This is a genomic window from Diaphorobacter sp. LI3 (assembly GCF_022807955.1).
GTDB classification, from domain to species: Bacteria; Pseudomonadota; Gammaproteobacteria; order Burkholderiales; family Burkholderiaceae_C; genus Diaphorobacter; species Diaphorobacter nitroreducens.
In genome coordinates this window covers 3319777-3432137 of record NZ_CP094346.1, presented here as the reverse complement: position 1 = coordinate 3432137, position 112361 = coordinate 3319777, and the positions used below count along the sequence as shown (strand labels likewise).

The following is a 112361-nucleotide window of genomic DNA, read 5'->3' as shown; positions in this document are numbered from 1 at the left end:
TAGCCCCGGCAGTAGTGCTGGCCTGCACAGGGCGGAGCCCGTACCTTTCCTCGGTGAGCGGCGAGGGTGAAGGGGGTGTAGCCGAATGGGAAGAGTCCTCGGGGCCTGAATCGGGAGCCCCCCTCTCTGTCTACCAAGTGCGAGTGAGCTCCCTGACTGCGGACCAAGCTCACCTCGAACTACGGGTCCTACGCGGCAAGTGACTCGCTTGCGTGAGCCACGGGGCCGGAGGGCTTGAGCGACCGAGCGGCAGGCGCGCGGCGTCTTTCGGGCGGTTCGGGAGTGAAATAGATGATGTCTTCGGGCGCTATGGGTCCGCGCGCCAGCCCCAGCCGCATTGCCGGCGTTTTCCCGTCCCGGCCAACCTCGCAGTAGTTGAAGTACGTCCGGAAGATGCCGAGCACCTTCACCAGGACTTCGGGGTTGTAGGCGCTCTTCCCGAACCAGAGACGTCGGTCGGTGTTGGCGCTGGCCACCGCGCGTTCTGCCAGCGTGAGGCCTCGCCGGACCTGCATAAAGAAGCGGTCGACAGCGGTAAGGGTGGCTTTCAGGTGCAGTAGCGCCTGGTGGCTAAGCTGGAGCCGACGCTTGTCCGGTTCGGTTTCGACCGGGTCGATATCGGTCAGCCAGCAAACGGATTTCTCAGGCTCACGCATCTCCGATATGGGATGGCGGAACCAGCGGTCCCCCCACTTGCCGATGGCAACCATGCGCGCCAGTTCTTCCTCGGCAGCCAGAAGTTCTGCAGCCTCAGGGGTTACCCCGTATTTCTCCGCTAAGCGCGCCAGACGCCGCTTGGTTGCACCAACCAGCGCGCGCTTCATGTCCACTGACATATCTTTGAGCACCTTGACATAGAAAGCGTCAGCCGTCCGGTCCAGAACCCTTTTCGGCACGGCCGTCAGAATGGCCGCACGTATGCCCGACTCCTGGTCTGTGAAGAAGCGAATCTTCTTGGCACGGCAGAGCAGTCGAGTGACAAGCTGGATGTGGGCGTACATCACCACTTGCTCATGCAGCAGCATGCCCTTTACGGGGGCACGGGATGAGTTCGCGGGGCCTTCACCATCTTCTATATCGGGGCGACCTAAGGCTGCGTCGTACGTCTCTTCGATGACCGATTCCATAGGCTTTCGGGAGGTACCTCCGCGAGGCGCCGCCCTCTCAGCCGCAGCATTCCAATCAGCCGGTAGCCAGACTCTCGCGTAGCGGCGAAACGCTCTGGCAAGTGCATGGTCGCCAAAGCGAACCATGTCCTTCTCTACGTCAGCAGAGTCCAGCGCAGGGTCAAAGTTGACGTTGACCCCGAACACATAGCCCGTAGCCTGGTCGGCCGTTGCAATGGACAGCAAAAGTGTGTTCTTTCGCACCTTCTTAGAGTGCCAGTTCACCACCAGCTTTTGCCGGTCAACCGACAGATATCTTGAGCCTAGGTCGTCGCGTCCCATGAGGGTTCGCTCACGCTCGCCGGCGAACATCTGGGCCTGCTCATAGAGGAAGTCGATGCGGTCGTATAGCTGGCTGGGGGAGATATCGAGGACCTTGATGATGCGCCGCAGCGGCATGGCGTTCATCAGATGCACCAAGATATCGCGATTGGAGTGACTGCGACGTTGGCGCTTGGTTGACCGGCCGCCGAAGGAGAACGCCTTCTTGCAGCCGACACACTTGAACCGGGGAGTTCCGTGGGCGTTGGTGCCGAAGCGAGTCACATTCTCAAGGGATGGCGCCCCCTCCGATAGAGAGCAGGCCTCGTTCGGACACTGCGGGAGTACTGGTTCAAGGTACTCCGACATGCGCATAAGCTCCTCGGCAATCGCCAAGTTGCTCTGCATAGGGGTGATTTCCTCGCACAGGCGGCACTTCAGTGCCGGCTGGTCCTTACCGGTAGCGACCACGGTGTAGTCGCCTGGGCCAACGGAAGAAGCTGGAGTACCGGCCCCGCCTCGGGCAACCGCAAGCTTGGGCGGTACGCCGAAGTTACCGCACTTGGGGTTCTTGCAGTGATTGACTTGAATACCCGCCGCGGCCGGCGGAAATCTAGGCGGCCACTTAGTCGGCTTTACTGAAGTTGGATGAGATTTTTCCTTGGACAAAGAAACGCCCTAGTCGTTGACTAGGGCGGAATTTTGAGCCATTACAGCTTTCTTAGCAACACTTTAACAGAACGGCTAGCCGGCGTACCGGGGCTTTTAGTGGGGGTGAGACGGCTTACTTGCTGCCCGAGCCCATGGCGTCCTGCAGCGCCTTGGCTGGGTCGTCCGAGCCGTAGCCGCCGTCGGCAGGGGGTGCCAACTCGCCCTCCGGTGCCGGTGCCTGCTCGGCGTCTGGAGCGGGCTGCGATGCGAACGGGTCGTTGCCTGGCGCACCGTAGCTCTCCGCATCCTGGAGCGCATCCATCATTTGCGCGCCCACCGCTTCCATGTTCACTTCCACCTTTTTGTCCAGGCTGCCCGTCACCAGGGACGGGAAGGTGATGAGCAGGCTCACCATGATCAGCTGGATCAGAACGAAGGGAATGGCGCCCTTGTAGATCTGCATGGTGGTCACGGGCTGGATGGCCTTGTGCGTCACCCGGTCGATGTAGGGCTTGTCCGGGGCCACCGAGCGCAGGAAGAACAGCGCGAAGCCGAAAGGCGGGTGCATGAACGAGGTCTGCATGTTCATCGCCAGCAGCACGCCGAACCAGATCAGATCGATGCCCATCTTGTCAGCGACGGGTCCCAGCAGCGGCACCACGATGAAGGACAGCTCGAAGTAGTCCAGGAAGAACGCCAGAAAGAAGATCATGAGGTTCACCACGATCAGGAAGCCCACCTGTCCGCCGGGCAGGCTGGCCAGCAGGTGCTCCACCCACTTCGGGCCGTCGGCCGCCTGGAACACCAGGCTGAACGTGGTGGCGCCGATCATGATGAACATCACGAAGCTGGCCAGGCGCGTAGTGGCGCCCAGCGCCTGCTTGAGCAGGGGCATGTCCAGGCGCCGGCGCGCGAAGCCCATGACCAGCGCCGCCATGGCACCCATGGCGCCGCCTTCGGTCGGTGTGGCAATACCCAGGAAGATGGTGCCCAGCACCAGGAAGATCAGCAGCAGTGGCGGAATCAGCACGAAGGTCACGCGCTCGGCCAGGCGGGAGAGCATGCCCAGCTTGAGCACGCGGTTGATGCTCGCGATGACGAACGCGATGAAGGTGCCGCCGCACATGGCGGTGACGACCTTCTCATCGGTCGGCACGTCCAGCACTTCGGTGCCTGTCCACCACGTATGCACGTCGGCCATGTGAGCGGCCAGGAAGATCGATGCTGCCGTGGAGATGCCCATCACGACGGCCAGCGAGACATAGCCGGAGCTGCCATTGTCTTCACGGTAGATGCGCGCCTCGGGTGGCAGGGCGGGTACGGACTGGGGCTTGAAGATGGCCAGGATGACCACCCACAGCACGTAGAGGCCGACGAGGATGAAGGCGGGCACGAATGCACCCTTGTACATCTCGCCCACGCTGCGGCCGAGCTGGTCGGCCATCAGGATCAGCACCAGTGATGGGGGAATGATCTGGGCCAGGGTGCCGGATGCGGCAATCACACCGCTGGCGAGCCGCCGGTCGTAGCCGTAGCGCAGCATGATGGGCAGCGAGATCAGGCCCATGGAGATCACCGAGGCCGCCACCACACCGGTGGTGGCCGCCAGCAGCGCGCCCACGAAAACCACCGCCAGCGCCAGGCCGCCGCGCAAAGGGCCGAACACCTGGCCCACCGTGTCGAGCAGGTCCTCCGCCATACCACTGCGCTCCATGATCAGGCCCATGAGCGTGAAGAAGGGCACCGCCAGCAGCGTGTCGTTGGCCATGATGCCGATCAGGCGCTGCGGCAGCCAGGCCATCACGGACGAAGGAAAGACCCCCAACTCGATCCCCAGGAAGCCGAACAGCAGGCCGCAGGCGCCCAGGCTGAACGCCACGGGGAAGCCCAGCAGCAGGAAGATGATCAGGCCCCCGAACATGACGGGGGCGTAATTGCTTGTGATGAATTCCATGAAATGCTTTCCTGGGGCAGATCAGCGTTGCGCGGCGGGAGCGGCGGACAGGGCCTGCTCCTGCTTTCTCTCAGCTTCGGCGCGCAGCGCCTCGGCCAGTTCTTCTTCAGCGCTCTTGTCGCTGAGCTTGCCCATGGGATCGGGCCCCTGGCCACGCAGGAAAGCGATGCGCTTGATGAGTTCGGACCAGCCCTGCAGCATCAGCAGCGTGATACCGACGGGAATCGCCACCCATACGGGCCAGCGGATCAGGCCGCCAGGATTGCCGGACACTTCACCCGACTGGTACATCTGGATCACGACCGGCATGCTCAGGTACAGGATGGTGATGCACAGCGGGGTGAGAAAGAGCGCAAAGCCCACGATGTCGATCCACACCTGCACCTTCTTGGGCAAGCGGCTGTTGACCACGTCGATGCGCACGTGCTCGCGGTTGAGCAGCGTCCAGCCGGCGGCGATCAGGAAAGACCATGCGAACAGGTACCACTGCACTTCCAGAAAGGCGTTGGAACTCGTGTCGAACGCCTTGCGCACGATGGCGTTGGCGGCACTGATGAAAGTGGATGCGAAGATGAGCCAGATTGAATACTTGCCCACGAACGCGTTGAGCCTGTCGATGGCCCGCGACAGTGAAAGTAAAGCCTGCATGGTGTCTCCAAGAAGATGGCTGGGTGCGCGTGTCTGTCCGCACGCGGGGTGGGGCATGGGCCAGATCGATTTGCAGAACGCTGACGCTGCCGTCGGTAGGCAGGGCACGGTCGGCGGCGCCGCGCACACGTCCTTACAAAGGTGACATTCTACGAAGTCACGCAGCCTCGCCAGGTAAAGGGTTTAGCCTGCCCCCGCAGGGGGAGGGGCGTTGCGCTGCTATGAAAATGGGAGAAAACGGCGCACGCAATAGCGCAGGCGGTCCACGCGCTGCCGCACGAAGGGCGACGCATCGCCCGTGCGTCGCCGGGGGGGGCGGGGCTTTCAGTCGCCCATGACCACGCCTTCGCGCCGCGGGTCCGCTCCGCCCAGCCACATGGGTTTGCCATGCACTTCGCTGCGCGTAATGGCCTGCAGGCCGCTGGTCATGTTCATCTCGCGCACTTCCGCGCCGCGTGCGCGCAGGTTGTCGATCGTGGTGGAGGTGAAGCGCTTTTCCTCCAGCAGGGTGGGGCCGTTGAGGTTGCCGAAGTTGGGCAGATTGATCGCCTGCTGCGGCGTCAGGCCCCAGTTGAAGATCCCGTAGATCGTCTTGGCGGTGTAGTGGATGATGAGCGCGCCGCCCGGGCTGCCTCCGCTCATCAGCAAGCGCCCGGACGCCTTGTCAAACACCAGTGTAGGCGCCATGGACGAGCGGGGGCGCTTGCCCGGCTCGACGCGGTTGGCGATGGGGCGGCCCTGGGCGTCGCTCGGCGCAAAGCTGAAGTCGGTCAGTTCGTTGTTGAGTAGGAAGCCCCCGCTGCGCGCGCTGCTGGTGCTGACCATCTGGCGGGAGCCGAACTGGTCTTCGATGGTGGTGGTCATGGCGACGGCATTGCCCCGGGCATCGACGACGCTGATGTGGCTGGTGCCGTATTCCGGCTGGTCGGGCATGGGCGCCATGCTGGTCTGCGCCCCGCCGGGGGTTCCGGGCTGGGCCACCTTCATGCTCTGCGGTTGGATGAGGCGTGCGCGGCTGGCGAGGTAGGCCGGGTCCAGCAGGCTCATCCAGCTGCCGGCAGGGGGGCGCACGAAATCGGGGTCGGCCACGTATTGCGCGCGGTCGGCGAAGGCCAGGCGGGCGGCTTCGTTGTACAGATAGAGCCAGTCGGCCGTGGGCAGCGGGCCCAGCGGGTCGGCGGAACCTTGGGGGCCCTCCTGCAACGGCATGGTCGTGGCATCGGTGTTCTTCAGGATGCCCAGGATCTGCGCCACGGCAATGGCGCCGGAACTGGGCGGCGGAAAGCCGCAGACGCGATAGGCTTTAGGATTTATCCGTAAATAATATTGACAGGTAGACTGATCTTTCGCAAGGTGATGATGGCAGCGGCCAGATGGTTAAGCGCGAGAAACGTGTGCTCCAGCTTTTCGTAGCGCACGAGCAGCTTGCGGAATCTGTTGAACCACCCATGGCATGCCTCCACTACCCAGCGGCGCGCCTTCTTCTGCGGATTGCGTTTCTTGCGCTCTGCCTCGCTCTTGCGGCCCACTACATGCGGGATATAGCCGTGGGCCAGGATGATCTTCATGGCGTTCTTTCCCCGGTAGCCGGCATCAGCGCATAGGTGCTTGCTGCGTCGCTGCTTGGGTGTGGGGCGCTTGATCATGCAGGACGCCAGCACGGCCTCAAGTTGCGTCACGTCGTGCGCGTTGGCCCCGGTCACGACGAGTGACAACGGGACGCCACGCCCGTCCACCAGCAGGTGACGCTTGCTGCCTTTTTTTCCCCCGATCCGTCGGGTTGCGCCCCACAGCCTCTTGCGCCAGTGGCGCCTTGAACATGGCCCCATCAATGCTTTGCCAGCGCCAGGCAACGCCTTCGAAATCATCGTACTCAGCAAGACCTGCACGCCACAGGTTCTCAAAGAACCCGGCCTTGGACCACAGCATGAACTTCTGATGGATCGCGCTGGCGCTGCCGAAGCGCTCAGCAGGCAATGCCTTCCATTGGCAGCCAGTGCGCAGCACATACATGATGGCCTCGAACACCAGCCGTGGCGGTTTGCTCGGGCGGCCCGCTCCGGCTGCGCGCTTGTACTGCTTGTCAGGATCGCGCGCAGGCTGCGGCACCAGCGGCTCCACCCGGCTCCAGAACTCGTCCGTCACTTCCCACGAATTGGCATGCACCTTGGCCATCTACATCTCCTGCGCCGCATCACGGGCGACTCAGGAACATAGTTTAATTTGCGGATAGATCCTTAGCGCCAATCTGGTAGTCGGAGCACAGGGCCTCCCGTTTCTTGGGCTGGTAGCCTGCCAAGTCGGCCAGGCTGAGCCCGCCGGGATTGCCTGCGTGGCCCTGAACCTTGGCCACGATGGCCTGGGCCACTTCCCCTTCAAGCAGCGCCTTGGAGCCGTTCCTGGCAATGGCACGCAGCACGCTCGCCAGCTCAGGATTCTTGAGCGTGTGCCCCACGGGCCAGGGTTGGCCGGCGGCATCGAAGAAATAGGCGCGCGCCACCGGGTCCTGCGCGAGGAACTTCTCATTGGCCAGCAAGGTGTGCAGGCGCGCACTGACCTTGAAGCCCTGTTCCGCCAACTGGATGGCGGGCTCGAACAGTGTGGCCCAGGCAAGCTTGCCGTGTTCCTTGTGGGCTTGCTCCAGCATGCGCACCGTACCCGGCACGCCGACCGAGCGCCCGCCCACCACAGCGTCATGGAAGGCCATGGGCTTGCCATTGGCGCCAATGAACAGGTTCTCCGTGGCGGCCGCGGGGGCGGTCTCGCGCCCGTCGTAGGCCTCGACCTTGCTGCCAGCCGCGTGCAGCAGGAACGCGCCGCCGCCGATGCCACTGGACTGCGGTTCCACGAGGGTAAGCACCATCTGTACCGCGATGGCCGCATCCAGCGCCGAGCCGCCTGCCTTCAGCACCTGGTAGCCGGCGTCGGTCGCCAGCGGATTGGCGGCTGCCACCGCGAAGCGCTCGGTAGCCCAGCCGGGCTTCTCCGTGTAGCCGGAAGAGCCCTCGGGCTGTTGCGGCACCTGGTAGTGGAATGCGGCGGGGGGGCTGGAGCAGGCCGCCAGCGTCACCACCGCGAGGGCAGCGACGACAGAGGCGGTCATACGTTGGGCGCGCAGGTACGGTCGCATCGGGGTCTCCTTGGTGGTGGCGTGATCCGGGCCATCGTACTGGGCAGAAAGGTCACACGCTCCCGCTGTTACATGCTGGTACGCTGCTGTTGGCAGGTGGTGGATAAGTGTCATGCAGGATGGCGAAAATGGTTACGTTTTGACATACTCCGCGCACCCACTGGATCACGGCGCGCCACGCGTCTGTGACGCATCTTGCACCGACCCCCGAAGCACGGGGCTGATGGAGGTTTCCTTGAAAAGCTCCCCCGACGTGTGGCTGCTCGCTCGGCCCCTTGGCAGGCATGACGGCCATGCCTGAGCGCAAGGAACGGCTGGCTGTTCTGCGCGATTCGCTGCGCGACCCACAGGGCCGGTGGTTGCGGGGCGCCGTATGGGTGCTCGTGCTGGCGGCGCTGGGTGCCTGGCTGGCAGTGGAAGCGGTCGCGCTGGTGCGCTCGGAACAGCGCCAACACGAACGCAATCAGCTGCTGGAAGGCATGGAGCAGACGCTGCTGAGCGAGAGCAGCAACGGCCCGCTGCTGGGGATGGTTACCTTGCTTGGCTTGAGCGAGCCGTCGCTCAAGGCTGCCGCGCAGGGCTTTCTGCCCTACGATGCGCCGCCGGTGCTGGCGCGCCTGGGCGTCATCCGCGGCCGCTTCATGGTGGATGGTGCCTACGTGATCGCGCGCGACGGCACGGTGGTAGCGCATGACACCGCCGGCAACCGCACGACCGGTGCGCAGCTGGGACATCGGCCCTATTTTCAGCAGGCCTTGCAGGGCAATGCGTCCGTATATGCCGCCCTGGGCGGCACGTCGCAGGAGCGCGGCCTCTATTACGCAGCGCCGCTGTATGAGAGCGATACCCCGTCCAGTCCCATCATCGGTGTGGTTACCGTCAAGGTGGGGTTCTCCCATTTCGACCGCCTGCTCACGCGGGCGGGGCATCCCGTGCTGCTGATGTCGCCGCAGGGCGTGGTGTTCTCTTCCACCCGTCCGGAGTGGCTCTACGCGATGACCGCGCCCCTGACGCAGGAACGCATCGACGCGGTGCGCAGCACGCGCCAGTTTGGCAGCCGTTTCGACAACGGGCTGGTGTCGGCCCTGCCGTTTTCCATCGACTCCCGCGAAGCGCTGATCGACGGCGTGCGCTATGCCGTGGGCCGCCGCGCCGTGGACTGGGAGGACCCTGCGGGCCCCTGGCAGCTGGTGTTGCTGGACGACATGAGTGCCATCATGCCCATGGGGTTGCGCTGGATGGTGGGAGGGGGCGCGTTCGCGCTCTTCGCGCTCGTGGGCGCCATGGCGCTGGACGCGCTGCGCAACCGGCGCCGCCTGGCGGAGAGCATGCAGCGCTTTTCCGTGCTGGGCGCGGCACTGGAGAACAGCCCCATTTCCATCGTCATCACCGATGCGGAAGGGGTGATCGCGTGGGTCAATCCCCAGTACGAACGCAACACCGGCTACACGCTGGGCGAAGTGCGCGGGCGCAAGCCATCGATAGCCGCCAGCGAACACACGCCCGCCGGTACTTACCGGGACATGTGGAGCCGGTTGCTGGCCGGCCATTCCTGGCGCGGACGCTTCGTGAACCGGCGCCGGGACGGCACCCTGTACCACGAGGAAGCCACGCTGTCGCCGGTGTTCGACGCCAAGGGCCGGCGCATCGCGATCGTGGGGCTGCTGCAGGACGTGACCGCGCGCATCGAGGCCGCGCAAGAGCTGGAGCGGCGTGAACGCCGCCTGAGCGAACTGCTGGAACAACAGACAGCGCTTTTTGACAACGCGCCGCCCATCGTGCTCGTCTGCGACGGGCAGATACGGCAGTTCAACCGCGCCCTGGCGGAACTGCTGCGCTCCTCGGACGATGCCCTGGCGGGAACCCCGGTACAGGAGCTGTTCGGAGGCGAGGCCGGCTACGGCGCCTTCACCGCACGGACCGTTCCCATGCTTCTGGCCGGTGGCTCGGTGCGCGAGCAGGCCGTGCTGCGGCGTCCGGACGGCACGTCGTTCACGGCGCGTATGGCGGGCCGCGGGCTGAAGATGGAGGGCGTGCAGATCGCATCGCTGTGGGTGATCGAGGACGTGACCGAGGCGCAGCGCGCCGAGGCTGCCACGCGCGAAGCCAACGCGCGGCTGGAGCTGGCGCAGGAGGCGGGGCACATCGGCGTGTTCGACTACAACTTGCTGACGCAGCGCATGGTGTGGTCGCCCCAGCTGGAGCAGCTGTATGGCGCGGCGTCGCTGCCGGCGCAAAAGGACGGGCATGCCGCAGAGAGGCCGTTCCAGGCGTGGGTGGATGTGATCCATCCCGAAGACCGTGCGCGCGTGCAAGGCCTGCTGGCGCAGGCACAGGCCGGCCAAGGCGGCGGCCGTCTGCGCGATTCCTGGCGCATCGTGCGCGCCGATGGCAGTACGCGCTGGATCCTGTGTACCGCGCGCGTGGTGCGCGACGAAGCAGGACAGGCCGCGCGCATCATCGGCGTGCAGGTGGATGTGCATGACCAGAAGATGTTGGAGGCGCGCGTGGCCGAGCAGCTCGCCTTCCAGCAGGCGCTGATCGATGCCATTCCGGTACCGCTCTTCTACAAAGACGCGCAGGGGCGCTACCTGGGTTTCAACCGGGCCTATGTCCAGGCCTTCGACATCCATACGGAAGACTTCATCGGCAAGACGGTGCTGGACCTGGAGTTCCTGCCCATGCTGGAGCGCGAACGCCTGCACGCGGATACCGAGGCCGCGCTGCGGGGCGCGCAGTCCGTGCACCGCGAGGTGGCCATGCCGTATGCCGATGGACTGGTGCACCACACGATGTTCTGGCTGCATGGGTTCAACCGCCCGGACGGCTCGGCGGGCGGAGTCATCGGCACCTTCGTGGACGTCTCCGACCGCCAGCGCGCCGAAGTGGAACTGCGCCGCGCCAAGGAACTGGCCGAGGAGACGGCGGCGCTCAAGTCGCGTTTCCTGGCCAACATGAGCCATGAGATCCGCACGCCGCTCAACGCGATCATCGGCATGTCGCACCTGGCCCTGAAGTCGGGGCTGGATGCGCGCCAAAGCGGCTACGTGGTGCGCATGCAGCAGGCGGGCCAGCATCTGCTGGGCGTGATCAACGACATCCTGGACTTCTCCAAGATCGAGGCCGGCAAGCTCGCGGTGGAGCGCAGCCCTTTCGCGCTGGACCGTATGCTGGAAGGCGTGGCCGACGTGGTGGGCTTCAAGGCGGCGGCCAAGGGGCTGGAGCTGGTGCTGGACGTGGCCCCCGACGTGCCGCAGCACTTGGTGGGCGACGCGTTGCGCCTGGGGCAGATCCTCATCAACTTTGCCAATAACGCCGTTAAGTTCACCGAGCAAGGAGAGATCCATCTGCTGGTGCGGCTGGAGCGCGACGAGGGCGCGCGCGTGCTGCTGCGATTCGAGGTGCGCGACACCGGCATCGGCATTGCGCCGCAGCAGATGCAGCGGCTGTTCCAGAGCTTCGAGCAGGCCGATACCTCCACCACCCGCCGCTACGGCGGCACCGGCCTGGGCCTGGCGATCAGCAAGAGCCTGGCCGAACTCATGGGCGGCGAAGTGGGCGTGCGCAGCGAACCAGGGCAGGGCTCGGCCTTCTGGATCATCGTGCCGCTGGTACGGGGCGAGCCCCTGCCCCGTGCGCTCTTGCGCAGCGATTGGCGTGGCAGCCGGGTGCTGGTGGTGGACGACAACCACACCGCCGCCCAGGTGCTGGTGGACATGCTGCAGACCATGGGCCTGCAGGCCACGCAGGTGCACTCGGGCGTGCAGGCGCTGCAGGCACTGCGCGACGCGGTGGCCGAGCAGCGCCCCTACGGCCTGCTGCTGCTGGATTGGCACATGCCGGGCATGGACGGGATCGAGTTGGCGCGCCGCATTCGCGGGCTGGGCCTTGCGCATATCCCGCAGATGCTGATGGTTACGGCGCACGGGCGCGACGAGGTGATGGACGCCGCGCGCAGCGAGGGGATCGACAACGTGCTCGTCAAGCCGGTGAGCGCGTCGGTGCTGTTCGACACGCTCATGCAGCCGCTGGCCCAGGCGTGGGACGTGCATCCGCTGCCGCGGTCTCCGTCTGGCGCCGCACCCGCCGTGCTGCGCGGTGCGGTGGTGCTGCTGGTGGAAGACAACGAGCTCAACCAGATCGTGGCGCAGGAGCTGCTGCGCGATGCCGGCATGCACGTGGATGTGGCGTCCAACGGCCAGGAGGCCATCGCGTGCATCGACCGGCGCCGGTACGACGTGGTGCTCATGGACATGCAGATGCCCGTGATGGATGGCGAAACGGCCACGCGGCAACTGCGTGCCGACCCGCGCCATGCCGGCCTGCCGATCATCGCCATGACTGCCAATGCCATGCAGGCCGACCGGGAGCGCTGCTTTGCCGCGGGCATGAACGACCACGTGCCCAAGCCCATCGACCCCGAAGTGCTGTGGGCCACGCTGGTGCGCTGGCTGTCGCCGCGCCCCGAGGCGGCATCGCACGCGCCCGCACCCCCGGCGGACGCGCTGCTGGCATCTGCATTCGCGCCTGCCCTGCCACAGGGCGTGCCGGGCCTGGATACCGCGCAGGGCCTGCAGCGGGCTTCGGGTAAGCCGGGGCTGTACGCCGAACTGTTGCAGCGCTTCGCGCTGAGCCAGAGTGACGTCGTCCGGAACCTGCAGGCGGCCATACAGGCGGAGGACTGGGCACTGGCCGAGCGCACCGCGCACACGCTGCGCTCGGTGGCCGCCAACCTCGGTGCGCAGCCGGTGTCGCGGCATGCGCAGGCACTGGAGCAGGCGCTGCGCTCTCAGGCGCCGGCAGAAACGCTCCAGCCCCTGCTGGCGGCCCTGGCAGAGCATATGGTGCCTTTGCTGCAGGCGTTGGGTGCCTGGGCCCGGCAGGCCCCGGGTGCGCACGCACGCGAGGCCACCGCACCGCCGCAGACGCCCGCACAGGTGCTGCGCGGGCTGCGCACGCTGCTGCGCGCGGACGACCCGGCCGCGGGCGACTACCTCCAGCGCAACGCGGCTGGGCTGGCCGCCTTGCTGGGTGCGGACTTCGATGCGCTGGAGCGCAGCGTGCGCAGCTTCGCCTATGACGACGCGCTGCGGCGGCTGGAGGCATGCCCGGCGGCCCCGGAGGAATGACGCCCCATCCCACCAACTCTTTGGCAGGACATCCCATGGATCAGCAACGCTACGTGAACGCCGCCCCGGACCGCCTGGTCGACAAGCCCATCGCCACCGTGCTGGTAGTGGACGACACGCCCGACAACCTGACGCTCATGGCCGGACTGCTGCAGGGGCATTACCGCGTCAAGGTGGCGGCCAGCGGTGAGAAGGCCCTGGTAATCGCGCAGTCCGACGCTCCGCCCGACCTGCTGCTGCTGGACATCATGATGCCCGGCATCGACGGCTACGAGGTCTGCCGGCGCCTCAAGGCCAACGGGGCCACGCGTCACATTCCGGTGATCTTTCTCACCGCGCGCTCCGATCCCGACGACGAGCGCGAAGGCCTGGCGCTGGGGGCGGTGGACTACATCACCAAGCCCATCAGCCCCTCCATCCTGCTGGCGCGCGTGGCCACGCACCTGGCGCTCAAGGCCACGGCCGACTTCCTGCGCGACAAGAGCGCCTACCTGGAGCGCGAGGTGGCGATGCGTACGCTGGAGGTGCAGGCGATCCAGGACGTGACCATCATGGCGATGACTTCTCTGGCCGAGACGCGCGACAACGAAACCGGCAACCACATCCGCCGCACGCAGCTGTACGTCAAGGCCCTGGCTGAGCGTCTGCGCCACCACCCGCGCTTCGAGGCGGTCTTGAACGACCGCATGATCGACCTGCTGTACAAGTCGGCGCCGCTGCACGACATCGGCAAGATCGGCATCCCCGACAGCATCCTGCTCAAGCCGGGCAAGCTCACGGTGGAGGAGTTCGAGATCATGAAGACCCACACCACGCTGGGGCGTAAGGCCATCGAGGATGCCGAGCAGCTCCTGGGCATGCGCGTGGCCTTCCTCAGCGTGTCCAAGGAGATCGCGTACAGCCACCAGGAGAAGTGGGACGGATCGGGCTACCCCGAAGGCCTCAAGGGCGACGCCATTCCCGTGTCTGCGCGCCTGATGGCCGTGGCCGACGTGTATGACGCACTCATCAGCAAGCGCGTGTACAAGCCGGCGTTCTCCCACGAACAGGCCTGCACCATCATCCTCAAGGGGCGGGGCACGCACTTCGACCCTGACATGGTGGATGCGTTCGTGGAACTGGCCGACGACTTCCGCGGCATCGCACAGCGCTACCCCGATCCCCATTGAAGTGCTGCCGCAGTTCAAATAAAAATAGCTGCCATGGCGCTTGCAGCAAGCGCGGGCAGCTATTGTTTTATGAGTATGAGGATTACGGCGCTGCCGTGGGCCGGGTCTGGGTGTCCTCGGCGGCGCTGTCCGGTGCGGTGGGCGTGGCGTCGTCTGGCGACCGCGCGGCCGCCTCGTCGCCGGCCACGTCAGCGACGTCCGTGACCTCGGCGGCCTGGCGCACCGCGGCCTTGTCGCCCGCGCTGGCGAACTTGCTGTATTTGCCCAGCAGAGTCACCAGCTGGCCATAGATGCGTGGCGCGCCGGCCAGGCATTCGCGCTGCTCCATGTAGTCGGCCTCGCCCGTGAAGTTGCCCACCAAACCTCCGGCCTCGGTCACCAGCAGACCGCCCGCGGCCACGTCCCAGATCGACAGGCCGCTCTCGAAGAAGCCGTCCGTGTAGCCGGCGGCCACATAGGCCAGGTCCAGCGCGGCAGCGCCGGGGCGGCGCAGGCCGGCGGTGCGGGGCATCACCTCGGCCATCATGTTCAGGTATTGCTTGAAGTTGTCGCTGGGGCGGAAGGGGAAGCCCGTGGAGATCAGGCATTCGCCCAGGCGCGTGCGCTTGCTCACGCGGATGCGGCGCTCGTTCAGGAAGGCGCCGCGCCCGCGCGTGGCGGTGAAAAGGTCGTTGCGCGAGGGGTCGTACACCACGGCCTGCTCGACCTTGCCGCGCACGGCCAGGGCGATGCTCACGCAGTACACGGGAAAGCCGTGGATGAAATTGGTGGTGCCGTCCAGCGGGTCGATGATCCAGACGTACTCGGAATGCTTGGAGCCGTGCTCCGAACCCGATTCCTCGGCCAGGATGCCGTGGCCGGGGTAGGCGGTGAGCAGCGTCTCGATGATGGCCTGCTCGGCGGCATGGTCCACCTCGGTCACGAAGTCGTTGATCTGCTTTTGCGAAATACGCACGGCCTCCACGTCAAGGGCCGCGCGGTTGATGATGGCGCCGGCGGCGCGAGCGGCCTTGATGGCCACGTTGAGCATGGGGTGCAGATTGGACGACATTGGATTGTGACGAAGGAGCGGGGCGGCTCGTGGCCGCGGGGCGCGCAGCCGGCGATGCGGGCGCAAAGCGAGCATTTTACCCATCACCCTCCGGGCTTGCACGCGCGGGCCTTCGGGCGCTTTGCAGCAGCGGCGACAATGGCAGGCTTGCTCCCGAGTCACTTCGCGCCATGAGAACCCGCTTCATCCTGATCCAGACCAGCCACGCCGGCAACGTGGGCGCCACGGCACGCGCCATGAAGACCATGGGTTTCGATGACCTGGTGCTGGTCGCACCGCGCTGGCCCAACGTGCTGCGCAAGGAGGAGACCATCCAGCGGGCCAGCGGCGCGCTGGACGTGCTGGCCCATGCCCGCATCGTCGCCACGCTGGACGAGGCGTTGGAGGGCGTGAGCCACCTGTGTGCCACGGCGATGACGCCGCGCGACTTCGGCCCGCCCACGCGCACGCCGCGCCAGCATTTCGAGATGCTATTGAATAATGAGCTGTCAGCGCTTGATGGCAAAGCGCCAGGGGCTGATTTGGCTAGAAACCCGTCGCCGGAAACTGGCGTGGCCTTCCTGTTCGGCTCCGAGCGTTTTGGCATGGCCAACGAGGATGTGTACCGCTGCCATGTGGCGCTGAGCATTCCCACCAATCCGCAGTTCGGCTCGCTCAACCTGGGCGCGGCGGTACAGGTCATCGCCTATGAATGGCGGCAGGCCCTCGCCACCCGTGGGGAGGGCTTTGCGGTGCAGGAGTCCGCCCCTCAGGGCGAGCGCGCGGACGCCGCGCAGGTGGCCGGCATGCTGGCGCACTGGGAGCAGGCGCTCACGGGCATCGGCTTTCTGGACCCGGCCGCGCCCAAGAAGCTCATGCCGCGCTTGAACCAGCTTTTCAACCGCGCGCAACTCACGCAGGAGGAAATCCACATCCTGCGCGGTGTCGCCAAATCCATGCTGCAGGCCACGCAGGCAAACCGCTAGACTGCCAAGCTTCTCGTTACACCATTGCCCTTCATGCTTGCCCGCCTGCGATCCGACGTCCAGTGCATCCTTGAACGCGACCCGGCTGCGCGCAGCACCTGGGAGGTCATTACCTGCTATCCCGGCCTGCACGCCATCTGGCTGCACCGGCCGGCGCACTGGTGCTGGACGAACGGTTTCAAGTGGCTGGGGCGCTTCATCTCGCACTTTGCGCGCTGGTTCACGGGCATCGAGATCCACCCGGGTGCCAAGATCGGCGAGCGGGTTTTCTTCGACCACGCCATGGGGGTGGTGGTGGGCGAGACCGCCGAGATCGGCGACGGCTGCACCATCTACCAGGGCGTGACGCTGGGCGGAACCTCGCTCTACAAGGGCACCAAGCGCCATCCCACGCTGGGCAAGAACGTGGTGGTGAGCGCGGGCGCCAAGGTGCTGGGCGGCTTCGAGGTGGGCGATGGGGCCAAGATCGGCAGCAACGCCGTGGTCATCAAGCCGGTGCCGGCGGGTGCCACGGCCGTGGGCATCCCCGCGCGCATCATTCCGTCCAAGGAAGGCCAGAGCGCCGATGTGACCGAGCCGCACAAGCCCGAGGAGGCCAAGTTCAGCGCCTACGGCGTGACCTCCCTGCAGGACGACCCGCTGACCCAGGCCATGCGCGGCCTGATCGATTCCGCCGCCACGCAGGAGCACCAGATCTCACTGCTGTGGCAGGCCATTGAAAAGCTCTCCAGGTCCACCCCGCAAAGCGGCGGCTGCGTACCCGACGAGGCCGTGCGCTGCGAGCAATTCCAGGCAGCCAAGCTCAACGACATCATTGGCAAGTAAACAATCCATGGAAGTCACCCAGGCCCTGCGTGCGCGCCGCTCGGTGCGCGCCTTCCTGCCCGACGCGCCCCCCGCGGCGACGGTGCAGACGATTCTTCAAGAAGCCGCACAGGCGGCCTCCGGCGGCAATCTGCAGCCCTGGCGCGTGGTGGCCCTCACGGGCGTGCCGCTGCAGGAGTTGCTGGCGGTCGTCGCCCAGGCGCAACCCGAGGAAGGGCCGGACAACCAGTCCTACCCGCCGGGCCTATGGGAGCCCTACCGCACACGCCGCTTCGCCAACGGCGAAGACCTGTACCGCAGCATCGGCATTCCGCGCGAGGACAAGGCCGGGCGCCTGCAGCAGCTGGCCAAGAATGCCGAGTTGTTTGGCGCGCCCGTGGGCATCTTCGTCTGCGTGGACGAGCGCATGGGCCAGCCGCAATGGGCTGATCTGGGGATTTACCTGCAGTCGCTGATGCTGCTGGCGGTGCAGCATGGGCTGGCCACCTGCGCCCAGGGCTTCTGGCGCCGCTATGCCGGCACGCTGCAGCAGCAGCTGGGACTGCCCGAGCCGTACCGCGTGGCCTTTGGCGTGGCGCTGGGCTATGAGGATGCGGCGGCGCCCATCAATACCCTGCGCTCCTCGCGGGCTCCCTGGGCCGAGTGGGGCGAGATGCGCGGGTTCTGAGCCCGAGGAAGGGCCGCCGGGGCCTTTTGTTGGGTGGATGCTCCTAATTTAGTAGCTGCCAGCGCTTGATGTATAAGCGCTATCGGCCTATTTTCCCTTGATGGGCGTTGGCTCGCCTCAGTGAGGCTTGATGGCGATCTTCAGCACCCCGTCGCGCTGGTGCGCAAACAGGTCGTAGGCCTCCACGATGTCGTCCAGCTTGCGCTGGTGCGTCACCAGCAGCCCCAGGTCCAGGCGGTTGGCGGCGATCACGTTCATCAGGCGGCGCATGCGCTCCTTGCCGCCGGGGCACAGCGCGGTGCGGATGGTGTGGTCGCCCAGGCCTGCAGCGAACTGCGCCAGCGGGATCGACAGATCTTCCGAGTACACCCCCAGGCTGGACAGCGTGCCGCCGGGCTTGAGCACCTTCATGGCCTGGGCGAACGTGGCCTGCGTGCCCAGGGCCTCGATGGAGCCGTCGGCGCCCTTGCCGCCGGTGAGCTTCATCACCTCCTCCACCACATCCACGTTGCGGAAGTTCAGCGTCACGTCGGCGCCCATCTTCTTCGCAACCGCCAGGCGGTCGTCGTTGCCGTCCACGGCGATGATGGTGGTGGCACCCAGCAGGCGCGCGCCGGCGGTGGCGCACAGGCCGATGGGGCCCTGCGCGAACACCACCACGGTGTCGCCGATCTTGATGTTGGCGTTTTCCGCGCCCTTGAAGCCGGTGGACATGATGTCCGGGCACATCAGCACCTGCTCGTCGGTCAGCCCGTCGGGAATGGGCGCCAGGTTGGCCTGGGCATCGGGCACCAGCACGTACTCGGCCTGGGTGCCGTCGATCAGGTTGCCAAAGCGCCAGCCGGCCGTCGCCTTGTAGCCGTGGCAGCCGCACAGGCCACGCGGCACCAGGTAGCTGCCGTCCTGGCTGGGATAGCCGTCCTGCGCCGCGTAGCTGTTGAAGTTGGGGCAGATGGCGCCGGCGATCACGCGCTGGCCTTCCTGGTAGCCCTGCACGGCGCTGCCCAGTTTCTCGATCACACCCACGGGTTCATGGCCCACGGTCAGGCCCTTGGCCACCGGGTATTCACCCTTGAGGATGTGCACGTCGGTGCCGCAGATGGTGGTGGTGGTGATGCGCACCAGCGCGTCGTTGGGGCCCACGCCGGGAATGGGCTTGTCGGCCAGTTCGATGCGGCCTTTTTCGACGAAGACAGCGGCTTTCATCATGGCGGTCATGCGGGGCTCCTTTGTGGGGTGAAGCCGCCACATTACGCCGGGTACGCGGCGGCGGGGCTACGGTTGAGTGGACTGCTCGGGTATGGCCATGCCCTGTGCCGCGCCCACGGCGTCGTCCACGCTCCAGAACAGCGGAATATGCGTGAGCCCGGCGCGCTCAAGCGCGGCACGCGGGTGGTCCTTGATGCGCGCGAGCAGCAGCGTCAGTCCCCGGCGCGCCAGATGGGCCTGCAACTCCTGCAGGGCCTCCAGCGTGGTCACGTCCATGTCGTCGCTGGACTCCACGCTCAGTACCACGGCGCGCACGCCCTGGGCTCCTGCGTGCGTGGCCACGATATGCGCCATGGCCTCGGCATTGGCAAAGAACAGCGGTTCGTCCGGCCGCAGCACCAGCACGCCCGGCGTGCGCTGCGCCTGCGGGTGCAGCTTGAGCGCGACGAAATCATGCGTGCCCGGCAGGCGGCCCAGCTCGCTGGCGGCCGGCTGCGCAAAGCGGCGCAGCGCCAGCAGCAGCGAAAGCCCCACCGCGAGCAGCATGCCGAACAGCACGCCCAGCACCAACACGCCGGCCGCTGCGGCCAATGCCATCCAGGCGTCGCCATTCCAGCGCAGCGTGGCCCACAAGGGGCGCGGGCCCAGCTTGTGCGACAGGATGCCGATCACCACCGCACACAGCACCGGCAGCGGCACAAGCGCCAGTGCGCCTTGCGCCAATCCCAGCGCCAACGCAATCGCCGCTGCGGCGACGAGGCCCGTCCAGCGGCTGTGCCCCCCAGCCTCGTAGTTGGCCGACGAAGCCGAGAAGCCTGCGCCCACGGGCAGGCCCTGCAGCAGGCTGCTGCCGATGTTGGCGGCGCCCAGGGCCAGCATCTCGCGCCGCGCGTGCACGCGGTCGCCCGCTTGCAGGGCCAGGGAGCGGGCCGATCCCCACGACTCGGCGAACAGGATCATCATCAGCGCCGGCGCCACCTGGGCGGCGCGCACCCAGTGGTCCCAGTCCAGCCGCGGCCAGCCCCACTGCAGCCCCTGCAGCGTGACCGGCCCCACCAGCACCACGCTGTGTGCCGCCAAAGGCAGCGCCGCGGACAGCGCGATGCCCAGCGCCAGCACCAGCACCGAGGGCTGCACCCAGGCATGCCGCGCCTGGGCGCGCTGTAGCGCCAGCCACAGAGCCAGCGCGCCGCAGCCCAGCGCTGCCGTCAGACCCTGTGCGTTGCCGAGCCCGCACAGCCAGTCCCACAGTAGGCCGGGCGTGTGCGTGCCCTGGGCCGGAACGCCCGTGAGGCCGGGCAGTTGCTTGACGACGATGGTGACCGCGAGCGCCCACGCAAAGCCGCGCAGCACGGGGCGCGAGACGAACGCCGCCAGGAAGTCGGCGCGTGCGAGCGCCGCCACGATGAACAGTCCGCCGGTGACCCCGACCAGCGCGAACGCGCCGCCCGTGCCTTCCGCCGCCACGACGGACGCGAAGATCGCAGCGGCCGACGACGTGGCCGAGAGCGTGGCGAAGCGGCTGGTGCCGATGAACGGGTAGACGAGCAGCCCGACGAGCGCGGCCACCAGCGCATGGGCCGGCGGTACCCCGGCGATGGCGGCGTACGCCACCGCCTCGGGAACCAGCAGGCCGGCGATGGCCAGGCCGGCCAGGAACGTGTTGCCTGCGCGGGGGCGCGAAGGCGCGGCAGGACGATCGGTGGGCAGCATGGCACGGCCCCGTGGCGGGGCGGCGCGCTCAGCGCTGGGGGCGCACGGCGGTCTTGGGGCGGAAGGCCTTGCAGACCTCGGGGCGTGTCTCCAGGTAGGGCCCGCCGATCAGGTCGATGCAGTAGGGCACGGCGGCGAAGATGCCCGGCACGCGCTGTGCGCCGCTGTCGTCCTTGAGGCCCTCCAGCGTCTCGGCAATCGCCTTGGGCTGGCCCGGCAGGTTGATGATGAGGCTCTGGCCGCGAATCACCGCCACCTGGCGCGACAGGATGGCCGTGGGCACGAACGTCAGCGAGATCTGGCGCATCTGCTCGCCAAAGCCCGGCATCTCCTTGTCGGCCACGGCCAGCGTGGCCTCGGGCGTCACGTCGCGCAGCGCGGGGCCAGTGCCGCCGGTGGTCAGCACCAGGCTGCAACCAGCGTCCACCAGTTCGACCAGCGTGGCGCTGATGCGCTCTTTCTCGTCGGGAATCAGGCGCGGCTCGAAAGCAATCGGGTTGTGCAGCGCGCGCTTGAGCCAGTCGTGCAGGGCGGGCAGGCCCTTGTCTTCGTACGTGCCACTGCTGGCGCGGTCGCTGATGGAGACGATGCCGATCTTGACCGGCTCGTAGGACGGGGCTTTGTGGGTATCAGGCATCGTCTTCGCGCTCCTCATGCACGGCCAGGGTGGCCGCTTCGGTCATCTGGTGGCGCACCAGCTGGAACAGTTCGCGGTAGGCACGCCCCTTGCGCGGGGCCTCGCCCTGCGACTGGGCCACCCGGGCCTCATGGTCGGACGGCGCATCCTTGCGCGCCTGGCGAATCAGCGCGCGGATCTGTTGCGTGTCCGTGCGCGGAAACTGCTCCAGCCATGCTGCCAGCGCATTGTCGTCCGCAATGAGGCGGTCGCGCCAGTGCTCGGCCTGGTGCAGGGCCAGCTTCTCGGCGGCGGAGCCGTTGCGCTGCTCGTCCAGCGCGGCGTGGATGGCCGCTACGGTGTCTTCTTCCAGCTTGCGCATGAGCTTGCCCACGAACTGCATCTGCCGGCGCTTGCCCTCGAAGTTGGTGATGCGGCGGGCCTCGGCCAATGCATCCTGGAGCTTTTCAGGCAGGTCCAGGCGCGCGAACAGGTCGCTGCGCAGCGTGAGCAGCTCGGAGCCCAGGTCCTGCAGCGCCTCCATCTCGCGCTTGAGGTCGGTCTTGGTGGCACCGTCGGTGCCTTTGAGTTCGGCCTTGAGCTGCAGGTCCATCTCGCTGCCTTCGGCAACGAAATGGCCCTTCACAAAATAGCCTTTTTTGGGTTTGCGTGACATGGGTGTGCTGGGGGCGGAAACAGGCCCTGCGCGGCGCAGCGGCAATGGCGCCTGCCGCGCGGCGGCGCGGGTCGGCAAGTATCATAGCCGCCGCTATGAATACATCCAGCAACCGCGCCGCCAGCGGCACTTCTTCCCAGCCCGACAGCGGCTTCAGCTATACCCGAGAGTTCTTTGAAGGCCTGGTGGACCATGCCCTGGCCCATGCCAAGAAGTTGGGCGCTACCGACGCGGGGGCGGACGCCTCGGAAGGCTGCGGCCTGTCGGTGAACGTACGCAAGGGCGAGCTGGAGACGGTGGAGCGCAACCGCGACAAGTCGCTGGGCGTGACGGTGTACGTGGGCCACCGCCGTGGCAATGCGAGCACGTCCGACTTCTCGTTGGCCGCCGTGGAGCGCACGGTGCAGGCGGCCTACGACATCGCCCGCTTCACCGCCGAGGACCCGGTGGCCGGCCTGCCCGACGCGGCCGACATCGCACCGCAGGAAACGCACCGCGACCTGCAACTGTTCCACCCCTGGGCCATCACCAGCGAAGAGGCCGCGCTTCTCGCGCTGGAGTGCGAGGCCGCCGCCTTCAAGACCCACAAACGCATCACCAACAGCGAAGGCGCGGGCGTGTCGGCGCAGCAGAGCCATTTCTTCAGCGCCCACACACGCGGCTTTCGCGGCGGCTACGCCAGTTCGCGCCACAGCATCTCGGTGGCGCCGATCGCCTCGTTGCCAGGGCGCAATGCCGAGATGCAGCGCGACGCGTGGTACAGCTCCATGCGCGACGCGCGCGAACTGGCCGCGCCCGAGGCCGTGGGCCGCTACGCCGCCCAGCGCGCGTTGAGCCGCCTGGGCAGCCGCAAGATCCCCACCACCGAATGCCCGGTGCTGTTCGAGTCGCCCCTGGCCGCCGGCCTGCTGGGCGGCTTCGTGCAGGCCGTGAGCGGCGGCGCGCTGTACCGCAAGAGCAGCTTTCTCGTCGATTCGCTGGGCAAGCAGGTGTTCGCCAAGCACATCGACGTGGCCGAGGACCCCTTCATCCTGGGCGGCAAGGGCAGCTCGCCGTTCGACGATGAGGGCGTGCGCGTGGCACCGCGCCAGGTGGTGGAGGCGGGCCGCGTGCAGGGCTATTTCCTCAGCACCTATTCGGCGCGCAAGCTCGGCATGCCGACCACCGGCAACGCCGGCGGCTCGCACAACCTGGTGCTGTCGTCGCGCCTTACGCGGCCCGGCGACGACCTGGACGCCATGCTGCAAAAGCTGGGCACGGGCCTGTTCGTGATCGAGCTCATGGGCCAGGGCGTGAACTACGTGACGGGCGACTACTCGCGCGGCGCCAGCGGCTTTTGGGTGGAGAACGGCCGCATCGCTTATCCGGTGCACGAGATCACCATCGCCGGCAACCTCAAGGACATGCTGCGCGGCATCGAGGCCGTGGGCGCCGACGCCTACACCTATGGCGCCAAGACGGTGGGCTCCATCCTCATCAACCGCATGAAGGTGGCGGGCAGTTGAGCCGCGCCGCGCCGGCAGTCCGCGCATGAGCACGTCGCTGTCGCGGGCCGACTGGGCCAAGGCGCTGGTGGTGGTTATGGTTTGGGGGCTGAACTTCGTCGTCATGAAGTGGGGCCTGGCCACGCTGTCGCCGCTGGTGCTGTGCGCGCTGCGCTTCCTGGCGGCTTCGCTGCCGTTCCTGCTGTTCGTGCGCCCGCCGCGGCACCTGTCCTGGGGCGTGATGGCGGCCTATGGCCTGGTGCAGGGTGTGGGACAGTTCGGCCTGCTGTTCACCGGCATGCAGCTGGGCATGCCGGCGGGCATGTCCTCGGTGGTGCTGCAGACGCAGGCATTCATCACCATGCTCATGGCGGCAGCCTTGTTGGGCGAGACGCCACACCGCTGGCAGTGGCTGGGCCTGTGCATCGCCATCGGCGGGCTGGTGTTCATCGGCGCGGCGCACGGCGACGGCGCCTCCGGCATGACCCTGGCGGGCTTCCTGCTCACCGTGGGGGCGGCGGCCATGTGGGCCGGCTCCAACCTGCTCACGCGCGTGGCAGCGCGCCAGGGGCCGTACGAGCCCGTGTCCTTCATTGTCTGGAGCAGCGTGTTCCCCATCGTGCCGCTGTTGCTGCTGGCCTGCGTGGTGGACGGCACGGAGGCCGTGGTGCAGCAGCTGCGCGGCCTGGGCGGGCGCGAGTTGGGCGTGGTGGCCTATCTGGCGCTGTTGTCCACCCTGCTGGGCTATGGCCTGTGGACGCGCCTGCTGCAGCGCTACGCCGCCAGCACCGTGGCGCCGCTGTCGCTGCTGGTGCCGGTGGTGGGACTGCTGTCGGCCATGCTGCTGCTGGGCGAGCGCCCCACGGCCTGGCAATGGATGGGCACGCTGGGCGTGCTGGCGGGCATGGTGATCAACCAGTTCGGCGGGCTGTGGGCCAAGCGCCGCCACGGGGTTGCATCTATATAAAAAATGGCCCTAGCGCTTACCAGTCAAGCGCTAAATGCTCCTGAAAGAGTAGCAAAAACCGCGTTCGGCGCGGCAACTTGCCTCTCAGCCGCCGCGCACCATGGAGAGGATCTTGGCCGTGTCGAGCTGGCGCGCGGTCGCCTGCATCTGCGGCAGGTAGCGCGCCTGCAATTGCTGGCCGTCCTGCATCACGTGCTGGTAGGCGTCCTTGAGCATGTCGGTGGACAGCGTGCGCCCGCCCGCGTAGTACTGGTTGGCCACATGCCCCAACGCATAGGTGGCGGCAAAGCTCATGCCGCTGCTCACCGCCTGGCGCCCCAGGCCGCCCAGCAAGCCCTTGCCGGCCTTGCCCAGCAGGCCGCTGAGCAGCTTGCGGCCTGCCTGCTCCAGGTACTGCGAGGTGAGCCCCACGCCCAGCGTCGCGAGGAAGTCCTTGATGTGCCCGCGGTCCAGCTCATAGCCGTAGCTCTGGCCGATCTGGTAGACCAGCCGCATTTGCAACGGGATGATGGCCAGGGTGGACAGGTTCTCAGGCAGCAGTTCGATGGCGCCGTTCATGATCGACGCCTGCAGGATCTTGCGGTCCATCTCGGCGGGCGGCAGGCTGCCGGGGCGGCGCTGCGCGGCGGTGGTAGGCAACGCGTCCGCAGCGGCGGGGTGGGGGGCCGGTGTCGCAGGCGCAGTGGATGCGTCCAATGGCGTTTGCAGAGGCGCTTGCAAAGGCGCTTGCAAAGGCGCTTGCAAAGGGGCGTCGGCCACGGCCTGGGCCTCGGCATCGAATCCCCCTGTGGTATGCGCGCCCCCCAGACCCCAGGCCTGGCGCACCTGGGCCAGGAAGGCGTCTTCCTTGGCGCTGGTGTGGCCGTCGGCTTCGCACACGCACACGGCCATCTCATAGGCCAGCTGGCGCGACTCGGGAGAGGCCAGGCGGCCCAACACTTCTGGTAGCTGCAAGCGGCGCAGCAGCACGTCCTGGTACAGGCCGGGCAGGTTGATTTGCGCGTCGCCCGCAAGGCCTTGCGCGACCTCGCGGATCTGCTCACGCTCGCGGTCGTGCTTCTCGCCGTCGGCGTACGAGGCCATCAGGCACAAGGTGAGGGTGGCGCGGATTTCTTCTGCGGTCATGGTGCTCCTGAGGCGGTGAAGAGATGCAGATGGGAGTGCAAGGCGGCAGCGGGGTTCCCTGCCGCGCTGGCCCTTTACCCGTTGGAAAAAACCGCCCGAGGGCGGTTTTTGTCACGGACGGTTCACATCGCGAGGCCGTCAGGCGGCCACCATGGGCACGACCTTGTATTCGCCCGCGGCGATTTTCTTTTGCCACTCGGCCGGGCCGGTGATGTGGGCGCTGGTGCCGCCCGCGTCCACGGCCACGGTGACGGGCATGTCCACCACGTCGAACTCATAGATGGCTTCCATGCCCAGGTCCGCAAAGCCCACCACCTTGGCGTTCTTGATGGCCTTGCTGACCAGGTAGGCGGCGCCGCCCACGGCCATCAGGTAGGCGCTCTTGTGGTTCTTGATGGACTCGATGGCGACCGGGCCGCGCTCGGCCTTGCCGATCATGGCGATCAGGCCGGTTTGCTCCAGCATCATGTCGGTGAACTTGTCCATGCGCGTGGCGGTGGTGGGGCCGGCGGGGCCCACGGCCTCGTCCTTCACCGGGTCCACGGGGCCCACGTAGTAGATCACGCGGTTGGTGAAGTCCACGGGCAGCTTCTCACCCTTGGCCAGCATGTCCTGGATGCGCTTGTGCGCGGCGTCGCGGCCGGTGAGCATCTTGCCGTTCAGCAGCAGCGTCTGGCCAGGCTTCCAGCTCGCGACCTCTTCCTTGGTCAGCGTGTTGAGGTCCACGCGCTTGCTGGTCTCGGTGTTGGGCGCCCAGTCCACCTTGGGCCACAGGTCCAGGCTCGGCGGGTCCATGTAGACCGGGCCGGAGCCGTCCATCACGAAGTGCGCGTGGCGCGTGGCCGCGCAGTTGGGAATCATGGCCACGGGCTTGCTGGCCGCGTGCGTGGGGTACATCTTGATCTTCACGTCCAGCACGGTGGCCAGGCCGCCCAGGCCCTGGGCGCCGATGCCCAGGGCGTTGACCTTCTCGTACAGCTCCAGGCGCAGCTCTTCGACCTGGTCGAGCTTCTCGCCGCGCTGGCTCTTGGCCAGCAGCTCGTACATGTCCAGGTCTTCCATTAGGCTTTCCTTGGCCAGCAGCACGGCCTTTTCCGCCGTGCCACCGATGCCGATGCCCAGCATGCCCGGCGGGCACCAGCCGGCGCCCATGGTGGGCACGGTCTTGAGCACCCAGTCCACCAGGTTGTCGCTGGGGTTCATCATGACCATCTTGGACTTGTTCTCGCTGCCGCCGCCCTTGGCGGCCACGGTCACGTCCAGCGTGTCGCCGGGCACGATCTGCACGCTGATGACGGCGGGTGTGTTGTCCTTGGTGTTCTTGCGAGCGAACTGCGGGTCGGCGACGACCGACGCGCGCAGCGTGTTGTCGGGGTGGTTGTAGCCGCGGCGCACGCCTTCGTTGATGGCGTCCTCCAGACTCTGGTCGGCGGCAAAGCCCTCGAAGCGCACGCCCATGCCCACCTTCAGGAACACGTTCACGATGCCCGTGTCCTGGCAGATCGGGCGGTGGCCCGTGGCGCTCATCTTGCTGTTGGTGAGGATCTGCGCCATCGCATCCTTGGCCGCGGGGCTCTGCTCGCGCTCGTAGGCGCGGGCCAGGTGCTGGATGTAGTCGGCGGGGTGGTAGTAGGAGATGTACTGCAGCGCGGCAGCTACGGACTCCACAAGGTCGTTGTACCGGATGGTCGTGGTCATGTGGGGAAGGCTTCTTGTGAAACGGACGCCCGCGATTATCGCCCTGCACCTTGCACGAGCCTGATGCGAGGGCAAAAGCAAGGGTAGAAGCCCCGTCCGCCCGGCGTGGTGGCAGGGGCTTTCAGTGGCCGCGCGGCCATTTGCGGTGAAATCGCCCCGTTGCTCCTTCCCGGATCAGAAAGGCGTTTCCATGAATTCCAGCACCCGTATCGAACGCGACACCTTCGGCCCCATCGAGGTGCCGGCCGACAGGCTCTGGGGCGCGCAGACGCAGCGCTCGCTGCAGAACTTCGCCATCTCGGGTGAACGACAGCCGCAGGAACTCATCCGCGCGCTGGCGCAGGTCAAGCGCGCGTCGGCCCGGGTCAACCACGCGCTGGGGCTGCTGGGCGCGGACAAGACGCGCGCCATCGTCGCCGCGGCCGACGAGGTGCTGCTGGGCGAGCACGACGACGAGTTCCCGCTGGTGGTCTGGCAGACCGGCTCGGGCACCCAGACCAACATGAACGTCAACGAGGTGCTGGCCAACCGCGCCAGCGAGCTGTTGGGCGGCGAGCGTGGCGAGGCACGGCTCGTACATCCCAACGATGACGTGAACAAGAGCCAGTCCAGCAACGACGTGTTCCCCACCGCCACGCATGTGGCCGCGGTGCAGGCGCTGGTGCACCGGCTGTTGCCCGCCATGGAGGAGCTGCGCGCCACCCTGCAGGCCAAGGCCGAGGCGTTCGACGACATCGTGAAGATCGGCCGCACCCATCTGCAGGATGCGACGCCGCTCACGCTGGGGCAGGAGATCTCGGGCTGGGTGGCGCAGCTTGCCCATGGCGAGCGCCACGTGCGCGCGGCGCTGCCGCACCTGCATGAACTGGCCCTGGGCGGGACGGCCGTGGGCACGGGCCTGAATGCGCCCGAGGGCTACGCCGAACGTGTGGCGCAGGAGCTGGCCCAGTTCACCGGCCAGCCCTTCGTGACCTCGCCCAACAAGTTCGAATCGCTCGCATCGCAGGACGCGCTGGTGCATGCCCACGGCGCGCTGAAGACGCTGGCGGCCAGCCTCACGAAGATCGCCAACGACGTGCGGTGGCTGGCCAGCGGCCCGCGCAGCGGCATCGGCGAGATCACCATCCCTGAGAACGAGCCCGGCTCGTCCATCATGCCCGGCAAAGTGAACCCCACGCAGTGCGAGGCGCTGACCATGCTGTGCGCCCAGGTGCTGGGCAACGATGTGGCCATCAACATCGGCGGGGCCAGTGGCAACTTCGAGCTGAACGTGTTCCGCCCGCTGGTGGCGCACAACTTCCTGCAGAGCGTGCGGTTGCTGGCCGACGGCATGGTGAGCTTCAACGAGCACTGCGCCGTGGGGATAGAGCCCAACCGCGCGCGCATCGCGGAGCTGGTGGAGCGCTCGCTGATGCTGGTGACGGCGCTCAACCCGCACATCGGCTACGACAAGGCTGCGGCGATTGCCAAGAAGGCGCACAAGGAAGGCAGCACGCTGCGCGAGGCCGCGCTGGCGCTGGGCTACGTGACGCCCGCGCAGTTCGATGAGTGGGTGGTGCCCGCCCGGATGGTGGGGCGCTGACGGCTGGGAGGGACGTTGCGACGGTGGGCGGCGCGCTTGTATCTTTAAACCAGACCAGCGCGGTAGAGTCTGAACGCCGTTGAGGCGGCCAGACCGGCCCGTGCAGTTTGGTAGGCGCTGGGGTGATAGAGCCCGTGACTGAGTACAGAACGCATGGCCGCCGCGCTGGTCTTCGTGAAGCCCGAACGGTTACGCGCGCCTTGATTGAGCGCGCATGCACAAGCAAGGGATCTGAAGATCATGTCTGTTACCTCAGTGACGGTGGGCATCGACGTGGCCAAGGCGCACGTGGATGTCTGTGTGCTGGGTGCCAAGAGCAGCGCCCAGCGGTTTGACAACGATGCCGAAGGCCACTCGGCGCTGGCGGCTGCCCTGCAGCCCCTGGACGTGGGTCTGGTGGTGATGGAGGCCACCGGCGGCTACGAGGCCGCGTTAGCGTGTGCCCTGCAGGCCACAGGCCTGCCCGTGGCGGTCATCAACCCGCGCCAGGCGCGCGACTTCGCCAAATCCATGGGACGCCTGGCCAAGACCGACGCGGTGGATGCGCGCACGCTGGCCGAGCTGGCAGCGGTGCTGCTGCGCCGCGACGATCTGCAGCGCTTCTTGCGCCCCCTGGCCGATGAGCGCCAGCAGTGGCTCGCGGCCCTGGTCACGCGCAGGCGCCAGTTGCTGACCATGCTCCATTCGGAGCGCCAACGGCTGCAGATCACGCCCAAGAAGCTGCACGCCAGCATCGAGGCCATCGAGGCGGCGATCAAGGCGCAGCTCGATGAGATCGAAGAGCAGATGGTCACGCATGTGCGCGAGCACTTTGGGGAGCTCGACACGCTGCTGCAGTCGGCTGCGGGAGTCGGCCCGGTGGCCAGTGCCACGATGATTGCCGAGCTGCCAGAGCTGGGCCGGCTGAACCGGCGCGAGATCGCTGCATTGGTGGGCGTGGCGCCCATGGCCAATGACTCCGGCGGCAGCAAGGGCAGGCGGCGCGTACAAGGCGGGCGCTTCGAGATCCGCCGCGTGCTGTACATGGCAACGCTCACGGCCACCCGCTACAACCCGGCCATCAAGGCCTTCTACGAGCGTCTGAAGGCCGCTGGCAAGTTGCCCAAGGTCGCCCTGGTCGCTTGCATGCGCAAGTTGCTCACCACGCTCAACGCCATGGTGCGCACTGGAAAACCTTGGGACAAGTCGCTTCATTGCGCTTGACTTCGAAGACGGTTACTCAGTCGTCGCCGCGGCCGTCTGCCGCAGCCTGGTCCACCAGCGTCTGCAGGCCGGCGGCGTCCAGGATTTCGATGCCGCGCGGGCGCACGCTGATCAGGCCCTCGCGTTCCAGCCATTTCAATTCCACGTTCACGCGCTGGCGCGAGCCGCCGAGCAGGCAGGCCAGCTCGTCTTGCGCCAGCGACAGGCCCAGCGGCACGCTCTCGCCCGGCTCGGTGCGCTGCGGGCCGAAGCGCTGCAGCAGCTGTAGCAATTGCTTGGCCAGGCGCGCGCGCAGCGGCAGCGTGGCCATGTCTTCCATCATGCAATACAGCGACCGCATGCTCCATGCCTGCAGCGTGAGCAGCGCCTCGCCGAACGAGGGATGCTCCTGCAGCAGCGTGCGGAAGGTGGGTTCGGGCACGCTCAACAGCGTGGTGGGGCCATGGGCATGCGCGTCGTAGGTGCAGGGGCGGCCGTAGAGCACCTCGGCCTCACCCACCCAGATGCCGGGCTCCACATAGGCCAGCGTGACCAGCTTGCCGGAGGGCGTGGTGCGTTGAAAGCGCAGCGCGCCACTGGCGCAGGTGAACCATTCGCGGATGGGACGGCCCTGCTCGACGATCAGGTCGCCGTGTGCATGGCGCGTCACGTGACCCAGGCGGAAGATGTCGTGCCGCAGCGAGGGCGAGAGGGTGGAGAACCAGGGGCTACGGTCCAGGGCCTCGCGCTCGCGCGCCGACAACAGGGGACGTTGCAGCGACACGTCGGCACAAAAGCGCAGGGGAGCGGGCATGGTGGTTCGTCGGTGAAGGGCGCCGGGAGCGGGAACAGAGGCTGCGGCATTCTAGGCGCCGTCACGCTCGGTAACAAACCCTTGTCCCCACCCGGCGTAGGCCGCTGTAGCTGCCCGGGTGCGTTTAAAGCAAAAAGTGCTCTAAACGCGCTTGTGGAAAGCGCAAGCAGCTATAGAAAAAGGAGCATCTTCAGTCCTGCGCGTCCTGCGCGTCCTGCGCGTCCTGCGGCGCCGCGGGCGGGTCGAAGGCAAAGCCCACGCCATAGACCGAGCGGATCCAGTCGTGCCCGGCGGGGTCGGCGCTGCGCAGCTTGCGGCGCAGATTCTTGATGTGGCTGTCCACGGCGCGCTCGTTGGGCTCCTGCGGCGAGTCCGGGTAGGCGTGCTGCAGCAACTGGGCGCGCGACAGCACGCTGCGCGGGTGTGCCAGCAGGGTGCGCAGCAGATGCCATTCGCGCGGTGTCAGCGCCACGAGGGCGCCGTGCAGCGTGGCTTGCAGCTGGGCCTCGTCCAGCACCAGCGCGCCGTAGGCCAGCTCCGCCTGCGCGGCGGCCTGGGCCGGCGGTGCGCGCCGGCGCAGCACGGCCTTCACGCGCGCCACCACCTCGCGCGGCGAGAAGGGCTTGCAAATGTAGTCGTCCGCGCCCAGTTCCAGGCCGATGAGGCGGTCCACTTCTTCCACGCGGGCGGTGATCACCACGATGGGGTTGTCGGTGTGGCGGCGCGCCTGGCGCAGCACCTCCAGCCCGTCGATGCCGGGCAGCATGACGTCCAGCAGCGTCAGGTCCGGCGGCTGGGGGGCGGTGAGGGCCTGCAGGGCCGTGCGGCCGTCGGCCGCGTGCTCCGGGGCGTAGCCCGCGTGGCGCAGGTAGTCCAGCAGCACGTCGGCGATGTCCTGCTCGTCCTCCACGACGAGGATGCGTGCGGGCGTGGTCATGGCGAGGGGTTCTCCAGTAGAGGCAGCGTGAGGGTGATGCGCAGACCACCCAGCGGCGAGGCGCTGGCTTCGATCTGGCCACCGTGCGCCTGCACGATGGTGCGGCAGATGGCCAGGCCCAGGCCCGAGCCGCCCAGGTCGCCCGAGGCGCGGCGGCGCGAGGCCTCGGCACGGTACAGACGCTCAAACAGGTGCGGCAGCTCGTGCGGCGCCACGCCGGGCACCGTGTCGTCCAGGCGCAGCGTGAGGCGCGGCGAGCCGCCATTGCGCTGCACATTGGCCGACACCTGCAGCCGCCCGCCAGGGTCGGTGTAGCGCAGGCTGTTTTCCAGCAGGTTCAGGAACACGCGGTGCAACTGCTGTGCGTTGCCGTGTACCTGCAGCGGCTGCTTGGCGAGCGTGGCCAGGTCTGGCGCGGCCTGCAGCGCGACGCCCGTCTGGTCGAAGCGCGACTGCATGCCGGCCATGGCCTCGCGCAGCAGCGCGAGCGGCTGCACGGCGCTCATGACGGGCGGGGGTTGGTCGCCGGCCATGTCCACGCTGGCGCGCAGATCGCCCACGAGCTGGATCAACCGCATCACCTGGCGGTGCAGGCGGCGCGCGGTCTTCTCGTCGAACGGGCGCACGCCGTCCTGCACGGCCTCGATCTCGGCGCGCATCGCGGCCAGCGGCGTGCGCAGTTCATGCGCGGTGTCCCCGATCCACTGGCGGCGCGAGGCCTCGACGCTCGCAAGCTGCTCGGCCATGGCGTTGAAGGTGTGGATCAGGCGGGTGAATTCCTCGCTGTCGGCCTGTTCGGGCACGCGGGTGTGCAGCTCGCCTGCCGCAATGGCCTGCGCGCCGGTCACCAGCGTGTCGATGGGGCGCAGCCAGCGCCGCGCCAGCCACCAGGACAGCAGCAGTGCCAGCGCCAGGCCCGTCACGCCGCTCCACACCACGAAACCGAGCTGCTTGGACAGGAAGGCGCGGTCCGCATCGCGCTCCAGCCCGTCAAGCGGCGCCAGCACCAGGTGGCCGATCAGGCGCCCCTCGCCGTCGCGCAGCGCGGTCCGCGCACCGCCGGCAACGGGTGCGGCGCCCGCGACCACGCGGCCCTGCGTATCCACCACGCCCAGGCGCCGCGAAAGCGCGTCCACCGGCGGCGGGGCCGTGCCGGGCGTGACCTGGGGTAGCAACAGGGGCTCCGGCGCAGGCACGGGAGCGGGTCCGAAGGTCGGCATCTGGACGTTGCGCGGGCGGCGCAACTCGCGCCACAGGCCGGGCTGCTCGCGCAGTGTCTGCCAGCCGCCCTGCTGTTCATACGCGGCCTGTAGGCGGAACACCAGCCAGTCCATGCGCGCCAACTCCACCTCGGCCACGTAGGGGCCCAGCCCCCGCTGCAGCCCCAGCAGCGAGAAGCCCACGAACAGCACCAGCATCACCCCCAGCAGCGCCGACAGGGCTGCAAAGGCCTTGCCTTGGAGGGTGAGACGCGGAAGTTGCATGAAGTGGGGAGCCGCTTGGCCGTGGTGAAACGCCGAGGATGGCACGGCCGGGCCACCCCCGGGGTCTGGCCGCGATGGCACGAAGCGCGCCAAATGCAACCAATGGCAACGCCTCGCCCGCAGGCATGGGCGGGGCGAAAGCCCGCCCCGCCCGATTCTGGTGCTACTTAAAAGATAGCTTCTCGCGCATGAGGGACGGGCGTTATCTCCTGTTTTTATGCAAATTGTTGCAAAGGCACCCGTCAGCGGGCCGCGGCCAGCGCCTGCTGCACCCAGCCGTCAAAGGTCTTCTGGTGTGCCTTGATCCAGCCGTTCACATGGCGTTCGATGTCGGCGGCCTTGTTCTGGCCCCGGCTCATCAGGTGGTTCTGGGCGTTGATGTCGGCCACGGGCAGCTGCATCACTTCGAACAGCTTGGCGGCGGCGGGGTTGGCCTCGGCCCAGGCCTTGTTGGCCACGATCTGCTGCTGGTTCACCACGAAGCCGTAGTTCTTGCCGTTGGGCAGGCGCGTGTCCAGGCCTTTTTGCTCACCGGGCAGGGAGGAAAAGGGCACTTCCAGCCAGACCACGTCCTTGCCGGGCTTGAGCTCGTTGCTCACCCAATAGGGCGTCCAGGTGTAGTACAGGACGGGCTTGCCCGCGCGGTAGCGCGTGATGGTGTCGGCGATCAGCGCGGAGTAGGTGCCCTGCTGGTGCGTGACGGTGTTGCGCAGGCCGTAGGCGTCCAGGTGGTGCTCGATCATGGCCTCGCAGCCCCAGCCGGGCGTGCAGCCCGTCAGGTCGGCCTTGCCGTCGCCGTTGGTGTCGAACAGCTGGGCAATTTTCGGGTCCTTGAGCTGCTCGACGTTGGTGATGCCATGCGCGTCGGCGGTCTTCTTGTCGATCAGGTAACCCTGCGCCGCGTTGCCCGAGTAGGTGCCGCGCCGGTAGAGCTTCGCGTCGCCGCCGGCGTTCTTGTAATAGTCGGCATGCAGCGGGTTCCAGTGGTCGGCCATGAACGTGGCGTCGCCATTGCCGATGGCGATGTGGGCCGTGGGGTACTCCACCTCCTGGATGGGCTGCACGTCGTAGCCGAGTTTTTCCAGGCCCTTCATGACCAGCAGTGTCTGGAAGGTCTCCTCGGCGATCGAGCTCTTGAGAGGCAGCACCTTCACGCCCTTGCCGGGCAGGGCGGTGGGCTGGGCCAGCGCAGCGGTGGCGCCCAGCGCCAGGCCCAGACCCGCGGCAACCGCGGCCAGCGGCGCGCGCAGGCGGCGGGCGAGGGCGGCGCATGCGCCGGAACGTGCAGTGTGTGTGGGAGAGGTCAGCGACAGAAGAGTCATCCGGGGTTTCCTTTCTGGTGGTGAACGGGAGTGGTGTCAGGCCGCGGAGTTGCGGGGGGTGGCAAGCGGGGCGGCTTGCGATGCGGGCGCTGCGGGCTTGCCGCGCACGGCGCGCAGCACCAGGCCCGCGGGGCCGGTGTGCCACCAGCGCGCACTGGCGCGCCGCGGCTGGCCCATGGCCTGGGTGAGGCGGTCCAGCACGATGGCCAGCAGCACGATCCCCAGGCCGCCCACGGTGGCCAGGCCCATGTCCAGCCGGCCGATACCGCGCAGCACCATCTGGCCCAGGCCGCCCACGGCGATCATCGAGGCGATGACCACCATCGACAGCGACAGCATCAGCGCCTGGTTGATGCCGGCCATGATCGAGGGCATGGCCAGCGGCAGCTGCACCTTCCACAGCAATTGCAGGGGCGAAGCGCCATAGGCGCGGCTGGCCTCGATCAGATCAGGGCGCACCTGGCGCAGGCCCAGGTTGGTCAGGCGGACCAACGGCGGCAGCGCGAACACGATGGTCACGATCACGCCCGGCACGTTGCCGATGCCGAACAGCATCACCACCGGCACCAGGTACACGAAGGCGGGCGTGGTCTGCATGGCGTCCAGCAGCGGGCGCGTCCAGCGCTGTGCGCGTTCGCTGGCCGCCAGCACGATGCCCATGGGCAGGCCGATGACGACGCAGAACAACAGCGATGTGAGCACCAGCGCCAGCGTCACCATGGCGTCGGGCCAGATGCCCAAGAGCGCCACCAGCACTAGCGACAGCGCCGCGCCCACGGCCAGGCCGCGGCCGGCGAACTGCCAGGCCAGCAGCGTGACCAGCGCGATGAGCGCGGGCGCGGGCACGGCCAGCAGCAGGTCGGTCACGCCGGTGAGCGTGGCGTCGATGGGCGCGCGCACCGCCTGGAAGAACGGGCGGAAGTTCTCCACCACCCAATGCAGGCCCTCGTTGATCCAGCCCTGCACGGGCAGGCCGTCCGTGGCGATCTGCTGCCACAGGCCGGCCAGGCCGGCGTCGGGCTCGGGCATCGGCGCCGCTGCGGCGTCAAGCCAGTCCACGTCGGCCGTGGCATCGGTGCCGGCGGTGCCGCCAGCGCCCCACGGATCGGCATCCGCGGGTTGCAGCGCCGTGTCGGCGGCCCAGGGGTCGCTGGCTTGTGCTTGCGCCTGAGCGGGCGCGGCGTCGGCGGGTGCCCAGGGGTCGTCGATGGCGGCGGTCTCTTGCGTTGTGTCGTTCATGCGTGTCCTCTCCTTGTGTTGTTCTTAGCGGGGCGCTGCCACCGGCGTGCTGGCTTGCGCCGGGAAGTGGGGGTTGAGCTGGATGGGTGGCACCTCCGCCTGCGGCGGCGGCACGGGCGGCGTGTCGCGGTCCAGGAACTTCATCAGCGTGGTGCGGCTGATCACGCCCTGGTAGATGCCGTCCTCGTCCACCACCGGAAGCGGGCAGGGCGCACTGCCCATGGGGCCGAACAGGTCCGCCACCGGCGTGGCGGCATCCAGCGGCTGGGCATTGGGCAAGAAGGCATGGTGCAGGCCCAGCGCGCCCTGGCGGCCGTGCAGCGCTTCACGCAGCGACTGCGACGACACCACGCCCAGCAGGCGCTTGCGGCTGTTGAGCACGTAGGCGTGGTCGCGGTCCGAGTCTTCCAGCAGGCGCAGTGCCGCGCGGCAGCCGCGGTCGTCGTGCTCGGACACCACGGTGAGCGCCTGGCGCGCGATGTCGGCCGCCTTGAACACCGCCGCAGCGTCCACGCCGCGCACGAAGCTGCGTACGTAGTCGTTGGCAGGCGCGCGCAAGATCTCGTCGGGCGTGCCCACCTGCACCACGTGGCCGTCCTTCATGATGGCGATGCGGTCGCCGATGCGCATGGCCTCGTCCAGGTCGTGCGAGATGAAGACGATGGTGCGGCGCTTGATCTGCTGCAGGCGCAGCAGCTCGCTTTGCATCTCGGTGCGGATGATCGGGTCCAGCGCGGAGAACGCCTCGTCCATGAGCAGGATGGACGGGTCGGCTGCCAGCGCGCGCGCCAGCCCCACGCGTTGCTGCATGCCGCCCGAGAGTTCGTCGGGGTAGCTGGCGCCCCAGGCGCCCAGGCCGACCTGCTGCAGGGCCTCCTGCGCTGCCTGCTGGCGCTCGGCACGGTCCACTCCGGCGAGTTCCAGCCCGAAGGCGGCGTTGTCCAGCACCGTCATGTGGGGCATCAGGGCGAACGACTGGAACACCATGCTGATGTCCTTGCGCCGCAGCGCGCGCAACTCGCGGTCGCCCAGACGGTTGATGTCTTGGCCGTCCACCAGGATGCGGCCGCTGGTGGGCTCGATCAGGCGGTTGAGCATGCGCACCAGCGTGGACTTGCCCGAGCCCGATAGGCCCATGACGACGAAGATTTCGCCGGCCTCGATGGTGAAGCTGGCATCGAACACGCCGATGGAATGGCCCGTGCGCTCCAGGATCTGCTGCTTGCTCAGGCCCTGCTGCACCAGGCGCAGCGCTTCCTGCGGCGAGTCGCCGAAGACCTTGAAGACATGGTCGATGATGATTTGCTTGGCCAACGTGTGGGTCCTTCCTCGGTTGTGACGGGTTGAACGGGCCCCTGCCGCACCAATGGCGGCAGGAACGCAAAGGCCAAAGCGGCACACACGACCCCGATGCGGCGTCCCCGCGAGGGCACGCGCGTCGCCAATCGACGGGCGCGGCCTGCAGGGCCGGGAAGAGGGCGGACACGAAAAGTGACCAGATCGGCCCGAATGGCACGCGAACGGTGCGCAAGGGCCTGGGTGCGCGGCGCAAGAGGTCTGGCTGAGGACTTGCGCAGTCACGCGGGTACCGTGCGCCGCGCATTGGCGGCAGGGCACCCTGGGGCATCAGGGGCGAATACTTCGGCCTGTGTGCCAGGGCCGCCAGCAGTGGGAGGCGCGTTGGCACGGGGCGCTCTCGGGCAACGCAGCCACAAAGAGCGAATTACCTGCGTGGCAGGTTGTAAAACACCGTGAAAGTATAGTTATTCGGTGTTTTTTAGTCAAAAAACGGGTTTTTTGATTTGTGCTATGTCGCGCGTGGACGGAGGGCAGGCTCGCCAGTTGCTGCAAAATTAATAGCTGCTCGCGCTTGTTGAATGGGTGCTACAGGGCTTTTGAAGCAAAAAACCCATGGAGTGCGGGCGTTCCATGGGTTTGCGGGCGATTGGCCGGGTGCCCGGCCGCATGCCTCAGTGCTTGTCCTCGGAGGTGTGCAGCAGCCGGTCGGTGAGTGCGATGGCCAGCGCGCTGAACAGGAAAGTGACGTGGATGATGGTCTGCCACATCAGCACCTTCTCGCTGTAGTTGGCGGCGTTGATGAAGGTCTTGAGCAGGTGGATCGAACTGATGCCGATGATCGACAGGCCCAGCTTCACCTTGAGCACCGAGGCGTTCACATGGCCCAGCCACTCGGGTTGGTCGGGGTGGCGGTCCAGACCAAGGCGGCTCACGAAGGTCTCGTAGCCCCCGACGATCACCATGATGAGCAGGTTGGAGATCATCACCACATCGATCAGCGCCAGCACCACCAGCATGATCACCGTCTCGTTGAGCGAGGTGACCGGCGCGTCCGGCTTGTAGCCGATGCTGGTGATGAGCGCCTGCAGCGCGGCCTCATTGCCGAAAGCCGCTTCCACCAGGTGCCACAGTTCCAGCAGGAAATGCCAGACATAGACGCCCTGGGCGGCGATCAGGCCCAGGTACAGGGGCAGTTGCAGCCAGCGGCTGGCAAAGATCAGGGCGGGCAGGGGGCGCAGCGGGGCGTTTGCCATGTGGGCGGAATGGGGGGAAGGGGAGGTCATGGTGACGGGAAATGCGTCGGGAAGGTGAGGCGCGCGATTTTAGGGGCAGCCCGTTTCGCCCCGAAGACATGCCACCGTCAGGCATTTCACGCATGCCAGGGCATGGCGCTGGAGCGCTGCCGTATGCTGTGGCGCTCCGTCAGTGGCCTGTAAGTACCAGGGCTGAAAGTACCACTCAAAATTCTTAGCTTCAGGAGACAAACCCATGAGTGCATCGTCCAATGCCATCGAATCCGTATTGGTGGAGAACCGCGTCTTCCCGCCTGCCGATAGCGTGGTGAAGGCGGCCCGCGTGTCGGGCATGGCCGGCTACGAGGCCCTGTGCGCCGAAGCCAACAAGGATCCCGAGGGCTTCTGGGCGCGCCTGGCGCGCGAGCACCTGCAATGGACCAAGCCGTTCACGCAGACGCTGGACGAGTCCAAGGCGCCGTTCTACCAGTGGTTTGCCGACGGCGAGCTCAACGCCAGTGCCAACTGCCTGGACAAGCACATGGGCACGCCGGTCGAGAACAAGGCCGCCATCCTCTTCGAGGCCGACGACGGCACCGTCACCCAGGTCACTTATCGGCAACTGCTGGAGCGCGTGAGCCAGTTCGCCAATGCCTTGAAGGCGCATGGCGTGCAGCAGGGCGACCGCGTGCTCATCTACATGCCGATGGGCGTGGAAGGCGTGGTGGCCATGCAGGCCTGCGCGCGCATCGGCGCCACGCACAGCGTGGTGTTCGGCGGTTTCTCTGCCAAGGCGCTGAACGAGCGCATCATCGATGCGGGCGCCGTGGCGGTGATCACGGCCAACTATCAATTGCGCGGCGGCAAGGAACTGCCCCTGAAGGCCATCGTGGACGAGGGCCTGTCCATGGGCGGCTGCGACAGCATCAAGAGTGTCTTCGTATACCAGCGCACGGCCACGGCCTGCGACATGGTGGCGGGGCGTGACAAGACCTTCTCCGAGATCCTGGCCGGGCAGAGCACCGAATGCCCACCCACGCCCGTGGGCGCGGAGCATCCGCTGTTCATCCTCTACACCAGCGGCTCCACGGGCAAGCCCAAGGGCGTGCAGCACAGCACCGGCGGCTACCTGCTGTGGGCCAAGGTGACGATGGAGTGGACCTTCGACATTCGCCCCGACGACGTGTTCTGGTGCACGGCCGATATCGGCTGGATCACGGGCCACACCTACGTGGCCTACGGTCCGCTGGCTGCGGGTGCCACACAGGTGGTGTTCGAGGGCGTACCCACGTACCCCAACGCCGGGCGCTTCTGGCAGATGATCGAGCGCCACAAGGTCACGGTGTTCTACACGGCGCCCACTGCCATCCGCTCGCTCATCAAGGCGGCCGACTCCGACGAGAGCGTGCACCCCAAGAACTGGGATCTGTCGAGCCTGCGCATCCTGGGCAGCGTGGGCGAGCCCATCAACCCCGAGGCCTGGATGTGGTACTACCGCCATGTGGGCGGCGAGCGCTGTCCCATCGTGGACACGTTCTGGCAGACCGAAAACGGCGGCCACGTCATCACCCCGCTGCCGGGTGCCACGCCGCTCGTGCCGGGTTCGTGCACCTTGCCGCTGCCGGGCATCCAGGCCGCCATCGTCGATGAAACCGGCAAAGACCTGCCCAACGGCGCGGGCGGCATGCTCGTGATCAAGCGGCCCTGGCCCTCGATGATCCGCACCATCTGGGGCGACCCCGAGCGCTTCAAGAAAAGCTATTTCCCCGAAGAGTTGGGGGGCACCACCTACCTGGCCGGCGACGGCGCCGTGCGCAGTGCCGACCGTGGCTACTTCCGCATCACGGGCCGCATCGACGACGTGCTGAACGTGTCGGGCCACCGCATGGGCACGATGGAGATCGAGTCCGCCCTGGTCGCCAAGACGGACCTCGTGGCCGAGGCAGCCGTGGTGGGCCGTCCCGACGACCTGACGGGCGAGGCGATTTGCGCCTTCGTGGTGCTCAAGCGCTCGCGCCCCACGGGCGAGGAGGCCAAGCAGATCGCCACCGAACTGCGCAACTGGGTCGCCAAGGAGATCGGCCCCATCGCCAAGCCCAAGGACATCCGCTTCGGTGACAACCTGCCCAAGACCCGCAGTGGGAAGATCATGCGCCGCCTGCTGCGCTCGATCGCCAAGGGCGAACCCATCACCCAGGACACCAGCACCCTGGAAAACCCCGCAATCCTGGATCAGTTGGCGCAGTCCAACTGATGCAGGAGGCGCCGCAAGGCGCCGGCGCGCAGCGCTTGCGGGGTTGGACGGCACTCCTATCTGCGCAGCAGATGTGGAGTGCCGGCAAAACCTGCATCGGTGGGCCCAGCCCAGCGGGTGAAGGGGTGCCGCGAGGCGTCGGCGTTCAGACTTTGCAGACCCAAGCCGCTTCTTGCCAGGCGGCTTTTTCGTTTCGGGCGAAGCAGCTTTGAACCCTGGCGTTGTAGGAGCAGGGCGCAAATACCGGGTTGGGCCATGACGGGCATGCCGCCATGGGGTACAACCCGCGCATTGGCCGCACATCCCGTGGGTTGAAAACAGATAGCGGTCCAGCTGGCCATCAGGAGTCCCTTGCATGAAGCTCAAAACCCTCATCCTTCTATTGATCGTCGTGGCCATCGGTGCGTTGGCAGCACTCAATTGGGCGACGCTCTCGGTGCCTACCGTCGTTTCATTGGGCGTGGCCACGGTGCAGGCGCCCCTGGGGCTCGTCATGCTGGGGCTGACCGTCCTGCTGGGGGCCTTTTTCTTGGCCTATGTGCTGACGCTGCAGGGCTCTGTGCTCATGGAAACGCGCCGCCATGCCAAGGAGATGGCGGCGCAGCGCGAGCTGGCCGACCGGGCGGAGGCATCGCGTTTCACGGAGCTGCGCCAGTTCCTGGAAACCCAGCACCGCACGGGCTACGACGCCCTGATGGCGCGCCTGGACGCGCTGGAGGCGCGCCTGAGCGCGCGGGCGCAGGAATCGGACAACATCACTGCCGCCTACGTGGGACAGTTGGAAGACCAATTGCACCGCCGGGGCGAGCCGAAAGCCGTGCAGCCCGTGCCGCCGGTGCGCACCGAGCCGGAACTCAGGCTCTGACGGCCCTTGCGCCATAAAAAAGGCCGCAGGGCGTGAGCGCTGCGGCCTTTTTGCAGGGCGCGCCGCGAAGGCGCTTTCCCCTCTGGATTACTTGAGCGACAGGACCCAGGTCGCCAGCTTCTTGGCGTCGGCGGCGTTCACCTGGGCGTTGGCGGGCATGGGCACGGGGCCCCACACGCCGGAACTTCCCTTCATGATCTTCTCGGCCAGCTTGTCTGCGGCGCCTGCTTGGCCCGCGTATTTGGCGGCAACGTCCTTGTAGGACGGGCCCACCAGCTTCTTGTCCACGGCGTGGCAAGCCATGCAGTTCTTGGAGGTTGCCAGGGCCTGGTCGGCGAATGCAGGGGCTGCAACCGACAGCGTCATGGCGAGGGTGATCAGTGTGCGCTTCATCGCGGGGTTTCCTCTAGGGTTGGGGTACATTTAGCCTTCAATGGGATTGTAGTGTTCGCCGTTGACGGGCTCCAGGCCAAAGCTCGCGCGGCACCAAAGGATGTGACCATGTATGCGCTGCTTTTAGGCATCTTGTTGATACTTCTCAAATATCTGGAGATCGGCCCTGTGGCGAATTGGTCATGGTGGTGGGTGTTGTCTCCTTTTGCGGTAGCTGCGGCCTGGTGGGCCTGGGCGGATGCCACCGGCTACACCAAGCGCAAGGCCATGGAAAAGATGGACCAGCGCCGCAAGGACCGCATCAACAAACAGAAGGAATCCATGGGCATGGGTCCGCGCCGACCGCGCTGAGGGCCTCTTCCCTGTCCAGACAACCCGCAGCGGTGCACGCGCCCTGCGGGTTTTTCTTGGGCGGTGATGGCGCAGCAATGATCCTGTTTTGATAGCTGCTGGCGCTTATTGGATAAGCGTTGGCGGCATTTTTCATGAAAAGTCATCCAGCACCGCACCCTTGCTGGCGCTGGAGGCGTTGAAGGCAAACTTGGCTTGCACGCCCCGCATGTAGCGCGGCGTGGGTGGCTGCCAGGCGGCGCGGCGCTGTGCCAGCGTGGCGTCGTCCACGTGCAGCTGCAGCAGCAGTTGGTGGGCGTCGATGGAGATCGTGTCGCCCTCATGCACCAGCGCAATAGTGCCCCCCGCAGCAGCCTCGGGCGCGACGTGGCCCACCACCATGCCCCAGGTGCCGCCCGAGAAGCGCCCGTCGGTGATCAAGCCCACGCTCTCGCCCAGGCCCGCACCGATCAGCGCGCCCGTGGGGGCCAGCATCTCCGGCATGCCCGGGCCACCCTTGGGGCCGAGGTAGCGCAGCACCATCACGTCGCCTGCGACGATCCTGCCGTCCAGGATGGCCTGCAGCGCCGACTGCTCGTCGTCGAACACACGCGCGGGCCCGGTGATGACAGGGTTCTTCAGCCCGGTGATCTTGGCCACGGCGCCTTCGGGACTCAGGTTGCCCTTGAGGATGGCGAGGTGCCCCTCGCGGTACAGCGCCTTGTCGATCGGGCGAATCACGTCCTGGTCCGGCCGTGGCGCGTCGGGTACATCGGCCAGGGTTTCGGCGATGGTTTTGCCGGTGATGGTCATGCAGTCGCCGTGCAACAGGCCGGCATTCAGCAGCACCTTCATCACCTGGGGAATGCCGCCCGCGCGGTGCAGGTCGACGGCCAGGTACCGACCGCTGGGCTTGAGGTCGCAGATCACGGGGACCTTCTTGCGCATGCGCTCGAAGTCGTCGATGGACCACTCCACACCCGCCGCGTGCGCGATCGCCAGGAAGTGCAGCACCGCGTTGGTGGAGCCGCCCGTGGCCATGATCACGGCCACGGCGTTCTCGATGGCCTTGCGCGTGACGATGTCGCGTGGCTTCAAGTCCTTGCGGATGGCCTCGATCAGCACCCGGGCGGATTCGCGGGCCGAGTTCATTTTCTCGTCGTGCGGATTGGCCATGGTGGAGGAGTAGGGCAGGCTCATGCCCAGCGCCTCGAAGGCCGAGGACATGGTGTTGGCCGTGTACATGCCGCCGCACGAGCCCGTGCCCGGGATGGCGTGCTGCTCGATGTCCTTGAGTTCCTGGTCGGTCATCCTGCCCGCGGCGTTCTGGCCCACGGCTTCGAACACGCTCACGATGTTCAGGTCTTGCCCCTGCCAGCGGCCCGGCAGGATGGTGCCGCCATACACGTAGATCGCCGGTACGTTGGCGCGCAGCATGCCCATCAGGCCGCCGGGCATGTTCTTGTCGCAGCCGCCGATGACGACCACGCCGTCCATCCACTGGCCCTGCACGCAGGTCTCGACGCAGTCGGCAATCACCTCGCGGCTCACCAGGCTGTACTTCATGCCCTCGGTACCCATGGCCATGCCGTCGCTGATGGTGGGCGTGCCGAAGACCTGGGCGTTGCCGCCCGCTTCCTCGATGCCTGCGATGGCCGCGTCGGCCAGGCGTTGCAGGCCGCTGTTGCAGGGCGTGATGGTGCTGTGCCCGTTGGCCACGCCCACCATGGGCTTGGCGAAGTCACCCTCCTGGTAGCCCATGCCGTAGAACATGGAGCGGTTGGGCGCGCGCGCCTTGCCCTGGGTGATGTGGGCGGAGCGGCGGTTCAGCGGCAGCGGGTCGGTCATGGCGGGTCCTGCTTCTGCGGTGGCGAGACGGCCGAGTGTGGACGCCGCCGCAGCGGCTGTCCATGCGGGTGAATGCGGGGCCAGGGCGCCAACGTGGGTACCGGGGCTACGACATAATCAAACGGTTTTGCCTAGGGCGGGGCTCAAGAGGTTTCCGCTGCGGCGCGCGCAGGCCCCCAAGCGCACGGGCCCATCGACTTTCCTGAGCCACTCATCTCCCGCAACCACGATGCCCGCATACCGTTCCAAGACCTCCACCGCCGGCCGCAACATGGCAGGGGCCCGCTCCCTGTGGCGCGCCACCGGCATGAAAGACGCCGATTTCTCCAAGCCCATCATCGCGGTGGTCAACTCGTTCACCCAGTTCGTGCCCGGCCATGTGCACCTGAAAGACCTGGGCCAGCTCGTGGCGCGCGAGATCGAGGCCGCCGGCGGCGTGGCCAAGGAGTTCAACACCATCGCCGTGGATGACGGCATCGCCATGGGCCACGACGGCATGCTGTATTCGCTGCCCAGCCGCGACATCATTGCCGACAGCGTGGAATACATGGTGAACGCGCACTGTGCCGACGCCATGGTCTGCATCAGCAACTGCGACAAGATCACCCCCGGCATGCTCATGGCCGCCATGCGGCTGAACATCCCGGTGATCTTCGTCTCCGGCGGCCCCATGGAGGCCGGTAAGGTGCAGCAGACCGTGCCCGGCACCAGCACCATCCAGATCAAGAAGCTGGACCTGATCGACGCCATGGTGATGGCTGCTGACGACAAGGTGAGCGACGCCGACCTGGCCGAGGCCGAGCGCAATGCCTGCCCCACCTGCGGCTCCTGCTCGGGCATGTTCACCGCCAACTCCATGAACTGCCTGACCGAGGCGCTGGGCCTGTCCCTGCCCGGCAACGGCACCGTGGTGGCCACGCACGCCGACCGCGAGCAGCTGTTCAAGCGCGCGGGCCGCCGCATCGTGGAGCTGGCGCGCCAGCACTATGAGCAGGACGATGAGCGCATCCTGCCGCGCTCGGTGGGCTTCAAGGCGTTCGAGAACGCGATGACGCTGGACATCGCCATGGGCGGCTCCACCAACACCATCCTGCACCTGCTGGCGATCGCGCAGGAGGCCGGCATCGACTTCAGCATGGCCGACATCGACCGCCTGTCGCGCAGCGTGCCGCAGCTGTGCAAGGTGGCACCCAACACCGACAAGTACCACATCGAGGACGTGCACCGCGCCGGCGGCATCTTCGCCATCCTGGGCGAGCTGGAGCGTGCGGGCAAGCTGCACACCGACGTGCCCACCATCCACGCACCCACACTGGGCGAGGCGCTGGCGCAGTGGGACGTGACGCGCACGCAGGACGAGGCAGTCCAGACGTTCTACAAGGCCGGCCCCGGCGGCGTGCCCACGCAAGTGGCCTTCAGCCAGAGCGTGCGCTGGCCGAGCCTGGACCTGGACCGCGCCGCGGGCTGTATCCGCTCCACGGAGCACGCCTTCAGCAAGGAAGGCGGCCTGGCGGTGCTCACCGGCAACATCGCCAAGGACGGCTGCGTGGTCAAGACCGCGGGCGTTCATGAATCCATCCTGGTCTTTGAAGGCCCGGCGCATGTGGTCGAAAGCCAGGACGAGGCGGTGGAGAACATCCTGGCCGACAAGGTCAAGTCCGGCGACGTGGTGGTGGTGCGCTACGAGGGCCCCAAGGGCGGCCCCGGCATGCAGGAAATGCTCTACCCCACGAGCTACATCAAATCCAAGGGCCTGGGCAAGGCATGCGCGCTGCTGACCGACGGGCGCTTCTCTGGCGGCACCTCGGGCCTGTCCATCGGCCACTGCTCGCCCGAGGCGGCAGCCGGCGGCGCGATCGGCCTGGTGCGCGACGGCGACCGCATCCGCATCGACATTCCCAACCGCACCATCAACGTACTGGTGAGCGACGAGGAGTTGGCCCAGCGCCGCGCCGAGCAGGACGCCAAGGGCTGGAAGCCCGCCCAGCCACGTCCGCGCAAGGTCTCGGCCGCGCTCAAGGCCTATGCCAAGCTCGTGACGTCGGCCGACAAGGGCGCGGTGCGCGACGTGTCGCTGCTGGACTGACGTGGTGCGGTGCACGCCCATGCCGGGTGTGCGCTCCTGATTTATGAGCTGCTCGCGCTGGACGGAAGCAATTTACAGGTGCGTTTGAGCTTCAAATGACCGTGCGGCCAGCGCCAACAGCTCTTTTTGTTGTAGCAACGGAATGCCATCGCCCATGAACGAGTTCCAGCAACGCATCGCAGCCAGCTTCGCGGCACAAGGTTTGATGGCCACCCTCGGCGCCCGCCTGGCGCTGGTGGCCGAGGGCGAGGTGCATATCGAGATGCCGTTCTCCATCCACCTGTCGCAGCAGCAGGGCTTCGTGCACGCCGGGGCCATCACCAGCATCGTGGACAGCGCCTGCGGCTACGCGGCGCTGACCCGCTCGCCCCCCGGCTGCGAGATCGTCACGGCGGAATTCAAGACCAACTTCATGCGGCCCGCCATGGGTACGCGCTTCCTGGCCGTGGGCAAGGTGCAAAACGCCGGGCGCATGCTCACCGTGTGCACCGGCGAAGTGCGCGCGTACACGGGCGACGGGCCCGACTACAAGGTGGTGGCGTTGATGCAGGCCACCATGGTCAACGTGCCGGCCGGCGCCTGAGAGCGCCGCAGCCTCACGAGCCCGAAGGGCCGCCCGCCTGGGTTTGCAGGTAGTTGGGCAGGCCGATCTTCTCGATCAGGCCGAGCTGCTTTTCCAGCCAGTAGGCGTGGTCTTCCTCGGTGTCGCGCAGCTGGGCCAGCAACATGTCGCGGCTCACGTAGTCGCGGTGGGATTCGCACAGGGCCATCGCGGCCTTCAAGCGGGCCTGTACGGTGTATTCGGTGTCCAGGTCCTTACGCAACATCTCCTGCGCGGACTCGCCGGGCGTGAAGTCGTGCGGGCGCATGTCGGGGCGCCCGCCCAGCATCAGGATGCGGCGCAGGATGGCGTCGGCATGCTGGGTTTCCTCCTCCATCTCGTGACCCATGCGCTCGTACAGGCGGGTGAGGCCCTGGTCCTCGTACTGGCGGGAGTGGATGAAGTACTGGTCACGCGCGGCCAGCTCGCCGCGCAGCAGATCCTTGAGGCAGTCGATGACTTCCGGGTGGCCTTGCATGTTGTTGTTCTCATGGGGGTGGTGATGGCGTGAGTATCCGGCGCCTTGCGCGCCGGTTCAATCGCGGCCGTCAATTCCCGGGCATGGGCGCCCTGGATGCGGGCCGTACGCAGGCGCATTCTCATCCTGGCAGCGTTGGACGGGCGCGGGCGTGTCACGGCCCTGCGGCACAATGCCCGCCATGCTGATGTACCCCCAAATCGACCCCGTGGCCCTGCAGGTCGGGCCTTTGTCCATCCACTGGTACGGCCTGACCTATCTGGCCGGTTTTGCGCTGTTCATGTTCCTGGGCATGCGCCGCCTGAGCCACCAGCCCTACGCATCCCTGCGTGGCGACCAGGCGTGGTCGCGCAAGGACGTGGAGGACATCCTGTTCCTGGGCGTGCTGGGCGTGGTGGTGGGCGGGCGGCTGGGGTACTGCCTGTTCTACAAGCCGGGCTACTACCTGAGCCACCCGCTGGAGATCTTCTACGTGTGGCAGGGCGGCATGAGCTTTCACGGCGGGTTGCTGGGCGTGATCGGCTCCATGCTGTGGTTTGCGCATTCGCGCCGCAGGCCCTGGCTGCAGGTGGCCGATTTCGTAGCGCCGTGCGTGCCCACGGGGTTGGCGGCCGGGCGCATCGGCAACTTCATCAACGGCGAACTGTGGGGGCGCTTCGCGCCGCAGGATCTGCCCTGGGGCATGGTGTTCCCGCAAAGCGGCTCCATGCTGCCGCGCCATCCGTCGCAGATCTACCAGTTCCTGCTCGAAGGCCTGCTGCTGTTCGTGCTGCTGTGGCTGTATGCGCGCCAGCCGCGCAAGCGTGGCGAGGTAGCGGCGGCGTTCCTCGTGGGCTATGGCGTGCTGCGCTTCACGGCCGAATACTTCCGTGAGCCCGACAGCTTCCTGGGCCTGTTGTCGCTGGGCATGAGCATGGGCCAGTGGCTGTGCATCCCGATGGTGGCGGCCGGGGTGGCGATGTGGGTCTGGGCGCAGCGGCAGGACGCTCCTGAGGGATTTGCATAAAAGAAGGCGTCAGCGCTTGTCCAGCAAGCGCTGGCAGCTCTCATTTTTGATTGTTCCTTGCGGGCGGCGCGGTGGCGGAGTGTTGCCGCGTTGCGTCAATATGCGCCGCTAGGGATAGTCCCCATCCCGGCGGCTTGGCATGCTTTCATAATTATTGAAAATTACGCGAAATGATGCAGTTTCGCGACCACTTGTGTGCCATTCGTGACTGCATAACGCCTGCCGCCCATTCACCATGCGCCGTCCGCCCGCCAATTCCCTGCACCACCAGGCCGCCGAGATGCTGCGTCAGCAGATCTTTGCGGGCGAACTGGCGCCGGGCAGCTTCGTGGACGAGGCGGCGTTGTGCGAGCGGCTGGCCGTGTCGCGTACGCCGCTGCGCGAGGCGCTCAAGGTGCTGGTGGCGGAAGGGCTGCTGCGCCATGAGCCGCGCCGCGGCTGCTTCGTGGCCGAGATCACGGAGCGCGATCTGCAGGAGATCTTCCCCGTGATCGCGCTGCTGGAGGGCCGTGCGGCCTATGAGGCCACCGAGCACGCAGGCCCCGCCGACATCGACGCGCTGCAGGTGCTGCACCAGCGCCTGCAGGACCATGCCGAGGCGGGGCGCATCACCGAATACTACGAAGCCAACTACGCCATCCACGAGGCCTTCATCACCCTGGCGGACAACCGCTGGCTGGCCCAGGTGATCGGCGACCTGCGCAAGATCCTGCGCCTGGCGCGGCACCAGACGTTGCAGGTGCCCGGCCGGCTGCAGCAGAGCCTGTCGGAGCACCGGCAGGTGTTCGCCGCACTCCAAAAGGGCGACGCCGCCGCGGCCGAGCAGGCCATGCGCAACCACCTTCTGGCGCAGCGCGACGCGCTGCGCGAGCTTGCACGCAACCACCCCTCACGGATCACACCATGAACGCCGCCTCCACCTGGATCTCGCGCAACGTGGACCGCCTGCGGTCCGCAGACAGCAAAGCCGCCAGCAAGAACAAGGACAAGGACGGCGCAAGCGCCGCGCCGCCCAAGCCTGCGGCCGAACGCTCCACGCACGAGCGTTTGCAGGCCACGCTGCGCAGGAGCGGCGAGGCGCTGTCGCCCCGCGTGCTGCGCCGGTTGCTGACCGACCTGCAGGAAGTGGTGGCCCCGCGCGTGAGCGAGATCGAAGGCGGGCGCCGCGCGCAGGCCATTGCCGCGTGGTACGCCGAGGCCACGCCCGAAGAGCGGCGCGACCTGTGGTTGCTGATGTGCGAGCAGTTCGCGCCCGATGCCACGCGTTTCAAATCGGCCCAGCAGCGCTACGAGGCCGCCGCCGGCACCGACGATGCGCCCCAGGCCGAAGCCCACCTGCGCCGCGCCATGGTGTCGCCGCGTACACGGCTGCTGCAGCGCTTTGCGGTGTTTCCGGAAGGCATGCGCTTCCTCGTGGACTTGCGCGCCGAGCTGCTGCCCCTGCTCAAGAGCGACAAGCGCCTGCTGCCGCTGGACGCGGAGCTGGAGCAATTGTTCTCCACCTGGTTCGATGTGGCGTTCCTCGAACTGAGGCGCCTGTCGTGGGATTCGCCCGCCTCACTGATCGAAAAGCTCATCAAGTACGAGGCGGTGCACGACATCCGCAGCTGGGCGGACCTGAAGAACCGACTGGACAGCGACCGCCGCTGCTACGGGTTCTTTCACCCCCGCCTGCCCAATGAGCCGCTGATCTTCGTGGAGGTGGCGCTGGTCAACGAGATTTCGTCCAGCATCACCCCGCTGCTGGACGAGGCCGCCGAGGCCGCCGACATCCAGCGTGCCACCACGGCGATCTTCTACTCGATCAGCAGCACGCAGACGGGGCTGCGCGGCGTGAGCTTCGGCGATTCGCTCATCAAGCACGTGGCCGAGACGCTCACGCAGGAATTCCCGCGCCTGCGCACCTTCGCCACGCTCTCGCCGATCCCGGGCTTTCGTTCCTGGCTGTCCAAGAACTGCGCCGCGCAGCTGGAGCAGCTCGACGAGAAGCGCCTGGCCGAACTGGGCCGCGCCGTGGGCTTCGAGCCGCCGCAGGCCGCGCATGTGCTGGCCGCGGCCGACAAGGCGCTGGAGCTGCCGCCCAAATCACCCGTGCGCCAGCTGCTCATGCAGTGCGCGGCGCGCTACCTGGGACGCGAGCTGCACGACGGCAAGCCGGTGGACCCGGTGGCGCGCTTTCACCTGGGCAATGGCGCGCGCGTGGAGCGGTTGAACTGGGCGGGCGACCCGTCGGCCAAGGGGCTCAAGCAGTCCTTCGGGCTGATGGTCAACTACCTGTATGACCTCAAGCGCATCGACAAGCACCACGGCCTGCTTGCGCAGGGGCGCGTGCCCGTGTCGGGCGATATCGACAGCCTGTGCCGTGACTGACGGCGCGCTGCCTCGGCGCCGGCGGGCGCGGCGGGCCTTGTATGCTCGCGCCCAGCTGCCCTCGGCGGCCTTGGCCGAGCGGGCGCGCCGCGCCTGAGCACCTGCCAACCAACCCTTTTCACAACAGAAAGACAGGAGACAACGCCATGCGAGAGAGAGAGAACTTGAGCCAGATCGCCACCGCCGCGCTGCAACGTCGTGACATGCTGCGCGCAGCCGGCGCTGCGGGCCTGGCGCTGGCCACGGGCGGTGCCTGGGCGCAAGGCGCCAGCGGCTGGCCGACCAAACCGGTCAACATGGTGGTGCCGTTCCCCGCAGGCGGAGGCACGGATGCCTTTGCGCGCCCATTGGCTGCGCAGTTCGCCAAATCCACGGGCAAGACGCTGGTGATCGACAACCGCGGCGGCGCGGGCGGCACCGTGGGTGCCAGCGTAGCGGCCAAGGCGCCAGCCGATGGCTACAACCTGTTCATGGGTGGCGTGCACCATGTGATTGCACCGTCCATGTACCCCAAGCTGGACTACGACCTGGAAAAGGACTTCGTGCCGCTGGCCTTGGTGGCCAACGTGCCGCAGGTGCTGGTGGTGAACCCGCGCAACGTGACGGCCACCAACATGAAGCAGTTCATGGACTTCGTGAAGGCCAATCCCGCCAAGCTGAACTATGCGTCGGCCGGCTCGGGCACCTCGCACCACCTGGCGGGCGAGCTGTTCAAGCTGCAGACGGGGACTTTCATCACCCACATCCCCTATCGCGGCGCGGGCCCTGCGCTGCAGGACCTGATCGGCGGCAACGTGGACATGCTGTTCGACGGCCTGGGCTCGTCGGCCTCGCACATCAAGGGCGGGCGCATCAAGGCGCTGATGGTGTCGGGCTCCAAGCGCAACCCGGCCTTCCCCGACGTGCCCTGCGCGGCAGAGGTGGGCCTGCCGGACTACACCGTGTCCACCTGGTATGGCCTGTGGGCACCCAAGGGCACGCCGGCCGACCTGCAGGCGCGCATCGTCGAGGAGATCCGCAAGCTTGGCCAGGCCGAGGAGCTCAAGGCCATCTGGGCCGGCAACGGCGCGGAGTTCGGCACGCTGTCGCAGGCGGACTTCGCCAAGATGGTCAGCAGCGAGATCAAGCGCTGGGCGCAGGTGGTGAAGGCCTCGGGCGCCAAGCTGGAGTGATGTAGTCCCCCACTGCGGCGCCCCTCCAGTGGCGCCGCCTCCACCCCCACGAAGAGAGTCCGATCGCATGCCAGGTGAAGTTGTCGCGGCCATGGCCGCAGGAGAGGCCGCCGGCCGCGGCGTGGTGCGAGTGACGCTGCGCCACGAGGGCCGGCTCAACGCCATGTCGCGCGCCATGTGGCGCCAGTTGCGCACGGTGTTCCTGGACATCCAGCGCAGCGATGGCGTGCGCTGCGTGCTCATCGAGGGGGCAGGGGAGGCGTTCTGTGCGGGGGGGGATATTTCCGAGTACCCCGCCTTTCGCTTCGACCCCGCGCAGCTGCGCGACTTCCACGAGAGCGATGTCTGGGGCGGGCTGGCGGCCATGCTGGACTGCGACGTGCCCATCGTCGCGCGCATCGCAGGCGCCTGCATGGGCGCGGGCGTGGAGATCGCCAGCTGCTGCGACATCCGCATTGCCGCTGCCGGCGCGCGTTTCGGCGCGCCCATCGCCAAGCTGGGCTTTCCGATGGCGCCGCGCGAGGCCGCCTTGGTGGCGGGCGCCGTGGGCGACGTGACGGCGCGCCAGATGCTGTTGGAGGCGGCCACCTTCAGCGCCGCCGAGATGGCGCAGCGGGGCTTTCTGAGCCGCGTGGTCGACACCGAGCAGCTGGACGCGCAAGCCCTGGGCACGGCGCTGCGCATCGCAGCCTTGGCGCCCGGTGCGGCCCGGCTCAACAAGCAGACCTTGCGCGCTATACGAAAAAATGTGCCGCTAGCGCCCGATCAGCAAGCGCAAGCAGCTTCTGATTTGATAGCGGATAACGCACTGGCCGACCCCTACGCCTATGCCGACAGCGCCGAACACCGCGAGGGCATCAACGCCTTCCTGGCCAAGCGCGCTCCCGTTTTCTGATTCCTTTGTGTGTGCACCACCATGAGCTCCTCCTCCCAGAACCTGTTTTCCGCGCTGCGCGCCGCCTTTCCTGCTGACCTGGACCAGACCGCCGTCGAGGCCGCCTCGGCCGCGGGCGCGCCGCTGCTCTACACCTGGCGCGACCTCGACCGCGCCAGCGCCCGCATCGCCAACCTGCTGGCATCGCTGAAGCTGCCCGAGGGCAGCCGCATCGCCGTGCAGGTGGAAAAGTCGGTCGAAGCCATGCTGCTGTACCTGGCCACGCTGCGCGCCGGCTACGTGTTCCTGCCGCTGAACACCGCCTACCAGAGTGCAGAGATCGAGTACTTCATCGGCAATGCCGAGCCGGCCGTGGTGGTCTGCACGCCGGGCAACTTCGGCTGGGTGTCGAAGATTGCCTTTACTGCCGGCACGCAACATGTGTTCACGCTGGGCGACGACCGCACCGGCAGCCTGCTGGAGCGCGCTGCACACTTCGGCGACGAGCACCGCTCCGTCCCGCGCAAGGCTGACGACCTGGCTGCCATCCTCTACACCAGCGGCACCACGGGACGCAGCAAGGGCGCGATGCTCACGCATGGCAACCTGCTGTCCAATGCCCAGGTGCTCAAGGACTACTGGGGCTGGAAGCCCGGCGACGTGCTGATCCACGCGCTGCCCATCTTCCACGTGCACGGCCTGTTCGTGGCCATCCATGGTGCGCTGATCAATGGCAGCAAGATGATCTGGATGGCGAAGTTCGACCCCAAGGCGGTGATCGCCGCCATGCCGCGCGCCACGGTGTTCATGGGTGTGCCCACGCTCTACGTGCGCATGCTGGCCGAGCCGGCGCTGACCAGGACCGCGGCCAGCCACATGCGGCTGTTCATCGCGGGCTCGGCGCCGCTGCTCATCGAGACTTTCAAGGAATGGCAGGACCGCACGGGCCACACCATCCTGGAGCGCTACGGCATGAGTGAGACCATCATGCTCACCAGCAATCCCTACGCGGCCGACGCGCGCCATGGGGGGCAGGACGAGCGCCGCGGCTCCACCGTGGGCTTTCCGCTGCCCGGCGTGGGCCTGCGCGTGGTGGACGATGCCGGCAAGCCGGTGCCCGTGGGCGAGATCGGCAACATCCAGGTCAAGGGCCCCAACGTGTTCAAGGGCTACTGGCGCATGCCCGAGAAGACCAAGGAAGAATTCAGCGCCGACGGCTGGTTCAAGACCGGCGACGTTGGCAAGGTGGATGAGCGCGGCTACGTGAGCATCGTGGGCCGCAGCAAGGACCTGATCATCAGCGGTGGCTACAACGTCTACCCGGCCGAGATCGAGGGCTACGTCAACGAGATGCCCGGCGTGGCCGAGAGCGCCGTGGTCGGCGTGCCGCACCCGGACTTCGGCGAAGTGGGCGTGGTGGTGGTCATCCCCAAGCCCGGCGCAAAGGTGGATGGCGACGCGGTCATCGCATCGCTCAAGAGCCAACTGGCCAACTTCAAGATTCCCAAGCGCTGCTTCGTCACCACCGAACTGCCGCGCAACACCATGGGCAAGGTGCAAAAGAACCTGCTGCGCGACCAGTACAAGGGGCTGTTCGCCTGAGCCGGCGCGGCATTGCAATACAAAAAGGCGGCCTGGGCCGCCCTTTGCTATTTAGATGATAGCTGCTAGCGCTTGATGGTAGGGCGCTAGAGCCTGATTTGATGCTTAGCGCAGCACCAGCACCGGAATGTGCGAGTGCGTCAGCACGTGCTGCGTCTCGCTGCCCAGCAGCAGGCGCTTGATGCCCTTGCGGCCGTGCGAGGCCATCACGATCAGGTCGCACTTGTGCTTCTTGGCGGCGGCGATCACGGCTTCGGCGATCAGGTCGGACTTGGCGACTACGGTCTTCACGGTTACGCCTTCGTTGGTGCCCTGCACCTTGACCTTGTCCACCAGTTCCTGGGCCGCATCCGCCCACTGCTTCTCGATGCGCTTGATGTCCGCGGCGTCCACGGGCAGGCCACCTTCGAAATAGCTGCGCGGATACCGGGGAACGACCTTCAAGGCGACCACCGACGCACCTGTGAGCCCCGCCAGCGAGAGCCCGCTTTCCACGGCCTTTTGCGACAAGGGGGAACCGTCGGTGGCGATCAGGATGCGTTTGTACATGTGCAGCTCCTCATTTCGTTAAGAACGGTAAAAGCATAGGATAGTTCGTGGTCTATGTCTTGATTCAAGTCAATGAGTCCTTCGCGCAATCCGAATAGTCTTGAGGCTATGTCAAATCCTGATGCCGACCCGTGGGCGTCGCCCCTCTCCACGGCTGCACCGGATGAGGTCGCGCTGCTTGATGACCCCCAGGAATGGTCGGCCTTTGGCAAGCCCTGCACATCCACCCCCGCAGGTGCGGATGCCCAGGCGGGGCCGTGGGAGTCGCATGTGGTGCTCGACGGAATGCACTGCGCCGCCTGCGCCCTGACCATTGAGGAAGCCCTGCGGCGTGTGCCCGGCGTGGCGGAAGCGGACGTGAGCGCCGCCACCCGCCGCGCACGCGTGGTATGGGACCCGCGACGGGTGCGCCCGTCGCAGTGGATGGGCGCGGTCCAGAAGGCCGGTTACCGCGCGCTGCCTGCCCTGGATGCGCTGGCGCGGGAGCAGCGCCAGCGCGAGAACCGCAAGGCGCTGTGGCGCTGGCTGGTGGCGGGTTTTTGCATGATGCAGGTCATGATGTACGCATGGCCTGCCTACCAAGCCATGCCCGGCGACCTGACCATGGAAATGGAACAACTGCTGCGCTGGGCCTCCTGGGTCATCAGCCTGCCGGTGGTGCTGTTCGCCTGCGGGCCATTCTTCTCCAGCGCGCTGCGCGATATCCGGCAGCGGCGGGTCAGCATGGATCTGCCCGTGGCGCTGGGCATGCTCATCACCTTTGTGGTCAGCATGGCGGGCACGTTCGATCCGACCGGCCCCTTTGGCCGCGAGGTCTACTACGACTCGCTGACCATGTTCGTCTTTTTCCTGCTCACGGGCCGCTGGCTGGAGCTGCGCCTGCGCGATCGCACGGCAGGGGCGCTGGAAGCCGTGGTGAACCGATTGCCCGACAGCGTGGAGCGGCGGGCGGAAGACGGTAGCTTCACGCGCGTGGCCACGCGCCGTCTGCAGGCCGGCGACGTGGTGCGCGTGTTGCCGGGGGAGGCCTTTCCCGCGGATGGCCGCATCCTTTCAGGCGGTACCCAGGCCGACGAGGCGCTGCTCACCGGTGAATCCACGCCTGTGGACCGACCCGAAGGCAGCCGCGTGACGGCGGGCAGCTACAACCTGCGCGCACCGGTCACGGTGGAGGTTTTGGCGCTGGGCAGTGAGACGCGCTTTGGGCAGATCGTGGCATTGATGGAGAGCGCGTCTTTGCAAAAGCCCCGCCTGGCGCAGCTGGCGGATCGGGTGGCCCGGCCTTTCCTGGTGGCGGTGTTGTTGGCCGCGGGTCTGGCGGCAGTGTGGTGGTGGCCGAGCGACCCCAGCCACGCCCTGATGGTGGCGGTGGCGGTGCTCATCGTTACGTGCCCCTGCGCGCTGTCTCTGGCCACGCCGGTGGCCATGCTGACGGCTGCGGGTACCTTGGCGCGGAGGGGCGTGCTGGTGCGCAACCTGCAAGGGCTGGAGGCCCTGGCCGCGGTGGATACGGTGGTCTTCGACAAGACGGGCACGCTGACCCGCGATGGGCTTGCGCTGCATGCCGTACATGTGGCGCCAGGGGCCGGCTGGGGCGAGGGCGAGGCGCTGGCGCTGGCTTCGGCGCTGGCGGCGCATTCACTGCATCCCGCCTCGCGCGCGCTGGCATCGGCCGCGCAGTCTGCCGCGGCGCCCGCGGGCTGGACGGTCCATGCCGTGCAGGAGCTGCCGGGTGCAGGCCTGGTGGCCCGTGCATCGTCACCGTCACACGCCCAGGAAACGATTCTGCGCCTGGGCTCTGCGGCCCATGCCCGCGTGCCTGCCGTGGGCGGCGATGCGGGGCCGCAAGTCGTGCTGTCGATGGAATGCGAAGGCGCGGCGGTGGAAATCGCGCGGTTCGTGCTGAGCGAACAACTGCGCCCCGAGGTCGCGGCGACCGTGCGCGGGCTGCGCGCCGAAGGCGTGGCGGTCGAGCTGCTGTCCGGCGACCGGGCCGAGTCCGTGCAACGGGTGGCTGCCCAGGCGGGCATCGGCCAGGCCCGGGGAGACTGCACCCCGCAGGACAAGCTCGCGCATCTGCAGACGTTGCAGGCGCAAGGACACCATGTGGCGATGGTGGGCGACGGGCTCAACGACGGCCCCGTGCTGGCCGGTGCGCATGTCTCGTTTGCGTTCGGCCGCGCCGTGCCCCTGGCCCAGTCTCGGTCCGACTTCGTGGTTATGGGCGAAAATCTCGCCCTTGTTGCGCAGGCGCTCTGGCTGGCGCGGCGCACATTGCGCATCGTCCGCCAGAACCTGTGGTGGGCGGCTGCATACAACGCGCTGTGTGTGCCCCTGGCGATTGCGGGCTACATGCCGGCTTGGCTCGCGGGCCTGGGCATGGCGCTGAGTTCACTGCTCGTCGTGCTCAACGCGGCCCGCCTGGCGCGCCTGCCGGAGCCGCTCAGCCACGAGAGTTCCGGCGACTGCGCTGGTGCACCACGTGCCGTGAGCACGCCCTTGGAGGTCGTCTGATATATGGACATCCTGTATTTGTTGATTCCGCTCTCCGTCGTACTGGTGCTGTTTGTACTGGCGGGACTGTGGTGGGCCGTCTACCGTGGCCAATTTGAGAACGTCGATCAGGAGGGGGAGCGCATTCTGAGGGACGGTTGATGTTCGTCAATAGGCCTACTGCGAGCCTGGTTAAAACTTTTTACTGCAAATACTAGCAGGCCGTTGAAAAATCCCCCGCCGACGCCCGCGTTGGCCGCTACGATCTGAAGCCATCGGTGAACGACCCAGACGAGGACGATGAGAGGCAGTCAAGATTTCCAGGGGGCGATGTTCAGCTACATCAGCCTTGAAGAGCGCGTGCCGCAGGCACACCCGCTGCGCAAGTTGCGCGCGGTGGTTGATGCGCTGCTGGCAACCATGAACCGCGAGTTCGAAGCGGTGTACGCCCGCCGTGGCCGCCCATCGGTGCCACCGGAGATGCTGCTCAAGGCCTTGCTGCTGCAGATCCTGTTCTCCATCCGCAGCGAGCGCCAGTTGGTCGAAGCGATCAACTACAACCTGCTGTACCGCTGGTTCGTGGGCCTGAACATCGAAGACAAGGTCTGGGACCACTCCACTTTCAGCGCCAACCGCGAACGTCTGTTCAACGAAGACCTCGCCCGCGCCTTCTTCGAGCGCGTCAAGCTCAGTGCCCAGTGGGGCAAGCTCGCCAGCGACGAGCACTTCAGCGTGGACGGCACGCTCATTGACGCCTGGGCCTCGCACAAGAGCTTCAAGCGCAAAGACGACGACAGCGGCACGCCGCCTGGGCGCAACCCCGAGGTGGACTTCAAGGGGCAGGAGCGCTGCAACGACACCCACGAGAGCACCACGGACGCCGATGCCCGGCTGTTCAAGAAGAGCCAGGGCGACAAATCCCGCCTGTGCCACATGGGGCACATCCTCATGGAGAACCGCAACGGGCTGATCGTGGATGTCGAGATCACCCACGCCAGCGGCACGGCCGAGCGCGAGGCGGCGCTGGCCATGTTGGAGCGTCGGGGCAACAGGAACAAACGGGCCACGGTCGGTGCCGACAAGGGCTACGACAGCAAGGCCTTCATCAAAGGCTGCAGAAAGCTCAAAGTCACGCCCCACGTGGCGGCCAAGGACAAACACTCGGCGGTGGATGCGCGAGTGACACGGCACGAGGGCTACAAGACCAGCCTGAAGGTGCGCAAGCGCATCGAAGAGGCCTTTGGCTGGATCAAGACCGTCGGTGGTCTGGCAAAGACCAAGCTGATCGGTCAGGCCAAGCTCACGGGCCAGGCGCTGCTGTGCTTTGCCACCTACAACCTTGTGCGAATGGGCAGCATCGGCGGCTGGTGGGACGCGCATCATGCGTGAGCCCAGGGATACGTGCGCCCGAAATGGGCGGGAGGGCCTGCAAACCGGCCAGATGGGCCGTTGCAATCGCTGCGCAGACGCGTCTGGGCAGCTCGTGTCTTCGCACTCAGCGTCCCTGATGCGTTCGAAAAGCACTTTTTCAACGGCCTGCTAGAGGTGCCCGATGGATTCTTCACAAACAAGAGTTGCGCACTACGACGACACCGTAGTACGCCAGTTTTCTATCATGGCTGTCGTATGGGGGGTGGTCGGCATGCTGGTAGGCGTGTTCATCGCCGCCCAGCTGACCTGGCCTGAACTCAACTTCGGCATTCCATGGCTGAGCTATGGCCGGCTGCGTCCGCTGCACACCAATGCCGTGATCTTCGCATTCGGCGGCTGCGGCCTGTTCGCCACCAGCTATTACGTGGTGCAGCGCACTTGCCAGGCGGGGCTGTTTCTGCCCAAGTTGGCGGCGTTCACCTTCTGGGGCTGGCAACTGGTCATCGTAGCGGCGGCCATCAGCCTGCCGCTGGGCTATACCTCCGGCAAGGAATATGCCGAGCTGGAATGGCCGATCGACATCCTGATCGCTGCCGTGTGGGTCTCTTATGCGGTGGTGTTCTTCGGAACCATCGGCCAGCGCAAGGTGAAGCACATTTACGTGGCCAATTGGTTCTTCGGTGCGTTCATCATCGCCGTGGCGCTGCTGCACATCGTCAACAGTGCGGCCATTCCGGCGGGCTTCATGAAGAGCTACTCCGCCTACGCAGGCGTGCAGGACGCCATGGTGCAGTGGTGGTACGGCCACAACGCCGTGGGCTTCTACCTCACGACCGGCTTCCTGGGCATGATGTATTACTTCATCCCGAAGCAGGCTGGCCGTCCGGTGTACAGCTATCGCCTCTCCATCGTCCACTTCTGGGCGCTGATCTTCACGTACATGTGGGCGGGTCCGCACCACCTGCACTACACCGCGCTGCCTGACTGGACGCAATCTGTGGGCATGGTGTTCTCGCTGATCTTGCTGGCGCCCAGCTGGGGCGGCATGATCAACGGGATCATGACGCTGTCCGGTGCCTGGCACAAGCTGCGTGACGACCCCATCCTGCGCTTTCTGATCGTGTCGCTGTCGTTCTACGGCATGTCCACGTTCGAAGGCCCGATGATGTCCATCAAGACCGTCAACGCGCTCTCGCACTACACCGACTGGACTGTGGGCCACGTGCATGCAGGCGCTTTGGGCTGGGTGGGTCTGATCACCATGGGTTCGCTGTATTACCTGGTGCCTCGCCTGTTTGGCAAGGAGAAGATGCACTCCATCAAGGCAATTGAACTGCACTTCTGGATGGCCACCATCGGCATCGTGCTGTACATCGCCGCCATGTGGATTGCTGGCGTGATGCAAGGTCTGATGTGGCGCGCCGTGAACCCCGACGGCACGCTGACCTATACCTTCGTGGAAGGCGTCAAGGCGACCTATCCGTTCTACGCGATCCGCTTCTTTGGCGGTCTGCTGTACCTCGGCGGTATGTTGGTGATGGCATGGAATGTCTGGGTGACGGCGATCTCCGGACGCTCCGTCAAGGTGGCCATTCCCGCCGTGAAACCCGCTCACGCCTGAAGTTCGGAGGGTCAACTACATGTCCAATACGCATAACAAAGCATCCACCGGCTTCACGCACGAGAAGGTCGAAACCAGCAACTTCCTGATGATCGTGCTGATCTTGCTGGTTGTGGCCGTCGGCGGCCTGGTGGAAATCGTTCCTCTGTTCTTTCAAAAATCGACGACTGAGGCCGTTCAAGGCGTGAAGCCTTACACGGCAGTGCAATTGATCGGACGCGATATCTACCTGCGCGAGGGTTGCTACAACTGCCACTCGCAGATGATCCGTCCGTTCCGTGCGGAAACCCTGCGTTATGGCCACTACTCGGTGGCTGGCGAGTTCGTCTACGACCATCCCTTCCAATGGGGTAGCAAGCGCACTGGGCCCGACCTGCATCGCGTGGGTGGAAAGTACAGCGATGAATGGCATCGCATTCACCTGAACAATCCGCGCGACGTGGTGCCCGAATCCAATATGCCCGCCTATCCCTGGCTGGAAAAGAACCAGATCGATCCTTCCGTCGTCGCTCCTCGCATGAAGGCATTGCGCACGGTCGGCGTCCCGTATACGGATGAGGAGATCGCCAGCGCCGCCGAGCAGGTCAAGGGCAAGACAGAGATGGATGCCGTGGTGGCCTATCTCCAGGTTTTGGGCCGTGCGCTCAAGTAATCGAGGAACTGGTCATGGACATCACCACCATGCGTATCGTGGCCACGCTGGCGTCGCTGGCGTGTTTCGTGGGCATCTGGTTCTGGGCCTTCATGCGCCGCAACCGGGCCCGGTTCGAGGAGGCAGCACAGTTGCCCTTCGCCGAGGACTGAAGAAGTCTCCACAAGAAAAGAGATAACCCATGAGCGATTTCACGAGTAACTTCTGGTCCTTCTACGTGGCCGGAATCACCATCATCGGTATCGTGGCCTGCGGCTTGCTGCTGTGGATCACGTCCCGCAAGAAGGTCGAGGCTACGGCCGACAACACCACCGGTCACGTCTGGGACGAAGACCTGACGGAAATGAACAACCCCATGCCCCGTTGGTGGATGTGGCTGTTCATCATCACGCTGGTATTCGGTGCTGGCTATCTGGCTGCCTATCCCGGATTGGGGACCTTTAAGGGTAAGTTGGGCTGGACGCAGCTGGGCGAGTACCAAGCCGAAGTGGACAAGGCTAACGCAGAGTTGCAGCCCCTGTATGCGCGGTTCGAGGCCATGCAGCCCCAAGAGATGGCGGCCGACACAGCGGCCATGGCAATTGGTGAGCGTCTGTTCATGAACAACTGCGCGCAGTGTCATGGTTCCGATGCCCGCGGCAGCAAGGGCTTCCCCAACCTGGCCGACGGTGACTGGCTGCACGGCGGTGCGCCTGATCAGATCCAGAAGACCATCCACGATGGGCGCATTGGCGTCATGCCTCCCATGGCGGCCGCCGTGGGCTCGCCGGAAGATGTGCGCAACCTCGCCCACTATGTCCTGAGCCTGTCGGGAAGCCCGCATGACTCCCTGAAGGCGTCTCTGGGCAAGTCGAAGTTCACTGCGTGCGCTGCATGCCACGGGATGGACGGCAAAGGCAATGTGGCCCTGGGTGCCCCTAATCTGACGGATGACATCTGGCTGCATGGCTGGGGCGAAGCTGCCATCACCGCTATGATCAACAATGGCAAGACCAACGAGATGCCTGCCCAAACGGGCAAGTTGACCGATGCACAGATCAAGGTGTTGACGGCATACGTCTGGGGTTTGTCCAATAAGGCCGGCGCCCCGCGCTGATGCTCCCTGTGCGGCCGGCTCCCCGTCGAGGGGCGCCGGCCGTTTTGCGTTTTGGAAGTTGCACTTCCTTTTTGAGATTCCACCATGAAGCCAGCCGAAGGTCAGCCCCGTAAGGTGATTCCTATCACGCCAGTGGGGGCCGAAAGTTCGCAGACCGAGGTCATTTCGCTCTATGAGGCGCAAAAGAAAATTTATCCACGCTCGATAAGTGGAGTGTTCGCCCGTTGGCGTTGGGCGATGGTGTTTCTGACACAGCTGGTTTTCTATGGCCTGCCATGGCTGGAGTGGGGCCAGCGCCAAATGGTGCTCTTTGACCTCGGAGCACGCCGTTTCTATATTTTTGGTTTGGTGCTTTACCCGCAGGACTTCATTTATCTGACGGGTTTGCTGATTATTTCCGCGCTGTCGCTTTTTCTGTTTACCGCAGTGGCGGGACGCCTGTGGTGCGGCTTCTCCTGTCCCCAGACCGTATACACGGAAATGTTCATGTGGATCGAGCACAAAGTCGAAGGCGACCGCAGTGCCCGTATGCGCCTGGACAATGGTCCGTGGACATTTGAGAAGATCTGGAAAAAAACTGTCAAGCAAGCCATTTGGATTGCGGTCGCGTTCTGGACCGGCTTCACCTTCGTGGGCTATTTCGTTCCGATTCGCGAGCTGGGGGAAGAGTTGCTGGCCCTGCAAGGAGGGTGGCAGATATTCTGGGTGATCTTCTATGGGTTGGCCACGTACGGCAACGCAGGATTCCTGCGCGAGCAGGTGTGCAAATACATGTGCCCTTATGCGCGTTTCCAAAGCGCAATGTTCGACAGGGACACGCTGGTCGTCTCTTACGATCCCGAGCGCGGCGAGCCTCGCGGGCCCCGTAACAAGACCGTAGATCACAAAGCTGCGGGACTGGGTGACTGCATCGATTGCACGCTGTGTGTCCAGGTCTGCCCAACGGGTATCGATATTCGCAACGGACTGCAATACGAATGCATTGGTTGCGGTCTCTGCGTGGACGCTTGCAATACCGTGATGGATAAGATGAAGTATCCGCGCGGGCTGATTCGCTTCTCGACGCAGAACGGCGTCAAGAACCACTGGACCCAATCGCAAATGCTCAAACGCGTGCTGCGACCCCGTGTGTTGTTCTATTCAGCGGTGCTGGTGGTGTTGTGCATTGGCATGCTGGCCAGCTTGGTGGTACGCACCCCGTTGAAGGTGGACATCGTGCGCGACCGCGCTGCGCTCTCGCGCATCGTGGCGGGAGGCAAGCTGGAAAATATCTACCGGCTGCAGATCATGAACGCCACGGAGGGGGCGCAGCGCTACACCATCAGCGCCCACGGTATGGAAGGGCTGGAAGTGGCGTCCGAGACCGCAATTGACATTGGACCGGCGGAATCGCGATGGGTGGTTGTCCGTCTTCAAATTCCGTATGGCTCAGCATCTCCTGGATCGCATACGGTGTATTTCGATATTCAAGCGCAGGGTGATAAAGCCCAAGTGGCAGAGAAATCCGTGTTCCTTGTACCCCGCTGAAGGCGGTCGTGGAATGCAAATGAACAAGCTGTGCTCATAAACGAGCGAGGAGTTGGTATAAATGTCGAGTAATTCCCCCATGAATCTGGAAGACGCAGGAAAGCCTTGGTGGACGTTTGGCCATGTCTGGCTTGTCATCGCGGGGCCGGTGATTGTCATCATTGCGGGCTTCGTGACCCTCTGGCTGGCCGTGAGCCAACCCGACCCCGTCATCGCGGAAGACTATTACCAACGGGGCTTGAACATCAACGAGACCCTGAAGGAGTCTGGGGGCGACATGACGCCTGCCATGAAGGGGCGCAACCATGCAGCTACTCCGCTGGAGGATCAACCGCGCTGACCGGCAGGGCGAGTCCTCTTTGCATGCCGGAGAACAGATGCTAGGCTGTCAACTACACTTGCTAGGAGATGGGCGAATGTGGATGCAACGATTGATGTGGATCGCGTGGCCGGCCTTTTTGATGGCGGGCGTCATGGAAATGGTAGTGTTCGCCTTCGTGGATCCAGAAGCGCTGCAGTGGTTTGATCAACCCCTGCATCTCTCGCGCGAAGGTGTGTATACCATCGCCTTCTTCACGTTCTGGGTCGTACTCATGGCTTCCAGCGCATTGACGACGCTGTTGTCACTCTCGCCCTTTGAGTTGAATCGCTGCCCCGTGCCCAAAGGGGCGCGGCCGGCTGATTGCGCCAAATACGTTTCCTGATCTTTCCGCCGATCAGTTATGAATGAACAAAAAACCGAGGCTTAATGGCAGGCTTGCTGGCTGTTGACAATGCGCTTCAGCGCATCGGTATCGACGATGCGCACATGGCGCTGTTTTACTTCCACAATACCTTCTTCCACGAACTTGGAAAACGTGCGGCTGACGGTTTCCAGTTTCAATCCCAGGTAGCTGCCGATCTCTTCGCGTGTCATGCGCAGCACCAATTCGGATTGTGAGAAACCCCGGGCATGCAAGCGTTGTACGAGATTCAACAGGAATGCGGCAAGGCGTTCCTCGGCACGCATACTCCCCAGCAACAGCATGACCCCATGCTCACGAACAATCTCGCGGCTCATGATCTTGTGCACATGGTGCTGTAGTGCCGTTACTTCGCGCGACAACTCTTCAATACGGTCGAAGGGCATGACGCATACTTCGGCGTCTTCAAGCGCCACCGCATCGCAAGTGTGGCGGTCGCTCACGATGCCATCCAGGCCGATGATCTCGCCCGCCATTTGAAAACCCGTCACTTGATCGCGACCGTCTTCGGTGGCGACACAGGTCTTGAAGAATCCGGTGCGGATGGCAAAAAGGGATGTGAAGGGTTCACCGTTCCGGAAAAGCGTGCCGCCACGCTTGATCTTGCGTCGTACAGCAACAATGTCATCGATGCGCTTGAGTTGCTGGTCGTCCAGACCCACGGGCATGCACAGCTCACGCAGATTGCAGTTTGAGCAGGCAACTTTGATGGTCTGGAGATTCGTATGCATGGGAACCCTGTTCATGGCTTGAGCTTACCTCTGAACGGCTGGGAGACATGGAATGCCGTAGGCCGTTGGACGACTTTGAGCCGAAGTCAAATTGTCGCCACAAGGACCTTATGGGCGCTTGATCAACGTCAAGGACTCATGGGGGACTCTACGGCACAGTGATATGAAAGTGCAAGGAATCCCGTCATGACCGTTGTTACAACAGAGCTCCTGCGTCGTTTTGACGTCCCAGGGCCGCGCTACACCTCTTATCCGACTGCTGATCGTTTTGTCGAGGCTTTTGGCGAGCGGGAATACATCCTTGCGCTGCAGCAGCGTCGCGTGGGTTCGGTAGCCAAGGCGATGCCTTTGTCGCTTTATGTCCACATCCCGTTTTGTGAATCGCTGTGCTATTACTGCGCGTGTAACAAGATCATTACCCGGCATCCAGAGCGGGCAGAGGTCTACTTGCGTTACCTCAGCCGTGAGATCGACCTGCATACGGCGCACTGCGGTGTGGGTCAGCATGTGAGCCAGCTGCATTTCGGCGGAGGCACGCCTACTTTTCTGACGGATGACGGTTTGCGCGAACTGATGGGCATGCTGAGGCGCAGTTTCGTCCTCGTTCCGGGGGGGGAGTACTCCATAGAAGTGGACCCCCGGACCGTGGATGAAGCGCGGCTGGGATTGTTGGCGGAGCTGGGTTTCAATCGCCTGAGCTTTGGCGTGCAGGATTTCGACCCTGAAGTACAAAAGGCCGTGCACCGCATTCAGCCTGCCGAAAAGGTGTTCGCGTTGGTCGATGCGGCTCGGAAGCTCGGGTTTGAATCGGTGAACGTGGATTTGATCTACGGGCTGCCGCGCCAGACACCGGAGTCGTTTGATCGCACCTTGGAGCAGGTAGCCGAGTTGCGGCCAGACCGGATCGCGCTGTATGCGTACGCTCACTTGCCAGAACGCTTCAAATCGCAGCGACGCATCATCACGGCCGAGTTGCCCATGGCTTCGGCCAAGGTGTCCATGTTGGCCCGGTCACTTGATGTGTTCCAGGAAGCCGGCTACGTCTACGTGGGCATGGACCATTTCGCTCTGCCAGACGATGCGCTGGCGGTGGCCAAGCGGCAAGGCAGGCTGCACCGCAACTTCCAAGGCTATAGCACGCAGCCCGATTGCGACCTGATTGGTCTGGGTGTTTCTGCCATCGGGCGCGTGGGCGCTACTTACAGCCAAAATGTGAAAACGCTGGACGAGTATTACGACTGCATTAACCAGGGGCATTTGCCTGTGGTGCGCGGGCTGGCGTTGACCAAGGACGACTTAGTGCGCCGCGCAGTCATCATGGCGTTGATGTGCCAAGGTGAATTGCTGTTTGAGCCGTTGGAACAGTCCTGGCTGATTGATTTCCGCAGTTATTTCGATGCGGAATTACAGCAACTGCAAGAAATGGCGGCTCAGGGCTTGGTGAAAATCAGCGATGAGGGCGTTGAAGTCACGCCCATGGGGTGGTATTTCGTGCGCGGCGTGGCCATGGTGTTCGACAAGTATCTACAGGCTGACCGCAACCGCGCTCGCTTTTCCCGGATTATTTGACCCATGCTGTGGGCGCTGGCCACGACGGCCTTCCTGATGGGGCTGATGGGAGGGGCACACTGTTTGGCGATGTGTTCTGTTCCCTGCGCGGCGCTTACGGGGCTGGGTGGCACGCCGGACGCCACCCAAACCATTCAATGGGCGTCCCGTCGCGGAATCTTCCAACGGGTAGCGCAGTTTCACGTGGGGCGCCTGATCGGTTACGGCGCCGCAGGGGCGGTGGTTGCGCTGGCCATGGAGCAACTCGCATGGCTGGGGCAAAGCACCTCGGCATTGCGCCCCCTTTGGACGCTGATGCACGTGCTCATCCTCGCGTGGGGCGGGATGATGATGGTGCAAGCGCAGCAGCCCTTGTGGGTTGAGCGGGCGGGGCGTGCTGCCTGGGCGAAGGTCAAGCCCTTGGTCTCTCGGCCTGGCGGGCTCCTGACCGCGGGTGTGGCCTGGGCGCTCCTGCCATGCGGCCTTCTGTATACCGCACTGTTGACTGCCGCTCTCAGCGGAAGCGTGCTCCGCGGAGCCTTGTGCATGGTCCTGTTTGGCGTAGGAAGCGGTGTATGGCTGGTGCTGGGGCCGTGGACTTTTGGCCGCATTCGCGCTTGGATCGGCGTGAAGGGTGGGGCGTGGGGGTCTCGGCTGGCAGGTGGTGTGCTTTTTTCCCTGGGTGCATGGGCGCTGTGGATGGACGTTGTCCATGGGCAGCCGGCGCCGTGGTGCGTGCCCTGAAAACAGCGTTTTGTGGAACCACAGCGGCTCCGCGAAGCATGCCGTGGCAAGCGAATGGTGCACACTGAGACGCTCAGGCGTGACGGATCGCTGTCAGATCTCTACCAGCGGAAGTGACGAGTCTGTTCTCATCGACGTGGAGAAATCCAGCTACGCATCGCTGCCTTACTGGATGCGCCATCGTGCGTCTGGGGCGCGCGTTGCGTTTCAGTGAGATTGCCGAAGGACTGGGAAACGCCCGAACCACGCCAGGATATTTGGCATCGGTGCGACGACTACCAAGGTCTGCTCTGTGCCTTGCAGATGGGTGGGTTGCGCGCGCTGGCCGCGGAGCGCCGGATTTTCTGAGCAGGTATTGAGGTCGCTGGCACTCACCCGGAGCGAGGGCGCAAGCGATTACCGGAGAAAAGGTGTCTGCGAATGCCACCGGACCGGCATCCTGAACCGGGGGTTCAGGTGGGCGAGGGCAGCCAGGCGTTGGGTTCATCTGACGCGAGATGATCACGCTCACCGGGCGATGTACCAAGCCCGTGCTCAATGAGCATTGGTTCAAGGAAATATAAAGCCCGGCAGCACCGCAGACATGTTCATTGTAGTGGGCCGCCCGTGTGCAGCCAGGGGCCAGGCTTTTACCGTAATGGTTATAGGAGGCGCCCATCCTCGCCCAGCGCCTCGTCCAGGCGCAGGAGCAACTGCTGCACGCGCTCATCGCTGTCGTGCACATGCGGCGCGACCGGGGTGGGGGCGATGCGCGCAGGGGCTGAGGCGGCTGCCAAATCGGCGGCTTCGCGGTCGGCGATCTCGAAAGCCAGGTTGAGGGCCGCCAGCACGGCGATGCGCTCACGCGCGCGTACCTTGCCCGCGTCACGGATGCGCGTCATGGCGGTATCCACGCGCTCGACCGCCTCCAGCAGGCGCGACTCCTGGCCGTCCGGGCAGGCCAGGAGATAGCTTTGCTGGAGGATCTGTACCTCGATCTGCTTCATGGCGCGTCTTTCGTCTCGGCAGTGCCGGGGAGTTCGGGCTCGGCAGGCAGGCGGTCCAGCAATGCGTTCACGCGGGCACGGGCCGCCTGCAGGCGGGATTGGAGGGAATCGCGCTCCTGGGTGAGCGCCGCGACCTGTTGCGCCAACAGGGCATTGGTGCGCTGCAACTCGGCATGGCGCAGCAGCAGCCGCTCAACGCGCTCGGCGATCTGGTCGATGGAAGAGGGGGAGGCCATACGCTGCCGATTGTAGGGATCGGCGTGCGAACCATCGTAAAATTGCGCAGTTGGTGCTAGCGGCGTGGTTCACATGCCGCAGTTCAACGGGAAGCAGGGAGGGGCCCTCCGCCATGGAGTGCGTCCTGTGCCTGCGCTGCCCCCGCAACGGTCAGCGGATGAGCCGTACCTCGGCTCCCTCTTCATTGACAAGCCACTGAGCGCCTTGAACAAGCGTTTGGGAAGGCGATGCAGAGCGTTCCGCCAGCCCGGATACCGGCCAACGAGGTGGCTCCGCGTTTCCTTTTGTGAAACCTGGGCCGTTATGCCCAGGTGCCGACGGGGAGGTCGGCCGTGGCGATCTCTCTGTTTGCCCCACATGACAAACACCCGTCCGTTCAATGTGCGCTTGAGTGCGCTTTCCGTGCACGCGCGCGTCGCCGTGCTGCCGCTGGCGCTGGCCGCCGCTTTCCCCGCCGTGTCCCAAACCCTGCTGGCCCAGGCAGCCACAGAACCCCAACTGCGTGAAACCGTCATCACGGCAACCCGCGTGGCCCGGCCGCTGGCCGACATCGTGTCCGATGTGTCCATCATCGACCGTGAAACCATCGAGGCCAGCGGCGCGGTAGGCGTCATTGACGTGATCTCGCGCCTGCCAGGCGTGCAGATCACGCGCAATGGCGGCCAGGGCAGCAATGGCAGCGTCTACCTGCGCGGCGCGGAGTCGCGCTTTACCGCCGTGTACCTGGACGGCGTGCGCCTGGACTCGCAATCCACCGGCGGCGTGGTGTGGGAGCAAATCCCGTTGTCGCAGATCGACCGCATCGAGGTCGTGCGCGGGCCAGCGGCTGCTGTGTACGGCTCGGATGCCATGGGAGGCGTGATCCAGCTCTTCACCAAAAAGGGCGAGGGTGCGCCGGCGCCCTACGTGGGCGTGGGCCTGGGCAACCAGGGCACGCGGACGGTGCAGGCCGGCGTGAGTGGCGGCACCGAGCAGGTGGACTATGCGCTGGGGCTGTCGCATGAGCGCGCCGATGGCTTCAGTGCCCGCGTAGGCTCCGCCTACAACCCGGACGAAGACGGCTACCGCCGCACCTCTGCCAATGCCCGACTGGGCGTGCATTTGGACACGACCCATCGCCTGGAGGGCACGCTGCTGGCCAGCAACCTCAACTCGCAGTACGACGGCAGCAAAACGGCCGACGACCGCAATCACCACCAGTTGCGCACGGCCAGCCTGGCATGGCTGGCCAAGTGGAGCGACGTATACAGCACGCGCTTGCAGGTCACGCAGGGGCAGAGTGAATACAGCACCCGGCCCAACTTCTACATGACCGAGACCACGCTGCACAATTACCTGCTGCAAAACGAGTGGCGCCTGGGCGCGCATCTGTTCACAGCCGCGCTGGAGCGCCGCGAGGACGAACTGCACAACCCCGCCACCGAGTTCGTGGGCGACCTCCGGCGTGACCGCTCACAGAACGCGCTCGCGCTGGGCTATGGCCTGAACCAGGGCGCCCATACGCTGCAGGCCAACCTGCGCTATGACGACGACAGCGAGTTCGGCGGCAAAAGCACGGGCAGCCTGTCCTATGGCTACGCCATTACGCCGCAGTGGCGCGTCACCGCAGCGGCCGGCACGTCCTTCCGTGCACCCACGCTCTACCACCGCTTCAGCGAATACGGCGCGCCCGACCTGCAGCCCGAGAAGGGGCGCAACGTGGAGCTGGGCGCGCGGTGGACGCAAGGAGAGAGCAGCGTGGGTGTCGTGGCGTACCGCAACCGCGTCAGCAACCTCATCAATTTCGGCGCCGCGGGCCGCTGTGATTCCAGCTTCGGCTGCTACGAGAACGTGGGCCGCGCCGAGTACAAGGGCGTGACGCTGTCGGCCGCGCACCGCATCGCGGGCGTGTCGCTGCATGGCTCCATCGACTGGCAGAACCCGCGTGACCTGGACAGCGGCAAACTGCTGGCGCGCCGTGCCAAGCGCTACGCCACGCTGGGTGCCGACACCCTGGTGGCAGGCTGGACGCTGGGGGCGGAGCTCTACGCATCTGCGCGCCGGTACGACAACGCGGCCAACACCAACGTACTGGGCGGCTACACCACGCTCAACCTCTACACCAGCAAGCGCGTGGCCCGCGACGTGACGCTGCTGGCCCGCGTCGACAACCTGGCCGACAAGGACTACCAGTTGGCGCGCACCTACGCCACCGGCGGCCGCACGTTCTACGTCGGCCTGAAGTGGGCGCCGCAGTAACGCCATCACCGACTGCCACACCATGAGCCGCTGTCCCGCCCTGGTCATCGCCGCGCCCGCCTCTGGGCAGGGCAAGACCACCGTCACCGCCGCTTTGGCGCGCCTGCACACACGCCAAGGCCGGCGCGTGCGGGTGTTCAAGTGTGGGCCGGACTTCCTGGACCCGCACTGGCACCAATTGGCCAGCGGCGCCCCCGTGCACCAGCTCGATCTGTGGATGACCGGTGCGGCAGATTGCGCGCAGCGCCTGCGCGCCGCGGCGGCCGAAGCAGACCTGCTGCTCATCGAAGGGGTGATGGGGTTGTTCGACGGCGAGCACAGCGTGGGCGACCTGGCGCAGCGCTTTGGCATACCGGTGCTTGGGGTGGTGGATGCCTCTGCCATGGGGGGCACGCTGGGCGCCATCGTGCATGGGCTGCGGCACTACCGTGCGGGCCTGCCATGGGCCGGTGTCTTGGCCAACCGTGTGGCGGGCGACCGCCATGCGCAGATGCTGCGGGACGGCTTGGCCGACGCTGCGGACTGGCTGGGTGCGCTGCCACGGGTCGTGGGTGACGCTGCGGGCGGGAGGGAGCCTGGTGGCCTTCTGCCCGAGCGGCACCTGGGACTGGTGGCAGCGCACGAACTGCCCGATGCCCTGCAGCGGCTGGACGCCGTGGCCGATGCGCTGGCCGGCACGCCCCTGGGCCGCATGTCCGCCGCGGACCTGCAGCGCTGGGCGGTGGACTTCGGCGGCACGCCCGTGGGCCGCGCCGCCATCACGCCGCTGCTGGCCGGCCGCACCGTGGCCGTGGCGGCGGATGAGGCTTTCTGCTTCATCTACGAAGCCAATATCGACACCCTGCAGCAGCTGGGCGCGCGCGTGGTGCGCTTTTCGCCGCTGTGCGACGCTGCGCTGCCGGCCTGCGACGCGTTGTGGCTGCCCGGCGGCTACCCCGAGCTGCACGCCGATGCGCTGGCCGCCAATACGGCCATGCGCGATAGCCTGCAGGCGCACGTGACGGCGGGTCGGCCCGTGTGGGCGGAGTGCGGCGGCATGATGGCGCTGCTGGAGTCCATCACCCTGGCCGACGGGCGCCGCGTGCCCCTGTGGGGGCTGCTGCCGGGTCATGCCACCATGCAGCGGCGCCTGGCCGCGCTGGGGCCGCGCGCGCTGCGCATGGGCACGCATGAGTTGCGCGGCCACACCTTTCACTACTCGGTCACCGACAGCCCGGCCGCCGTGTGCGCACACGCCCAGCGTCCGGACCATGCAGGGGCACCGGACGGCGGTGAAGCCGTGTACCGCCACGGCAGCATCCACGCGAGTTACTTCCACGCATGGTTTGCGTCCAGCCCGCAGGCGACCGCAGCCTTGCTGGGCGCGGAGGCGGGGCCATGAACGCGGCGCCGCAGACCATCGCCCGCAGTGAACTCATCCTGGGTGGACAAAAGAGCGGCAAGTCGCGCCGCGCCGAACTGCTGGCGCGCCAGTGGCTGCAGGCCGCGCCGGCACACCGCGCGTTGCTGCTGGCCACCGGCCAGCCGTGGGACGACGAGATGCGTGCGCGCATTGCCCGCCACCAGCGCGAGCGTGCCGAGCGTGTGCCCGGCCTGCAGACCGTGGAAGAGCCGCGCGATCTGGCCCACGCCCTGGCGTGCCACAGCACCCCACAGACCCTGATCGTCGTGGACTGCCTCACCCTGTGGCTCACCAACTGGCTCATGCCGGCCGACCCCCAAGATGTAGAGCAAAAACAGCCTCTAGCGCCCGATTGGCAAGCGCAGGCAGCTCACTTTTCTGAAGCATTGACGCATGCGCCCGGCCCCGTGGTGCTGGTGGGCAACGAGATCGGCCTGGGCGTGATCCCCCTGGGGCGCGAAGTGCGCGCCTTCGTGGACGCGCTGGGCGCCCTGAACCAGCGCGCGGCGGCAGCCTGCCAGCGCGTCACGCTGATGGCGGCGGGCCTGCCGCTTACCCTGAAGGACGCACCATGATGCCTCTTCGCTGGCGCCGCCAGCTTGCTGCCGCCGGCTGGCTGCTGGGCCTACTGCTGGCCTTGCCCAGCGCCCACGCGGTAACCATCACCGACGACCGGGGCCGCGCGCTGCGGTTCGACCAGCCGCCCCAGCGCATCGTGAGCCTGCTGCCGTCGCTGACCGAGAGCGTGTGCGAGCTGCAGCGCTGTGAGCGCCTGGTGGGGGTGGACCGCTACTCCAACTGGCCCGCGTCCGTGCGGCGCCTGCCCCAGGTGGGCGGCGGGCTGGACCCGAACATCGAGGCCATCGTCGCGCTGCGCCCGGACGTGGTACTGCTGTCGGTCAGCAGCCGCGTCAGCGACCGGCTGGAGGCGCTGGGCGTGAAGGTGCTGGCGCTGGATCACAAGACCCATGCGGACGTGCGCCGCGTGCTGGGGGTGCTGGGTGAACTGCTGGCCGTGCCGCCGGAGCACGGCGCGGAGCGCGTGTGGCGCGTGATCGATGCCGCCGTGCAGGCCGCCGCGCAGTCGCTGCCGCAGCGCGCGCGCGGGGCGCGGGTGTTCTTCGAGGTCAGCCGCGGCCCCTATGCGGCGGGGGCCAGTTCGTTCATCAGCGAGACGCTGGTGCGCCTGGGCGCGCGCAACGTGGTCCCGCCCGAGCTGGGGCCCTTTCCGCGCCTCAATCCCGAGTTCGTCCTGCGCGCACAGCCCGACGTGCTGATGGTGGCGAACCGCAGCATGCAGCCCATGACCCAATACCCGGGGTGGAACCACCTGGCCGCGGTCAAGGCGGGCCGCGTGTGCGACTTCGGCCCCGAACTGTCAGACGTGGTGGTGCGCCCTGGCCCGCGCATGGCCGAGGCCGCGCGCATCATGGCCCGCTGCCTGGCGGAGAAGTACGAATGAGCGCGCGCCTCCCGCAGCCCTCTACCATGGTGGCGACCACCGCCATGCCAGCAACCTATGCCACCTCCTTGCACCCCGACGCCAGCGGCCGCCGCGCGCGCTGGCTGGGCCTGTGGCTGCTGGCCGCCAGCGTGGCGCTGCTGCTGCTCGGCGCCAGCGTCGGCAGCACGGGCTTTGGCAGCTTGCTGAACCTGCGCGGCGACCCGCTGGCGCAGCAGATCGTGTGGGACATCCGCCTGCCGCGCACGCTGGGCGCATGGCTGGCCGGCGCGCTGCTGGGGCTGGCGGGCGCCATTGCCCAGGGGCTCTTTCGCAACCCGCTGGCCGACCCGTACCTGCTGGGCAGCGCGTCGGGCGCGGCGCTGGGCGGCGCCGTGGCCATGGCCGTTCTGGGTGTGTCGCCCAGCACGGCGAGCTGGCTGGCGCGACTGGGCGTGACGGGCTTGGCCTTCGCGGGTGCTGCGGGCGCCGTGCTGCTGACGCTGGTGTTGGCGCGTGGTGTGCAACACACGCTGCGCCTGCTGCTGGCGGGCGTAATCGTGGGCGTGGTGCTTGGCGCTGCGCGCGACCTGATCCAGGTGGCGCAGCCCGCCATTCTGGAGCCGATGCAGGTCTTCACCATGGGCAGTTCGGCCTTCGTGGGCTGGCAGGCCTGCGCCATCATGGCTGGCGGCTGGCTGCTGTGTGCCGCCACGGCCTGGGGGTTGTCGCGGCTGCTGGACGGGTTGATGCTGGGCGAAGCCACGGCCGCCAGCCTGGGCCTGCCCATCGTGCCCATGCGCGCTGGGCTGGTGCTGGCGCTGGCCCTGGCCACCGGCACGGCCGTGGCGCACACCGGGCTGATTGCCTTCGTCGGGCTGGCGGCGCCGCACCTCGTGCGATCGATTGCGCGCGTCACCCACCAGTGGCATGTGTGGCTGTCCAGCCTGATGGGCGCGGTGCTGCTGCTGGCCGCCGACATCCTGGCGCGTTGGGTGGTGGCGCCGCAGGAACTGCCCGTGGGCGTGCTCACCGCCGCGCTGGGCGGCAGCTACCTGCTGTGGCTCATGCACCGCCGGGTGTTGGGAAGCTCGCTATGAAGAACATAGCTGTTAGCGCACGCCAGATAAGCGCCAGCATCGCAAATGCCTCTATCTTGCGCGGCATTGACCTGGACCTGCCCGCTGGCCGCTGGACCAGCGTGGTCGGCCCCAATGGTGCGGGCAAGTCCACGCTGCTCAAGGTGCTGGCAGGCCTGCTGCGCCATGCGCGTGTGCAAGGGCGGGTGCAGTTGCTGGGCCGCGCGCTGGCCGACATTCCCCCGCGCGAGCGCGCCCGCCAACTGGCCTGGCTGGGCCAGAACGAGTCCGCTGCCGAAGACCTGCCCGCCTACGACGTGGCCATGCTCGGCCGCCTGCCGCACCGTGCATGGATGGCGCCGGCCAGCGATGCCGACCATGCCGCCGTGCAGCAGGCGCTGCACACCACCCAGGCGTGGAACTGGCGCGACCGTCCGCTGTCAGAACTGTCGGGAGGCGAGCGCCAGCGCGTGCTGCTGGCGCGCGCGCTGGCCGTGCAGGCACCCGTGCTGCTCATGGACGAACCCCTGGCCAACCTGGACCCGCCGCACCAGACCGATTGGCTGCACACCGTGCGCGACCTGGTGGGGCAGGGCGGTACCGTGGTCAGCGTGTTGCACGAGGTATCCATCGCGCTGCAGGCCGACGACATGCTCATCATGGCCGCCGGCGGCGTGGTGCACCACGGGCCATGCCAGAGCACGGCCACGCACGCCGCGCTGGAGCAGGTGTTCGAGCGGCGCATCCAGGTGCGCGAGATCGACGGCCTGTGGATGGCGCTGCCCCGCATGGAGCGGTGAACGCGCTGCGCCCCTTTCCCCTTGAACCCCTTGCGGCCGGCGGCCGGCCGCAGAGGGCATGGAGTGTGAACGCATGAATTTGGACGCCGGTTTTGCCCAGGTCGCGCAGGTGCTGCTGTGGCCCGTACCCGTGCGGGTGGCGCTGGCCTTTCTCCGTGCCCTGTGGATGCGCGGCGCCATGCGCATGCAAGCTTGGCAGCGCTGGCGCCTGCCGCATTACCGTTCTGCGCGTGCCACCCGGCCTCTCGATGGAGGAGCTGGCGCTGCAGTTGGTGCGCCACATGCGGCCTTCCAGGCGCGGCGTGCTCCATCGTTTCCCGCGACGGCTTGATTTCCCAAAACTTCTTCTTGAGGCATTGCATGCAGATTGAAACTCCCCCCACCGAGAAACGCTACGACAAGGCCGAAGGCGAGCGCCGGGGCCTGGTCATCGTCAACACCGGCGACGGTAAGGGCAAGAGCACGGCGGCCTTCGGCCTGGCGCTGCGCGCGCATGGCCGGGGCAAGGCCGTGAAGGTCTTCCAGTTCATGAAGGTGCCCAGCGCCCGCTTTGGCGAGCACCGCATGTTCGAGCAGATCGGCTTGTCCATCGAAGGCCTGGGGGACGGCTTCAGCTGGAAGAGCAAGGACTTGGACCACTCCGCCCAACTGGCGCGCGACGGCTGGGCCAAGGCCCGTGCGGCCATCCTGTCGGGCGAGAACTTCCTCGTTGTGCTCGACGAAATCACCTATCCCCTGATCTATGGCTGGCTGCCACTGCAGGAGGTGCTGGACACCCTGGCGGCGCGGCCCAAGGATGTGCACGTGTGCCTGACGGGCCGCCGCTGCCCCGAGGAAATCATCGCCATCGCCGACACGGTGACGGAGATGAAGCTCATCAAGCATGCGTTCCAGGCGGGCATTCCCGCGCAGCGCGGTATTGAGGACTGAGGGGGCGTCGCGCCATGCTGTATGCGCAGACCATGCCTACTCCGCTGGGCGAGATGCTGGCCGTGGCTTCAGACCGGGGGCTGTGCCTGCTGGAGTTCGTGGGGCAGCCGGGTGTGGAGCGTGAATTGGCCCAGGTGCAGGCCGCCCGCGGTGAGGTCCTGCAGGAGAAGGGCAATGCGGTCACCGTGCTGCTGGCCAGTGAGTTGGCGGAATACTTCGGGCGCCGCCGCCGCGTGTTCGGTGTGCCGCTGGACCTGGTGGGCACGCCATTCCAGATCGCCGCGTGGCAGGCGCTGCTGGCCATCCCTTACGGCGAGACGCGCAGCTATGCACAGCAGGCGCGGACCATCGGCCAGCCCACGGCCACGCGCGCCGTCGCTGCGGCCAACGGGCAGAACAAGGTCTCCATCGTCGTGCCCTGCCACCGGGTGATCGGCAGCAACGGCAGCTTGACCGGCTTTGGCGGCGGCCTGCCGCGCAAGCGTGCGCTGCTGGCGTTGGAAGATACTTCCGCGCAGCGCGATTGGCTGAACGAGACGCCATAACGGCCCCCTCGCCCACACCGCCGCCGAACGCGCGGCCTTTTATCGCGCCGTTGGCGCGCACCGCCAGCGCCGTCCAGAACCTCTGTCTGCAGCGCGAGCGCGGCCGCGTGCCGCTGGCACCGGTGGTCTATGACGGCGACTGGGGGTGCCCGGCGACCGGTGGCGTTGATGGCGGTGCGTGCCCAAGGCAACACTGCCGAATATGCAGCCATGCTGGCGCTTCTGATCTACCTGCTAGGTCAGCGGAGTTCGGCGGAATGGGTCAGCTGGGTGATGGTGGGCGTGACCGCGTCGCGCTATCTGTTGGTGATGGGCGTGTTGGCTTCTGCCACGTTGGCGCGTCCCAACCCTTTCCGTGCCGTGGGGGCGCTGGGGACCTATGTTGGCGGTACCGTACTCGCATTGGCGTTGCTTTTTGCAGCGGCATAGATGTGGTGCGCAACGGTCTTGGGCCGTTGTGTTTCGGGAGGGGCACCACGCACCGGCCATGAAAGAAGTGGTGCCAGGCGCATGCGAACCATGTCACTCGGCACACGCGCGCCTGAAGCTGCTGGAGGCGCTACCGGCGAGTCATTGCGCGCCATGCTGTGAACGCAATGCCAGAGGCGATTGGCCCGTCACGGATTGGCATGTGAACCTGGCAACCCGCTTCATCCGCCCCCGAATGGACATAAAAAAAGCGCCCTCGCGAGGCTAGCCGTTCCGTTAAGGTGTTGCTAAGCCCTTGATTCAAGCCCCTCTGCTTCGGCACGAGGGGCTTCGTTTCTTTGGTCGCTATAAGGGACATGCTGAATTTCAAGCCCCTTTCCCTAGGCGTCGCGCTCGTGTGTGCCGCCAGCTTCCTCACTGCCTGCAACGACGAGCCCGCTCCGGACTTCAGGGGCAGCACTCCCGTGGCATACGGCAATCGGACTGTCTCTCTGAGCGTTGAGGCTTGGCGAGACAATGGCAGCCAGCCTTGTCGTGTCCTTATCAGAGGCGCTGAAGTAACAAATTGGGTCAAACCAACCGGTATTCTGCCGCGGATGACCCTAGCCCCGGCAGTAGTGCTGGCCTGCACAGGGCGGAGCCCGTACCTTTCCTCGGTGAGCGGCGAGGGTGAAGGGGGTGTAGCCGAATGGGAAGAGTCCTCGGGGCCTGAATCGGGAGCCCCCCTCTCTGTCTACCAAGTGCGAGTGAGCTCCCTGACTGCGGACCAAGCTCACCTCGAACTACGGGTCCTACGCGGCAAGTGACTCGCTTGCGTGAGCCACGGGGCCGGAGGGCTTGAGCGACCGAGCGGCAGGCGCGCGGCGTCTTTCGGGCGGTTCGGGAGTGAAATAGATGATGTCTTCGGGCGCTATGGGTCCGCGCGCCAGCCCCAGCCGCATTGCCGGCGTTTTCCCGTCCCGGCCAACCTCGCAGTAGTTGAAGTACGTCCGGAAGATGCCGAGCACCTTCACCAGGACTTCGGGGTTGTAGGCGCTCTTCCCGAACCAGAGACGTCGGTCGGTGTTGGCGCTGGCCACCGCGCGTTCTGCCAGCGTGAGGCCTCGCCGGACCTGCATAAAGAAGCGGTCGACAGCGGTAAGGGTGGCTTTCAGGTGCAGTAGCGCCTGGTGGCTAAGCTGGAGCCGACGCTTGTCCGGTTCGGTTTCGACCGGGTCGATATCGGTCAGCCAGCAAACGGATTTCTCAGGCTCACGCATCTCCGATATGGGATGGCGGAACCAGCGGTCCCCCCACTTGCCGATGGCAACCATGCGCGCCAGTTCTTCCTCGGCAGCCAGAAGTTCTGCAGCCTCAGGGGTTACCCCGTATTTCTCCGCTAAGCGCGCCAGACGCCGCTTGGTTGCACCAACCAGCGCGCGCTTCATGTCCACTGACATATCTTTGAGCACCTTGACATAGAAAGCGTCAGCCGTCCGGTCCAGAACCCTTTTCGGCACGGCCGTCAGAATGGCCGCACGTATGCCCGACTCCTGGTCTGTGAAGAAGCGAATCTTCTTGGCACGGCAGAGCAGTCGAGTGACAAGCTGGATGTGGGCGTACATCACCACTTGCTCATGCAGCAGCATGCCCTTTACGGGGGCACGGGATGAGTTCGCGGGGCCTTCACCATCTTCTATATCGGGGCGACCTAAGGCTGCGTCGTACGTCTCTTCGATGACCGATTCCATAGGCTTTCGGGAGGTACCTCCGCGAGGCGCCGCCCTCTCAGCCGCAGCATTCCAATCAGCCGGTAGCCAGACTCTCGCGTAGCGGCGAAACGCTCTGGCAAGTGCATGGTCGCCAAAGCGAACCATGTCCTTCTCTACGTCAGCAGAGTCCAGCGCAGGGTCAAAGTTGACGTTGACCCCGAACACATAGCCCGTAGCCTGGTCGGCCGTTGCAATGGACAGCAAAAGTGTGTTCTTTCGCACCTTCTTAGAGTGCCAGTTCACCACCAGCTTTTGCCGGTCAACCGACAGATATCTTGAGCCTAGGTCGTCGCGTCCCATGAGGGTTCGCTCACGCTCGCCGGCGAACATCTGGGCCTGCTCATAGAGGAAGTCGATGCGGTCGTATAGCTGGCTGGGGGAGATATCGAGGACCTTGATGATGCGCCGCAGCGGCATGGCGTTCATCAGATGCACCAAGATATCGCGATTGGAGTGACTGCGACGTTGGCGCTTGGTTGACCGGCCGCCGAAGGAGAACGCCTTCTTGCAGCCGACACACTTGAACCGGGGAGTTCCGTGGGCGTTGGTGCCGAAGCGAGTCACATTCTCAAGGGATGGCGCCCCCTCCGATAGAGAGCAGGCCTCGTTCGGACACTGCGGGAGTACTGGTTCAAGGTACTCCGACATGCGCATAAGCTCCTCGGCAATCGCCAAGTTGCTCTGCATAGGGGTGATTTCCTCGCACAGGCGGCACTTCAGTGCCGGCTGGTCCTTACCGGTAGCGACCACGGTGTAGTCGCCTGGGCCAACGGAAGAAGCTGGAGTACCGGCCCCGCCTCGGGCAACCGCAAGCTTGGGCGGTACGCCGAAGTTACCGCACTTGGGGTTCTTGCAGTGATTGACTTGAATACCCGCCGCGGCCGGCGGAAATCTAGGCGGCCACTTAGTCGGCTTTACTGAAGTTGGATGAGATTTTTCCTTGGACAAAGAAACGCCCTAGTCGTTGACTAGGGCGGAATTTTGAGCCATTACAGCTTTCTTAGCAACACTTTAACAGAACGGCTAGCCTCGCGAGGCGCTGATTTTTCTGGCGGTGGCGGAGACTGTGAGATTCGAACTCACGGACGGTTGCCCGTCGGCAGTTTTCAAGACTGCTGGTTTAAACCACTCACCCAAGTCTCCGCGAAGCCGCCTATTGTAAGCGGGTGGCGGGGCGGCGCGGTGCTTGTGGTGTGGCCCTGTAGGGGCTCGTAGTCAGCGCTTTAGCGCAGCCGCCAGTTGGGCTTTGTTCATCTTGGAACGCCCGGGGATGTCGCGCCGGCGGGCGTCCTCGTAGAGTTGCTCGCGCGTGCGGCCTTGCGGGCCCTGGTGCGACCGCTGGCCTCCGCGTACCGGGGCAGGCGTGTCCTGCAGTGTGTGGGGATCGGCCTGCTTGGCCTCGCCGTGCTGGGCACGTTCCTTGTTCACGGTGCGTGCGGCGATTTCTTCGGCGGTGTCCCGCTTTTCGCCGCGCTCCAGCAGGCTGTCCTTGATGTGCTCGTATTGGCGCTCGCGTTTGGCGCTCCAGGTGCGTTGGGGCATGGCGGCACTCCGCTGTGGAAATGGCTTCCAGCCTAGAAGGCGTGTGCAGGCGCGCCGTCGGCACCAGGCCTCCTTTGTCGTAGGACGCGGGCGGACTATGAATGAAATTGGCTTTTAGCGCTTTACGGATAAGCGCTAGCAGCTATATTTTCAATAGCAAAATGATGCTACATGCCGAGTGACCGGAGCAGCGCCTCGGTGTCGGCATCCGTTGCGCTGGCAGGGGCTGCCGCTGGCGCGGGTGCTGCCGCCTGCGCCATGAGTGCGTCGGGGTCGGGCGCGTCCTGGGGTTCGAAGTCGTAGAGCTTGATGAACTGTGTGCGGTCGATCGCCAGTTCCAGATAGAAGATGTTGTTGCTGCCCGTGTAGAAGGTCACGCGGCGGGCCTCGGGCTGGTCGAGGTTGGCGTCCACGCTCAGCACTACCTGTTGGTTCAGTACCAGCATCTTGGGCTGGTTCTGCGTGATGTGGGTCTGCAGTTCGCGGCGCACCTTGCCGGTGAAGTCACCCACCACCTGGTTCATCAGTTCGCCCATGACGTTGCTGACTTCGTCAGAGGTGAAAGAACTGGCCAGTTCCTGCGCCGACATGCCCATGCTGAGCATGTAGCGCTCGTAAATTTCCATGGCTGCGGCGGCCGAGAAATTGATGATCACCAGCCCCGAGAAGCCGCCGTCGAACAGCACGAAGCAGCCAATGTCCGGCTTCAGGCAGGTCTTGGTGATGCGCTGCACCATGCCTGAGTAGTGCACGGGGCCCTGGGTGGCGACCGACAGCACACGGGTCACGGAGTTGCACAGCGAGACCAGCACGTCTTCGGTGCCGTAGACGACGGAAGTGGAGGGAGGAGTCATGGGGATGCGGTGAAAGTGCGGCGACGGCGAACGCAAAGGTGGCGAAGGCCAATGCGCGAATCATGACATGCCCTGCTGCGCACGCGGGTGCGCGAGGGCCCCTGTCCAACGTGGTTAACCGCTGTCGTTCATAAATTTTGAATCGAAACATCAATACGGTTGAAACTTACCGCACGGAGCGCACTCTAGACTGCGTCACATCACCAGAGCGCCGTCTCTGCTGCGGGTCCCATCCGCACAATCGCCGCGCACTGTTCCTCTACCGCCACCATTCCGTATGACCACCGCTTCCGCACCACGACCCGCGCGCTACGGCGCCACCGCCATCGCCCTGCACTGGATCCTGGGCCTGTCCATCGTGGCCGTGATTTGTGTCGGCTGGTACATGACGGGGCTGCCGTTTTCGCCCCAGCGCCTGAAGCTCTACAACTGGCACAAGTGGGCGGGCGTGGCCATCCTTGCGCTGTCGGTGCTGCGGCTGCTGTGGCGCCTGACCCACCGTCCGCCCGCCTTGCCTGCGGCGGTGCAGGCAGCCATGCCGCGCTGGCAGCAGGCCGCGCACCATGGCGTGCATTACCTGATGTATGCGCTGTTCCTCATCGTGCCGCTGGTGGGTTGGGCCTACAGCTCGGCCGCGGGCTTTCCCATCGTTTTTCTCGGCCTGGTGCCGCTGCCTGACTTTGTGCCGGTCAGCCCTGCCCTGGCGGAGGCCATCAAGCCCCTGCATGCCATCAGCGCCTACGCCTTGACCGCCCTGGTCGTGTTGCACGTGGCGGCAGCCGTCAAGCACCAGCTTATCGACCGTGACGGCCTGGTAGGCCGCATGCTGCCGGCGCGTGGCTGAGCCCGTTTCTCTTCCTGTCCTGATCCATGAATGGAGCATTCACCATGATGCAGTCGTACCTTCCCCGTCTTGCTGGCATCGCACTGGCCGGCGCCGCGCTGCTGGCCGCAGGCAGCGCCTTCGCGCAGCAAAAGCTCGTGCCCGAGCAGAGCGAGATCGTCTTCGTGAGCAAGCAGATGGGCGTGCCCGTCGAGGGCCGCTTCAAGAAGTTTGATGCCCAGGTCGCTTTCGACCCCGCCAAGCCCGCCACCAGCAAGGTGGCGTTCACGGTGGATACCGGCAGTGCCACGCTGGGCGTGAAGGAAACCGATGCCGAGCTGCCCAAGCCCGTGTGGTTCAACGTGCCCAAGTTCCCGCAGGCCACGTTCCATTCCAGCGCCATCAAGGCCCTGGGCGCGGGCAAGTACGAAGTGGCCGGCAAGCTCAGCATCAAGGGCGCGGCGCAGGACGTCGTGGTGCCCGTCACCCTGACCCAAAGCGGCGCCATCACCACCGCGGCGGGCAGCTTCGCCATCAAGCGCCTGGCGTTCAAGATCGGCGAGAACGAATGGGCCGACACGTCCATGGTGGCCGACGAGGTGCAGGTCAAGTTCAAGCTGGCCCTGACCGGCGTGCCCAAGCTTTAACGCTTCCCCTTTTTAATCACCAACCTCTACTACGGAGAAACCGACATGCGTTCCACCTTCCTGACCATCGCTGCCGCCGCTGTCCTGACCGCGGGTGCCGTGCACGCCCAGCCCGCCACGTACGCCGTGGACCCCACGCACACTTTCGCCACGTTCGAGATCAGCCACTTCGGCGCCAGCGTGAACCGCGGCCGCTTCGACAAGAAGGAAGGCACCGTGCAGTTCGACAAGGCCGGCAAGACCGGCAAGGTGGAGCTGACGCTGCACATCGACTCCGTCAATACCGGTACCGCGCCGTTCGACAAGCACCTGCAGAGCGCGGACATCTTTGACGCCGCCAAGTTCCCCACCGCCAAGTTCGTGGGCGACAAGTTCACCTTCGAGGGCGACAAGCTCACGGCCGTGTCGGGCAACCTGACCATCAAGGGCAAGACGCAGCCCGTCACCCTGAAGGCCAACCAGTTCGCCTGCTACGACAGCCCGATGCTCAAGCGTGAAGTGTGCGGCGGCGACTTCGAGACCACGATCGACCGCACGGCCTTCGGCGTGGATTACGGCGTGCAGTACGGCTTCCCCAAGAACGTGCGCATCGTGGCGCAGATCGAAGCCGTCAAGCAGTAAGCCGGCAAAAACACGGGCCCGGCTGTCCAGGTCCGTCCTCCTGCCTCAAGGGCTGGTGCCGTCAGGTGCCAGCCCTTTTTTCATTGCGCACACAAAACGGCCTTTACGCCCCCAACTGGTCCGCCAAGTCCAGCAAATCGCGCGCGTGCAGGTCGTTGCCTGGGCGTGGCGAGACATCCTTGGCGTGGCCCGCGCCGAACTCCAGCGGCCGCTCGATATAAGCCGTGCGCAGGCCGCAGGCGCGCGCGCCCGCCAGATCGTCGTGGTGGGCGGCCACCAGCATCACCTGCTGCGGCGGCAGGTCGAACACGCGGGCCACGCCCAGGTAGGTGGCGGGATCGGGCTTGTAGGCGCGAAAGACCTCGGCGCTCAGGATGCAGTCCCAGGGCAGGCCGGCGCGCTTGGCCATGTGGGTGAGCAACCCGATGTTGCCGTTGGACAGGGTGGTGATGGTGTAGCGGCGTTTGAGCCGCGTCAGCCCCGCCACGCAGTCGGGCCACGGAGAGAGCCGGTGCCACACGCGGTTCAGGTGCACGCGCTCTTCCTCGCCCAGGTGCGCCAGGCCAAAGTGCGGCAGGATTTCGTCGAGGATCTGGCGGTGCAGGGCGTCGATCAGCGTCCAGCCCTGCGCGCCGCTCATCACCCGCGCCATCGCTGGCTGGTAGCCCGCGCGCCAGGCCCGGGCGAAGGCGTCGGCGTCCACGCGGGGGTGGTGCTGCTGCATTTCGCGCACGATGCTGCCGTGCCAGTCCACCACCGTGCCAAAGGTGTCAAAGGCCAGCACCTGCACGGTGCGGGCGATCTCCTGAAAAGCGGAATCAGCGTTCATGGTCGGCCCTGTGATGGCATTGCGCCGCAGCGTAGCACCTGTATCGCGTACGTGCAGCCGCCCCAAGCCCGTGCGCCGGCGGGGAAGTGCCATGCGTGCTATGGTCGCGCGCCCTGGGGTTAACCCTGGTTTCCGAGCCTTCCATGACTGTTTCTGCCACGCCCACTTCCAGCACCGCCACACCCCCCGCCGATGCCGCGGCCGCCAGCCCCGCGGACGAGCGCACGCTGGTGCGCGCCGTGCTGGCCATGGGCGTGGGAGGCTTTGCCATCGGCACCGGCGAGTTCGTCATCATGGGCCTGCTGCCCGAGGTGGCGCTCGACCTGGGGGTGAGCATTCCGCAGGCCGGGCACGTGATCAGCGCCTACGCGCTGGGCGTGGTGGTGGGCGCGCCGGTGCTGGCCGTGCTGGCGGCGCACTGGGGCCGGCGGGCGCTGCTCATGGCGCTGATGGCGGTCTACGCCCTGGGCAACTTTGCGTCGGCGCTGGCGCCAGGTTATGCGTCGCTGGGGCTGCTGCGGCTGGTCAGCGGCCTGCCGCACGGCACCTACTTCGGCGTCGCGGCGCTGGTGGCCGCGGCACTGTCACGGCCGGGCCAGCGCGCCCGGGCCGTGGGCTGGGTGATGCTGGGGCTGACCAGCGCGACGCTGGTGGGTGTGCCCATCGCGGCGGCGCTGGGCAGTCTGCTGGGCTGGCGCGCGGCCTTCGTGTTTGTGGGGGCCATCGCGCTGGCGGCGGTGTTCATGGTGCGGCGCTGGGTGCCCGACATGCCCGCGCCGCAGGGCGCCAGCCCCTGGCGCGAACTGGGCGCGCTGGCGCGGGGCCAGGTGTGGTTCACGCTGGGCATCGGCGCCATCGGCTTCGGCGGCATGTTCGCGGTGTTCAGCTACATCAAGCCCACGCTACTGGAAGTGGCCGGCATGCCGGCGGCGCTGGTGCCGTTCACGCTGTCGCTGTTTGGCCTGGGCATGGTGGCGGGCAACCTGGTGGGCTCGCGCATGGCGGACCGCGCGCTGATGCCGACCGTGGGCAAGCTGCTGTGGTGGTCGGTGGCGGTGATGGTGGTGTTCGTCGCGGCGGCGCACCACCCGCTGACGGCGGCGCTGTCCGTCTTCCTGCTGGGTACGGTGGTGGCCATCGGTCCCGCGCTGCAGATCCGTCTGATGGACGTGGCGGGCGATGCGCAGACCCTGGCGGCCGCGCTCAACCATTCGGCCTTCAACGCTGCGAATGCGCTGGGGGCCTGGCTGGGCGGTGTGGCCATCGCAGCGGGCGGCGGCTGGACTTCCACCGGCTGGGTGGGGGCGCTGCTGGGCCTGGGCGGCCTGGCTGTGTTCACAGCGGCGCTGGCCAGCGAGCGGCGGACACGGGCTCGTTGATCTGTTGTTTTGCTATCAAAAAAGAAGCTGCTGGCGCTTGTTGGACGGGCGCTAGAGGCCTGTTTGACCTTAAGTCACTGCGCGCGGCCATGGTGGCGCGCAAGGTACACCCTCTCGTCCAGCGACGACAGCACCAGCGCCAACACAATCCCTACCGCCGCGCCCAGGGTGGTATCGAAGATGCGTGACAGTGCCATTTCCGCGGCTTCGCCATGGTGCGCCATGTTCGTCATCAGCAGAGCCATCGGCGTCACGAAAATCTGGCCCAGTGCGTAGTTGAACCCGATCACCGCCTCGGTCAGCACCTGCAGCACGGCCACGGCCAGCAGCAGCGTCCAGAACGATGGCTCGGACGAGAGGATCGCCCAGGCGATGCCGGCGCCCACCACAGTGCCCAGCGTGCGCTGCCAGCCGCGGTGCACCGTGCCCGGCAGGTGCGCACCTTGCAGCACGGCCACCGCGCCAATCGACGCCCAGGCCGGGTGCGCCCAGCCCGCGGCGTGTGCCAGCAGGGCGGCCAGCGCGGCGCACAGCGCCACGCGTGCCGACTGCACGGGTGCGTAACCCGGCGTGAGGGGCTTCGGGGCGCGTGCCCCCTCCGCTGCCTGGACGGGTGTTGCGGCAGGCGGTGCTACTTCCAGGTCGCGCAGGCGGTCGGTCAGCAGGCACAACAGCCAGGCGGCGGCCACGCCCAGGGCGGTGGCGCCGGCGCGCCCGGCCAGTGCCAGCGCGCTGTCAACCGGACTGATCGCGGCGCTGGCCGCGAAGATGAAAATCACCGCTCCCGGCGCGCCCATCTGCATGCGGTGGGCCAGTGATGCCAGCAGCCCTGCCATGCCCGACAGGGCCAGCAGCATGGCTACCGGTCCCAGCCCCGACCAGGCCAGCAGCGACAGCAGCGCCACGGGCATGACCAGCAGCGCCCCCGCCGCGAGGACGACGCCGCGGCGGCGGGCCAGCGGCGCGAAGCGCCCGAACAGTGCCGCCAGAGCGCCCAGGCTGCCGAAACCCGCCACCTGTGCCCAGGGCGAGACATGCAGCAGCCCGGCAACCAGGATCACCGCCAACGCCACCTGCGCGCCGGCAATCGTGGCGTTGCGCAACGAGGCAGGGCGCTGCAGCGACAGGCTCTCCCGCAGCCGCGCGGATGCCAATGCCTGGCGCAGAGCGTGGCCGTGGGAGCTGGGAAGGAGAGGGCCGGTTGGCAACGCCATCGCATCAGTCCTCGTGCTGGGCGCTGGCAATGCGCGCTTCGATCTGCTCGAAGGCCTGCAGCAGGGTGCGGGCGGTGGCCTCGTCCAGGTCGGCCAGCAACTCATCCTCGATGGCTGCAAGGCGCTTGCGGATGCCGTTGGCCGTGCGCTTGCCAGCGGCAGTGAGGCGCACGAGCTTGATGCGGCGGTCGCTCGCGTGCGCCTGGCGCTCGACCAGTCCCTGGGCTGCCAATGCGTCCAGCAGCCGTACCAGGCTGGAGCCGTCCAGCCCCACGGCGGCTGCCAGCTCGGTCTGCGAGATGCCGTCGCCCAGGCGGTGCAGGTGCACCAGCGGCGTCCAGACGGCGTCGCTCAGGCCTTCGGCGGCCAGTTGTGCGTCCAGCGTCTTGCGCCAACGCCGGCCCAGGCCCACGAGCCGCACGCCCAGCAGGCGCTTGGGGTTGGCGGGGCGGGCGGCATCAGACGATGAGGCAGCAGACATTTTGTTATTCTAACAAATCATTTGAATTCAAATGATTTGTCAAAAAATAAGGGCCGCGCACCATGGACTGGCGGGCGGCCCTGCTGTGCGCTGCGCTTACTTGCGGCGCGCGGCGCTGCTGGCGACGGCCAGTGCGGTCATGTTCAACACCCGGCGTACGGTGGCTGCGGGCGTGAGGATGTACGCCGTGGCCGAGGTACCCATGAGGATCGGTCCGACGGTGACACCGCCGCTGGTCGTGGTCTTGAGCACGTTGTAGAGGATGTTGGCCGAGTCGATGTTCGGGCAGATCAGCAGGTTGGCCGAGCCGGTGAGCGTGGAGTCCGGCAGGTAGTTGTTGCGGATCTTGGGCTCCAGCGCGGCGTCGCCATGCAGCTCGCCATCGCATTCGATCTCGGGATGGCGGGCCACGAACAGGTCGCGTGCTGCGCGCATCTTGCGCGCCGAGGCGCGCTTGGACGAGCCGAAGCTGGAGTGCGACAGGAACGCCACCTTCGGCGGAATGCCAAAGCGCTGCACTTCCTGCACCGAGGACCAGGCGATGTCGGCCAGCTGCTCTGCCGTGGGGTCTTCGTTGACGTAGGTGTCGGCGATGAACAGCGTGCCGTTGTTGGTCGTCATCAGCGCGTTCAGCGCCGCGTATTGCTGCACGCCGGGTGCATGGCCCAGGATGCTGTGGATGCGTTCCAGGTGCGTCTCGTAGGTGCCCACCAGGCCGCAGATCATTGCGTCGGCATCGCCCAGCTTCACCATCAGCGCGGCGATGATGGTGTTGGAGCGGCGCACCGCCGCCTTGGCCACCTCGGGCGTGGCGCCGTCACGTTTCATGAGCTGGTGGTAGGCCTCCCAGTACTGGCGGAAACGCGGGTCGTCCGAGGGGTCGCAGATCTCCACGTCCTTGCCCGGCTGCATGCGCAGGCCGGCCTTGGCGATGCGTGCGGCGATCACCGCCGGGCGTCCGATGAGGATCGGGTGGGCGATACGGTCGTCGATCGCAAACTGCGCGGCGCGCAGCGCACGCTCGTCCTCGCCGTCGGCATAGGCCACGCGTTTTTGCGCGGTGGGCAGCGTCTTGGCGGCGTTGATCACCGGGCGCATCAGGATGCCGGTCTGGTACACGAAGCGCGACAGGCTCTCCTTGTACGCCTCCATGTCCTCGATGGGACGGCTGGCCACGCCCGACTCCAGCGCTGCCTGCGCCACGGCGGGGGCGATCTTGAGGATCAGGCGCGAATCGAACGGCGTGGGGATCAGGTAATCGGGGCCGAAGGTCAGCTCCTGGCCGGCATAGGCGGCAGCCACTTCCTCGCTGATGTTTTCCTTGGCCAGCGCGGCGATCTGGCGCACGCAGGCGAGCTTCATGGCCTCGGTGATCTTGGTAGCGCCGCAGTCCAGCGCGCCGCGGAAGATGTAGGGGAAGCACAGGACGTTGTTGACCTGGTTGGGGTAGTCCGAGCGGCCGGTGGCGATGATGCAGTCCGGGCGCACGGCCTTGGCCAGTTCGGGGCGGATCTCGGGCTCGGGGTTGGCCAGCGCCAGGATGATGGGCTTGTCCGCCATGGTCTTGACCATCTCGGCCGTGAGCACGCCGGGGGCCGAGCAGCCCAGGAATACGTCGGCGCCGTTGACCGCATCGGCCAGCGTGCGCGCGTCGGTCTTCTGTGCGTAGCGGGCCTTGGATTCATCGAAGCCGCCGGGGCGACCTTCGTAGATCACGCCCTTGGAGTCGCACATGAAGATGTTTTCCGCCTTCACGCCCAGGCCCACCATCACGCCCACGCAGGCAATGGCGGCGGCACCCGCGCCCGAGACGGCGACCTTGACCTGGTCGATCTGCTTGCCCACCAGTTCCAGGCCATTGAGCAGCGCGGCGCTGGAGATGATGGCCGTGCCGTGCTGATCGTCGTGGAACACTGGAATGTTCATGCGCTTGGACAGCTCGCGCTCGATGTAGAAGCACTCGGGCGCCTTGATGTCTTCGAGGTTGATGCCGCCCAAGGTGGGCTCGAGCGCTGCCACGATCTCGATGATCTTGTCGGGGTCGCGTGCGTCCAGTTCGATGTCGAACACGTCCACGCCGGCGAACTTCTTGAACAGGCACCCCTTGCCCTCCATCACCGGCTTGCCGGCCAGCGGGCCAATGTCACCCAGGCCCAGCACGGCCGTGCCGTTGGTGATCACACCGACCAGGTTGCCGCGCGAGGTGTAGTCGAACGCCTTGGTCGGGTCGGCCTGGATGTCCAGGCAGGGATAGGCCACGCCAGGCGAGTAGGCCAGCGACAGGTCGCGCTGGTTGGACAGGGGCTTGGTGGGCGTGACGGCGATCTTGCCGCGCGTCATGTTGCGGTGGTATTCGAGCGCGGCTTCGCGCAGTGCCGCTTCAGCGGCAGACAGGGGCTGGGTCATACGAAATACGAATGGTGCGGTGCACGAAAAAACAGGCCAACACGGGCCAGACAAGCTTACTGCATGCTGACGCAGACGGAGGGCCTGCACGGCAGCCTGCGTGGACGTCAACAAACCTTCCGCGCCCCGTGCGCCATACGGCACGCGGGGCGCGATCCTTCGGGTGGAAGGCGCGAGGCAGGGCGACGTTCAGTGGGCGTCGGCCTGCCGGGCGGCGAGCACGGCCGCAGAGGTGTCGCGGCTGGCTCCATTGAAGAAGATGTTCAGGACCACGGCAGTGATCGAGGCCAGCAGAATACCGGATTCGATCAGCGGATGGATGGCATGGGGCATCCACTGGCGGAAGTTGGGTGCGATCAGCGGGATCATGCCCACCCCGATGGACACCGCCACGATCATCGCGTTGTTGCGGTTCTTCTGAAAGTCCACGTTCGACAGGATGCGGATGCCCGTGGCCGCCACCATGCCGAACATCACCAGCCCCGCGCCGCCCAGCACCACGGTGGGCAGCGACTCGATCAGCGCCGCCATCTTGGGCAGCACGCCCAGCACGATCAGGATCATGCCGCCGGCCACGCACACCCAGCGGCTCTTGACGCCGGTGACGGCCACCAGCCCTACGTTCTGCGAGAAGCTGGTGTACGGGAAGGTGTTGAAGAGGCCGCCGATCAGCGTGCCCAGGCCGTCGGTGCGCAGGCCGCGCGTGAGATCGTCGCGCGAGATCTCGCGCCCCGTCATCTCGCCCAGGGCCAGGAACATGCCGGTGGACTCGATCATCACGACGATCATCACCAGCGTCATGGTCAGGATCAGGATGGGGTCGAACACCGGCAGCGCGATCTCGAATGGCAGCACCATGTCGAACCACTGTGCCTGGGCCACCTTGTGAAAGTCCATCAGCCCCATGGACGCAGTGACCACCCCGCCCACGATGATGCCCAGCAGCACCGAGATGTTGGCCCAGAAGCCCTTGCCAAAGCGCGCCACTAGCAAGATGGTGAGTAGCACGACGCCCGAGATGCCCACGCCTGTCAGGTCGGCATAGCGCGGGTTGGGCAGCGTGGGCACCACGGCGAAGCCCTTGGGCACTGGCGGCAGCGAGGAGCCGGGCGCGCCGGCGGCGGCCTGAGCCTCGGCCAGCCACTTGAGGTGCTCCGGGTTGGGCACGGCCGGGGCCGTGGGCCCCACGGGGTTGCCGAAGATCCAGTTGATGCCCACGCGCATCAGGCTGATGCCGATCACCGCGATGATGGTGCCCGTGACCACCGGCGGAAAGAACCGCAGCAGGCCGCTGATGACCGGTGCGATGAGCATCGAGACCACGCCCGCCCCGATCACCGCGCCAAAGATCAGCCCCGCGCCCGCCTGACCGCCCGTGGCTTGCGCCATGGACACCATGGGGGCCACCGCTGCGAAGGTCACGCCCATCATCACCGGCAGCTTGATGCCAAACCACTGCGTGGCACCCCACGCCTGGATGAGCGTGACCAGCCCGCAGACGAAGAGGTCGGCAGAGATCAGGTGCGCTACCTGCTCGGGCGGCAGGTTGAGCGCGCGCCCCACGATGAGCGGCACGGCCACCGCGCCGGCGTACATCACCAGCACATGTTGCAGACCCAGCGTGGCCGCGCGGCCCCAGGGCAGCTTTTCGTCAACCGGATGAACGTTTGTGGACATGGGTGTTCCTTGGAATCCTGGCTTGCTGTTCAAGGGGCTTCTGCCGTGCCGGACAGGGCTGCCATTGCGCACAGCAATCCATACAAAAACTGTATACAAAGTATGCGGAATTGCCTGTCGTAAGGCGACCCCGATCAAGGTCGAATTGCTAGGGGTTTGCCCTTGCTGCTTGCCAAGCGGCGGTGTCGGCAGACAACGGCGCAGCTACGCCCGGCGGGTGCTCGCCACCAGTCGGCGCGATGGGATCGGCGCAGGGCGTAAAAAAGCCCGGCATGGGCCGGGCTGGAGCATTGGTGCGGCTGTGCGTCAGGCCGTCAGGTCTGCCAGGCTGCGCGCTATGACCTTGGTGGCGCGGCGCAGGTCTTGCAGCACCACGCGCTCGTCGGCGCGTTTGGCGTGCGATTCAAGCACCGTGCGCGGGCCCGCGCCGTAAATCACGCCGGGGATGCCGCGCTCCACATAGAGGCGCACATCGGTGTACAGCGGCGTGCCAACGGCGGGAGGCTTCTCGCCAAAGACTGCCTCGCCGTGTTGCTGGATGGCCTCCACCAGCGGCTGATTGCCGGGCAGCGGCGTCATGGCGTTGGCCAGCAGCAGGCGTTTGATGTCCACGCGTAGGGCGTCTGCGCTCCCGTAGCCGCGCTCGGTATTGAAGCCTTCCACCGCCTGGGTGATCACGGCGCGGATGCGCGCCTCGACCTCGGCGGGGTTCTCCTCCGGGATCATGCGGCGGTCGAGCTTCAGCACCACCTTGCCGGGCACCACGTTGGTGTTGGTGCCACCTTCGATGCGGCCGATGTTCAGGTACGGGTGCTGGATGCCCGGAACGTTGGACGTCACCTGCCGGTACTGCACATTCTCGGCATACAGCGCATTCATGATGGCCACCGCGCCCTGCAGTGCGTCCACGCCCGTGTGCGGCACGGCGGCATGGGCCATCTTGCCCTGCACGGTGACCTCCATTTGCAGGCAGCCGTTGTGGGCGGTGACCACCTCGTAGCTGAAGCCCGCGGCGATCATCAGATCGGGCCGGGTCAGCCCCTGCGCCAGCAGCCAGCCGGGGCCGAGCAGGCCGCCGAACTCCTCGTCGTAGGTGAAGTGCAGCTCGATCGCGCCCTGCGTGGGCTTGGCCACCGCCTCCAGCGCGCGCACGGCGAAGGTGAAGGTGGAGAAGTCGCTCTTGCTCACCGCGGTGGCGCGGCCATACATGGCGCCGCCCTCGATCTGGGCGCCGTACGGGTCCCTGGTCCAGCCTTCGCCCGGCGGCACCACGTCGCCGTGGGCGTTGAGGGCGATGGTGCGGCCCGAACCCGCGGGCCCATAGGGCCGGCGCACGATCAGGTTGGTGATGGACTCCATGCCGTAATCCTTGACCTCCTGCGCGGGAACGGCGTGCTTCTCGGCCTCGAAGCCGAAGGCCTGGATCAGTTCAGCGGTGCGCTCGGCATGCGGTGCATTGTTGCCGGGCGGCGTGTCGGTGGGCACCTGCACCAGTGCTTGCAGAAAGCGCACCTGCTCGTCGAAGTGCTGGTCGATCCACGCATCCAGTGCGGCGTAGGTGGCTTGGCGGTCTTGGTTCATGGCGGAGCGTTCCATGGATGGGTTATTCGGCGGCCAACTGCTGCAGCACATGGCTGAAGGCATCCACCGCCAACTGGATGTCGTCGGCGGTGCTGGATTCCAGCGGGTTGTGGCTGATGCCGCCGTGCAGGCCGCGCACGAACAGCATGGCCTGCGGCATGATTTCGTGCAGTTTCATGGCGTCATGGCCGGCGCCGCTGGGCATGCGGTAGACGGGGACGCCCAGGGCGTCGACGGCCTTCTCCCAGCGGTGCTGCCAGGCCGGGGCGCTAGGGGCTGCGGCGACCTTCATGGCCAGCTCGGCCTTGTACTGCAGGCCGCGGCGTTGGGCGATTTCTTCCAGCTGGGCCAGCACGTCGGCCACCATGGCATCGCGCTGCGCATCGGTGGGCGCGCGCATGTCCATGCTGAAACTGCACTTGCCCGGCACCACGTTGATGGAGCCGCCTGGCACCTGCAGCATGCCGATGGTGGCCACGCTGTCGCCATCGCGCGCGGCGCGCTGCTCCATGTACAGCGCCAGCTCGGCCACGCCCAGGGCGGCGTCGCGGCGGCGGTCCATGGGCGTGGTGCCCGCGTGGCTGGCCATGCCCAGCATCTCGCAGACGTAGCGCACGCCGCCGTTGATGGACGTGACCACGCCCAGCGGGATATCCAGTTCGTTGAGCACCGGGCCCTGCTCGATGTGCACCTCGATGAAGCCCAGGTAGCGGGCGGCATCGCGCCGCAGCTTGGGGATGTCGCCAATGCACAGACCGGCGTGCTGCATGGCCTCGCGCATGGTGATGCCGTCGGCGTCCTTCTGGACCAGCCATTCGTTGCGGAAGTCGCCAATGAGCGCGCCCGAGCCCAGGAAGGTGGCCTTGTAGCGCTGGCCTTCCTCCTCGGCAAACGCCACCACTTCGATGCCGAACGGCAGGCGCCTGGCCTGGCGGTGCAGCTCGCGCACGCAGGCCATGGGCACGAAGATGCCCAGACGCCCGTCGTACTTGCCGCCGTTGCGCACGGTGTCGTAGTGGCTGCCGGTCATCAAATACTTGCCGTCGGGTGTGGCTGGCTTGTAGCGGCCGACCACGTTGCCCACGGCGTCGATCTCGACCTCGTCAAAGCCGCAGTCGCGCATCCAATGGCTGATGCGCTGGGCGCAGGCGCGGTGCGCATCGGTGAGGTAGGTGACGGTGAGCTGGCCTTTCTCGGCATAGCCCGTGTCGCTGTGCTGGGCCAGGCGCTCGTGCCAGTCCCAGACGTCGTTGCCCAGCACCGGCTCGGCGCCGAACTTGTCGTTCAGGCGGATCTCGGCAATGCGGTGGATGTTGCGCAGTGCCTCGGCGTGCTCGAAGTCGGGGTGGTTGGACAGGCGACGTGCGAAGGTGGCGATGATCTCCTGCCTCGACAGTCCCGTGCCGCGCGGCCCGCGCACCGCCAGGATGAAGGGAAAGCCGAAGCGGGCGTTGTAGTCGGCATTCAGTTGCTGGATGCGCGCGAACTCCTCGGGCGTGCAGTGGGTCAGGCCCGCCTGGCTTTGCTCGTTCGTGGACTCGGCCGTCAGCGCCTGCGCCACCATGGCCTTGCCCGCCAGCTCGGGGTGGGCGCGGATCAGCTCCAACTGCCGTTCCATGCCGGCGCCGTTCAGCACCTGCACCATGGCGTACTTGAACTGCGCCAGCGAGCGGAAGGGGCGCAACTGCAGCGCAGCCTCGGCGATCCAGGGCGAATGCTCGTACAGGCCGTCGAGCATCTGCAGGGCCTCGGCGGGGGAGGCGGCGTTGAGTTGTTCCAGGGTCCAGGCCATGGCGGTTCCTATAGCTATCAAAAAAAGAGCTGCTCGCGCTTATTGGATAAGCGTTACAGCCCGATCTGGCTTAAATGGCGGGTACGGGAAAGCGCTGCGCCCAATGGCGCGCGAGGTCGATGCGGCGGCACACCCAGACGTGGTCGTGGTGTTGGATGTGGTCCAGGAAGCGCTGCAGCGCCGTGATGCGGCCGGGACGGCCGAGCAGGCGGCAGTGCATGCCGATGCTCATCATCTTCGGCGCGTTGTCCCCGCCCGGATCGCCCTCGGCGTAGAGCGCATCGAACGTGTCCTTCAGGTACTGAAAGAATGGGTCGGCGTGCGAGTAGCCCTGCGGCAGCGCAAAGCGCATGTCGTTGCAATCCAGCGTATAGGGCACGACGAGCTGGTGGTGCGCGCTGCCGTCGCTCTTGGCCACCTTCATCCAGAACGGCAGGTCGTCGCCGTAGTAGTCGCTGTCGTAGGCAAAGCGCCCGTCGTCGGCCACCAGGCGGTGGGTGCGGGGGCTGTCGCGGCCGGTGTACCAGCCCAGCCCGTGGTCGCCGCCGTGGCCGTAGAGCGTGTCGAAGATCTCCAGGCACTGCGCCATGTGGGCGCGCTCCACCTCCTCGGGCACGTTCTGGTAGTGGATCCACTTCAGCCCGTGGCAGGCCACCTCGTGGCCCAGCTCGGCGAAGGCCTGGGCCAGCTCGCGGTGGCGCTGCAGCGCGGTGGCCACGCCGAACACCGTGAGCGGCAGGCCGCGCTTTTCGAACTCGCGCAGGATGCGCCACACGCCGGCGCGCGCGCCGTATTCGTAGATGCCCTCCATGCTCATGTGGCGTTCGGGGTAGGCGGCCGGGTTGAACATCTCGGACAGGAACTGCTCGCTGGCGGGGTCGCCGTGGAGCACGCAGTTCTCGCCGCCCTCCTCGTAGTTCAGCACGAACTGCACGGCCACGCGGGCGTTGCCCGGCCAGTGCGGGTGCGGGGGCGTACGGCCGTAGCCGATCAGGTCGCGGGGGTAGGGCGCCGTCGTGTCGTAGGTCATGGCGATACGGAGGAAAGGGCCATCGAAAGGTCGTTGGTCGGCAGGTCGCGGTCGAAGGTCAGGCCCGCCTCCACGTTGTCCAGGTGCTGCTGCATCAGCCGCACGGCCAGCGCCGCGTCGCCCGCGGCCAGTGCCGCGACGATGGCGGCGTGCTCCTCGTGCGAATGCTCGGCGGCGGTGGTGGACTGGTACATCAGCGTGATGAGAGCGCAGCGCGAGATCAGCTCGCCCAGCAGCTGGGCCAGCACGTCGTTGCCCATGAGCTCGGCCATGCGCACGTGGAAGTCGCCCAGCAGCTCGGTGCGCTGGCCCACGTCGTTGCCCTCCATGGCCTTCTTCTCGGCCGCCACATGGGCCTTCAGCGCGCGGATCTTGGCCGGCGTGCTCTGCGCCAGGAAGGCACGCACCATCTCGGCCTCCAGCATGCGGCGCACGGCGAACACCTGGCGCGCTTCCTGGACCGAAGGCGCGGCCACGAAGGCGCCGCGCGCGGGCTCCAGGCGGATCAGGCGGTTCTGCGACAGCTGGAACAGCGCCTGGCGCACCAGCGTGCGCGACACGCCAAAATGGTCGGCGAGCTTCTGCTCGGCCAGCTTGGTGCCGGGCAGCAGGCGGTGCTCGACGATGGCGCGCGTGAGGCTTTCGACGATGAAGCCGGTGGTGGAGGTTTCCATGCGGCCATCATAGTCGTGAAAGACAATTTTTGTATACAGTTTCTGTGGACTGTTAAATGCCTGGTGCGCTGCCGTTGAAGTGCTGTGCCACGAAATCAACGAAGGCCTTGACCCGCGCGGTGGCCGCATGCCGCTGCGGGTACACGGCGTAGATGTCCGCCGGCGGCGTGTCGTAGTCCCGCAGCACCTGCACCAGCCTCCCGCTGCGCAGGTAGCGAGCGATGTCCCATTCCGCGCGCATGACGATCCCCATGCCCGCCAGTGCCCAGTTCACAGCAATCTCGCCGTCGTTGGTGCTCAGGTGGTTGCGCAGCCGCACCGTCTCCTGCTTGCGGTGGCCGTTGAAGCGCCACACGCCGTGGGCGTCGTCGCCCTGGCGGATGTCGATGCAGTCGTGTTGCGGCAGCTCGGCCGGCCGCGTGGGCGTTCCGCGGCGCGCCAGGTAGGCGGGTGCGGCGCACAGCAGCCGCCGATTTGGGGCGAGGCGCCGCGCAATCACGCGCGCATCGGGCGGCTCGCCGAAGCGGATGCACACGTCGAACCCATCGTCCGCCAGCGGCGGTGGCTGCACCGACAACTGCAGCTGCAGTTGGATCTGCGGATGGCGGCGCACGAAGGCAGGCACCAGTGGCGCGATGTGGCTGCGCCCGAAGCCCAGGGTGGCGTTCACACGCAGCAGGCCCTGGGGCTCGGCCTGCATGTCGCTCACCAGTTGCTCCATGGCGTCGATCTCCGCCAGGATGCGGCGCGCGTGCCGCAGGTAGGTATTGCCCTCGGCCGTCAGGTGCAGTCGCCGCGTGGTGCGGCTGACCAGCTGCACGCCCAGGCGCGATTCCATCTGCGCCAGGCGCTTGCTGGCCGCCGCCGTGCTGATGCCCAGCTCTCGCGCGGTGGCCGACAGGCTGGCCCAGCGCGCCAGCAGGCTGAAGAAAGCCATCTCTGACGGGGCGGTGGAGGGGGTGCTCATTGTTGAATGAAAGTAAACAATGGCATCACTTTAACGCGGTGATATGTGGGCATGGCATCGCTAGATTCAGGGCCATGCCACGCATGTTGCGCGGCCTTCTGATTTGAGGAGCGAGCATTTCCATGAGCAAGACCTATCGCATTGCCTGCATCCCCGGCGACGGCATCGGCAAGGAGGTGATCCCCGCCGGCCAGGCCGTGCTGGAGGCATTAGCGGCATCCCAGCCGGGCCTGGGCTTTGCGTTCACCAGCTATGGGTGGGGCGGAGACTGGTATCGCGCGCACGGCGAGATGATGCCGGCCGACGGCCTGCAGGCGCTCAGGGACAAGGACGCCATCCTGTTCGGCTCGGCCGGCGACCCGCATATCCCCGATCACATCACGCTGTGGGGCTTGCGCCTGAAGATCTGCCAGGGGTTCGACCAGTACGCCAACGTGCGCCCCACCCGCATCCTGCCGGGCATCGATGCGCCGCTCAAGCGTTGCGCGCCCCAGGACCTGGACTGGGTCATCGTGCGTGAAAACTCCGAAGGCGAATACGCCGGCGTGGGCGGCCGTGTGCACCAGGGCCATCCGCTGGAGGCCGCGACCGACGTGAGCATGATGACCCGCGCCGGTGTGGAGCGCATCATGCGCTTTGCGTTCAAACTGGCGCAGTCGCGTCCGCGTAAGCTGCTCACGGTGGTCACCAAGAGCAACGCCCAGCGCCACGCCATGGTGATGTGGGACGAAATCGCGGTGCAGATCAGCCGCGAATTTCCCGATGTGCGGTGGGATAAGGAACTGGTGGACGCGGCCACCGCGCGCATGGTGAACCGCCCCGCATCGCTGGACACCATCGTCGCCACCAACCTGCATGCCGACATCCTGAGCGACCTGGCCGCCGCGCTGGCGGGCAGCCTGGGGATAGCGCCCACCGGCAACATCGATCCCGAGCGCCGCTACCCCAGTATGTTTGAGCCCATCCACGGCTCGGCCTTCGACATCATGGGCAAGGGCCTGGCCAACCCGGTGGGCACGTTCTGGAGCTGCGTGATGCTGCTGGAGCACCTGGGCGAACACGCCGCCGCGCAGCGCCTGATGCGTGCCGTGGAGCATGTCACCGCCAACCCTGCGCTGCACACGGGCGACCTGGGCGGCCAGGCCACCACGCAGCAGGTCACCGATGCGGTGTGCGCCCAACTGGCGCAGCCGGTGGGACAGCAGGCAGCGCTGGCCTGAGCCGGTGGGCGGCACGCACCGCCCATGCGTTTTCATCACGACAACACAGGAGACAAGAGATGAGGAACCATCGCAAACGCGCCCTGCTGGGTGCTTTGGCCGCCGCCGCGGCGCTCGCGTTGCCCGGCGCCTGGGCCCAGACCTGGCCCAGCCGCAGCGTGAGCATCATCGTGCCGTTCCCCGCGGGCGGAACGACCGACGTGCTGGCACGGGCGCTGGGGCAGGAGCTCTCCAAAACCCTAGGCCAGCCCGTGGTGGTGGAGAACAAGCCCGGCGCCGGCGCCACGCTGGGCGCTGACTATGTGGCCAAGTCCAAGGCGGACGGCTACACGCTGCTCATGGGTGCTGTGCACCACACCATCGCCACCAGCGTGTACCGCAAGCTGGGCTACGACTTTGAAAAGGACTTCGCTCCCATCACTACCGTGGCCCTGGTGCCCAATGTGCTGGTGGTGAATCCGCAGGTACCTGCCAAGACGGTGCAGGAACTGCTGGCACAGGCCAAGGCGCAGCCCGGCAAGCTCACCTACGGCTCTAACGGCACAGGCACGGGACAACACCTGATCGGCGCGCAATTCGAAGGCATGGGCGGCGTGCAGCTGCTGCACGTGCCCTACAAGGGCAGCGGCCCGCTGACCACCGACCTGCTGGGCGGGCAGATCAGCATGTCGTTCGACACCGTCACGCCGGTGCTGCCGCACATCAAGGCCGGCAAGCTGCGCGCGCTGGCCGTGACCACGGCCAAGCGCTCGGTGGCACTGCCCGACGTGCCCACGCTGGAGGAGGCGGGCCTCCCGGGCTTCGACATGGGGACGTGGTTCGGCATGCTGGCGCCAGCGGGCACGCCCAAGGACATCGTGGCGCGGCTGAACGCCGACATGGTGAAGATCATCCAGTCGCCCGAGTTCCGTAAGAAGATGGACGACATCGGCGCAGATCCCATCGCCAACACGCCCGAGCAGATGGCGCGTCAGATCAAGGACGATACGGCGCGCTTTGCGCGACTGGTCAAGGAAGCCAAGGTTTCGCTGGATTGACGGTAGGGCTTGTGCCGGCCGCGTGCTTTGGATAATGCGCGGCGGAGACAACGACCCATGACCATGACAGCCTCAGACCCCTTGCGCGACCCTCAGGCCTTCCTGCTGCACCTCTACCGCGTGGCGGTGCAGCGCGCCCAGCCCTTGCACAGCATGGCGCAGCATCTGCCGCCGCCACCCAAGGGGCGCACCGTGGTGCTGGGCGCGGGCAAGGCGGGTGCCTCCATGGCGCAGGCGCTGGAGGCGCTGTGGCCGCAGGATGCGCCGCTGTCGGGGCTGGTGGTCACGCGCTACGGCCACATACCGCCGCGGCCCGAGGGGCTGGCGCAGCGCCTGGAAGTCGTCGAGGCCGCGCACCCCGTGCCCGACGCGGCGGGCCTGGCCGCGGCCGAGCGCATCCTGGCGCTGACCCGAGGGCTGACCGAAGACGACCTGGTGCTGTGTCTCATCTCGGGCGGTGGCTCGGCGCTGCTCACGCTGCCGGCCGAAGGCATCACGCTGGAGGAGAAACAACGCATCAACCGCGCACTGCTGGAAAGCGGCGCGGCCATCGGCGAGATGAACTGCGTGCGCAAGCACCTCTCGCGCATCAAGGGCGGTCGCCTGGCGGCAGCCTGCGCGCCGGCGCGCGTCGTCACGCTGACTATCAGTGATGTGCCGGGGGACGACCCCTCCGTGATCGCCAGCGGCCCCACGGTCCCCGACGCCAGCACCTGCGCTGACGCGCTGGACATCCTGGCGCGCTACCGCATCGACATTCCCGCCGCCGTGCACACAGCGCTGCAGGCCGGTGCGCTGGAAACCCCCAAGCCCGGCGATGTCCGCTTTGCCGGCCATGCGGTGCACATGATCGCGACACCCCAGCAGTCGCTGCAGGCAGCGGCGGATGCGGCGCGCGCGGCGGGGGTGGCGGCGTACATCCTGTCCGACGAGATGGAGGGCGAGTCGCGCGAGGTGGGCAAGGTGCACGCCGCGCTGGCGCGTGCGGTGGCGCGCCACGGCCAGCCGTTTGCGCGGCCGTGCGTGATCCTTTCGGGCGGCGAGACCACGGTCACCGTGCGCCCGCGCGCCCCGGGCGCGCCGAAGGGGCGCGGCGGCCGCGCGGGCGAGTTCTGCATGGGCCTGGCGCAGGCACTGCAGGGCCAGGAAGGGGTGTGGGCGCTGGCGGCCGATACCGACGGCATCGACGGCGTGGAAGACAACGCCGGCGCACGCGTGGCACCCGACACGCTGGCGCGCGCGGCGGCGCAGGGCGCACGCATCGGCGACCATCTGGACCGCAACGACGCCTACGGCTACTTCGAGCGGCTGGGCGATCTGGTCGTCACCGGGCCCACGCACACCAATGTGAACGACTTCCGCGTGCTACTTGTTTTGTAGCTTGCCGCGCCTGCTGTTGCTGGATTTCAGATGCGAATTCATCTGAACCTGGCTTCTATCCAGCGCTGGCAGCTCACTTTTTTGATCTGCTGGCGTGGACGCGCCCTGCCTGAGTACGCGCGGCCTGCCGGCTGTTCCCCATCAGGCGATCCGCGCGGGAACTGTCCTGGACGGCGCACCACAGGACGTGGCGTTATCGCGTACAAAAGTTGTATACACTTTGATCGTAGGAAAGGGGAGCGCATCACTTGCCTGCCCATTCGCCAGCGCATTCCTCATCACCATCGGCGGGCCGCGGCTTGCCATTGCAGGAGACTTCACCATGGGCCTCAGCACCCACGTTCTTGACACCATGCACGGTTGCCCCGCGGCGGGCATGGTGGTGGCGCTGTATGCCACGCAGGGTGACCAGGCCACGCTGGTCAAGCGCCTGGTACTCAACCCCGATGGGCGCACCGATGCGCCGCTGTTCGACAACGCCAGCCTGCGCACCGGCACCTACCGGCTGACGTTTGATGTGGGGGCGTATTTCAGGGCGAAGGGCGTGATGCTGCCCGAGCCCTCATTCCTGGACCGCGTGAGCCTGGACTTCGGCATTGCCCACGCCGACCAGCATTACCACGTGCCGTTGCTGGTCAGCCCCTGGAGCTATTCCACCTACCGCGGGTCCTGATGCTGCAAGCCCGCGCCGTGTGCCGCGCGGCGCAGGGCAACGCGGAGCCAATTCTTGCGAGTCGCGCATGCCTGCTTTGGGCGGGCTGCGGCGGTGCAGGTGCCCGCAGTCGCTACGGCTATTGCTGCGCTTCGCGCCTTGCAAACCAGGGCGCGCGCCATCGCGGGGGCCTGTGCGGCGGCGTCTTAGAGCTGGCCCTCGGTCAGCGTGTCGAGCTGAAAATTCCCGGACTTGTCCCACAGCCAGGTGTCGGTGTAGGTCACGCGCGCCATGCGCGTGGGCACGGGGAAGGGCGCTGCCGCGCGCACCGTGCGTTCAATCTCGGCCACCACGTCGGGCGCATGGCGGGGCGCACGCATCCAGCGCAGCGAAGTCACGCGGCCCGCGCGGTCGATGTCCACCTCCAGTACGCCAATGGCATGCAGCAGCGGCGGCAGCTTGCCCTTGTAGATGCGCGCTGCATTCAGGCCATAAATGTGGCTGGCGGCATCCTGCCGGTAGGCGCGCGGGGTGGCCGCGGAGGACGCGCGTGCCGAGCCCTGGGCGGCCGGCACCGGACCGGTGACGCGCGCGTCGCTGCCCGGTAGGCGCGAGTCCTGGGCGGAGGGCGCCTCGGGCCCCGACTTGCAGGCCGAGACGATCGCCGCGACCAATGCCATCACCCCGGCGGGCAGCCACCACGTTCGGCGCGCACGGGATGCACGCTGGGCCGAAGAGGACGGGGCAGAAGGCAGCTGTGGCATGGTGTTTGTCGCTATGCTGTACCGCGGCCACGACCAAGGCGGTGGCGCGCATGAATCAAGCTGGAGGAATCAGCGAGTGAAGGCATTGGACTGCCTGCTGGAGCGTATCAAGACCGCACCCGCCTGCCTGGTGACGGTGGAGTCTACCCAAGGCTCGGCGCCGCGGGAAGCCGGGGCATGGCTGGCGGTGTTCGCGGTGGGCGACGACTTCGTCGGCACCATCGGTGGCGGCCATCTGGAACTGCAGGCGCTGCGCGAAGCGCGTGAACGCCTGGCGGAGCACCTGGCTGGCAACCCTTCGCGCATGCCGCTCGTGCGACATGCGCTGGGCCCCAGCCTGGGGCAGTGCTGCGGCGGCGTGGTGCAGTTGCGGTTTGAATGCGTGGGGGCTGCTGACGCGCCGGCCTTGCGCGAGCGCCTGGCGCCGCGGCTGCAGCCGGTGGCGCTTTTCGGCGGCGGCCATGTGGGGCATGCGCTGGCGCGGGTGCTGGCGCCGCTGCCGTTTGCGCTGCACTGGATCGACAGCCGCGATGGCGTGTTCCCGCCGCAGGGGGGCGACGCGTCCGTGGTCAGTGAGCAGTCCGACCCGGTACAGGCGGCCGTGCCGGGTGTGGCACCGCAGTCCTTCGTGCTCATCATGAGCTTCAGCCACGCGGAGGATCTGGACATCGTGGCGGCGTGCCTCGCACGGCAGCGGGCGCGCGGCGATCTGCCGTTCATCGGCCTGATCGGCAGCCGTACCAAGTGGGCCACCTTCCGGCACCGGCTGGCGGCGCGGGGGTTCTCGGATACCGAGCTGGCGCAGGTGACCTGCCCGATCGGCGTGCCCGGAATCGCCGGCAAGCAGCCCGAGGTGATCGCCGTGGCCGTGGCCGCGCAGTTGCTGCAGCGGCTGGCCTGAGATTGCGTATAAAAATGGCCGCTGGCGCTTATGGAGCGAGCGCCAGCAGCTATTAATACAGGAGTTGCGTGGGTCACGCCAGCGTATAGGCCGTCTTCACCGTCGTGAAGAACTCCTGCGCATAACGGCCTTGTTCCCGCGGGCCGTAGCTGGAGCCCTTGCGCCCGCCGAAGGGCACGTGGTAGTCCACCCCGGCCGTGGGCAGGTTCACCATCACCATGCCCGCCTGTGCATGGCGTTTGAAGTGCGTGGCGTATTTCAGGCTGGTGGTGGCAATGCCGGCGGACAGGCCGAATTCGGTGTCATTCGCCACGGCCAGGGCTTCGTCGTAGTCGCGCACGCGGATCACGCTGGCCACGGGGCCGAACACCTCTTCGCGGTTGATGCGCATCGCCGGCGCCGTGTCCACGAACAGCGCGGGCGCCATGAAGAAGCCTTCGTTGCCGCTGCCCGTGTGGCAGGCCGCGCGCAGGCCGCCGGCCGCCAGCACGCCGCCCTCGGCCTTGGCGATCTCTACGTACGACAGGTCTTGCTCCAGCTGCGCCTGGCTCACCACAGGGCCCACGTCGGTGCCCGTGGCCAGCGCATCGCCCACTTTGATTTTCGCCATGCGTGCCTGCAGCGCCTCGATGAACTTCGGGTAGATGCCCTGGGTGACGATCAGGCGGCTGGACGCCGTGCAGCGCTGGCCCGTGGAATAGAACGCGCTCTGTGCGGACAGCTCCACCGCCTGCGCGAGGTCGGCATCGTCCAGCACCACCTGCGGATTCTTGCCGCCCATCTCCAACTGCACCTTCTTGCCGTTCTGCACGCACGCCTGGGCAATGCCGCGGCCCACGCCGACCGATCCGGTGAAGCTGATGGCGGTCACGCCGGGGTGCTGCACCAGCGCCTCGCCGATCACGCGCCCGCGGCCCATCACCAGGTTGAACACGCCGGCGGGGATGCCCGAGCGGTGGATGATCTCGGCCAGCGCCCACGCACTGCCGGGCACCAGGTCGGCGGGCTTCAACACCACGCAGTTGCCGAACGCCAGGGCCGGCGCGATCTTCCAGGCGGGGATGGCAATGGGGAAGTTCCACGGCGTGATCAGACCCACGACGCCGATGGGCTCGCGCGTGACCTCCACGCCGATGCCGGGGCGCACCGAGGGCACGGTCTCGCCCGCCAGGCGCAGGCATTCGCCGGCGAAAAACTTGAAGATCTGCCCGGCTCGGGCGACTTCGCCGATGCCTTCTGCGCGGGTCTTGCCTTCCTCGCGCGCCAGCAGCGCGCCCAGCTCCTCGCGCCGCGCGAGGATTTCATTGCCGATCTTGTCCAGCGCGTCGTGGCGCGCCTGGATGCCCGACGTGCTCCATGCGGGGAAGGCAGCGGTGGCGGCCGCCACGGCGGCGTCCACGTGCGAGGCGTCGCCCTGGGCGTATTCGCCCACCACATCGGCCAGGTTGCTGGGATTGGTGTTGGGTGCGGCCTGGGACGTGGAAACCCATTCGCCGTTGATGAGCAGGCCGTGGGGGGAGGAAGCAGACATGGGAATCCTTGGGAAGTGTGTGGACAGAGAAAAGGAGAGGCGGGCACGGCCGTGAAGGCGTGCCATTTGAAATATTGGAACACTAATATATTAGTGCACGAATGCGAGAATCCACGTATGCCCATACTGACCAAGTTCCGCCTTGACCGTTCGCGCCTGGCCGCTCCGCAGGTCTTCGAGAGCCTGCGCGAGGCCATTCTGACGCTGGAGCTGGTGCCCGGCGCGATGCTGGTGCGCAGCGACCTGGCCGGGCAATTTGGCGTGAGCCAGACGCCCATCCGCGAGGCGCTGCTGCGCCTGGAAGAGGAGGGTCTGGTGGAAGTCTTTCCCCAGCACGCCACGCTGGTCAGCCGCATCGACGTGGCGGCCGCGCGCGAAGCGCACTTCCTGCGCCGCTCCATCGAGCTGGAGATCGTGCGCACGCTGGCGCTGCAGCCGCCCCCCGGCCTGGTGGTGCAACTGCAGGCGCAGTGCGCACTGCAGGAATCGCTGGCGGCCGCGCAGCGCTATGACGACTTTCTGGGAGCGGACCATGGCTTTCACCGCCTGATGTATGAGGCGGCCGGTGTCATGGGCCTGTGGGCGTTGGTGCGCCGCTACTCCGGCCATGTGGATCGCTTGCGCCGCCTGCACCTGCCCACCGCAGGCAAGACGGGCGTCATCATGCGCCAGCACCGGGCCATCCTCGACGCCATTGACCGGCAGAACGCTCCCGCGGCCCAGGAGGCGTTGCGCGAGCACCTGTCGGGCACGCTCAGCGCGGTGGACGACGTATGCGCCCAGCATCCGGATTACATCCTGCAGGGTTAGGGACAATCCCTGAGCCATTCCAGCGGCCGTTGCCAAAAAAGTGCATACACTTCCTGTTCACAAAACGGGTCGCAGCGGTGCCCCGGCAGCTTCCTGCCACGGTGCGCGGCCCCTCTCTTTCTGCTCAGAGCGCCCGCAGTGGTGAGCAGCTTGCAGGCGGCCCGCCGGGCCGCCAAGGTTGAAACACGATGGAAAGCTACTTCCTCGACTGGGCCAATCTGCTGCTGCGCTGGCTGCACGTCATCACTGCCATCGCCTGGGTAGGCTCCTCGTTCTACTTCGTCTTTCTGGACAGCAGCCTCACGCCGCCGGTCGACGAGGACCTGAAGCGCCAGGGCGTGAACGGCGAGCTTTGGGCTGTGCACGGCGGGGGCTTCTACCACCCGGTCAAGTTCAACGTGGCGCCCCAGAAGCTGCCGGACCATCTGCACTGGTTCTTCTGGGAGAGCTACACCACCTGGCTCAGCGGCTTTGCGCTGCTTACGGTTTCGTATCTGTGGAACGCGGGCATCTACCTGGTGCATCCGGCCGACCCGCTCATGTCGCCCGCCATGGCCATCGCGGCGGCACTTGCCTTCCTAGTGGTGTTCTGGCTGCTGTACGACGGCATCTGCCGCGTGTTCGGCCAGAAGGCCAACGGCGATGCCACCGTGGGGGCGCTGGTGCTGGTCCTGGTGTGCATCGCCGCGTGGCTGGCCTGCCGCATCTTCCCCGGCCAGGCGGCCTTCCTGCTGATGGGCGCGATGCTCGCCACCTCGATGAGCGCCAACGTGTTCTTCTGGATCATTCCCGGCCAGCGCAAGGTGGTGGCGGCACTGAAGGCCGGCCAGCCGGTGGACCCGGTGCATGGCAAGCGCGGCAAGCAGCGCAGCGTGCACAACACGTACTTCACGCTGCCGGTGCTGTTCGCCATGCTCTCCAACCACTACGGCTGGCTCTACAACCATGGGCAGAACTGGCTGGTACTGATCCTCATGATGTTCGCAGGCGCGGCCATTCGCCAGTTCTTCGTGATGCGCCACGGCTACAAGCTGGGCCGCAACGGCCATCCCTGGCCTTATGCGGCCGTCGGCGTGGTGGTGCTGCTGGGCGTGGTGGTATGGCTCAAGCCGGCTGCGCCGGCCGTGTCCGCCGCCGCGCCGGCCGCCGCAGGCTACGAACAACTGCACGCCGTCATGCAAAAACACTGCGTGGTGTGCCACAGCGCCAATACCGTCGCGCAGAAGAACGTGAAGTTCGACACCCCGCAGGACGTGAAGAGCCACGCGCAGCAGATCTACCAACAGGTGGTGCAGCTGCGCAAGATGCCGTTTGGCAACCCGGGCGCACTGTCCGACGAAGAGCGCGAAACCTTCAAACGCTGGTACGAAAACGGCGCCAGCATCGCGCCCTGACGCCCCCGGTATTGCGGGCATCATCCGGGGCCATGCACCTTTACCGATCTGCGCTCCTGCGCTTTGCCGATGACGGCACGGCCCTGTACGAAGAAGACGGCCTGTTGGCCACCGCGCCCGATGACCGGGGCGTGCAGCGTGTGCACGCTGCCGGCGCGTGGCGCGCGCTGGCGCCCCTCTATCTTCCTCAGGCCTCGCAGCCGGTGACCCACTGGCCCGGCCGCATCATTGCACCGGGCTTCGTGGACATGCATGTGCACTACCCGCAGCTGGACGTGATCGGCTCGCCCGCCGAAGGCCTGCTGCCCTGGCTGGAGAACTACACCTTCCCGCACGAGTCGCGATTCGCCGATGGCGGCTACGCCGTCGGGGTGGCGGGCTTCTTCCTGGATGAGCTGCAGCGCAACGGCGTGACCACGGCGCTCACCTTCGCCACCTCGCATCCGGGCTCGGTGGATGCGCTGATGGCGCAGGCACAGGCGCGGCGGCTGCGCCTGATTGCCGGCAAGGTGCTGCAAGACCGCCACTCGCCCGACGGCGTGCGCGACGCGACCGAGCAATCCCTCATCGATACCGAAGCGCTCATCCAGCGCTGGCACGGCAAGGGGCGGCTGGGCTATGCGATCACGCCGCGCTTTGCCCCCACCAGCACGCCGCAGCAGCTGAGCGGCGCGGGTGCGCTGGCCGCGCGCTATCCCGACGTGTGGGTGCAGTCCCATGTGGCGGAGAACCAGCAGGAGATCCGCTGGGCGCGGGAGCTGTTCCCCGGCACGCGCAGCTACCTGGATGTGTATGCCCGAGCCGGCCTGCTGCGTGAGCGCGCGGTGTACGCGCATTGCATCCATTTCGACGACGAAGACCGCGCCGCCATGCGCGAGAGCGGCGCGGTGGCTGCCGTATGCCCCACGAGCAACCTGTTCCTGGGCAGTGGCCAGTTTGACTTTGCGGGCGCGGACCGCATGGGCTTCGGCTACGGCTTGGCCAGCGACGTGGGCGGCGGCACCAGCTTCAGCCCTTTCCACACGATGCTGGCCGCGTACTACGTGGGCCGGGAGGGGCAGACCAAGACGGGCCTGAGCCTGGCGCCGCAACGGCTGTGGTGGCTGCATACCGCCGGCGCCGCGCGGGCGTTGGGGTTGGATGGCGTGGTGGGCAACCTGCAGCCGGGTTGCGAAGCCGACTTCGTGGTACTGAATCCTGCGGCGACCCCGCTGCTGGCGCGGCGCACGGCGGGCGCCGCCCACCTGGACGAACTGCTGTTCGCGATGATCGTCCTCGGCGACGACCGTTTGATCGAGCGCACTGTCATTGCATGAAATATTTGCCTCTGACGCTTATGGGTCAAGCGTCAGCAGCTATCATTTAAGTAGCTTTCATTCGCCTAGAATACGCGCCAGGAGTACCCCATGAGCATCAAGAGCGACAAATGGATCCGCCGCATGGCCGAGCAGCACGGCATGATCGAGCCGTTCGAGCCCGGCCAGATCCGGCAGCAGGACGGGCGCAAGATCATCAGCTACGGCACCAGCAGCTACGGCTACGACATCCGCTGCGCGCGCGAATTCAAGGTCTTTACCAACATCCACAGCACCGTGGTGGACCCGAAGAACTTCGACGAAAAGAGCTTCGTGGACTTCGAGGGCGACTACTGCATCATCCCGCCCAACAGCTTCGCGCTCGCGCGCACCGTGGAGTACTTCCGCATCCCGCGCGACGTGCTCACCGTCTGCCTGGGCAAGAGCACCTATGCGCGCTGCGGCATCATCGTCAACGTCACGCCGTTCGAGCCCGAGTGGGAAGGCTACGTGACGCTGGAGTTCTCCAACACCACGCCGCTGCCCGCCAAGATCTACGCGGGCGAGGGCTGCGCGCAGGTGCTTTTCTTCCAGGGTGACGAGGAATGTGCCGTGAGCTACAAGGACCGCAACGGCAAATACCAGGGCCAGCACGGGGTGACGCTGCCCAAGGCCTGAAGGACCTGCCAGAAGGACCGCGGCCTGGACCGTGGGGTGCGCGCCGGCGCCTGCGCCGGCGCTTGCCGCCGTCCTACACGCAGGCTGGCCCTGCGCCGGTGGTACGGCTGCGTGGCGCTGCCTAGGATGGCTGCAGTGTTTCAGGAGTACTGCATGTCCCGCCCCATCCATGATCCCGCCTCCCCCGCTGCGCCCCGGCCATGGGATCCGCCCGTGAAGTCTGCGTCGATGCCCAGCCTCTGGATGTGGCTGGGTGCCGCCATCGTCATCCTTGCGCAGTTGTGGGTGCTGCAGGCGGTGGTGGAACGCCACACGCACCAAGCCCACGAACGGATGGCGAAGTACGTCAACCACACGCTGCAGCCGCGCCCGTCGCAGGACATGTTGCTGGCAGCGCAGTAGTGCGCGGCGCGAAATCCCGAGGGTGGCGCCGCGGGGCGTAACATCGGCGGCTGGTGCGTCGTGCACGCAGGAGATACCCATGAGATGGGAAGGCAATCGCGAATCGGACAACGTGGAAGACCGGCGCAGCGGCGGCGGGGGTGGCTTCATCGGCGGACGCTCGATCGGCATTGGCACCATCGTTGTGGCGCTCATCGGCTGGGGTGTGTTTGGTATCAACCCGCTGACCACCATTGGCGTGCTGTCGGGCGGGGGCGCGCCGCAGGTCCAACAGGGGCCGGCCCAGCGTCCGCCGCAGGGCGACCGTGAGGCCGCCTTCGTCTCCACCGTCCTGGCGTCCACGGAGGATGTGTGGGCGCAGGTGTTCCAGCAGGGGGGGGCGCAGTACCGCCAGCCCAAGCTGGTGCTCTACCGCGGCGCCACGCCTACGGCCTGTGGCACGGGGCAGAGCGCGATGGGGCCGTTTTACTGCCCCGGGGACCAGAAGGTGTACCTGGACATGGATTTCTTCGACACCATGAGCCGCCAGCTGGGTGCGCCGGGCGAATTTGCCCGCGCCTACGTGATCGCGCACGAGGTCGGCCACCATGTACAGACCCTGCTGGGCACCACCGGCAAGGTAGACGGCATGCGCGGGCGCGTGAGCCAGCGCGAGCAGAACGCGCTGTCGGTTCGGCTGGAGCTGCAGGCCGACTGTTACGCCGGCATTTGGGCCCACCATTCGCAACAGGCCAAGAACTGGCTGGAGCAGGGCGACATCGAATCCGCGGTGAACGCCGCCGAGCAGATCGGTGACGACGCGCTGCAGCGCCAGCAGACCGGCACCGTGCGGCCCGATGCCTTTACCCACGGCTCCAGCGCGCAGCGCGTGCGGTGGTTCACGCAGGGGTTCAAGACCGGCAGTGTGCAAGGCTGCAACACTTTCAACGCACAGTCGCTTTGAAACCGTGAACGCACGCTAAGCCGTCGTTTTCGCGCCAAGCAGGAGACGCCCCGGTACAGGCCGTTGACGGCCTTGTTGGCCTTCGCCGCTGCTGCAATGCGACAATAGCGGCTTCATGACACAACCCTATTCCACTCTTGCGCTGGCCGAGCCGCTCAAGCGCGCCGTAGCCGAGATGGGCTACGAGAACATGACGCCGATCCAGGCGCAGGCGATCCCTGTCGTGCTGACCGGCAAGGACGTGATGGGTGCGGCGCAAACCGGCACCGGCAAGACGGCGGCTTTTTCGCTGCCGTTGCTGCAGCGCCTGCTCAAGCACGAGAACAGTTCAGCCTCTCCCGCGCGCCACCCTGTGCGCGCGCTCGTGCTGCTGCCCACGCGCGAGCTGGCGGACCAGGTGGCGCAGCAGATCGCGCTGTACGCCAAGTACACCAAGCTGCGCAGCACGGTGGTGTTTGGCGGCATGGACATGAAGCCGCAGACCATCGAGCTGAAAAAGGGCGTCGAGGTGCTGGTGGCCACGCCCGGCCGTCTGCTGGACCATATCGAGGCCAAGAACGCAGTGCTCAATCAGGTCGAGTACGTGGTGCTGGACGAGGCCGACCGCATGCTGGACATTGGCTTCCTGCCCGACCTGCAGCGCATCCTCTCCTACCTGCCCAAGCAGCGCACCACGCTGCTGTTCTCCGCCACCTTCTCGCCTGAGATCAAGCGCCTGGCCGGCAGCTATCTGCAGGACCCGATCACCATCGAGGTCGCGCGCCCCAACGAGACCGCCTCCACCGTGGAGCAGCGCTTCTTCGCGGTAGACGGCGACGACAAGCGCCGCGCCATTCGCCATGTGCTGAACGAGCGCGGCCTCAAGCAGGCCTTCATCTTCGTGAACAGCAAGCTGGGCTGCGCGCGCCTGGCCCGCAGCCTGGAGCGCGACGGCCTCAAGACCGCAGCGCTGCATGGCGACAAGAGCCAGGACGAGCGACTGAAGGCACTGGAAGCCTTCAAGAGCGGCGAGGTGGACCTGCTGGTCTGCACCGACGTGGCGGCGCGGGGCTTGGATATCAAAGACGTGCCCGCGGTGTTTAACTACGACGTGCCCTTCAATGCAGAGGACTACGTGCACCGCATCGGCCGTACGGGCCGCGCCGGCGCATCGGGTCTGGCCGTCACGCTGGCGGCCAGCAGCGATACCCGCCTGGTGGCGGATATCGAGAAGCTCATCAAGAAGAAGATCGAGCTGGAACCGCTGGAATTGCAGGAAGATCGTCCGCGGGGCCGCTACAACGACGGCCGCCGCGCCTGGGGCGGCGACGATTCGGGCGAGGGCGCTCCAGCCGCCCCCCGCAGCCGCGAGCGCAGCGCGTACCGCTCCGCGCCTGCGGCGTCTCGCGATCCGTTCTTCGACAAGCCCTACGAGGCCAGCACATCGGCCGGTGCGTCGGCGAGCTGGGAGGTGGCCCCCAAGGCGTCGCCCGCGCGTGGCGGCATCTCCGCCAACATCAAGCCCAAGCGCAAATTACCCGCCTTGTTCAAGGCACCGCAGGCCTCTACGGCCGAGCCATCAACCCACTGAAAACACAGGCCGCCGTTCAGCGGCCTTTTCAATAAAAAGTGCCCCTAGCGCTTGCGGAATAAGCGCTGATAGCTATGTTTTTAATAGCGAGTGCTAGGGGTGATTGTGCCCGCCAGGGCCCGCCAACTGCGCGATCAGGGGTGCATCCACGGCGCCAAAGGCGAGCACTGTGCCGCCGCGCTGTACGGCAAAGGCCTGCGCGGCCTCCCGTGTCGAGAACGCGGGCAGATTGCCGGCGCGCATCGGCCCCCGCGCCGACGAGCCGTGCACGTAATAGGCA

At 66.5% G+C, this 112361-nt stretch carries 99 protein-coding genes, 1 tRNA gene, 2 pseudogenes and 1 riboswitch (1 of these 103 running past the window's edge); of the genes and pseudogenes, 58 read left to right on the top strand and 44 right to left on the bottom strand.

Features of this window, described 5'->3' with window-relative positions; all coding sequences use genetic code 11:
* Positions 1 to 188: 188 nt before the first annotated feature.
* From MRB47_RS16005 to MRB47_RS15980, 6 genes and pseudogenes are all read right to left on the bottom strand, one after another.
* Positions 189 to 2096 carry a hypothetical protein gene (locus MRB47_RS16005; protein WP_252100595.1) on the bottom strand — a complete coding sequence of 636 codons (1908 nt, stop codon included), beginning with the start codon at positions 2094 to 2096 and terminating at the stop codon, positions 189 to 191.
* 115 nt (positions 2097 to 2211) lie between these two features.
* Entirely contained in the window at positions 2212 to 4032 is a 1821-nt protein-coding gene (locus tag MRB47_RS16000) for a TRAP transporter large permease subunit (RefSeq protein WP_252101190.1), read from the bottom strand.
* A 21-nt stretch (positions 4033 to 4053) separates the two neighbouring features.
* Entirely contained in the window at positions 4054 to 4680 is a 627-nt protein-coding gene (locus tag MRB47_RS15995; protein WP_047349613.1) for a TRAP transporter small permease subunit, read from the bottom strand.
* Between the two features lie 324 nt (positions 4681 to 5004).
* Positions 5005 to 5985 (bottom strand): annotated as a pseudogene (locus MRB47_RS15990) (gamma-glutamyltransferase); the annotation flags it as partial.
* A gap of 5 nt (positions 5986 to 5990) precedes the next feature.
* Positions 5991 to 6855 (bottom strand): IS5 family transposase gene (locus tag MRB47_RS15985; RefSeq protein WP_252100767.1). Its coding sequence is split into 2 segments (ribosomal slippage): positions 5991 to 6438 and positions 6437 to 6855, totalling 867 coding nucleotides; the frame shifts between segments, so codons are not numbered across the junction.
* 61 nt (positions 6856 to 6916) lie between these two features.
* A pseudogene (locus tag MRB47_RS15980) lies at positions 6917 to 7810 on the bottom strand (gamma-glutamyltransferase); the annotation flags it as partial.
* A gap of 293 nt (positions 7811 to 8103) precedes the next feature.
* On the opposite strand from MRB47_RS15980, the gene MRB47_RS15975 reads away from it, so the two are divergent.
* Together MRB47_RS15975 and MRB47_RS15970 are read left to right on the top strand one after the other, a co-directional pair.
* Positions 8104 to 12939 carry a response regulator gene (locus MRB47_RS15975; protein ID WP_252102644.1) on the top strand — a complete coding sequence of 1612 codons (4836 nt, stop codon included), beginning with the start codon at positions 8104 to 8106 and terminating at the stop codon, positions 12937 to 12939.
* A 35-nt stretch (positions 12940 to 12974) separates the two neighbouring features.
* Positions 12975 to 14108: a two-component system response regulator gene (locus MRB47_RS15970; RefSeq protein ID WP_252101189.1), complete on the top strand. Its 1134-nt coding sequence runs from the start codon at positions 12975 to 12977 to the stop codon at positions 14106 to 14108.
* An 82-nt stretch (positions 14109 to 14190) separates the two neighbouring features.
* Here MRB47_RS15970 and MRB47_RS15965 read toward each other — a convergent pair whose 3' ends face one another.
* Positions 14191 to 15159 (bottom strand): inositol monophosphatase family protein, encoded by a 969-nt coding sequence (locus MRB47_RS15965; protein WP_252101188.1) that lies wholly within the window; start codon positions 15157 to 15159, stop codon positions 14191 to 14193.
* Between the two features lie 170 nt (positions 15160 to 15329).
* Here MRB47_RS15965 and MRB47_RS15960 point away from each other — a divergent pair, with 170 nt between their 5' ends.
* Genes MRB47_RS15960 through MRB47_RS15950 form a run of 3 tightly spaced genes read left to right on the top strand, consistent with a single transcriptional unit; the run spans position 15330 to position 17616 of the window.
* Positions 15330 to 16124, top strand: a complete 795-nt coding sequence (locus tag MRB47_RS15960; protein WP_103737300.1) for an RNA methyltransferase — start codon at positions 15330 to 15332, stop codon at positions 16122 to 16124.
* A gap of 33 nt (positions 16125 to 16157) precedes the next feature.
* Complete coding sequence (cysE, locus tag MRB47_RS15955; protein WP_011804483.1) at positions 16158 to 16949, top strand: serine O-acetyltransferase; 792 nt, start codon at positions 16158 to 16160, stop codon at positions 16947 to 16949.
* Positions 16950 to 16956: 7 nt separating this feature from the next.
* Entirely contained in the window at positions 16957 to 17616 is a 660-nt protein-coding gene (locus MRB47_RS15950) for a nitroreductase (protein ID WP_252101187.1), read from the top strand.
* Between the two features lie 117 nt (positions 17617 to 17733).
* On the opposite strand, the gene MRB47_RS15945 is transcribed toward MRB47_RS15950, so the two are convergent.
* Genes MRB47_RS15945 through yjgA form a run of 4 tightly spaced genes read right to left on the bottom strand, consistent with a single transcriptional unit; the run spans position 17734 to position 21830 of the window.
* A complete protein-coding gene (locus tag MRB47_RS15945) occupies positions 17734 to 18834 on the bottom strand; it encodes an NAD(P)-dependent alcohol dehydrogenase (RefSeq protein ID WP_058130996.1) in 1101 nt (366 codons plus the stop codon).
* A gap of 57 nt (positions 18835 to 18891) precedes the next feature.
* Positions 18892 to 20538, bottom strand: a complete 1647-nt coding sequence (locus MRB47_RS15940; protein WP_252101186.1) for a SulP family inorganic anion transporter — start codon at positions 20536 to 20538, stop codon at positions 18892 to 18894.
* A gap of 28 nt (positions 20539 to 20566) precedes the next feature.
* Complete coding sequence (mog, locus tag MRB47_RS15935) at positions 20567 to 21175, bottom strand: molybdopterin adenylyltransferase (RefSeq protein ID WP_011804487.1); 609 nt, start codon at positions 21173 to 21175, stop codon at positions 20567 to 20569.
* On the bottom strand, positions 21168 to 21830 hold the full coding sequence (yjgA, locus tag MRB47_RS15930) for a ribosome biogenesis factor YjgA (RefSeq protein ID WP_252101185.1): 663 nt from the start codon (positions 21828 to 21830) through the stop codon (positions 21168 to 21170). Before yjgA ends, mog begins: the two co-directional genes overlap by 8 nt.
* 95 nt (positions 21831 to 21925) lie before the next feature.
* Here yjgA and pmbA point away from each other — a divergent pair, with 95 nt between their 5' ends.
* Together pmbA and MRB47_RS15920 are read left to right on the top strand one after the other, a co-directional pair.
* Positions 21926 to 23335, top strand: coding sequence for a metalloprotease PmbA (pmbA, locus tag MRB47_RS15925; RefSeq protein ID WP_252101184.1), 1410 nt, complete (start codon positions 21926 to 21928; stop codon positions 23333 to 23335).
* Between the two features lie 25 nt (positions 23336 to 23360).
* Positions 23361 to 24281 (top strand): EamA family transporter, encoded by a 921-nt coding sequence (locus MRB47_RS15920; RefSeq protein ID WP_252101183.1) that lies wholly within the window; start codon positions 23361 to 23363, stop codon positions 24279 to 24281.
* An 84-nt stretch (positions 24282 to 24365) separates the two neighbouring features.
* On the opposite strand, the gene MRB47_RS15915 is transcribed toward MRB47_RS15920, so the two are convergent.
* Entirely contained in the window at positions 24366 to 25406 is a 1041-nt protein-coding gene (locus MRB47_RS15915) for a YcjF family protein (RefSeq protein ID WP_252101182.1), read from the bottom strand.
* 138 nt (positions 25407 to 25544) lie between these two features.
* Entirely contained in the window at positions 25545 to 27104 is a 1560-nt protein-coding gene (locus tag MRB47_RS15910) for a fumarate hydratase (RefSeq protein WP_015912701.1), read from the bottom strand.
* Positions 27105 to 27294: 190 nt separating this feature from the next.
* On the opposite strand from MRB47_RS15910, the gene fumC reads away from it, so the two are divergent.
* Positions 27295 to 28686 carry a class II fumarate hydratase gene (gene fumC / locus MRB47_RS15905; protein WP_252101181.1) on the top strand — a complete coding sequence of 464 codons (1392 nt, stop codon included), beginning with the start codon at positions 27295 to 27297 and terminating at the stop codon, positions 28684 to 28686.
* Positions 28687 to 28926: 240 nt separating this feature from the next.
* The gene (locus tag MRB47_RS15900) at positions 28927 to 29889 is read left to right on the top strand and encodes an IS110 family transposase (RefSeq protein WP_011804582.1); all 963 of its coding nucleotides are present in this window, start codon (positions 28927 to 28929) and stop codon (positions 29887 to 29889) included.
* A gap of 16 nt (positions 29890 to 29905) precedes the next feature.
* Here MRB47_RS15900 and MRB47_RS15895 read toward each other — a convergent pair whose 3' ends face one another.
* The 7 genes from MRB47_RS15895 to MRB47_RS15865 all read right to left on the bottom strand — a co-directional run bounded on the left by MRB47_RS15895 (position 29906) and on the right by MRB47_RS15865 (position 38246).
* The gene (locus MRB47_RS15895; protein ID WP_252101180.1) at positions 29906 to 30682 is read right to left on the bottom strand and encodes a Crp/Fnr family transcriptional regulator; all 777 of its coding nucleotides are present in this window, start codon (positions 30680 to 30682) and stop codon (positions 29906 to 29908) included.
* Between the two features lie 190 nt (positions 30683 to 30872).
* On the bottom strand, positions 30873 to 31619 hold the full coding sequence (locus tag MRB47_RS15890) for a response regulator (protein WP_252101179.1): 747 nt from the start codon (positions 31617 to 31619) through the stop codon (positions 30873 to 30875).
* A complete protein-coding gene (locus tag MRB47_RS15885) occupies positions 31616 to 33103 on the bottom strand; it encodes an ATP-binding protein (RefSeq protein WP_252101178.1) in 1488 nt (495 codons plus the stop codon). Before MRB47_RS15885 ends, MRB47_RS15890 begins: the two co-directional genes overlap by 4 nt.
* A gap of 242 nt (positions 33104 to 33345) precedes the next feature.
* Positions 33346 to 34425 (bottom strand): glycine betaine/L-proline ABC transporter substrate-binding protein ProX, encoded by a 1080-nt coding sequence (gene proX, locus MRB47_RS15880; RefSeq protein WP_231403361.1) that lies wholly within the window; start codon positions 34423 to 34425, stop codon positions 33346 to 33348.
* A 36-nt stretch (positions 34426 to 34461) separates the two neighbouring features.
* Complete coding sequence (gene proW / locus MRB47_RS15875; RefSeq protein ID WP_252101177.1) at positions 34462 to 35664, bottom strand: glycine betaine/L-proline ABC transporter permease ProW; 1203 nt, start codon at positions 35662 to 35664, stop codon at positions 34462 to 34464.
* A gap of 24 nt (positions 35665 to 35688) precedes the next feature.
* A complete protein-coding gene (proV, locus tag MRB47_RS15870) occupies positions 35689 to 36978 on the bottom strand; it encodes a glycine betaine/L-proline ABC transporter ATP-binding protein ProV (RefSeq protein ID WP_252101176.1) in 1290 nt (429 codons plus the stop codon).
* Positions 36979 to 37634: 656 nt separating this feature from the next.
* Positions 37635 to 38246, bottom strand: coding sequence for a TIGR00645 family protein (locus tag MRB47_RS15865; RefSeq protein ID WP_135149901.1), 612 nt, complete (start codon positions 38244 to 38246; stop codon positions 37635 to 37637).
* A 205-nt stretch (positions 38247 to 38451) separates the two neighbouring features.
* Between MRB47_RS15865 and acs the strand changes: the two genes are divergently transcribed.
* Together acs and MRB47_RS15855 are read left to right on the top strand one after the other, a co-directional pair.
* Positions 38452 to 40449 carry an acetate--CoA ligase gene (gene acs / locus MRB47_RS15860; RefSeq protein ID WP_252101175.1) on the top strand — a complete coding sequence of 666 codons (1998 nt, stop codon included), beginning with the start codon at positions 38452 to 38454 and terminating at the stop codon, positions 40447 to 40449.
* Positions 40450 to 40804: 355 nt separating this feature from the next.
* The gene (locus tag MRB47_RS15855) at positions 40805 to 41314 is read left to right on the top strand and encodes a LapA family protein (RefSeq protein ID WP_252101174.1); all 510 of its coding nucleotides are present in this window, start codon (positions 40805 to 40807) and stop codon (positions 41312 to 41314) included.
* A gap of 87 nt (positions 41315 to 41401) precedes the next feature.
* Here MRB47_RS15855 and MRB47_RS15850 read toward each other — a convergent pair whose 3' ends face one another.
* Positions 41402 to 41707 (bottom strand): c-type cytochrome, encoded by a 306-nt coding sequence (locus MRB47_RS15850; protein WP_011804504.1) that lies wholly within the window; start codon positions 41705 to 41707, stop codon positions 41402 to 41404.
* A gap of 108 nt (positions 41708 to 41815) precedes the next feature.
* Here MRB47_RS15850 and MRB47_RS15845 point away from each other — a divergent pair, with 108 nt between their 5' ends.
* Positions 41816 to 42058, top strand: a complete 243-nt coding sequence (locus MRB47_RS15845) for a TIGR04438 family Trp-rich protein (RefSeq protein ID WP_011804505.1) — start codon at positions 41816 to 41818, stop codon at positions 42056 to 42058.
* 132 nt (positions 42059 to 42190) lie between these two features.
* Here the strand turns inward: MRB47_RS15845 and ilvD (MRB47_RS15840) are convergent, their stop codons facing one another.
* Positions 42191 to 43885: a dihydroxy-acid dehydratase gene (gene ilvD / locus MRB47_RS15840; RefSeq protein WP_252101173.1), complete on the bottom strand. Its 1695-nt coding sequence runs from the start codon at positions 43883 to 43885 to the stop codon at positions 42191 to 42193.
* A 229-nt stretch (positions 43886 to 44114) separates the two neighbouring features.
* On the opposite strand from ilvD (MRB47_RS15840), the gene ilvD (MRB47_RS15835) reads away from it, so the two are divergent.
* Entirely contained in the window at positions 44115 to 45971 is a 1857-nt protein-coding gene (gene ilvD / locus MRB47_RS15835; RefSeq protein ID WP_252101172.1) for a dihydroxy-acid dehydratase, read from the top strand.
* 154 nt (positions 45972 to 46125) lie between these two features.
* On the top strand, positions 46126 to 46554 hold the full coding sequence (locus tag MRB47_RS15830) for a PaaI family thioesterase (RefSeq protein ID WP_252101171.1): 429 nt from the start codon (positions 46126 to 46128) through the stop codon (positions 46552 to 46554).
* A gap of 13 nt (positions 46555 to 46567) precedes the next feature.
* Here the strand turns inward: MRB47_RS15830 and bfr are convergent, their stop codons facing one another.
* Positions 46568 to 47050, bottom strand: coding sequence for a bacterioferritin (gene bfr, locus MRB47_RS15825; protein ID WP_011804509.1), 483 nt, complete (start codon positions 47048 to 47050; stop codon positions 46568 to 46570).
* 181 nt (positions 47051 to 47231) lie between these two features.
* Between bfr and lgt the strand changes: the two genes are divergently transcribed.
* The 6 genes from lgt to MRB47_RS15795 all read left to right on the top strand — a co-directional run bounded on the left by lgt (position 47232) and on the right by MRB47_RS15795 (position 54074).
* A complete protein-coding gene (lgt, locus tag MRB47_RS15820; RefSeq protein WP_172206531.1) occupies positions 47232 to 48056 on the top strand; it encodes a prolipoprotein diacylglyceryl transferase in 825 nt (274 codons plus the stop codon).
* 235 nt (positions 48057 to 48291) lie between these two features.
* Positions 48292 to 48963: a GntR family transcriptional regulator gene (locus tag MRB47_RS15815; RefSeq protein WP_011804511.1), complete on the top strand. Its 672-nt coding sequence runs from the start codon at positions 48292 to 48294 to the stop codon at positions 48961 to 48963.
* The gene (locus MRB47_RS15810) at positions 48960 to 50426 is read left to right on the top strand and encodes a malonyl-CoA decarboxylase (RefSeq protein WP_252101170.1); all 1467 of its coding nucleotides are present in this window, start codon (positions 48960 to 48962) and stop codon (positions 50424 to 50426) included. Before MRB47_RS15815 ends, MRB47_RS15810 begins: the two co-directional genes overlap by 4 nt.
* Positions 50427 to 50572: 146 nt before the next feature.
* Positions 50573 to 51598 carry a Bug family tripartite tricarboxylate transporter substrate binding protein gene (locus MRB47_RS15805; protein ID WP_088887419.1) on the top strand — a complete coding sequence of 342 codons (1026 nt, stop codon included), beginning with the start codon at positions 50573 to 50575 and terminating at the stop codon, positions 51596 to 51598.
* 67 nt (positions 51599 to 51665) lie between these two features.
* A complete protein-coding gene (locus tag MRB47_RS15800; protein WP_252101169.1) occupies positions 51666 to 52493 on the top strand; it encodes an enoyl-CoA hydratase/isomerase family protein in 828 nt (275 codons plus the stop codon).
* A gap of 21 nt (positions 52494 to 52514) precedes the next feature.
* Entirely contained in the window at positions 52515 to 54074 is a 1560-nt protein-coding gene (locus tag MRB47_RS15795; protein ID WP_252101168.1) for a malonate--CoA ligase, read from the top strand.
* Positions 54075 to 54179: 105 nt separating this feature from the next.
* On the opposite strand, the gene MRB47_RS15790 is transcribed toward MRB47_RS15795, so the two are convergent.
* A complete protein-coding gene (locus MRB47_RS15790; protein ID WP_252101167.1) occupies positions 54180 to 54623 on the bottom strand; it encodes a universal stress protein in 444 nt (147 codons plus the stop codon).
* Positions 54624 to 54731: 108 nt separating this feature from the next.
* Here MRB47_RS15790 and MRB47_RS15785 point away from each other — a divergent pair, with 108 nt between their 5' ends.
* From MRB47_RS15785 to MRB47_RS15740, 10 genes are all read left to right on the top strand, one after another.
* Positions 54732 to 57137, top strand: a complete 2406-nt coding sequence (locus MRB47_RS15785; RefSeq protein ID WP_252101166.1) for a heavy metal translocating P-type ATPase — start codon at positions 54732 to 54734, stop codon at positions 57135 to 57137.
* Positions 57138 to 57140: 3 nt separating this feature from the next.
* A complete protein-coding gene (ccoS, locus tag MRB47_RS15780; protein ID WP_011804518.1) occupies positions 57141 to 57278 on the top strand; it encodes a cbb3-type cytochrome oxidase assembly protein CcoS in 138 nt (45 codons plus the stop codon).
* A 138-nt stretch (positions 57279 to 57416) separates the two neighbouring features.
* A complete protein-coding gene (locus MRB47_RS15775; RefSeq protein WP_011803559.1) occupies positions 57417 to 58505 on the top strand; it encodes an IS5-like element ISDisp1 family transposase in 1089 nt (362 codons plus the stop codon).
* Between the two features lie 163 nt (positions 58506 to 58668).
* The gene (gene ccoN, locus MRB47_RS15770) at positions 58669 to 60108 is read left to right on the top strand and encodes a cytochrome-c oxidase, cbb3-type subunit I (protein WP_011804519.1); all 1440 of its coding nucleotides are present in this window, start codon (positions 58669 to 58671) and stop codon (positions 60106 to 60108) included.
* A 19-nt stretch (positions 60109 to 60127) separates the two neighbouring features.
* Positions 60128 to 60760, top strand: coding sequence for a cytochrome-c oxidase, cbb3-type subunit II (gene ccoO, locus MRB47_RS15765; protein WP_011804520.1), 633 nt, complete (start codon positions 60128 to 60130; stop codon positions 60758 to 60760).
* A gap of 14 nt (positions 60761 to 60774) precedes the next feature.
* Positions 60775 to 60912 carry a cbb3-type cytochrome oxidase subunit 3 gene (locus tag MRB47_RS15760; RefSeq protein WP_011804521.1) on the top strand — a complete coding sequence of 46 codons (138 nt, stop codon included), beginning with the start codon at positions 60775 to 60777 and terminating at the stop codon, positions 60910 to 60912.
* Positions 60913 to 60941: 29 nt separating this feature from the next.
* Positions 60942 to 61856 (top strand): cytochrome-c oxidase, cbb3-type subunit III, encoded by a 915-nt coding sequence (gene ccoP / locus MRB47_RS15755; protein WP_015912718.1) that lies wholly within the window; start codon positions 60942 to 60944, stop codon positions 61854 to 61856.
* Between the two features lie 84 nt (positions 61857 to 61940).
* Positions 61941 to 63383, top strand: a complete 1443-nt coding sequence (gene ccoG / locus MRB47_RS15750; RefSeq protein ID WP_220638665.1) for a cytochrome c oxidase accessory protein CcoG — start codon at positions 61941 to 61943, stop codon at positions 63381 to 63383.
* Between the two features lie 61 nt (positions 63384 to 63444).
* Positions 63445 to 63723, top strand: coding sequence for a FixH family protein (locus MRB47_RS15745; protein WP_015912720.1), 279 nt, complete (start codon positions 63445 to 63447; stop codon positions 63721 to 63723).
* Positions 63724 to 63799: 76 nt separating this feature from the next.
* Positions 63800 to 64087, top strand: a complete 288-nt coding sequence (locus tag MRB47_RS15740; protein ID WP_252101165.1) for a hypothetical protein — start codon at positions 63800 to 63802, stop codon at positions 64085 to 64087.
* A 41-nt stretch (positions 64088 to 64128) separates the two neighbouring features.
* On the opposite strand, the gene fnr is transcribed toward MRB47_RS15740, so the two are convergent.
* On the bottom strand, positions 64129 to 64872 hold the full coding sequence (gene fnr, locus MRB47_RS15735) for a fumarate/nitrate reduction transcriptional regulator Fnr (RefSeq protein WP_011804526.1): 744 nt from the start codon (positions 64870 to 64872) through the stop codon (positions 64129 to 64131).
* Positions 64873 to 65043: 171 nt separating this feature from the next.
* Here fnr and hemN point away from each other — a divergent pair, with 171 nt between their 5' ends.
* On the top strand, positions 65044 to 66426 hold the full coding sequence (gene hemN / locus MRB47_RS15730; protein ID WP_011804527.1) for an oxygen-independent coproporphyrinogen III oxidase: 1383 nt from the start codon (positions 65044 to 65046) through the stop codon (positions 66424 to 66426).
* A gap of 3 nt (positions 66427 to 66429) precedes the next feature.
* Complete coding sequence (locus tag MRB47_RS15725) at positions 66430 to 67149, top strand: sulfite exporter TauE/SafE family protein (protein WP_252101164.1); 720 nt, start codon at positions 66430 to 66432, stop codon at positions 67147 to 67149.
* 641 nt (positions 67150 to 67790) lie between these two features.
* On the opposite strand, the gene MRB47_RS15720 is transcribed toward MRB47_RS15725, so the two are convergent.
* Together MRB47_RS15720 and MRB47_RS15715 are read right to left on the bottom strand one after the other, a co-directional pair.
* Positions 67791 to 68135 (bottom strand): cell division protein ZapA, encoded by a 345-nt coding sequence (locus tag MRB47_RS15720; RefSeq protein WP_011804529.1) that lies wholly within the window; start codon positions 68133 to 68135, stop codon positions 67791 to 67793.
* Complete coding sequence (locus MRB47_RS15715) at positions 68132 to 68371, bottom strand: hypothetical protein (RefSeq protein ID WP_015912724.1); 240 nt, start codon at positions 68369 to 68371, stop codon at positions 68132 to 68134. The genes MRB47_RS15720 and MRB47_RS15715 overlap by 4 nt, the downstream gene beginning before the upstream one ends.
* 34 nt (positions 68372 to 68405) lie before the next feature.
* Positions 68406 to 68650, top strand: a riboswitch (cobalamin riboswitch).
* A 79-nt stretch (positions 68651 to 68729) separates the two neighbouring features.
* Here MRB47_RS15715 and MRB47_RS15710 point away from each other — a divergent pair.
* From MRB47_RS15710 to MRB47_RS15665, 10 genes are all read left to right on the top strand, one after another.
* Positions 68730 to 70610: a TonB-dependent receptor domain-containing protein gene (locus MRB47_RS15710; RefSeq protein WP_252101163.1), complete on the top strand. Its 1881-nt coding sequence runs from the start codon at positions 68730 to 68732 to the stop codon at positions 70608 to 70610.
* A 22-nt stretch (positions 70611 to 70632) separates the two neighbouring features.
* Positions 70633 to 71991, top strand: a complete 1359-nt coding sequence (locus tag MRB47_RS15705) for a cobyrinate a,c-diamide synthase (protein ID WP_252101162.1) — start codon at positions 70633 to 70635, stop codon at positions 71989 to 71991.
* The gene (locus MRB47_RS15700; RefSeq protein WP_252101161.1) at positions 71988 to 72587 is read left to right on the top strand and encodes a bifunctional adenosylcobinamide kinase/adenosylcobinamide-phosphate guanylyltransferase; all 600 of its coding nucleotides are present in this window, start codon (positions 71988 to 71990) and stop codon (positions 72585 to 72587) included. Before MRB47_RS15705 ends, MRB47_RS15700 begins: the two co-directional genes overlap by 4 nt.
* Entirely contained in the window at positions 72584 to 73474 is an 891-nt protein-coding gene (locus tag MRB47_RS15695; RefSeq protein ID WP_088887409.1) for an ABC transporter substrate-binding protein, read from the top strand. The genes MRB47_RS15700 and MRB47_RS15695 overlap by 4 nt, the downstream gene beginning before the upstream one ends.
* Before the next feature lie 44 nt (positions 73475 to 73518).
* A complete protein-coding gene (locus tag MRB47_RS15690) occupies positions 73519 to 74553 on the top strand; it encodes a FecCD family ABC transporter permease (protein ID WP_172209182.1) in 1035 nt (344 codons plus the stop codon).
* The gene (locus MRB47_RS15685; RefSeq protein WP_252101160.1) at positions 74550 to 75332 is read left to right on the top strand and encodes an ABC transporter ATP-binding protein; all 783 of its coding nucleotides are present in this window, start codon (positions 74550 to 74552) and stop codon (positions 75330 to 75332) included. The genes MRB47_RS15690 and MRB47_RS15685 overlap by 4 nt, the downstream gene beginning before the upstream one ends.
* Before the next feature lie 73 nt (positions 75333 to 75405).
* Complete coding sequence (locus tag MRB47_RS15680) at positions 75406 to 75663, top strand: hypothetical protein (RefSeq protein ID WP_148060994.1); 258 nt, start codon at positions 75406 to 75408, stop codon at positions 75661 to 75663.
* A 29-nt stretch (positions 75664 to 75692) separates the two neighbouring features.
* A complete protein-coding gene (gene cobO / locus MRB47_RS15675) occupies positions 75693 to 76262 on the top strand; it encodes a cob(I)yrinic acid a,c-diamide adenosyltransferase (RefSeq protein WP_011804537.1) in 570 nt (189 codons plus the stop codon).
* Positions 76263 to 76276: 14 nt separating this feature from the next.
* Positions 76277 to 76807, top strand: coding sequence for a methylated-DNA--[protein]-cysteine S-methyltransferase (locus MRB47_RS15670; protein WP_411275705.1), 531 nt, complete (start codon positions 76277 to 76279; stop codon positions 76805 to 76807).
* Positions 76808 to 76975: 168 nt separating this feature from the next.
* The gene (locus tag MRB47_RS15665) at positions 76976 to 77236 is read left to right on the top strand and encodes an MAPEG family protein (RefSeq protein ID WP_252101158.1); all 261 of its coding nucleotides are present in this window, start codon (positions 76976 to 76978) and stop codon (positions 77234 to 77236) included.
* 791 nt (positions 77237 to 78027) lie between these two features.
* Here MRB47_RS15665 and MRB47_RS15660 read toward each other — a convergent pair.
* From MRB47_RS15660 to MRB47_RS15645, 4 genes are all read right to left on the bottom strand, one after another.
* Positions 78028 to 79935: a hypothetical protein gene (locus tag MRB47_RS15660; protein WP_252100595.1), complete on the bottom strand. Its 1908-nt coding sequence runs from the start codon at positions 79933 to 79935 to the stop codon at positions 78028 to 78030.
* A gap of 107 nt (positions 79936 to 80042) precedes the next feature.
* Positions 80043 to 80130, bottom strand: a tRNA-Ser gene (locus tag MRB47_RS15655).
* Positions 80131 to 80202: 72 nt separating this feature from the next.
* On the bottom strand, positions 80203 to 80529 hold the full coding sequence (locus MRB47_RS15650) for a plasmid stabilization protein (protein ID WP_252101157.1): 327 nt from the start codon (positions 80527 to 80529) through the stop codon (positions 80203 to 80205).
* A gap of 167 nt (positions 80530 to 80696) precedes the next feature.
* The gene (locus tag MRB47_RS15645; RefSeq protein WP_011804539.1) at positions 80697 to 81383 is read right to left on the bottom strand and encodes a DUF3334 family protein; all 687 of its coding nucleotides are present in this window, start codon (positions 81381 to 81383) and stop codon (positions 80697 to 80699) included.
* Positions 81384 to 81660: 277 nt separating this feature from the next.
* On the opposite strand from MRB47_RS15645, the gene MRB47_RS15640 reads away from it, so the two are divergent.
* The 3 genes from MRB47_RS15640 to MRB47_RS15630 are packed head-to-tail and all read left to right on the top strand — an operon-like array spanning position 81661 to position 83474.
* Entirely contained in the window at positions 81661 to 82227 is a 567-nt protein-coding gene (locus MRB47_RS15640) for a cytochrome b (protein WP_047350797.1), read from the top strand.
* A gap of 44 nt (positions 82228 to 82271) precedes the next feature.
* A complete protein-coding gene (locus tag MRB47_RS15635) occupies positions 82272 to 82853 on the top strand; it encodes a YceI family protein (protein ID WP_252102643.1) in 582 nt (193 codons plus the stop codon).
* Positions 82854 to 82898: 45 nt separating this feature from the next.
* The gene (locus MRB47_RS15630) at positions 82899 to 83474 is read left to right on the top strand and encodes a YceI family protein (RefSeq protein ID WP_123675182.1); all 576 of its coding nucleotides are present in this window, start codon (positions 82899 to 82901) and stop codon (positions 83472 to 83474) included.
* Between the two features lie 103 nt (positions 83475 to 83577).
* Here the strand turns inward: MRB47_RS15630 and MRB47_RS15625 are convergent, their stop codons facing one another.
* Complete coding sequence (locus MRB47_RS15625; protein ID WP_252101156.1) at positions 83578 to 84303, bottom strand: haloacid dehalogenase type II; 726 nt, start codon at positions 84301 to 84303, stop codon at positions 83578 to 83580.
* 143 nt (positions 84304 to 84446) lie between these two features.
* Between MRB47_RS15625 and MRB47_RS15620 the strand changes: the two genes are divergently transcribed.
* Positions 84447 to 85682: an MFS transporter gene (locus tag MRB47_RS15620; RefSeq protein WP_196995113.1), complete on the top strand. Its 1236-nt coding sequence runs from the start codon at positions 84447 to 84449 to the stop codon at positions 85680 to 85682.
* 74 nt (positions 85683 to 85756) lie between these two features.
* Here MRB47_RS15620 and MRB47_RS15615 read toward each other — a convergent pair whose 3' ends face one another.
* The 9 genes from MRB47_RS15615 to MRB47_RS15575 all read right to left on the bottom strand — a co-directional run bounded on the left by MRB47_RS15615 (position 85757) and on the right by MRB47_RS15575 (position 97504).
* The gene (locus tag MRB47_RS15615; protein WP_252101155.1) at positions 85757 to 86896 is read right to left on the bottom strand and encodes an FUSC family protein; all 1140 of its coding nucleotides are present in this window, start codon (positions 86894 to 86896) and stop codon (positions 85757 to 85759) included.
* Positions 86897 to 86900: 4 nt separating this feature from the next.
* On the bottom strand, positions 86901 to 87377 hold the full coding sequence (locus MRB47_RS15610) for a MarR family winged helix-turn-helix transcriptional regulator (RefSeq protein WP_103737264.1): 477 nt from the start codon (positions 87375 to 87377) through the stop codon (positions 86901 to 86903).
* A 96-nt stretch (positions 87378 to 87473) separates the two neighbouring features.
* Positions 87474 to 89783 carry an NADP-dependent malic enzyme gene (locus MRB47_RS15605; protein ID WP_252101154.1) on the bottom strand — a complete coding sequence of 770 codons (2310 nt, stop codon included), beginning with the start codon at positions 89781 to 89783 and terminating at the stop codon, positions 87474 to 87476.
* A 189-nt stretch (positions 89784 to 89972) separates the two neighbouring features.
* Positions 89973 to 91460, bottom strand: a complete 1488-nt coding sequence (locus MRB47_RS15600) for a nucleobase:cation symporter-2 family protein (RefSeq protein WP_015912744.1) — start codon at positions 91458 to 91460, stop codon at positions 89973 to 89975.
* A gap of 306 nt (positions 91461 to 91766) precedes the next feature.
* The gene (locus MRB47_RS15595) at positions 91767 to 93056 is read right to left on the bottom strand and encodes a M20 family metallopeptidase (RefSeq protein WP_252101153.1); all 1290 of its coding nucleotides are present in this window, start codon (positions 93054 to 93056) and stop codon (positions 91767 to 91769) included.
* A gap of 7 nt (positions 93057 to 93063) precedes the next feature.
* Positions 93064 to 94833 (bottom strand): 2-oxo-4-hydroxy-4-carboxy-5-ureidoimidazoline decarboxylase, encoded by a 1770-nt coding sequence (uraD, locus tag MRB47_RS15590; RefSeq protein ID WP_252101152.1) that lies wholly within the window; start codon positions 94831 to 94833, stop codon positions 93064 to 93066.
* A 70-nt stretch (positions 94834 to 94903) separates the two neighbouring features.
* A complete protein-coding gene (puuE, locus tag MRB47_RS15585) occupies positions 94904 to 95863 on the bottom strand; it encodes an allantoinase PuuE (protein WP_252101151.1) in 960 nt (319 codons plus the stop codon).
* Positions 95860 to 96537, bottom strand: coding sequence for a GntR family transcriptional regulator (locus MRB47_RS15580; RefSeq protein ID WP_220638680.1), 678 nt, complete (start codon positions 96535 to 96537; stop codon positions 95860 to 95862). Before MRB47_RS15580 ends, puuE begins: the two co-directional genes overlap by 4 nt.
* Positions 96538 to 96589: 52 nt before the next feature.
* Positions 96590 to 97504: a LysR family transcriptional regulator gene (locus tag MRB47_RS15575; RefSeq protein ID WP_252101150.1), complete on the bottom strand. Its 915-nt coding sequence runs from the start codon at positions 97502 to 97504 to the stop codon at positions 96590 to 96592.
* A gap of 122 nt (positions 97505 to 97626) precedes the next feature.
* Here MRB47_RS15575 and MRB47_RS15570 point away from each other — a divergent pair, with 122 nt between their 5' ends.
* The 4 genes from MRB47_RS15570 (at position 97627) to uraH (ending at position 101814) form a co-directional block, all read left to right on the top strand.
* Positions 97627 to 98724 (top strand): tartrate dehydrogenase, encoded by a 1098-nt coding sequence (locus tag MRB47_RS15570; protein ID WP_011804553.1) that lies wholly within the window; start codon positions 97627 to 97629, stop codon positions 98722 to 98724.
* A gap of 59 nt (positions 98725 to 98783) precedes the next feature.
* Positions 98784 to 99761, top strand: a complete 978-nt coding sequence (locus MRB47_RS15565) for a tripartite tricarboxylate transporter substrate binding protein (protein ID WP_252101149.1) — start codon at positions 98784 to 98786, stop codon at positions 99759 to 99761.
* 57 nt (positions 99762 to 99818) lie between these two features.
* On the top strand, positions 99819 to 101141 hold the full coding sequence (locus MRB47_RS15560; protein WP_252101148.1) for a glycerate kinase: 1323 nt from the start codon (positions 99819 to 99821) through the stop codon (positions 101139 to 101141).
* A 322-nt stretch (positions 101142 to 101463) separates the two neighbouring features.
* Positions 101464 to 101814 carry a hydroxyisourate hydrolase gene (uraH, locus tag MRB47_RS15555; RefSeq protein WP_252101147.1) on the top strand — a complete coding sequence of 117 codons (351 nt, stop codon included), beginning with the start codon at positions 101464 to 101466 and terminating at the stop codon, positions 101812 to 101814.
* 185 nt (positions 101815 to 101999) lie between these two features.
* Here uraH and MRB47_RS15550 read toward each other — a convergent pair whose 3' ends face one another.
* Positions 102000 to 102473 (bottom strand): hypothetical protein, encoded by a 474-nt coding sequence (locus MRB47_RS15550; RefSeq protein WP_015912752.1) that lies wholly within the window; start codon positions 102471 to 102473, stop codon positions 102000 to 102002.
* A 160-nt stretch (positions 102474 to 102633) separates the two neighbouring features.
* Between MRB47_RS15550 and xdhC the strand changes: the two genes are divergently transcribed.
* Positions 102634 to 103458: a xanthine dehydrogenase accessory protein XdhC gene (gene xdhC / locus MRB47_RS15545; RefSeq protein WP_252101146.1), complete on the top strand. Its 825-nt coding sequence runs from the start codon at positions 102634 to 102636 to the stop codon at positions 103456 to 103458.
* 73 nt (positions 103459 to 103531) lie between these two features.
* Here the strand turns inward: xdhC and MRB47_RS15540 are convergent, their stop codons facing one another.
* Entirely contained in the window at positions 103532 to 104989 is a 1458-nt protein-coding gene (locus tag MRB47_RS15540) for an aldehyde dehydrogenase family protein (RefSeq protein WP_252101145.1), read from the bottom strand.
* A gap of 117 nt (positions 104990 to 105106) precedes the next feature.
* On the opposite strand from MRB47_RS15540, the gene MRB47_RS15535 reads away from it, so the two are divergent.
* The 7 genes from MRB47_RS15535 (at position 105107) to MRB47_RS15505 (ending at position 112081) form a co-directional block, all read left to right on the top strand.
* Entirely contained in the window at positions 105107 to 105799 is a 693-nt protein-coding gene (locus MRB47_RS15535; protein ID WP_041835929.1) for a GntR family transcriptional regulator, read from the top strand.
* A gap of 188 nt (positions 105800 to 105987) precedes the next feature.
* The gene (locus tag MRB47_RS15530) at positions 105988 to 107193 is read left to right on the top strand and encodes a urate hydroxylase PuuD (RefSeq protein WP_252101144.1); all 1206 of its coding nucleotides are present in this window, start codon (positions 105988 to 105990) and stop codon (positions 107191 to 107193) included.
* Positions 107194 to 107225: 32 nt separating this feature from the next.
* Positions 107226 to 108509: a guanine deaminase gene (gene guaD, locus MRB47_RS15525; protein ID WP_252101143.1), complete on the top strand. Its 1284-nt coding sequence runs from the start codon at positions 107226 to 107228 to the stop codon at positions 108507 to 108509.
* A 90-nt stretch (positions 108510 to 108599) separates the two neighbouring features.
* A complete protein-coding gene (gene dcd, locus MRB47_RS15520) occupies positions 108600 to 109166 on the top strand; it encodes a dCTP deaminase (protein WP_011804563.1) in 567 nt (188 codons plus the stop codon).
* Positions 109167 to 109319: 153 nt separating this feature from the next.
* Positions 109320 to 109568 carry a hypothetical protein gene (locus tag MRB47_RS15515; RefSeq protein ID WP_015912758.1) on the top strand — a complete coding sequence of 83 codons (249 nt, stop codon included), beginning with the start codon at positions 109320 to 109322 and terminating at the stop codon, positions 109566 to 109568.
* A gap of 79 nt (positions 109569 to 109647) precedes the next feature.
* Entirely contained in the window at positions 109648 to 110511 is an 864-nt protein-coding gene (locus MRB47_RS15510; RefSeq protein ID WP_011804564.1) for a neutral zinc metallopeptidase, read from the top strand.
* 115 nt (positions 110512 to 110626) lie between these two features.
* Positions 110627 to 112081 (top strand): DEAD/DEAH box helicase, encoded by a 1455-nt coding sequence (locus MRB47_RS15505; protein ID WP_088887388.1) that lies wholly within the window; start codon positions 110627 to 110629, stop codon positions 112079 to 112081.
* Between the two features lie 93 nt (positions 112082 to 112174).
* Here the strand turns inward: MRB47_RS15505 and MRB47_RS15500 are convergent, their stop codons facing one another.
* On the bottom strand, positions 112175 to 112361 hold the 3' portion of the coding sequence (locus MRB47_RS15500) for a nitrous oxide reductase accessory protein NosL (protein WP_252102642.1). The gene runs 428 nt beyond the window's last position; only the last 187 of its 615 coding nucleotides appear in the window; its start codon lies beyond the right edge, outside the window — the gene reads right to left on this strand; its stop codon occupies positions 112175 to 112177.

Bases quoted from the DNA above. Each gene is read 5' to 3' on its own strand.
- MRB47_RS15650 (WP_252101157.1), bottom strand. From the start codon at position 80,529: ATGCCCCAACGCACCTGGAGCGCCAAACGCGAGCGCCAATACGAGCAC.
- proW (WP_252101177.1), bottom strand. From the start codon at position 35,664: ATGAACGACACAACGCAAGAGACCGCCGCCATCGACGACCCCTGGGCA.
- MRB47_RS15910 (WP_015912701.1), bottom strand. From the start codon at position 27,104: ATGACCACGACCATCCGGTACAACGACCTTGTGGAGTCCGTAGCTGCC.
- MRB47_RS15900 (WP_011804582.1), top strand. From the start codon at position 28,927: ATGTCTGTTACCTCAGTGACGGTGGGCATCGACGTGGCCAAGGCGCAC.
- MRB47_RS15695 (WP_088887409.1), top strand. From the start codon at position 72,584: ATGATGCCTCTTCGCTGGCGCCGCCAGCTTGCTGCCGCCGGCTGGCTG.
- MRB47_RS15565 (WP_252101149.1), top strand. From the start codon at position 98,784: ATGAGGAACCATCGCAAACGCGCCCTGCTGGGTGCTTTGGCCGCCGCC.
- MRB47_RS15945 (WP_058130996.1), bottom strand. From the start codon at position 18,834: ATGACCGCCATGATGAAAGCCGCTGTCTTCGTCGAAAAAGGCCGCATC.
- MRB47_RS15775 (WP_011803559.1), top strand. From the start codon at position 57,417: ATGAGAGGCAGTCAAGATTTCCAGGGGGCGATGTTCAGCTACATCAGC.
- MRB47_RS16000 (WP_252101190.1), bottom strand. From the start codon at position 4,032: ATGGAATTCATCACAAGCAATTACGCCCCCGTCATGTTCGGGGGCCTG.
- ilvD (WP_252101173.1), bottom strand. From the start codon at position 43,885: ATGACCGACCCGCTGCCGCTGAACCGCCGCTCCGCCCACATCACCCAG.
- MRB47_RS15645 (WP_011804539.1), bottom strand. From the start codon at position 81,383: ATGACTCCTCCCTCCACTTCCGTCGTCTACGGCACCGAAGACGTGCTG.
- MRB47_RS15815 (WP_011804511.1), top strand. From the start codon at position 48,292: ATGCGCCGTCCGCCCGCCAATTCCCTGCACCACCAGGCCGCCGAGATG.
- MRB47_RS15560 (WP_252101148.1), top strand. From the start codon at position 99,819: ATGACCATGACAGCCTCAGACCCCTTGCGCGACCCTCAGGCCTTCCTG.
- MRB47_RS15600 (WP_015912744.1), bottom strand. From the start codon at position 91,460: ATGTCCACAAACGTTCATCCGGTTGACGAAAAGCTGCCCTGGGGCCGC.
- MRB47_RS15640 (WP_047350797.1), top strand. From the start codon at position 81,661: ATGACCACCGCTTCCGCACCACGACCCGCGCGCTACGGCGCCACCGCC.
- MRB47_RS15535 (WP_041835929.1), top strand. From the start codon at position 105,107: ATGCCCATACTGACCAAGTTCCGCCTTGACCGTTCGCGCCTGGCCGCT.
- MRB47_RS15630 (WP_123675182.1), top strand. From the start codon at position 82,899: ATGCGTTCCACCTTCCTGACCATCGCTGCCGCCGCTGTCCTGACCGCG.
- MRB47_RS15615 (WP_252101155.1), bottom strand. From the start codon at position 86,896: ATGGCGTTGCCAACCGGCCCTCTCCTTCCCAGCTCCCACGGCCACGCT.
- ccoO (WP_011804520.1), top strand. From the start codon at position 60,128: ATGTCCAATACGCATAACAAAGCATCCACCGGCTTCACGCACGAGAAG.
- MRB47_RS15940 (WP_252101186.1), bottom strand. From the start codon at position 20,538: ATGCTGCCCACCGATCGTCCTGCCGCGCCTTCGCGCCCCCGCGCAGGC.
- acs (WP_252101175.1), top strand. From the start codon at position 38,452: ATGAGTGCATCGTCCAATGCCATCGAATCCGTATTGGTGGAGAACCGC.
- MRB47_RS15965 (WP_252101188.1), bottom strand. From the start codon at position 15,159: ATGTCGTCCAATCTGCACCCCATGCTCAACGTGGCCATCAAGGCCGCT.
- MRB47_RS15865 (WP_135149901.1), bottom strand. From the start codon at position 38,246: ATGACCTCCCCTTCCCCCCATTCCGCCCACATGGCAAACGCCCCGCTG.
- dcd (WP_011804563.1), top strand. From the start codon at position 108,600: ATGAGCATCAAGAGCGACAAATGGATCCGCCGCATGGCCGAGCAGCAC.
- MRB47_RS15830 (WP_252101171.1), top strand. From the start codon at position 46,126: ATGAACGAGTTCCAGCAACGCATCGCAGCCAGCTTCGCGGCACAAGGT.
- ccoS (WP_011804518.1), top strand. From the start codon at position 57,141: ATGGACATCCTGTATTTGTTGATTCCGCTCTCCGTCGTACTGGTGCTG.
- MRB47_RS15510 (WP_011804564.1), top strand. From the start codon at position 109,648: ATGAGATGGGAAGGCAATCGCGAATCGGACAACGTGGAAGACCGGCGC.
- guaD (WP_252101143.1), top strand. From the start codon at position 107,226: ATGCACCTTTACCGATCTGCGCTCCTGCGCTTTGCCGATGACGGCACG.
- MRB47_RS15725 (WP_252101164.1), top strand. From the start codon at position 66,430: ATGCTGTGGGCGCTGGCCACGACGGCCTTCCTGATGGGGCTGATGGGA.
- MRB47_RS15665 (WP_252101158.1), top strand. From the start codon at position 76,976: ATGGCGGTGCGTGCCCAAGGCAACACTGCCGAATATGCAGCCATGCTG.
- MRB47_RS15810 (WP_252101170.1), top strand. From the start codon at position 48,960: ATGAACGCCGCCTCCACCTGGATCTCGCGCAACGTGGACCGCCTGCGG.
- MRB47_RS15705 (WP_252101162.1), top strand. From the start codon at position 70,633: ATGAGCCGCTGTCCCGCCCTGGTCATCGCCGCGCCCGCCTCTGGGCAG.
- MRB47_RS15515 (WP_015912758.1), top strand. From the start codon at position 109,320: ATGTCCCGCCCCATCCATGATCCCGCCTCCCCCGCTGCGCCCCGGCCA.
- MRB47_RS15715 (WP_015912724.1), bottom strand. From the start codon at position 68,371: ATGGCCTCCCCCTCTTCCATCGACCAGATCGCCGAGCGCGTTGAGCGG.
- MRB47_RS15805 (WP_088887419.1), top strand. From the start codon at position 50,573: ATGCGAGAGAGAGAGAACTTGAGCCAGATCGCCACCGCCGCGCTGCAA.
- MRB47_RS15885 (WP_252101178.1), bottom strand. From the start codon at position 33,103: ATGCAACTTCCGCGTCTCACCCTCCAAGGCAAGGCCTTTGCAGCCCTG.
- MRB47_RS15950 (WP_252101187.1), top strand. From the start codon at position 16,957: ATGGAAGTCACCCAGGCCCTGCGTGCGCGCCGCTCGGTGCGCGCCTTC.
- cysE (WP_011804483.1), top strand. From the start codon at position 16,158: ATGCTTGCCCGCCTGCGATCCGACGTCCAGTGCATCCTTGAACGCGAC.
- MRB47_RS15995 (WP_047349613.1), bottom strand. From the start codon at position 4,680: ATGCAGGCTTTACTTTCACTGTCGCGGGCCATCGACAGGCTCAACGCG.
- MRB47_RS15790 (WP_252101167.1), bottom strand. From the start codon at position 54,623: ATGTACAAACGCATCCTGATCGCCACCGACGGTTCCCCCTTGTCGCAA.
- MRB47_RS15605 (WP_252101154.1), bottom strand. From the start codon at position 89,783: ATGACCCAGCCCCTGTCTGCCGCTGAAGCGGCACTGCGCGAAGCCGCG.
- lgt (WP_172206531.1), top strand. From the start codon at position 47,232: ATGCTGATGTACCCCCAAATCGACCCCGTGGCCCTGCAGGTCGGGCCT.
- MRB47_RS15740 (WP_252101165.1), top strand. From the start codon at position 63,800: ATGTGGATGCAACGATTGATGTGGATCGCGTGGCCGGCCTTTTTGATG.
- fumC (WP_252101181.1), top strand. From the start codon at position 27,295: ATGAATTCCAGCACCCGTATCGAACGCGACACCTTCGGCCCCATCGAG.
- MRB47_RS15680 (WP_148060994.1), top strand. From the start codon at position 75,406: ATGAATTTGGACGCCGGTTTTGCCCAGGTCGCGCAGGTGCTGCTGTGG.
- MRB47_RS15975 (WP_252102644.1), top strand. From the start codon at position 8,104: ATGCCTGAGCGCAAGGAACGGCTGGCTGTTCTGCGCGATTCGCTGCGC.
- MRB47_RS15670 (WP_411275705.1), top strand. From the start codon at position 76,277: ATGCTGTATGCGCAGACCATGCCTACTCCGCTGGGCGAGATGCTGGCC.
- MRB47_RS15710 (WP_252101163.1), top strand. From the start codon at position 68,730: ATGACAAACACCCGTCCGTTCAATGTGCGCTTGAGTGCGCTTTCCGTG.
- MRB47_RS15505 (WP_088887388.1), top strand. From the start codon at position 110,627: ATGACACAACCCTATTCCACTCTTGCGCTGGCCGAGCCGCTCAAGCGC.
- pmbA (WP_252101184.1), top strand. From the start codon at position 21,926: ATGAATACATCCAGCAACCGCGCCGCCAGCGGCACTTCTTCCCAGCCC.
- MRB47_RS15595 (WP_252101153.1), bottom strand. From the start codon at position 93,056: ATGGAACGCTCCGCCATGAACCAAGACCGCCAAGCCACCTACGCCGCA.
- MRB47_RS15720 (WP_011804529.1), bottom strand. From the start codon at position 68,135: ATGAAGCAGATCGAGGTACAGATCCTCCAGCAAAGCTATCTCCTGGCC.
- MRB47_RS15795 (WP_252101168.1), top strand. From the start codon at position 52,515: ATGAGCTCCTCCTCCCAGAACCTGTTTTCCGCGCTGCGCGCCGCCTTT.
- puuE (WP_252101151.1), bottom strand. From the start codon at position 95,863: ATGACCTACGACACGACGGCGCCCTACCCCCGCGACCTGATCGGCTAC.
- yjgA (WP_252101185.1), bottom strand. From the start codon at position 21,830: ATGTCACGCAAACCCAAAAAAGGCTATTTTGTGAAGGGCCATTTCGTT.
- MRB47_RS15915 (WP_252101182.1), bottom strand. From the start codon at position 25,406: ATGACCGCAGAAGAAATCCGCGCCACCCTCACCTTGTGCCTGATGGCC.
- MRB47_RS15845 (WP_011804505.1), top strand. From the start codon at position 41,816: ATGTATGCGCTGCTTTTAGGCATCTTGTTGATACTTCTCAAATATCTG.
- MRB47_RS15625 (WP_252101156.1), bottom strand. From the start codon at position 84,303: ATGAACGCTGATTCCGCTTTTCAGGAGATCGCCCGCACCGTGCAGGTG.
- mog (WP_011804487.1), bottom strand. From the start codon at position 21,175: ATGCCTGATACCCACAAAGCCCCGTCCTACGAGCCGGTCAAGATCGGC.
- MRB47_RS15760 (WP_011804521.1), top strand. From the start codon at position 60,775: ATGGACATCACCACCATGCGTATCGTGGCCACGCTGGCGTCGCTGGCG.
- MRB47_RS15970 (WP_252101189.1), top strand. From the start codon at position 12,975: ATGGATCAGCAACGCTACGTGAACGCCGCCCCGGACCGCCTGGTCGAC.
- hemN (WP_011804527.1), top strand. From the start codon at position 65,044: ATGACCGTTGTTACAACAGAGCTCCTGCGTCGTTTTGACGTCCCAGGG.
- ccoG (WP_220638665.1), top strand. From the start codon at position 61,941: ATGAAGCCAGCCGAAGGTCAGCCCCGTAAGGTGATTCCTATCACGCCA.
- MRB47_RS15580 (WP_220638680.1), bottom strand. From the start codon at position 96,537: ATGGAAACCTCCACCACCGGCTTCATCGTCGAAAGCCTCACGCGCGCC.
- MRB47_RS15540 (WP_252101145.1), bottom strand. From the start codon at position 104,989: ATGTCTGCTTCCTCCCCCCACGGCCTGCTCATCAACGGCGAATGGGTT.
- MRB47_RS15530 (WP_252101144.1), top strand. From the start codon at position 105,988: ATGGAAAGCTACTTCCTCGACTGGGCCAATCTGCTGCTGCGCTGGCTG.
- ccoN (WP_011804519.1), top strand. From the start codon at position 58,669: ATGGATTCTTCACAAACAAGAGTTGCGCACTACGACGACACCGTAGTA.
- MRB47_RS15745 (WP_015912720.1), top strand. From the start codon at position 63,445: ATGTCGAGTAATTCCCCCATGAATCTGGAAGACGCAGGAAAGCCTTGG.
- MRB47_RS15635 (WP_252102643.1), top strand. From the start codon at position 82,272: ATGATGCAGTCGTACCTTCCCCGTCTTGCTGGCATCGCACTGGCCGGC.
- uraH (WP_252101147.1), top strand. From the start codon at position 101,464: ATGGGCCTCAGCACCCACGTTCTTGACACCATGCACGGTTGCCCCGCG.
- uraD (WP_252101152.1), bottom strand. From the start codon at position 94,833: ATGGCCTGGACCCTGGAACAACTCAACGCCGCCTCCCCCGCCGAGGCC.
- MRB47_RS15700 (WP_252101161.1), top strand. From the start codon at position 71,988: ATGAACGCGGCGCCGCAGACCATCGCCCGCAGTGAACTCATCCTGGGT.
- MRB47_RS15890 (WP_252101179.1), bottom strand. From the start codon at position 31,619: ATGACCACGCCCGCACGCATCCTCGTCGTGGAGGACGAGCAGGACATC.
- MRB47_RS15785 (WP_252101166.1), top strand. From the start codon at position 54,732: ATGTCAAATCCTGATGCCGACCCGTGGGCGTCGCCCCTCTCCACGGCT.
- MRB47_RS15855 (WP_252101174.1), top strand. From the start codon at position 40,805: ATGAAGCTCAAAACCCTCATCCTTCTATTGATCGTCGTGGCCATCGGT.
- MRB47_RS15575 (WP_252101150.1), bottom strand. From the start codon at position 97,504: ATGAGCACCCCCTCCACCGCCCCGTCAGAGATGGCTTTCTTCAGCCTG.
- cobO (WP_011804537.1), top strand. From the start codon at position 75,693: ATGCAGATTGAAACTCCCCCCACCGAGAAACGCTACGACAAGGCCGAA.
- MRB47_RS15800 (WP_252101169.1), top strand. From the start codon at position 51,666: ATGCCAGGTGAAGTTGTCGCGGCCATGGCCGCAGGAGAGGCCGCCGGC.
- proX (WP_231403361.1), bottom strand. From the start codon at position 34,425: ATGACTCTTCTGTCGCTGACCTCTCCCACACACACTGCACGTTCCGGC.
- MRB47_RS15895 (WP_252101180.1), bottom strand. From the start codon at position 30,682: ATGCCCGCTCCCCTGCGCTTTTGTGCCGACGTGTCGCTGCAACGTCCC.
- ccoP (WP_015912718.1), top strand. From the start codon at position 60,942: ATGAGCGATTTCACGAGTAACTTCTGGTCCTTCTACGTGGCCGGAATC.
- ilvD (WP_252101172.1), top strand. From the start codon at position 44,115: ATGCCCGCATACCGTTCCAAGACCTCCACCGCCGGCCGCAACATGGCA.
- MRB47_RS15620 (WP_196995113.1), top strand. From the start codon at position 84,447: ATGACTGTTTCTGCCACGCCCACTTCCAGCACCGCCACACCCCCCGCC.
- MRB47_RS15690 (WP_172209182.1), top strand. From the start codon at position 73,519: ATGCCAGCAACCTATGCCACCTCCTTGCACCCCGACGCCAGCGGCCGC.
- bfr (WP_011804509.1), bottom strand. From the start codon at position 47,050: ATGCAAGGCCACCCGGAAGTCATCGACTGCCTCAAGGATCTGCTGCGC.
- MRB47_RS15550 (WP_015912752.1), bottom strand. From the start codon at position 102,473: ATGGCATTGGTCGCGGCGATCGTCTCGGCCTGCAAGTCGGGGCCCGAG.
- MRB47_RS15685 (WP_252101160.1), top strand. From the start codon at position 74,550: ATGAAGAACATAGCTGTTAGCGCACGCCAGATAAGCGCCAGCATCGCA.
- MRB47_RS15920 (WP_252101183.1), top strand. From the start codon at position 23,361: ATGAGCACGTCGCTGTCGCGGGCCGACTGGGCCAAGGCGCTGGTGGTG.
- MRB47_RS15610 (WP_103737264.1), bottom strand. From the start codon at position 87,377: ATGTCTGCTGCCTCATCGTCTGATGCCGCCCGCCCCGCCAACCCCAAG.
- MRB47_RS15570 (WP_011804553.1), top strand. From the start codon at position 97,627: ATGAGCAAGACCTATCGCATTGCCTGCATCCCCGGCGACGGCATCGGC.
- MRB47_RS15960 (WP_103737300.1), top strand. From the start codon at position 15,330: ATGAGAACCCGCTTCATCCTGATCCAGACCAGCCACGCCGGCAACGTG.
- fnr (WP_011804526.1), bottom strand. From the start codon at position 64,872: ATGAACAGGGTTCCCATGCATACGAATCTCCAGACCATCAAAGTTGCC.
- MRB47_RS15850 (WP_011804504.1), bottom strand. From the start codon at position 41,707: ATGAAGCGCACACTGATCACCCTCGCCATGACGCTGTCGGTTGCAGCC.